This is a genomic window from Flavobacterium sp. WC2409, assembly GCF_041200085.1.
Taxonomy (GTDB): domain Bacteria; phylum Bacteroidota; class Bacteroidia; order Flavobacteriales; family Flavobacteriaceae; genus Flavobacterium.
Genome location: NZ_CP165625.1, coordinates 2,242,470 through 2,357,812, shown reverse-complemented (window position 1 = coordinate 2,357,812; position 115,343 = coordinate 2,242,470). Strand labels below are relative to the sequence as shown.

Sequence of the window (115,343 nt, the reverse complement as noted above, 5' to 3'; positions counted from 1 at the left end):
CTGATTTATTAATGTCTTTTATATTTTCTAATTTTGTTTTTTCTTGTTCTATAAGTACTATAGCGTTTTCTTTCAATTGTTGTGATTGATTTTTTAGGCTATTTATTTTTTCAGAAATTGTATCATTCAATATATTAGTTGAGTGTTTTACCATTTTTTTTAAATTGTTGGTGTTGTCAACTATTTTATTTTTAGCAATTTCTCTTTTTTCTTGGGTGAATAGAATTCCTAAATAAGATCCTAATACGAAACCTCCAAGTATTCCTATTGTTAAATTGTTGTTTTTCATTTGTTTTATCTAATTACCCTCTTATCACTCTTAGTAAAATTGCAATAACAGCTATTACTAATAATATGTGAATAATACTTCCTAAACTATAAACGAAGAATCCTAATGCCCATAGTATTACTAATACTACTGCTACAATGTATAATAAATTTTGCATGATGTTTTTTATATAATTAATAATTAAAGTGTATTAGCTGCTTGCATTAATTTGGTTATTCCCGTCATTAATAAAGCAACCCATATTCTTTTATAAATGTTCTAATTCAGCATCTTATTTAAAGATTTGTTTTATATATACAAAGATCGATAGTTGATAGCAAAAGTTTGTTACATCAATTTCGATTTTTATTACAGAATTTAAATGTGATTTTATATAATTTAAAACTTATTGCAGACTGATACATGCCAAAAAGAGATTTTTTTGTGCGTTTTATCAGGAGTTGAAGTATCTTTTATTGAGTTTAGAAGATAGTATATGGTTGACTCTTATGCCTCAGGGAGAAAAATAGTAAATGTAGCACCTTGATTCAATACTCCATTGGCAAATATAAATCCTTTGTGGTTTTCTACTATTTTTTTACAAATAGCCAAACCAATTCCTGTTCCGTTATATTCGTTTTTGTTGTGAAGTCTATTAAAGAGGATGAAAATCTTTTTAGCATATTCTTGCTCAAATCCGATTCCGTTGTCATCAATGGTGATTTTATAATAGTTCAGATTGTTGTTAGGTAATAATTCTTCGTTATTAGCACTGATTGTTGAACAATTAATTTGAATGATTGGACTGCTGTCTTCTTTGCTATATTTTAATGAGTTACCAATTAAATTAATAAACAACTGCTGCATTTGAAATGGAATTACTTTTAAATGAGGTAATTCAGTATTTTCAATACTTGCATTTTTATCTTCAATTATTTGAGCTAGTTCTTGTTTTGCATTTTCTAATAAGGAATTTAAATCAGCATCTTCAAAAGCTTTTTCAGTTTTATTAGTTCTAGAGAATTGCAATAAGTCTTCAATAAGAACACGCATTCGATTAGCAGAATATTGTATGCTGGTCACGTATTGTTGTCCTGCTTTAGATAAATTGTTATAATCTTTACTAACTAATCTTGAGAGAAAAGTTTCAATTTTTCGTAGTGGTTCTTGTAAATCGTGACTCGCAATGTAGTTGAATGCCGTTAGTTCTTTATTGTTACTTTCTAATTCTCTATTTCGATCTTCAATAAAGTTATTAGCATACACTTCCTCAGTAACATCACTTGTAGTTCCTATATGTGTTCTCTCGCCAGAAGCTACTGTTACAACTCGTCCTAAAGCTCTGAAATATCTTATTTCGCCATCTTTTCTGATAATTCTATAAGTAAATGCAGGTAAAGTTGTTTCAATAGGAATGTTGTTCGCGTTGTCAATTACGTGTTGTAAATCGTCTGGGTGAACAAATTTGTAAAATTCTTCGAGACTTGCCTTAAAAGATTGAGGTTCACATCCTAATAAGCGATATTCATTATCTGAGAAAGCAAAGGTTTCTGTATTTAAATTGAATTGCCAACTTCCAAAACCTCCCACAATCTCCGCAAGATTACTGGCTTCATTGGCAACTGAAAGTGTGTTAATTGTATTTTTAAGGGTCACTAAGTCCTGATTCATTTTAATAAATGCAATCGTAATTAAAACTAACGTCACTAAGAGGGTGAGATAAATAAGTAGCGGAGTATAACTCATAGTGGACTCATAATCCAATTGCCTGTTTTGTAAAAGTCTTTTTTGAACAATAATCATTTCTTCTATTTTATCTCGTATAGAATCCATTGTTTTTTTTCCAATTTCTAAATAACTTTTAAAAACTTCCTGATCATAATTTTCCTGCTCAACAAGATACAATGTTTTGGAAAGGTAGTTTTGTCTGGTATTAATGAGGAATATTAATTTTTTTAAATTTGCTTGTTGAGTCCTACTGTTGACAGTTAATAAGGTTACTTTCTTGAAAGAATTTTTGATTAAATGTTTAGATGCAATATAAGGTTCAAGAAAACTTTTCTCTTTAGTCAATATATAACCTCTTTCTCCAGTTTCGGCATCTTTTAGGTAAGAAATTAAACGCTCCAGTTCAATATTTACTTCATAACTATTACTTACCCAATTGGATGTTTTTTTTAGAACAGTAATGTGTTTAAAAGTAATAGCGCCAATAAAAAATATAATTGTTACTGAGATAATAAAAATTATTTTTAAAAATAGCGGCGATTTATGAAGCTGAATATATTTCATTTTACATTCTCATTAAGAAATTATCTTTATTTAAACCAGAGGTATGGTATTGCCAGTTTATGGTCACCACGTCAGAAAGTATTTTTTTTAAACTATCAAAATCACTTGGCTTTTTAATATAAATATTAGCACCATTTATAAAAGTCTCATCGATATGTTCCTCTGATGATGAGGTTGAATAGATGGCAACGACAATATCATTTAGGGTTTTATTTTTTTTTATTTCCAATAAACATTCGAGACCATTTTTTTTTGGCATGTTTAAGTCTAAAAATAAAATGTTAGGTAAAACAGCATCAAAATGGTTTAAGTAATTCATTAACTCTACACCATCTTTAAAAGTGCTCACTTTTGTATTTATTTTCAATTCGTCAAAAGCGTCTGTAAAAAACAACCTGTCGTCTTCGTCATCGTCTGCAAGGCAAATATTTATGTAATCAGTAGTCATAGAGTCTTGTTTTAGCTGTTATTTTTATCTAATTGTTCTTTTCGTTTGTTAATTAACTTTTGAAAAACGGAAGGAGTCATGCCTGTCATATTTTTGAATTGTGTGCTTAAATGCGCTACACTGGAATAGTTCAACTGAATGGAAATTTCAGTTATGTTCAATGAGGTGTTAAGCATTAATTGTTTTGCTAATTCTATTTTTTGAATTATAATAAAGTTTTCAATCGAAGTAAAAGTGACTTCTGAAAATAGATTAGACAAATAGGCGTAACTCATGTTTAATTTATCAGCAATGTATACGGAGCTTTTTATATTTAATTGCTCGTCATTGTGAACCATTTCAACGATGGTGTCTTTAATTTTTTGAACTAATATGCTTTTTTGATTTTCAACTATTTCTATACCATACTCATCGAAAATAGAAGTGATTTCTTTTATTTTTGCAGTAGGTACTTTTTCTAAAAAATTGAATTCACCAAACCCAATATAATTGTATTTATATCCTAATTCGGATAGTTTTTCTTGGACAATCTTTTTTGTTAACTGAGCATAGTCAAACTTCAAATGTACTTTCATAAGCATTTTTGTTAATTAGTAAAGATATAAAAATGTTAATACTAAATTTATTGAATACCCATTCGTACTATCATTTTTTTAAATTTTAGGCGTGAAATTATGAAATTTTCGACAATAAAATAATAGTTGTGTGTTGATTATTAGCGGATTATTTGTGAGATTTTTTTGGCCTATTAAAATAGACTCTAGTAGCAGTTTCTTATATTTTATGTTTTTTTTAACAGTTGTTTTACGCTTTTACAGTTCCATTTCATTTGTATGGTATTAAAAAAAGAACTTACAAATAGTCAATTTGTTGGGTAGTAAAGATTTCATTAAACTGAGAACTACGGATTTTAATTTTGTAAATTAAATGGAATTTTATCGTAGTATTCTAACCGATATTAACTCTATGTTTGTAATTTTGTCGCACAACTACAAGAAAAATGACTACACAAGAACTAATTGAACAAATCAAAATCAAGAAATCATTCCTCGCAGTAGGTCTGGACGTCGATTTAAATAAAATTCCAAAACATCTTTTAGATTTAGAAGATCCTATTTTTGAGTTTAACAAAGCTATTATTGATGCAACACATGATTTATGTGTTGCTTACAAACCCAATATTGCTTTTTTTGAAGCTTACGGTATAAAAGGATGGTTGGCTTTGCAAAAAACAATCCAATATATCAATGCCAATTATCCTGAAATTTTTACGATTGCCGATGCAAAACGAGGAGATATAGGAAATACGTCTTCGATGTATGCCAAAGCTTTTTTTGAAGATTTAAACTTTGATAGTGTAACTGTTGCTCCGTATATGGGGAAAGATTCGGTAGAGCCTTTCTTAGCTTTCGAAAACAAACATACTATCATGTTGGCGCTGACTTCTAATGAAGGTGCATTTGATTTTCAGACTTTACTTGTGAACGGACAAGAATTGTACAAGCAAGTACTTGAAACCTCTAAATCTTGGAAAAACAGCGAAAACTTAATGTATGTGGTTGGTGCTACCAAAGCAGAATATTTTACAGAGGTTCGAAAAATTGTTCCAGATAGTTTCTTGCTAGTTCCGGGAGTAGGAGCACAAGGTGGAAGCCTTTCTGAAGTATGCAAATACGGAATGAACGACAACATAGGGTTATTGATCAACTCTTCAAGAGCAATTATCTATGCCTCAAACGGAACTGATTTTACCGTCAAAGCAAGAGAAGAAGCCTTGAAAATGCAACAGGAGATGGAGGCTATTGTAAGTTTAAAGTTTCAGGTTTAAAGTTTCAAGTTGTCTCAGTTTGTGGGTAATTTAGTTTAAAGTTTCAGGTTTAAAGTTTAAAGTTTTGGATTGTCTATAAAGAGAGGTCTTGATTTTTCTTCATACCTACATGGTTTTAAAAAGTTTAACGTTTTTAATACTTAAAATTCGCTGATCGAATTATGAAATTCAAACCTCAAGTTAAAACCTACGAACTTTGTAACTTTGAGTCTCCGTAACTTTGCAACTTAAAAAAATCCTTTGTGTCCTTTGCGAACTTTGTGGTTAAACCTTTAAACAAAAAAACTTGAAACAAATTTCTTTCATCGATCAACTTGGGACTTCACACACCTTTATAACTTCGCCAAAACGAATTATTTCTCTTGTGCCTTCGCAAACTGAATTATTGTATGACTTGGGGCAAGAGGCTAAAATAATCGGGATAACGAAGTTTTGTGTACATCCTTATCATTTTAAATCCACCAAAACTAAAGTAGGAGGAACTAAGAAAGTGCATTATGAAAAAATCCGTCTATTAGAACCAGATATTATCATTTGCAACAAAGAGGAGAACACCCAAGAAATTGTTGAAAGATTAAGCGAAATATGCCCTGTTTGGGTTACAAATATCATTACAATTGAAGATAATTTCCAAATGATATCTGATTTTGGTCGACTGTTTAATTGTAGAACCGAGGCTCAAAAATGGAACGACAAATTGGCTTTTGCCTTGAGCGATTTTAAAAATTTCATAAAGGACATTCCAGTGAAGAAAGCGGCCTATTTTATTTGGAAAAATCCTTATATGGTGGCGGGTTCGGATAATTTTATAAACGAATTATTAAAACTCAACCACTTCAAGAACATATATGACACTAAAGGACGTTATCCCGAAGTTGCCATAGAAGAAATTGTTCAAGATGGTGATCCCGATTTTATTTTTCTGTCTTCTGAACCTTATCCGTTTAAAAAAGAAGATGGATATGAAATAAGCAACTATACGGATAAAGCGCAAACCGTCTTGGTAGATGGAGAAATGTTTTCGTGGTACGGTAGCCGCTTGCTAAAAGCCTTTGATTATTTCAAAATGTTACATCAAAAACTATGATTCACATTCTTCAAGAACTAATTCTTCTTTTGGGATTTCAGTTTTGATAGTAGCGTCCACTTTAAAGTTTGTGTCTGCTAATTTTTTATATTCTTCTTGGAGTTTCTCAATTTCATTCTTCTCTTTCAGTAAGCCAATCATAATCGTAATTTTTTGCAAATTTAGTTTTTTTGATTCTTATAAAATACTTAAAAATTAGTTAAGATTGAGATTTAGAATTAATGTACTATTTTTGCCAAAAAACGGTGATTTGTTATACAATTTATGAAAATAAAAATGTTGCTAGCTTGATCGAAAGTCAACAGGCAAAGCAATGGGTGACTTTTGTACACGGTGCAGGTGGAAGTTCTTCTATTTGGTTCAAGCAAATTAGAGATTTTCAAAAGCATTATAATGTATTGTTATTGGATTTGCGAGGTCATGGAGCATCTAAAACTACTTTAAAAACGGCTTTTAAGCAAAAATATACTTTTTCGGCTTTGGCCAATGATATTTTGGAAGTGCTGGATCATCTTAAAATTGAAAAATCGCATTTTATCGGTATTTCAATGGGAACTATCTTAATTAGACAATTGGCCGAAATGTATCCCCAACGCGTACAAAGTATGATTCTTGGTGGCGCCATATTGAAAATGAATTTTCGTTCACAGATTTTAATGAAATTGGGTAACGCTTTCAAGTATGTTTTACCTTATTTGGTTTTATATCGGTTTTTCGCCTTTGTGATTATGCCTAAAAAAAGCCACAAACAATCTCGACTGCTTTTTATAAATGAAGCCAAAAAATTATACCAAAAAGAATTTATAAAATGGTTTAAACTCACTGCCGAAATTAATCCCGTTCTAAAATGGTTTCGTCAAGTAGAGTTAAATATTCCTACACTATATGTTATGGGAGAGGAAGATTATATGTTTTTACCATCTGTTCGCAAAGTGGTTGAAAGTCATTATAAATCCTCGAGTCTATTAGTAATAGAAAATTGCGGTCATGTGGTAAATGTAGAGCAGCCTACTATTTTCAATAAAGAGGTTCTTTCTTTTATGAATAGAACTAAATAAAAAATGCCGGCATCCTAAGATGCCGGCAATTCTTTAACTAACCAAAACCAAATAATAAATAACCAGTTTATTACTCTGCAAAGATCATATATAAGGAAGCGTAAAGCTGTTAATATTGTGTTATTAGTTTGTTGTGTATAAGTTAAGATTTTTAGTTTTTACGCTTTATGTCTGTATATCAATGCGTTATTAAATTCTTTTTATCTTAGGAATGTATTTCTATAAAAATAGCCCACATTAAGTGAGCTATTTTCATGATAAAAAAAAATCATTTTAAAGAAAAATGACTGTTTTATTACTGTAGGTCATTACTTTTCTTTCGGCATGTAGTTTTATGGCTCTTGCCAAAACAATTCGTTCTAAATCTCGACCTTTCATTATAAAGTCATCTACTGAATTAATATGGGATACCCGAGAGATGTCTTGTTCAATAATGGGTCCTTCGTCTAGTTCTTCAGTAACATAATGACTTGTTGCTCCAATAATCTTTACACCTCGTTTAAATGCCGAATGGTACGGTTTTGCACCTGGAAAAGCGGGCAAAAAGGAATGGTGAATGTTGATGATTTTATTTTCGTAAAGCGATATCAGTTTCGGCGTGATGATTTGCATGTATCTTGCCAAAACAATAAAATTCACTTCAAATTCTTTCAATAATTCAATCTGTTTTTTCTCTCCTTCTTCTTTATTGTCTTTTGTAAAAGGAACATGATAAAACGGAATATTAAATTGATCCGCAATAGGTTTCAAGTCCATGTGATTGCTAATAATCAAAGGAATTTCAACGTTTAATTCTCCAGCACTATAGCGACCTAAAATATCATATAAACAATGGTTGTATTTAGAAACAAACAAAGCCATTTTTGGTTTTAAATCTTTATTATAAAAATCCCAAGCCATATTGAAATCATGGGCAATGGTTTTTTCAAAATCTTCTTTTATAGCCGCTAAACTAATTTCAGGATTGGTCAATTGGCTCTCTAAACGCATGAAAAAAACATTTTGTTCTACATCAACATGTTGATCGATATAGGTAATGTTTCCTTCTACTTTTAGTATAAAATTAGTTACTGCGGCAATAATTCCTTTTTGGTCTTTGCAATGAATGAGTAAGGTAATCTTTTGCATTTTGGATAATTATTTTTGAGAATAGGTATTAATTATTTTTTGTCTTGCATAGCAAAAACAGATTGTAATAAAGGAGAAGTTCTTGCAGTGATATTCGTTCTTATGTTTAATTCTTCAACGGCAATCATTTTAAAAACACCATCCATCGCTTGATTCGTAACATAGTCCGTTAAGTCAGGGTTTACTTTGTTAACCAGTGGAATACTGTTGTATTTAGTGATGATGTTAGACCACACTTTATCAGCTCCAACTTTGCTAAATGAATTCTTGATTACAGGATTAAATTTGCCGTACAACGCAGTCGAAGTACTACTTTGTAAATAAGCAGTTGCAGCAGTATTATTGCCTAATAAAATAGTTTTAGCATCCGTAAAAGTCATGTTTTTTACGGCATCTACAAATATAGGAGTTGCTTCTTTTACAGCATCTTCGGCAGCACGATTCAGTACTTTTAAACCTTCATCTGCCAGCGAGCTAAGACCTACGCTTCTTAAAGCCGAATCAACTTTTCGCAATTCTTGTGGCAATAAGATCTTTACAGCTTCATTTTTCAAAAACCCATCAGTCGCTGTTAGCTTTGTAACTTGTTTAGAAATTCCATTGTTTAAAGCTTCTCGCAAACCACCTGCAATATTAACACTTCCCACAGTTCCAAGGGTCGGATATTGATTGGCAATTTGTTGTAATTCAGCACAACTAGAAAGAGAAAACAAGGCTATAATTGCTATTAATTTTTTCATAATTTTATTTTATTTAGACCAAAAATACTATTTAATTCAAATAGAGTTGCATAATTTTTTATAGAAGCATAAACTTTATGTTATATTTAGGAACAATTGTCCCGCTGTCCGTTGTATCCACGCCCAAAAGCGTGGGATGCCACTTCCATCGGGGCTAATTTAGAAGATTATTGCTTTTTTATTAACATCTCAAAGGAACATAGAACAATCATTAAAAATTTTTGTAAATTGCACCCTTAAAATTATCATATTCTCAAAATGAATCCACAAACACCGTATATTCCTAAGAATAAAGTAAGAATTGTCACTGCAGCCTCATTATTTGATGGTCATGATGCAGCTATAAATATCATGAGAAGAATTATTCAGTCTACAGGAGTAGAGGTAATTCATTTAGGGCATGATCGTAGTGTTGAAGAAGTGGTGAATACCGCTATTCAAGAAGATGCTAATGCAATTGCTTTGACTTCCTATCAAGGAGGCCATAATGAGTATTTTAAATACATGTATGATTTGCTAAAAGAAAAAGGAGCAGGACATATTAAAATTTTCGGAGGAGGAGGAGGAGTAATTTTACCTTCTGAAATTGCGGAATTACAAGCTTACGGAATCACCCGAATTTATGCGCCAGATGATGGGCGTTCGATGGGATTACAAGGAATGATTAATGATTTAGTTCAACAATCAGACTTTCCTACTGGAGACAAATTAACGGATGAAGTAGCGCAATTGGCTTCCAAAAATCCAACAGCTATTGCTAGAATAATTTCGGCGGCAGAGAATTTTCCTGAAATTGCGAAACCAGCATTGGATGCCATTCATGAAATAAATAAAAACTGCAAAACACCCGTTCTAGGAATTACTGGTACTGGTGGAGCTGGAAAATCATCATTAGTAGATGAATTAGTTCGTCGTTTTCTAGTCGATTTTCCAGAGAAAACCATTGGTTTAATTTCGGTTGATCCATCAAAACGTAAAACAGGAGGAGCGCTTCTTGGAGATCGAATTCGTATGAATGCGATTAATAGTCCTAGAGTGTATATGCGTTCTCTAGCAACACGTCAATCCAATCTAGCCTTATCAAAATATGTTGCTGATGCGATTCAAGTAATCAAAGCGGCAAAATACGATATCATCATTTTGGAAACTTCAGGAATTGGTCAATCGGATACCGAGATTATGGACCATTCTGATGTTTCGTTATACGTAATGACACCAGAATTTGGTGCTGCAACACAATTAGAAAAAATCGACATGCTTGATTTTGCTGATTTAGTAGCATTGAATAAATTTGATAAACGTGGCGCATTAGATGCTATTCGTGATGTAAAAAAACAATACCAACGCAATCATAATCTATGGGATGCAAATCCAGATGATATGCCTGTTTTTGGAACTATTGCTTCACAGTTCAATGATCCGGGAATGAATACGCTTTACAAATCCATTATGGATAAAATTGTAGAGAAAACGGATTCCGACTTGAAATCAACCTTTGAAGTAACGCGTGAAATGAGTGAGAAGATCTTCGTAATTCCACCTCACAGAACCCGTTATTTGTCTGAAATTGCAGAAAGCAACAGAAAATATGATGAAACCGCTTTGAGCCAACAAAAAGTAGCTCAAAAATTGTATGGTATTTTCAAAACTATAGAATCGGTTTCTGGAAATGTTCCAGTGATTACTAAAACTGGACTTGACGATACTTCGGTTTATCCAAGTGCAATCAAAGAGCACGATGAAAATAATATCTTTCTTAACCTTTTATTGAATCAATTTGATAAAGTAAAAATGGATTTAGATCCTTACAATTGGGAAGTAATCTTGACTTGGGATGAAAAAGTAAACAAATATAAAAACCCGATCTACTCGTTTAAAGTTAGAGATAAGGTTATTGAAATAAAAACACATTCGGAATCGTTATCGCACTCCCAAATTCCAAAAATTGCCTTGCCTAAGTACGAAGCTTGGGGAGATATATTGAGATGGTGTTTACAAGAAAATGTACCAGGAGAATTCCCTTTTACCTCCGGATTGTATCCTTTTAAAAGAGAAGGAGAAGATCCATCACGTATGTTTGCAGGTGAAGGTGGACCGGAAAGAACTAACAAGCGTTTTCATTATGTAAGTGCAGGTTTACCGGCTAAGCGTTTATCAACTGCTTTTGACAGTGTGACTTTGTACGGTAATGATCCGCATTTGCGTCCTGATATTTACGGAAAAATTGGTAATGCTGGAGTTTCTATTTGTTGTTTAGATGATGCTAAAAAATTGTATTCAGGTTTTGATTTGGTACATGCTATGACTTCGGTAAGTATGACAATCAATGGACCAGCGCCTATGCTGCTTGGTTTCTTTATGAATGCTGCTATTGATCAACAATGTGAGTTGTACATCAAAGCTAATGATTTAGAAAAAGAAGTAGAAGCTAAAATTAGCAAAATATATAAAGAAAAAGGAGTTAATCGCCCTGTTTACAATGGTGATTTACCCGAAGGGAATAATGGTTTAGGTTTGTTCCTTTTAGGAATAACAGGAGATCAAGTATTGCCTTTAGACGTATATAATGAAATTAAAGTTAGAACACTTTCACAAGTTCGTGGAACGGTTCAGGCTGATATTTTAAAAGAAGATCAAGCGCAGAATACGTGTATTTTCTCTACCGAATTTGCTTTGCGTTTAATGGGAGACGTTCAAGAATATTTTATTACTAACAATGTTCGTAATTTTTATTCGGTTTCAATATCGGGATACCATATTGCTGAGGCGGGTGCAAACCCAATAACACAATTGGCATTTACACTTTCAAATGGATTTACGTATGTAGAATACTATTTGAGTCGTGGAATGAGTATCAATGATTTTGGACCTAACTTATCGTTCTTCTTTTCGAACGGAGTAGATCCTGAATATGCAGTTATTGGTCGTGTGGCACGTAAAATTTGGGCGAAAGCCATGAAAGTTAAATACGGAGCTAACGAAAGAGCGCAAATGTTGAAATACCATATTCAAACGTCTGGACGTTCTTTACATGCGCAAGAGATAGATTTCAATGATATCCGTACCACATTACAAGCATTATATGCTATTTATGACAACTGTAATTCTTTGCATACTAATGCGTATGATGAAGCGATTACAACACCTACAGAAGAATCAGTACGTCGTGCCATGGCAATCCAATTGATTATTAATAAAGAGTTAGGTCTAGCCAAAAATGAAAATCCAATTCAAGGTTCGTTTATCATTGAAGAATTAACGGATCTTGTTGAAGCAGCTGTTCTGCAAGAATTTGATAGAATAACTGAAAGAGGAGGAGTTCTTGGTGCTATGGAAACCATGTACCAACGTTCTAAAATTCAAGAAGAAAGTTTGTATTATGAAACGTTGAAACATACTGGGGAATTCCCAATCATAGGAGTAAATACGTTTTTAAGTTCCAAAGGGTCGCCAACAGTGATTCCTGCTGAAGTGATTCGTGCAACAGAAGAAGAGAAGCGATTCCAGATTCAAACATTGGAAAACTTACATAAAGCCAATGCAATGCAAGTAAAAGAACAATTGGACCGCATACAAGACGCAGCAATTGAAAATGAAAACTTATTTGATCACTTAATGGAAGCAACTAAAGTGTGTACATTAGGACAAATAACTGCCGCTTTATTTGAAGTGGGTGGACAATATAGAAGAAATATGTAAGCAGAGAACCCCTTTTGCATTCCATAAAAGAGATGAATCGCAGTTCTGCCTTTTTTGTGGAACAGATTAAAAATTAGAAAGACCTTTCAGTTCCGAATCTTCGGGAGGAAGGTCTTTTTTATTTTACTTTTGAAATTAATTATTAGAAAACGAAATTAGATATTTACATCTTTGAATTTGTGCAATTTTGCATATCGAATGAGTTGTGTAAATGTTTCATCATCGAGTACTGGAATTTCTAGAATAGAATTCAATAAGGTAGTGTTAAATTGTTTGGCACTAGTCACTAAATAGGGTTTGAGATGCTTACCAATACTTTCGTAATATAATTTTTCGGTGGTATTTTGGTACTCAAAATGGGGAGCATTTTTTATTATAGTATAATTTTTATAGCCCATTTCATCCATAATTAATTCTAACCCTTTGACCAGATTTAAACTTTTATGGCTTACAATATTGAGTTGTTGAATGTCATCTCTCCTGAAAACGGAAACAATTATTTTGGCTACATAATCTACAGGAATTATATTTAAACCTGTTTTTTCATTGATCATAAAACGTACATTTTCCTGTTCGGTTGTTCTTTGAGCAGCAAGATAGAAAAATTTAGCCAAGAGATAGAAAACCATGTATTTGGAAACGAAATATTTGTTTTCGTCATCCATTAATCGTCCACAAATAACACTTGGACGCAGTATTTGAAAAGGCAATCCTAAGTCTTTACATCGTTTTGCAACAAAGTTCTCCGAATAAAATTTGGCATTTTCGTATGCGTTGCGATGTTGGGGAATGAAATCAAGATTGTGAAAATCATTTTCTACAATTCCAGTACGTTCTCCTGAGGAAAAAGCAGTGCCTATATAAATGAATTTTTTTATGGAATGATGAAAATTGTTTAAAATGACTTTGGTGATTTTAGTGTTTTCGTCAAATATTTTTTCTCGGTGTTCTTCGTCTGTTGATAAATTAACGTAACCAGCCGAATGGATGAAATAAGCACCATCAATTTTACTAGAAAAGTTTTCTTGTACCGAATCTAAATCGGTATCAATAATTTCGATGTATTGATCTAGCTTTTCAAGCCCTTGGTCTTTTAATATTTTTGGAGTGTAACTACTGGAAAGTAATTTATTGATGCGGTCTAATGCAGACTTTTTTCCTTTGCTTCTAGAAATCAATAAAAGTTTTCCATTAATTGAATCTCGTATAAATAGTTCAAGGATTTCATACATGATTTGTGAACCCAAAACTCCCGTTGCACCTGTAAGTATTATTTTCATCGTAAGTGTTTTTTTAATTGTAATCTAAATTCAATTAATAAAATAAGAGGAAAAACTGTAGAAATAAAAAAGTAATATTTTAGCTACTAAGTATTTGTTGTACAGCTAGTTGTGTGTTTTTTATTTACGACTAAGGGAACTTAAAGTTAAGCATATTTTTTGTTATGTTAAAAAAAAGGAGTGTTTTTAAATTCAAAACAATGAATAATTTGTTTTGCAACTAAATAATACTGGTTGTATTTTATGCAAAAAATAAACAATTGCAACAATTGAAGCTTTTGAAGGAACTTATTTTACTAATCAATAAGCCAAAAAATAAATACAGTGCTTTAAGGAGCCTCATAAGAAGAGGAAGTTTTTTTTGAAAAGTTAGAACTATAAAAAAACAAATTTGGATAACATAACTATAAATAAAAGGAATTATTTAAACTGTTTTTGGAATTGTATTAAGCAGATTAATACGGGAACTGAATGAATCCTTTTTATGAAGATATTAGTACAATAAACTTGTTAATAATGGAATGACATATTATTAGACTAATTCTTTTTTATTTAAAAAAGAATCAATTAAAAACGATTTTGTATTATGTTATTGATTTTCAAAGTGTTATGAAGTTTATTTTGTAGCTGTAGATTCAAATTTTTACAAGAATGTTTATTGATGTGTTTATGTTCGTAAAGTGATTTCTCTTTTTAGTAAAAATGTCTTTTTTATTGTTTTTTGTTTGTCTCCATTTTTCAAATGAATAATTATGTTAAAATTTTTAACACTTATTTGGAAATTTAAAAAAGTGTGTTGCTTTTTTTTAATTTAAGATTATGAAAAATTTTTCTAATTTTTTTATGGAAAAATCAATATAAAAATCAATTGAATAAGAATATGTTAGATTATTTTTTAGAAGTTTAACACGAATTTATGTTTAACAAAATTTATGTAACATTATTCATAATGTATTGATAAACAACAAGTTAACCAGTAGTTTTTTATTAATATTTTATTGATGTAATGCTTTTCTTAACGAACAATGTTCCTCATCGTTAAAAATAGAATTTGGTCTTGTTTTACCGCCTTTTCTTCCCTTTTTTTAGTTAATCCTTTAACTTTGATTAACAAATAATTCGGGATAGGTTGTAATTTAAAGTAGCTTTTAAACACCAAAGAAAGCAGTATTACGATTTTTTCCAAAAGTGCTTTTAAAGAAAATGAAACTTTGAGAATCAATTTTTTGGATTTTATTTTTTTGCAAGTTTCTATATCAAGCATAGAAGCTTTTATCAGTCTTCATTTTCAATTTTTTAAACTAAGTTTTCAATTTTTATTAATTAATAAATATTTGGTTTGTAAAAGGATGCTGTTTTATTGTTTAATAATTTCTTTAAATGATGGAAAACTTCAAGAATATAAATTCTGAAGTTATTTTGATTTTTAACTAGTTTTCTCCCCAAGTTTGAAAACATTTGATAGAACCTATTTGTTACTCATAATTTTAAAAGTCATTTGCAAAAAGTGACGCAAATATTGCTAGAGGTTGATTGTATTTCATGTTTGAATTACATTACTCCTTTGGATGATGGTACACTTCATAATCAGCTATGAAGATGATGTTTAGACATTTGATTCCCCCATTCTTTCAATATCCTACTTAATATAACGTATGGCATAAAAATACTATTATTATGAAAAAGAATACAATTTCGAATTTTTTCGATGTTTTGTCTAATGAAGTAATGAGTTTCTTTATATCGAAAAAAACAGTTTCTAAATTAAATTTTTTAAAATTTAAGGAGAGAAGAGCTATTGATTTTATTTCGGATTACTGGTCCTACTTTTGGCGCCAGTGGTTTGCTATGCCACTTATTTTAGTGGCAATTTTAGTGACGGGATATACGACAAATGCACAGTCTATTAAAGGGGTTGTACCTGTACAATATCCATTATTAGGTGATGGAATTGACGGTGATGGTTGGGCTCATGAACCTACTGGTACCAGTTCCATCTACTTAAATGTTGGAGATTTGTTTGATAGAAAAAATTATTTAAGTGGTAAACCCATTCCAGGTACCAATCCTCAAGAATACTATCCTATTGATGGCACTAACCATGGGATACTTAACCTTGCAGATGGAAGTCTTCTTTATCCTGGAACAATTGATCCTGTTCCAGTTACCTTTTTTCTAAAGGATCCGTTTCAAAATGATCCAACGATATTCACGAGTTCCAATAAAATAAATGATAACCCAAATACGTATACTTGGGGTCCAGGATCTTCACCGAACAAAAATGAAATTCAAAATTGTGGTGCTCATTTTAGTTATGGAAAAGATGGTATGGATGGAGGAATAAGCACTAATGGTACAAGCTTTAGTTTTCCTATTACAGGAAATTCTAAAGATTTGTGGTGCCTTTTTGCGGGTGACCGTCAGGTAACTAATGGTAGCAGTTATATCGATTTTGAGTTTTTACAAAAACGCTTAACTATAACTGGAGCACTACCCAATCCTGGAGTGATCGATCCCTTAATTAATACAGCACCAATTACTGGTGGAAGTGGTAGCTTTATATCTGAGGGAACAGATGGTGGTCGTACCTTAGGCGATTTGTTAATTACTATTGAGTTTACTCAGGGTGGTGGTGATGCTACTGTCGTAATTCAAAAATGGTCTGAAAAAGCAGGCGGTGGTTTTGAATACGTAGTTGTTTTTGATGGTGTTAACTATTCAGTTCCAGGAATTAAAGGAAATATTTTTTGCACTAATAATACTTCAACTACTGATGTACCTTTTGATGTTTATGGAAGTGGAGCTACAGGTTCTTATGCACCAAATCAATGGGCTGAAGGTGGTATAAATTTGACTCAGGTATTTAAAGCCACAAGTAGTGAATGCTTTACGATAAGTACCTTGTTTATTAGAACTAGAAGTTCAGGAAACTCAAGTCAATCTGAATTAAAAGATTTCCCTGGAAGACCAATTCAATTAGATTTGGATTTTACTCCAAAAGCTTTTGCTGGAGCTGATTTTACTAAAACATGTATTAGCAATCCTGATGGTAAAGAAATAGGAGAAACTCCACAAGCTGGATTTACCTATTCATGGAGCCCAGCTGAAGGATTATCTGTTACAAATATTGCAAATCCAATCGCAAATCCATTAGTAAACACTACATATACTGTTACTAAAACTAAAACAGGTACAAGTTGTAGTGATACTGATGAAGTGATTGTAACAGTGAATAAACCAACAGTTGTAGCTGTGGCAGGAGATGACTTCACTAAAAACTGTCTGATTAATACATCAGGAGGTTCAATAGGAGAAGCAGCGGCAGCAGGATATACTTATTCTTGGGTGTCTTCACCAGTAGGATTTACTTCTACAAGTGCTAACCCAATGGTGAATCCTTCTGTAACTACTACTTATACCGTAACAAAAACACATACTACATCTGGTTGTACAGATACAGATGATGTAACAGTAACGGTTAATAAACCAGATGTAACAGCGAATGCGGGAGCCGACTTTACTAAAAACTGTTTGATTAATGTATCAGGTGGTTCTATAGGCGAGGTTGCGGTAGCAGGATATACTTATTCTTGGGTATCTTCACCAGTAGGATTTACTTCTACAAGTGCAAACCCATTTGTGAATCCATCAGTTACTACTACTTATACCGTAACAAAAACACATACTTTATCTGGTTGTACAAATACAGATGATGTTACAGTAACGGTAAATAAACCAACAGTTGTAGCTGTTGCAGGAGATGACTTCACTAAAAACTGTTTGATCAATGTATCAGGTGGTTTAATAGGAGAAGCAGCGGCAGCAGGATATACTTATTCTTGGGTATCTTCACCAGTAGGATTTACTTCTACAAGTGCTAACCCAATGGTGAATCCTTCTGTAACTACTACTTATACCGTAACAAAAACACATACTACATCTGGTTGTACAGATACAGATGATGTAACAGTAACGGTTAATAAACCAGATGTAACAGCGAATGCGGGAGCCGACTTCACTAAAAACTGTTTGATTAATGTATCAGGTGGTTCAATAGGAGAAGTAGCGGTAGCAGGATATACTTATTCTTGGGTATCTTCACCAGTAGGATTTACTTCTACAAGTGCAAACCCATTTGTGAATCCATCAGTAACTACTACTTATACCGTAACAAAAACACAAACTTTATCTGGTTGTACAGATACAGATGATGTGACTGTAACGGTAAATAAACCAACAGTTGTAGCTGTTGCAGGAGCCGACTTCACTAAAAACTGTTTGATCAATGTATCAGGTGGTTCAATAGGAGAAGCAGCGGCAGCAGGATATACTTATTCTTGGGTATCTTCACCAGTAGGATTTACTTCTACAAGTGCTAACCCAATGGTGAATCCTTCTGTAACTACTACTTATACCGTAACAAAAACACATACTACATCTGGTTGTACAGATACGGATGATGTTACTGTAACGGTTAATAAACCAGATGTAACAGCGAATGCGGGAGCCGACTTCACTAAAAACTGTTTGATTAATGTATCAGGTGGTTCAATAGGAGAAGTAGCGGTAGCAGGATATACTTATTCTTGGGTATCTTCACCAGTAGGATTTACTTCTACAAGTGCAAACCCATTTGTGAATCCATCAGTAACTACTACTTATACTGTAACAAAAACACAAACTTTATCTGGTTGTACAGATACAGATGATGTTACAGTAACGGTAAATAAACCAACAGTTGTAGCTGTTGCAGGAGATGACTTCACTAAAAACTGTTTGATCAATGTATCAGGTGGTTTAATAGGAGAAGCAGCGGCAGCAGGATATACTTATTCTTGGGTATCTTCACCAGTAGGATTTACTTCTACAAGTGCTAACCCAATGGTGAATCCTTCTGTAACTACTACTTATACCGTAACAAAAACACATACCACATCTGGTTGTACAGATACAGATGATGTAACAGTAACGGTTAATAAACCAGATGTAACAGCGAATGCGGGAGCCGACTTTACTAAAAACTGTTTGATTAATGTATCAGGTGGTTCTATAGGCGAGGTTGCGGTAGCAGGATATACTTATTCTTGGGTATCTTCACCAGTAGGATTTACTTCTACAAGTGCAAACCCATTTGTGAATCCATCAGTAACTACTACTTATACCGTAACAAAAACACAAACTTTATCTGGTTGTACAGATACAGATGATGTGACTGTAACGGTAAATAAACCAACAGTTGTAGCTGTTGCAGGAGCCGACTTCACTAAAAACTGTTTGATCAATGTATCAGGTGGTTTAATAGGAGAAGCAGCGGCAGCAGGATATACTTATTCTTGGGTATCTTCACCAGTAGGATTTACTTCTACAAGTGCTAACCCAATGGTGAATCCTTCTGTAACTACTACTTATACCGTAACAAAAACACATACCACATCTGGTTGTACAGATACAGATGATGTAACAGTAACGGTTAATAAACCAGATGTAACAGCGAATGCGGGAGCCGACTTTACTAAAAACTGTTTGATTAATGTATCAGGTGGTTCTATAGGCGAGGTTGCGGTAGCAGGATATACTTATTCTTGGGTATCTTCACCAGTAGGATTTACTTCTACAAGTGCAAACCCATTTGTGAATCCATCAGTAACTACTACTTATACCGTAACAAAAACACAAACTTTATCTGGTTGTACAGATACAGATGATGTGACTGTAACGGTAAATAAACCAACAGTTGTAGCTGTTGCAGGAGCCGACTTCACTAAAAACTGTTTGATTAATGTATCAGGTGGTTTAATAGGAGAAGCAGCGGTAGCAGGATATACTTATTCTTGGGTATCTTCACCAGTAGGATTTACTTCTACAAGTGCTAACCCAATGGTGAATCCTTCTGTAACTACTACTTATACCGTAACAAAAACACATACTACATCTGGATGTACAGCTACGGATGATGTTACTGTAACGGTTAACAATACGCTACCAAATGCAAATGCAGGTGCTGATGCTCAAATTTTGTGCGGCAACACCACTGTAGGATTGTCAGGATCTTCTACAACAATAGGAGCTACATTCTTGTGGACTGCTAGTAATGGAGGTCATATTGTTTCGGGAGCTGATACAGCGAGCCCAATAGTTGATGCTGATGGTACTTATACACTCACTGTTACTGATCCAGCCAATGGTTGTACAGCTACGGATGATGCTTTGGTTACAACTCAAATTTGTGTTAAAGCGATCTGTACGTATACTCAAGGATATTATGGAAATGTAGGAGGTAAATCATGTGCCGAAGGTATTTCATACTCAACAAAAGAGCTAATTGCTAAAGCATTGACTTCTTATGGAGGTAAAATGACTATTGGTACACTAGGTCATTCTGTTTATATTATGAATAATATGACCGATATAAATGCTCTTATCTCTGTAATGCCTGGAGGAGGAGGTAGCTATGTTTTATCAGCAGGTAACTATGAAATAAATAGTTTGCCTTCTAGCTACTTGAAAAATGGTAGAATCAATAATACTTTATTGGCTCAAACCATTGCACTAGGTCTTAATATAGGAATCAATAGTAACCTTGGTAACTTTACCTTGCAAGCAGGAACTTTAGCTGTTGCAGTTCCTCAAGGAGGCTGTGGATCAGAAATAGCAAAAGAACGCACTTGTAATCTAGACGGAACAGTGAATAATGAATATAAATATTACACTATTCCTAGCAATGTTGTTACTGCCTTAGGAGGTAACCCTACAGTTCAAGGATTGTTTGATTTAGCAAACCAAGCATTAGGTGGAGGATCAACAAACGGTCTTTCTCTTTCAGCAATTGCAGGATTAGAAGATTTACTTAATAATGCTTTTGATGAATGTAGAATATTCGTAGGTTATAATGTTGCGCCATTGAATTGTCCAGTACTTAGTTTAACATCTAAAGTTACACAAACTGAAATCGCAGGTTTTACTGCTAGTCCAGTTCCTTTTAAAGATCAATTAACCATTAAATACGGTTTCGATTATCAATCAGATGTTAAAATTGAAGTATTTAATACACAAGGAAACTTGGTGTATTCTAAAAGAGATACTAATAGTTTTTTAAACAAAAACGTAGTACTTGACTTAAATATAAATAAAGGTCAAGAGCAAGTTTTTATTGTAAAACTGACTACTGATAGAGGAAGCAGCTCTAAAAAAGTAATGTCTTCACAATAGTAGTATTAATAACCATCTAATTCTATAAAATATAGAGAAGGATTAGATCATTAAGATTAAACCCCGAAAGTACACTTTCGGGGTTTATTTATATTTTTTTAAAATTTAAGTTGTTTTATAAAAATGACTACTCGATAGATAAAAGAATCCATTATTGCTCTTTACAATATAATTTCTTTTTGATGATGGACTACTTCATAAATCCATTTATTGAAGATGTTTTGTTTTTCTGCAAGTTTTTCTTTCCCAAGTCCACTAGTTTCCTGCTTTTAAATAATTTATGGTATTAAAACTTTATTATCATGAAAAATTTTACAATTTCGAATTTTTTCGAATTTTTATTCCGTAAAGTGAATAGTTTTTTTTTAACGAAAGATAGTATGGTCACATTAGGTTTTCTGATTCCTAATTTTTCTTATTTAAATTCTAGATTTCAGAATTTAAATCTTACAAAAAAGACTTCACGTAATAGCATTTCAAAATCAGGATATGATGGATTTCTACTTTCTTTTAGAAACTTGGTGACATTGATTTTAATTAGTTTCCTGGGTTTTTCTTCACAAATTTATGGGCAGTTTGCCGATGTAAACCCACCATCGGGAGGATTCGCCATTGATGGAGGGTTAAGAGCTAATACGCCAATTAGTCCCACTCCCTTCACCGCTAATCAGGGCGATTGGTATCCCGGAGCTTCAGGTTCAGGTTCAGGTGGTTCTGTCTTTGATAATGCGGGTGATATTTTGGCACCTGCTACGGCTCAAACAAGCGGTCGTGTTGATACAGAGGAGCCTTATGGTTCTAATGACGATGTTTTTACAAATGGAAGCAAATTTAACGATTATGTGTCAGATTTAAAATGGTTTACAAACTCAGCGCCAGATAAAAACGATATTGATAATGCCCTGTATCATGTGTCTCGTGACGCTAGTAACAACCAGTGGATCTTTATTTCCGGAGACCGTCAGTCTACTAATGGAACCAGTTATATAGATTTTGAATTATTGCAAGGTACCGTTGTTCAAAATGATAATGGAACTTTTACAGGAACTCCATTGGCGAGTAAGGCAAATGGCGGCGGTAGAACAAAAGACGATATAATCATTTCCATGGAGTATACCAATGGGGGTTCAAAACCGATTGTATATATTTACCAGTGGAAACAGAGTGGAACCAAGTGGTCTTATGAATTGGTAACTTTGGCAGCTTTGGGCGCTAATGCATTTGCCGAAACTAACAGAGCGGGTGCTGAATTGAATGTACCTTATTCTGCATTTGGAACGAATACGTACCAACAATATGCATTTGTAGAAGCAGCTGTCAATGTGACTTATCTTCTAAATCAGGTACTTGGGGGAGCTAGTTGTAGTGGTCTAAAAATAAAAACATTATGGGTTAAAACAAAAGCTTCTGCAGCTTCGACTGCTGCACTTAAAGATTTTATAACCCCTATTCCTGTGGATTTTGATTTTGGTAGTACAGATATTACTCCTATTGCGGCTAAATGCGCAGATGATACAACAGCTTATCTTCTATCGGCTACACCCAGCGGAGGTACTTTTAGTGGGCCTGGTGTAAGTGGTAGCGGTCCCTATTATTTTACACCCTCTAATTCTGGTGGTGCTGGGGAGAAAACTATCAATTATAGTAGTGCCGATGGTAGTTGCACCGGATCGATTAAAATTATGGTGAATGCATTACCTACGATAACCGGTACTCTTAGTATATGTATAGGTTCTACTACACAGTTGACAGGGTCAGGTACTGCAGCAGGATCTAATCCTTGGGTGTCTGCTACGCCAAGTGTAGCTACTGTTAGCGCTGCAGGTTTGGTAACAGGAGTGTCAGCAGGTTCATCAGTCATTACTTATACCAATAACAATGGATGTCAAAAAACGGCTACGGTTACAGTAAATGCATTGCCCACTATTACAGGAACTCTTAGTATGTGTGTAGGTTTTACAACACAGTTGACCGGATCTGGCACTCCAGCTATTTCAAATGCCTGGGTGTCCGCCACTCCAAGTGTTGCTACTGTAAGTACTACAGGTTTGGTAACAGGTGTGTCAGCAGGTACTTCTATTATCACATATACGGATAATAATGGTTGTCAAAAAACAGCTACAGTAACGGTAATAGCAAATCCATCTCCGCCAAGTGTTTCATACACAGCTCCTACTTGCGATCAAACCACTTTTAGTATTACTCTGTCCGGTGTAATCAATGGAGCTACTTATACTGTATTGAATAAAGAAGGAAATGCCATTGTAGGTATCGTAGGGCTTACTACAGCAACAACTTACATAGGGACAGCAGTCTCCCCCGTTATATTTAGTAATATACCTGCGGGTTCGGGCTATAAGGTTTCTGTTTCAGTCAATGGTTGCGGTTCTGGTTTAACTACCTGTGGAGTAGTGTTAGCTCTTAAATCAGCTGAACCAGTTGTTCCAAAAGAGGTATTGACAAACAAGGTGACTACAAAATCAAGTTTTGAGGCTTTTCCTGTTCCTATTAAAGACCAGCTAACAATCAAATACAATTTTGATTACGTATCGGATGTGAAGATTGAAGTATTCAATGCACAAGGTATTTTGGTACTTTCAAAAAAAGACACCAATAGTTATTTGAACAAAGAAATTACACTAGATTTAAATGCAAGTAAAATGAAAGAACAAGTGTATATTGTGAAGTTGACTACTGATAGAGAGAGTAGTTCTAAAAAAGTAATTTCTTCCAAATAGATTAAATAGTAAAAGTTTTACTAAAAAGCATCCACCAAAACGGATGCTTTTTTCATTTGTATAATTCAGGTTTATAAAGCAGTTTGCTTTTTTAATTTCAAATACTTAATATATAATTTAATCTATTTTATATCAGTTACAGTTTTAGTAATTTTTAAAGAGTAGTTGTCTTTGAATCAGGAATTCAATTGGTCTGCTAGATCAGATACATTCATATCAAACTTATTTATCTATGGAAGCTGCTCACTTACATCATAATATTTGTAGAAAGTGCTAGTTTTGGATTTTTTATAACTGGTACTCAGCTTTTAGAAACAGTAAGAATTTAGAGTAGTATTTTGCAAACTCATTTAATATATTATTCCATTAGATTAATATATAATAATTTACATGAAGTAGTAATTTCAGCTTTTTCTTTAGCAATGATTGCAACTACAGCATCATATAGTTTATTTATTTTGCGCAGAGGACAACTATGAGTTTCTCCTTTAGTTTTGGGATAAAAGGCAATCATTTTTAGGATTAAATATTCTAAAACTTTTCAATTTGAAAAAAAAATGTGTTGCTTTATAATTTTTTTTTCTGTGCTGCACCCAAGCATTACTATAAATAAATTTAATTTTTCATCTGTATTTCAAATTTGTATTTGTTATCCAAATAAATTTTTGGCACAGTTCATGAATAGATGTAAATAAGAATCTATAAAAAAATGAAATCATGAAAAAGATAATTACACTTTTAGCTATTGCAGGATTGTTAACCTTGCAAAGTTGTACCACATCAGGTAGTTTTGAAATAGCACCTACAACGACTACAAGTGAAGTGTTTGAAATAACCACTTCGTTTAATTCAACCAATAATTTTGGTAAACTGGTAACTTTTAACCCTAGAATTTATTCTTCGGATGTAGTTTTAGTTTATCGACTATCGGGAGCTAATTCACAAGGTGATATATGGGAATTATTGCCCGAAACACATTATTATAATGATGGTAGTTTGAATTTTGGGTATAAATATGATTATACGAATACTGACGTCGATATTTATATGATAGGATCTAATTTACAAAATGTAACTGCCGAATTCAGAATAAATCAAGTTTTAAGAATTGTGATTGTACCCGCAAATTATGCAACTTCAATTAACAAAAATAGTTATTCGGATGTTATTACGGCTTTAAATCTAAAAGAGAGTCAAATTCAGAAAATAAACTTCTAACTTTGAATTGTAAAGTATAAAAAGGAAGTCGAAAGATTTCCTTTTTTGAAATTTTAAATAAATAATTAATTGTAAATTAGTTATTTAGAAATTAAATTTGGTTCAATGAAGAACCGTAGGATTAATAAAGCAACCTTTTAAAAAAAAAATAGTTATGAAAAAGATAAGTACACTTTTGGCAGTTATTGGAATGATTGTAATTTCAAGTTGTTCAGGACCACAGGGGCCTCCAGGTTATGATGGTTTGGATGGGCAAAATGGAGCAGATGGTCTGATTTCTGAAGTTTTTGAGCTTAAGAATGTGAATTTTGCTTATAATGCTACAGATGGCTATACTATATATAGAGCTTTAAATCCTCAAATATATTCTTCGGATGTTATTTTGATTTATAGAATGACTGGAACAATTGATTCTACAACACCAATTTGGCAATTGATACCAAGAACTCTTTTTTTACCACAAGGAGAACTAGATTATGATTTTGATTTTAGTAAAGAAGACTTCACAATTTATGCAGGAGGTAACTATGATTTGAGTTTAACGCCATCTTATATAAATAATCAGACGTTTAGAGTGGTAATAGTTCCAGGAAGTTTTTCGGCGTCAGTAAATAAAAATAATTATGCTGATGTTATGGCTGCTTTAAATATAAATGAAAGTCAAGTGCAACAAATTAATTTCTAAAAATAATATATTTTATAAAAAAGGGAGACTGTTTAGTCTCCCTTTTTTATGTGGTTAAAACGAATAGTATAAATTGAATTTCACGCAGCGAATTAAATTAATCTTTAGTATTATTAATTTTACTCATTCGTAATGAAATTACAATTCCAGCGAAAAGAGCCAATGCAATAAAAGCTAAGGAAGCCCATTCAGGAATTTCTATAAAATCATGAAGGAGCATTTTAAGTCCTACAAAACTTAAAATGGCAATAAGACTAAATTCTAAATAACTGAATTTTTCCAGCATGTTAGCTAAAAAGAAATACATGGAACGCAATCCTAAGATGGCAAAAATATTTGAACTAAATACTAAAAAAGGATCACTAGTTATGGCTAATATTGCAGGTACACTATCTAAGGCAAAGACAACATCCATTATTTCAATAACTATTAATGCTACAAAAAGTGGAGTTGCAGCTCTAATGTATTTTCTTTTTACAAAAAAATGTTCGCCATCAATATGTGTAGTAATTGGAATGATTTTTTTTATCATTTTGAAAACCAATGATTTCTTTGGTTCAAATTGTTCCTCGTCACTAGTGAAAAGCATTTTGACCGCTGTGTAAAAAAGGAAAGCTCCAAAAACATAAGTGGTCCATGAGAATTTATTGATGAGTAAAACTCCAAAATAAATCATTATTCCTCTAAATACAATTGCTCCCAAAATCCCCCAAAATAAAACTCTGTGTTGGTATTTTTTTGGTATTTTGAAAGCGGAGAAGATAATGGCAATTACAAATATGTTGTCTACACTTAAAGATAATTCAATTAAGTAGCCTGTTATGAATTTTATGGCTGCTCCTATTGGCTTTAGTTCATCGGGGTTTGAAATGTAATTGTTATTATAGATCCAATAGATAACACCTGAAAATAAAAAGGAAATAGTTACCCAAATTGATGTCCACTTAGTAGCTTCTTTCGTACTGATAATATGTGGCGTTTTATTAAAAACACCTAAGTCTAAAATAAGAATTATTAGCACTATTATAAAGAAAGAAATCCAGACAATCATAAATAGTTTTCATTTAGATTTACAAAGATACTTTTTAACTTCAATAAATATTTGAGGTAAGAGGATATTAATTGACGGGTATAAAAAAAGTGCCATTGTTAGCAATGGCACTTTTATATTTATAAACTTAAATTACAAAACAGATTTAACTGTTTTAATAATTCTAGCAGCAATTTTGTATGGGTCTCCGTTTGAAGCTGGTCTTCTGTCTTCTAACCAACCTTTCCATCCTTTTTGAACAGTGATTAATGGGATTCTGATTGAAGCTCCTCTATCTGAAATTCCGAAAGAGAAATCATGGATAGAAGCAGTTTCATGCTTACCAGTTAAACGTTGGTCATTATATGCTCCGTAAACTGCAATGTGTTCAGCAGTTACAGGTCTGAAAGCTTCACATATTTTTTCGTAAGTTTCACGAGAACCACAAGTTCTCAATACTTCATTAGAGAAGTTGGCATGCATTCCAGAACCATTCCAGTCTGTGTCACCAAGTGGTTTTGGGTGGTATTCAATATAGTAACCATATTTTTCAGTTAAACGATCAAGTAAGTATCTAGCAATCCAGATTTCATCACCAGCTATTTTTGCACCTTTAGCAAACAATTGAAACTCCCATTGTCCACAAGCAACTTCTTGGTTGATACCTTCAAAATTAAGTCCTGCAGCAATACATAAATCAGCATGCTCTTCAACTAAATCTCTACCATGAGTGTTTTTTCCACCTACTGAACAGTAGTACATTCCTTGTGGAGCAGGATATCCACCAATTGGGAATCCAAGTGGTAATAAAGTTTTAGTATCCATGATGAAATACTCTTGTTCAAATCCAAACCAGAAATCACCATCATCATCAATAGTAGCTCTACCATTTGAAGGGTGTGCTGTACCATCAGGATTCATAACTTCAGTCATTACTAAATATCCATTTATGCGAGTAGGATCAGGGTAAATGGCAACAGGTACTAATAAACAGTCAGAAGATCCTCCTTCAGCTTGTCTTGTAGATGAACCATCAAAAGACCAGTTTCCTATCTCTTCTAATGTACCTTGAAAATCTTCATGTATTTCAACTTTAGTTTTACTTCTAAGATTTTGTGTAGGTTCATATCCGTCTAACCAGATATATTCTAATTTTATTTTAGCCATAATAATATAATTTTTTGTTGGTTGTTTTAATTTTCATGCAAATATAAAGATGTTTTTAATTCGGTTAAAAATATGGGGGGGCTTTTGTATTCATTCCTATTATTTTTACGAAAACCCTATTTTTTATAGGGTTGAATTTTTAAATTATCAATTTAAGAGGTTATTTTTGAGCTTTATTCATCCTGATATCTGGGTTTTTTCCTTAGTATTTGTTATCTTTGTAAAAAAAAATTATGTCAACAATTCGTTTCCAAGCTTTGAGAGAAGCTTCTACAAGAAAACCAGTTCAATTTGAAGAATCAGGAAGAAAATCTGCTATTTTCGGTTCAAATGTGTTTAATGATAAGGCAATGAAGCAGTATTTGACTTCGGATGCATTTAAAGGTGTCCAAGGTGCTGTTCAGCATGGAACTAAGATAGATAGAAAATTAGCAGATTACATAGCAATGGGTATGAAAGAGTGGGCTCTGGCAAAAGGAGTGACTCATTATACACACTGGTTTCAGCCACTTACAGGCGCAACTGCTGAAAAGCATGATGCCTTTTTTGAAACATCATACGATGGTAGTGATCCAGTAGAGAAATTTGGTGGAGCTCAATTAGTACAACAAGAACCAGATGCTTCTAGTTTTCCAAATGGGGGAATTAGAAATACATTTGAGGCAAGAGGATATACTGCTTGGGATCCTACATCACCTGCATTTATATACGGTACTACTTTGTGCATTCCTACTGTATTTATTTCTTACACTGGAGAAGCATTAGATAATAAAATTCCTTTATTAAGAGCATTGTCTGCAATTGATGAAGCGGCTACTGATGTATGTAAATATTTTGATAAAAATGTTAAGAAGGTTACTGCTACACTTGGATGGGAGCAGGAATATTTCTTAATTGATAGATCATTGGCGGAATCTCGTCCAGATCTTATGATGACAGGAAGAACTTTGCTAGGACATACTTCGGCAAAAGGGCAACAACTAGATGATCATTATTTTGGTTCTATTCCTACTCGTGCATTAACGTACATGAGAGATTTAGAACAAGAATGTATGTTATTGGGTATACCAGTAAAAACACGTCATAATGAGGTAGCGCCAAACCAATTTGAGTTTGCTCCAATTTTTGAAGAAACTAATCTTGCAGTAGATCACAACTGTTTATTGATGGATGTAATGCAAAAAGTGGCTGAACGTCATGATTTAAAAGTATTGCTACATGAAAAACCGTTTAAAGGAGTTAATGGTTCTGGAAAACATAATAACTGGTCTTTAGCAACTGATACTGGAGTTAATTTATTGAGCCCTAGTAAAACCCCTATGACTAACTTACAGTTTTTAGCTTTCTTTATAAATACGATTAAAGCGGTTAATGATCACGAAGCTTTGTTAAGAGCTGCAATTGCTACGGCAAGTAATGACCATAGGTTAGGAGCTAATGAAGCACCACCAGCAATTATTTCTGTTTTCATTGGAGCACAGTTGACTAAAGTATTAGCTGAATTAGAAGGGGTGACTACAGGAAAATTATCTCCTGAAGAAAAAACAGATTTAAAATTAAATGTTGTGGGGAAAATTCCAGAAGTAATTCTTGATAATACCGATAGAAATAGAACATCGCCTTTTGCTTTTACAGGAAATAAATTTGAGTTCAGAGCGGTAGGTTCTACAGCAAACTGTTCAAATGCAATGACCACTTTAAATACGATTGTTGCAAAACAATTAAAAGACTTTAAAAAGGAAGTTGATTTATTAATTGAAACAAAAGACATGAAGAAAGATGATGCTATCTTCAATGTGTTAAGAGAATATATCAAGCATTCTAAAAAAATCCTTTTTGAAGGGGATGGGTATAGTGAAGCTTGGGAAAAAGAAGCTGCAAAAAGAGGGTTGAGTAATTTTAAAACAACACCACAAGCATTAAAAGCTAGAGCATCAAAACAAGCTTTAGATTTATTTTCGGAAATGGGTATTATGAACCATGTCGAAGTAGAAGCACGTTACGAAATTGAATTAGAAGAGTACACTAAGAAAATTCAAATTGAAGGTAGAGTTTTAGGTGATATTTCAACAAATCATGTAATTCCAACTGCAATTCGTTACCAAAATACGTTAATCGAAAATGTAAAAGGATTGAAAGATATTTTTGGATCTGATTTTGAAACAATTGCTAAAGAGCAAATTATCATTATCAAAGAAATTTCAAAACATATTGAAGGAATCAATTCAAAAGTACTTGCTATGACAAACGAAAGAAAAAAAGCAAACGTATTGACTGATGCTCAAGAAATGGCTGAAGCGTATTGTGACAAAGTAAAACCTTACTTTGAAATAATCCGTGAGCATTGTGATAAACTAGAACTTTTAGTTGATAATGAACTTTGGACTTTAACTAAATACAGAGAATTGTTATTTACAAAATAATAAGTAATTCTATTATTTCAAGTAAAAGCCTATCCTTTTGGATAGGCTTTTTTTTTGCGTTGGGGTATTCCATTATCGGTTAAAGGTGTTTTAATCTTGATTAGATGAAGTTATGATGTGTTATTGTTTTTTTTGGATTTTATAAAAAGGATAAAAGATGAGATAAAATTTTTAAGGAATAAAATAATGTTGAAATTGAGGTTCGTTATTATGATATTTTTTAATAATTAGAGTGTTTTTTATCTAATTTTTTATCATATAGTAATTTAAATGTGTATTTAATCGGGTATGTTTACATTTTGACGAAAAAAGTATTGATTCCGGTTTGTTAAAGAATACCTTACAAATTCTAAGAGGAAATGGCGCACTAATTTTGTGTTCCTTTTTGTAAAAATGATTCGTAAATCCTTTTGTAAATCTAATCAATAACTTGAAGTAATAATAACTTGAACGTATTTTGAATAAAATTAGTTTTAAGTTGCTCTGAGATGTTGTTAATAGACGGCTCAGCTGTTGCATAAAGGAATGTAAGAAAGATAATTTGGCAACAATAATTTAGGATGTTGTTTTTACAATTTTTCATCATCAATGTGTTTCATTATTAAATAGTAATTAGTAGTAGACATTTAGCGAATAAATGATGTGAAATAATAGTTTGTAAGTATTATAATAGGTTTGCATATTAACTTATTAGGGTTTTATTGTAAATTATTCATTATGAAGTGTAGTTCATCGAATAAATCAACTCTTTAACGTGTAAAACGTTAATATTTTACGAATCGGGTATTTATACCTGTTTTTTAATAAGCATTCAAGACCTAGATTTGTGTAAATTAAATTTAACAATTTAGCTCTATTTCATTTTTAAAAATTATTCCCAAATCATTTTTAAATCCTACTTGATAACTTGTATAATAACCAATTAAATATATTTTTATGAAAAAAGTAATTTTAAGCATCTCCGCGATGCTGCTAGTAGGTGCAGCCGCAGTTGCGCAAAGTAACGGAAGTACAGTGAATCAAACGGGAACGTCAAATGACGCCTTAGTAGCTCAAACAGGTTTGTCAAATGGGTCTAATGTACTACAAAATGGTGCAAGTAATGATGCTAATGTTGCGCAACTAGGAGCTACTAACATTGCTAAAATTGATCAATTGGGAACAAGTCATATGGCGTCGATCGATCAAACTGGGGTTTCTAATGATGCATTTGCAGAGCAAGCGAATGAAAGCAATTCAATAACTCAAGTGCAAGATGGGAACTCTAATTATGCTAGAGCACATCAAAATGTATATCTTGCTGATTTATATGGTGCTGGAGGTAATAATGTTGCTACTCAAACTCAAATAGGGGATCGTAATAATGCAAGTAGTTTGCAAGGGTATTCTAATGGAGCAAGTACTAGTACTACTATACAGTCTCAGCAAGGTAATGATAATCAATCTGGTATGTATCAACATGGTGGAAATAATTATTCTAGTGTTAGCCAAGTAGGAAATGAGAATAGTAATGGAAGTAATCAAGACCAAGGGGATAATAATGGAGCGTATGCTACTAGTGTAGTTGGTGATAGAAATTATTCATGGGCTGAACAATTTGGTAACGGTAACTTTTCTGATGAATGGCAAATAGGGAATGATAATAGCATTTTAACTACTCAACATGGAGATAGTAATGTTGCTTATGCACATCAAATTGGTGATTCTAATGAGATTGTTCAAATTCAAACTGGGAATTCAAATTACACTCATGTTGACCAATATGGAGGTACTTCTAGCTTTAATTTAACTGAAACTACACAAGATGGAAATTACAATAATTCTACAGTTTATCAAGTAACTGATTCAAATGAAGCTTTTTCTATTCAAAACGGAGATTCAAATCAATCAGGTATATCGCAGTATGGTGGTAATATGAATTATGCTGCAACTACACAAACAGGAGATATGCATAATAGTTATGTTAATCAAAACGGTGCGAGTAATATTTCTAATGTTACACAATCAAATTAATGCAAATCTAATTAAGGGATAGTTATATAACTATCCCTTCTTTTTAAGAACAATTTTTTAATTCTAATAGTAGCTATTGTATTGATATTACTATAATACTTAAAGATACTGATTTATTCTTTTAAAATAATTAATTTGAATTTCCTTAAAGTTTATATTTTGATTAAAAAGCGCAGATTTTTTAAATAAAATATGCTCAACTATTTAGAAATAAATAGCACTATGCTATAGTATTTCTTTTTTAAAAATTATTCCCAAATCATTTTTAAAACCTACATGATAACTTGTATTAATAACCAATTAAATATATTTATTATGAAAAAAGTAATTTTAAGCATCTCAGCGATGCTACTAGTAAGTGCAGCTGCAGTTGCACAAAGTAATGGGAGTACTGTGAATCAAACAGGAACGGCTAATGACGCAATGGTTAGTCAAACTGGTATGTCTAATGCATCTGATGTAATGCAAAATGGTAACTCTAATAACGGAGATGTTATTCAGTTAGGCGCTACTAACATTGCCGATATGGATCAATTAGGAGACTCTAACAGTGCGTGGATTAGTCAAGTGGGTTCTTCAAATGACAGTGGAACAAATCAAATAGGTAACTTAAACAATGCTGTTGTAGGTGTTAATGGGGATACTAACTTTTCTCGTACAACTCAAGAAGGGAATAGTAACTACTCTGATTCTTGGCAAAATGGGAATGATAATATCATTAATACTGCACAAGTAGGAAATGGTAATACTGCCTATGCACATCAAAACAGTTATTCTGGTAGTGGTACTTCAAGTCCAGGGAATTCTAATGAGATTGCGCAAATTCAAACTGGGGATTCAAACTATTCGCACGTTGATCAATATTTTAGTGCTGATTTTAATTTAGCCGAAACTACACAAACAGGAAACTTCAACAACTCTACAGTTTATCAAAGTAGTGATTCTAATGAAGCTTTTTCAATTCAAGATGGAGATTCAAATCAATCTTATATTGGACAATATGGAGGTGATTTTAACTTTGCTGCAACTACCCAAACAGGAGATATGCATTCTAGCAATGTTAACCAAAACGGAGCTAGTAATATTTCTAACGTAACACAATCAAATTAAAACTTAATAGGGGATAATATTAAAATGTTATCCCTTTATAAAAAATAAAAATCATGAAAAAAGTAATTTTAAGCATCTCCGCGATACTGTTAGTAGGTTCTGTCGCTGTTGCACAGAGTAATGGAAGTACAGTAAATCAAACGGGAACAGCAAATGATGCCTTAGTGGTTCAAGCTGGATTGTCGAATATTTCTGATGTTTCGCAAAAAGGAACAACGAATACTTCGGATGTTAACCAACTTGGGCAAGAAAATAGTTCAATAGTAAAACAACTTGGGTCAGTTTCTCCAATTAGTGGTGTGAGCAATGATGCTACTGTTAAACAGACTGGAAATAAAAACACATCAAACGTAAAACAAGATGGAGATTTAAATAAAGGTACAGTGACACAATTGGGTGATAAAAACAAAGCAATTATTAGCCAAGGTGCTGGAAATGCCGAAAATAATGTTGCTACAGCGACACAAACTGGTAACAAAAATATTTCTGAGCAAAAACAATTGTATGATAATAATCTTGCTACTGTTATGCAAGTAGGGGATAAAAACAAAGCGTATCAAGATCAAAGTTCTGGTCCAAATCACTCAGCAGGGAATATAGCTTTTATTACCCAAGCAGGAGATGATAACTATGGAAAACAAGATCAAAATGGAAGCTTGAATGATGCTTTAATTAATCAATATGGAGAAGATAACACGGCAAAACAAAAACAAACAGGTTCATTAAATGGAGCTGTAATTTATCAAGTTGGAGCTGATCATTCTGCAATTCAAACACAGAATGGGGTAAGTAATATCGCTTTTGCTACGCAAGGGGATAATGGGAACTGGTCTGATCAATATCAATTGGGTAATTCTAACTTGGCAGTTGTTTATCAAAACGATTCATCAATTGGTGGATCTAATGAAGCAAGACAAACTCAAACTGGTAATGGTAACATTGCTGGTATAGGTCAAGGAATTTTTGGTGATGCTTCTAATGGTGATGCTACACAAGTTCAACTGGGTGATTCTAATTTTGCAATCGCTATACAACATGGTGATAGAAATACATCTTATGAAAGTCAAGTAGGAAATTCGAATGAATCAATATCGGATCAAACTGGTGATAATAATAGGGCTACTTCAATGCAAAATGGAAATTCTAATGTGTCAAGTATTTTGCAATTAGGTGATTTAAATATAGCAACAACTAGTCAATCAGGGATGTCTCATATGAGTACAGTTAGTCAAATTGGGAATAGTAATATCTCTAATGTAACACAATCAAATTAATTTATAATAGATTAAGGGGTAGCTTTTTTGCTATCCCTTTATAAAATGAATTAATTATGAAAAAAATAATTGTAAGTATCTCTTTACTGTTAATTGGAACTATAGTAACTGCTCAAGGCAATGAAAGCAAAGTGGATCAAATAGGAGTTGCAAATAATGGTGTAGTACTTCAAACAGGATTGTCTAATACTTCGGATGTGTTGCAAAATGGTAGCGCTAATGCTGGAGATGTATTTCAGTTAGGCACTTTAAACAATGCAGATCAAGATCAAAAAGGAGATTCAAATAGTGCTAAAATTGACCAAATAGGAACTGGGCATTTAGCCGTTCAAGATCAAACTGGTAGTTTTAATAATTCGTATGCTGAGCAAGGAAGTGCAGTCAATTCTTCCTCTCAAGTTCAAGAAGGAAATAGCAATAGGGCATCAGTGCATCAAAATAAGTATTTCTATATAGATTGGTTGGATGGGAGTACGCATAAATATGCAACTGTAGGCGGTAATAATAGCGCTAAACAAACTCAAATAGGGGACTCAAATACTGCCGAAGCTTCGCAAGGCGCATGGGATGTAGGAGGTTCAAATAATTCTACTTCACAAAATCAAGTAGGAAATAGTAATAGGTCCTATTCGTATCAATATGTGGATTCGAATTTTGCAAAGCATGATCAAATTGGAGATTTTAATTACTCTATTACATCTCAATATGGCGATGCAAATAATGCAGATTTAAGTCAAAACGGGAACAGTAACACTTCATGGAGTTATCAACATGGGGGTTTTAATAATGCTTCAATTAACGTTGTTGGAGATAATAATTCAAGTTATACCGATCAATATGGTGATTCTAATGAAGCTGCAATTAATCAAAATGGAGCGGTTAACTATTCGTTTATTCAACAATATTATGGCGATGAAAATGAAGCAAGTTCAATGCAAAATGGAGACTCAAATAGATCAGAGATTTACCAGTTTAATGGAGATTTAAATTTTGCTGCAACTATTCAAACTGGAGATTTACATACAAGTTATGTTAATCAAAATGGGGGTAGTAATATTTCTAATGTAGTACAATCAAATTAAGGAGCGTTTTGAATTAGATACTAATAGTATACTGATGGAATTGTTTTTAGATAGAACAATTTCATCAGTATTAATTAAAAAGAATATTTATGATACTTTCAATTAAAAGAATGTTGTTGTTTTTTGTTATTATATCTTCCTCTTTAGTATTCTGTCAAGAAAACAAGGGAAGTTTAGGACACGATGAATCTGGGTTTTCTGCTTTTGACTCTAAAGAAAAAACGTTTCAATTTGTTTCTGAAAATTATCTTACTTCAAAAAAAGAAACACCTTTTGAAAATTTAATTCAATCTGGGGGGTTAAATATCAAGCAAATAGGGGACTATAATAATCTTAATCTTAACTTAAAAGGAGCGATTATTAAGGTTGATATTGTCCAAAATGGAGATAATAATCAATTAGAATTAGATAAAGAAGTAAACTCAATCAAGCAAAAGGTAGTTCAAGATGGTCAAAATAATTCAATTAAAGACCTTTCGATGTACGCAAATAATAATGTAAATATGGAGCTCATTCAACAAGGTAGTAATCAAAATATCCAGAATTATGGTACAAATTCAATTTCTGAGAATATGAAGGTTATTCAATCTGGAAACGGTGCTGCTGTAATTATTATAAATAATAAATAATTATGAAAAAAGGTATGAAATTTTTAGGAGTAATAGTCTTACTGGTCTCTTCCCTTTCTTATTCTCAAATCTCAAATACGGTAGTAAAAGCCAAAATTGAAACGGAAGAAATTGAAGGAAGTATTAAAATAACTGGAACAGCTGAAAATTTATCAGAAATAGTTCAAAGTTTGTCCTATAAATTATCTGTAATTAAAAAAAACAACATCAATAATAATCAATCTAATAATGCTCAAGAAGGGTTGTTTTCATTGGAACCAAGTGAAAATAAAAAATTATCAGTGACACAAGTAAATGTAGGTAAAGATGATGAGGTTATTGTTTTGTTATTGTTTTACGATGAAAATAAGCAGCTAATTGGAAAGGATAGAATTGTACTTGGTACTGAAAAAAAAAAGTAGAATCGTTACCAATTGACGGTTTTGAATTAAAAGGAATTGTAATAGATGAAACTAAAACTAAAGTAGGAAAAGATTTTTACGATTTATATTACTATAAATACAATGAGTATAAAATAAATGCACCCAATATAGTTTCAATAAGTGAAGAATTAAGTTTTGCAAGAAATACTAAATTGGTTATCAGTATGAATAATGAAACCATTTATGAATTTATGGCAAAACCGGATGAAGAGTACTTAAACAATATGGTGCAAAAATCAATTTATGCTACATATTCCTATTTAAAAAATTTAGAAAAAGAAAATAAATATTTTACGCAATATTAAGTTTATGAAAAAAATGAAGTTCTTATTTTCCTTAATAATAGTTTTATTGACTATGTCGGTGAATGCGCAGGATTTAGTTTATAAACCAAGAAATCCAGCTTTTGGAGGTGATACATTTAATTATCAATGGTTGGCTAGTTCAGCTGAATCGCAAAATAAATTTAAAGAAACATCATCAGCAACAACTGCTAAAACGGATTTAGAAAAGTTTGCTGATCAGTTGAATTCGCAACTATTAAACCAAATCTCAAGATCGTTATATACCCAGCAGTTTGGTTCACAAGGTCTTTCGGCAGGAAGCTACACTTTTGGTAGTTTATCAGTTGAGATTTATCCTTCCTCTGGAGGATTGACTGTTGATATTTTAGATACCACGACAGGTGAACAAACTCAAGTTATTATCCCAAATTAATATTATGCAATTCAAATCCTATTTAATTTTTCCTATTATTTTTTTATTTATCGGTTGCGGTGCTTTTTATAACCAACCCACAGGTATTGAGAAAGCAGTTATTGGCGAAAGTACTCCTGCAACATCCCTTTTAAAAGGACTTCCTAAAGCTAAAGAGCCTATAGTAGTAGGGATTTATAAATTTAGAGACCAAACGGGACAATATAAAGCTTCCGAAAATGGAAGTACTTTTAGTACAGCCGTAACTCAAGGAGCGACATCAATTTTAATTAAAGCTTTAGAAGACTCAAAATGGTTTGTTCCTATAGAGCGTGAAAATATAGGAAACTTACTTCAAGAGAGAAATCTTATCCGTTCCACTAGACAAGAATATACAGCAAATGTAGACCCTAAAGCACCTCAAATATCCCCTTTATTATATGCGGGGGTATTACTTGAAGGAGGAATTATTTCGTATGATTCTAATATTATTACAGGTGGTTTTGGTGCCCGATATTTTGGTACAGGAGGTTCTGTAAAATATCGACAAGATAGAGTTACGATATATCTACGTATGGTTTCTACGGCAAATGGAAAAATACTTAAATCGGTTTATATTTCTAAAACGATTCTATCACAAGCTATTGATCAAAGTTTATTTAAATATGTAAACTTTAAAAGACTTTTAGAAGTTGAAACGGGCTATACAACTAATGAACCAATTCAAATGGCGGTTACTGAAGCTATCGAAAAAGCTGTCGCTTCACTTGTTATAGAAGGAATTAAAGACGGTATTTGGGAGGCAGATGTACCCAAAGCAGAAATTGATTCTGTGATGTTAAAATATAAAAAAGAAAATGAAGATGCTGATGCAACGGCCATATATGGTAGAAAATTAACGGATAGGAGGTCTAAATTTGCAATAGAGTTCGGGAGTGGTGTTACTTTAATGGATGGAGATTATGCAAATCCATTATTACGTCCTATGGGGCGTGGCGCTTTAAAATATTTTTTAACACCAAGTTTTAATTTGAGTGCTTCTACAAATGCTATAAATCTGGCTAATAAAGATCGTTTTGATAGATGGTATGCGACATTTGATCTTAATGCCGAATTTATTTTACTACCTAAAGATAAACTGTCCCCTTACGTTTTTGCAGGAGGTGGTTTTGGTATGAATAAAGATTTTGAAAATTTTCATACAAAAGTGCAATATGGGCTAGGGCTTGAATACCTAGTATCGGATAGAATTAGTATAAAAATGTATGGGGAACACAACTTGAATTTTAGTGATAATATCGATTATTTAAAAAGAGGAGTTCGAGATGATTATTATTTCCGATTTGGATTAGGGTTGACTTATTATTTTACTAAGAAAAAAGATAAAATACAAAAAAAATAAAAGTTGGGTCGATTGTTTCTGGATAATTACCTATCACAAAAAAATAATTTAAAAAATGAAAAATATATACCTAAAACTAAGTTTATCTCTATTTATCCTTTTCTTTTCTTGTAGTGAAGAAAAAGTTTCAGGGGAAGATTTTGGAACTATTGAAGGAAGGGTGGTGAGTGCTGTTACATTTAAACCTTTAGAGAATGTAAAAGTTTTTTCAAATCCAAGTTCAAGTATTGTTTTTACAGATAGTGATGGTCGTTTTTCTATTCCTAAAATTAAAGTAGGGCAATACTCCTTTGAAGCTCAAAAAGACAATTATCTAGCTAAATTTGAATCAGGAACAGTAAATATTAATAGCACAACAGATCTAGTATTCGAACTTAAATTAGCAACCACGAATAACAAACCTCCAACAACTCCTGCACTAGTAACTCCTGCAGATAATGCCGTAAATCAAAATTTAGAATTGAATTTAAGTTGGACTGACACTGATCCTGAAAATGACGCATTAACCTATGAAATTACATTAAGAAATGATGCGAATACTGATGTTGTTGTTTACTCTAATGTTGCTCAACCCAGTTACAACTTAAAAAATCTAACCTACAATACCAAATATTATTGGCAAGTATCAGCTTCAGACGGAATAAACCCAGTAGTGCTAAGTGCGGTGCATACATTTACTACATTGGCTTTACCTAATGCTCGATTTTTATTTGTAAAAAATATAAATGATAATAACGTAATTTATTCAGGTAATGATTTAGGTGATCAATTACAAATTACTAATTCTGCTACCAATAGTTGGAGGCCTAGAAAAAATACACAATCCAAAAAAATTGCTTTTATTAGATCAAGTGGGTCACAAAATCATATTTACACTATGAATCCGGATGGATCTGGAGTATTTAAAGTTACGAATGCTGTGCCTATTGCTGGCTTTAATTCGGAGTTTATTAATTTTTCTTGGAATGCATCAGGAAGTCAAATTATCTATCCTTATTTTGATAAATTATATCGGATAAATAAAGATGGAAGTGGCTTAACTAAAATGTATCAAACTCCTGACGGAAGATTTATTTCGGAATGTGACTGGAGTACTGATGGTGCAAAAATTGCTTTGAAAATTAATAATGCGAGTGGTTATAATGCAGAAATACGGGTTATTAATACTTCCGGAACGGTAATAAATCAAGTTTTAGCTGGAATTGATGGCGCTTTAGGAGGACTGAATTTTTCAGTAACGGGGCAAAAATTAATTTTCACAAGAGATATTTCGGGTTATGAAAACGCCAATTATCGACAGTTAGACACTAGGATTTATGAGTATGTTTTTAGTACTGGGATAACTACTGATATTGGATTAGATAAACCTACAGGTACTTTAGATTTGGACGTACGATATTCTCCAAGCGAGTCGGAATACATTTTTGTAAATACATCCAATGATGGCTTATCAACAAAAAACATAGTAAAACAAGTTCCTTCTAGTAATAGTACTGTTGCGGCAAGAACAATACTTTTTTCCAACGCCAGTATGCCAGATTGGGAATAAAATAAAATACGGTATTCTATAAACGCCTATCTGTTTTAGATAGGCATTTTTTTTGCACTTTATTTTTTAGTTAACGACCTATTATTTCCTGAAACACTTCCTATATCCCAATAGGCAAAACCCAAAAAAATAATTATCTTTGCCGCACAACCCAGTTGCTTAAAAACAGCTTACACAACTAGACTACATGAGTTCAGATACTTCAAAAAGATATGCACAACGCGGTGTTTCAGCATCCAAAGAAGATGTGCATAATGCTATAAAAAATATTGACAAGGGATTATTTCCTCAGGCATTTTGCAAAATCGTTCCTGATTATTTAACCCAAGATGAAGACTATTGCTTGATTATGCATGCGGATGGAGCGGGGACCAAATCGTCTCTAGCTTATATGTATTGGAAAGAAACTGGAGATATCTCTGTTTGGAAAGGAATTGCTCAAGATGCTTTGATCATGAATATCGACGATTTATTGTGTGTAGGAGCAACCGATAATATTTTACTTTCTTCCACCATTGGAAGAAATAAAAATTTAATTCCAGGTGAAGTTTTATCAGCAATTATAAATGGAACCGAAGAGTTAATCAAGGAGTTAAAATCTTTTGGTGTAAGCATTCATTCTACAGGTGGAGAAACTGCCGATGTAGGAGATGTGGTACGTACCATTATTGTAGATTCTACGGTGACGGCTCGTATGAAACGTTCTAAGGTGATTGATAATGCTAACATTAAAGCAGGTGATGTCATAGTAGGAATGGCTTCTTTTGGTCAAGCAACCTACGAGAAAAGCTATAATGGCGGAATGGGAAGTAACGGTTTAACATCGGCACGTCATGATGTTTTCGAAAAATATCTAGCAACCAAATACCCAGAAAGTTTTGATGCAGCAGTTCCTGAGGAATTAATCTATTCTGGTCAAGTGAAGCTGACTGATGCAGTTGAAAATTCACCTATCGATGCAGGGCAATTAGTACTTTCGCCAACAAGAACGTATGCACCTATTATCAAGAAAATGTTAGATAAATACTCATCTGCAGAGATTCACGGAATGGTGCATTGTAGTGGAGGAGCGCAAACTAAGATTTTACATTTTGTACAAAACTTGCATATTATAAAAGATAATTTGTTTCCAGTTCCACCCCTTTTTCAATTGATACAAGAACAATCTAAAACAGATTGGAAAGAAATGTACCAAGTTTTTAACTGCGGTCACCGTATGGAAGTATATGTTCCTGAGGCAATTGCACAGGATATTATTGCAATTTCAAAATCATTTAATGTGGATGCTCAAATCGTAGGAAGAGTAGAAGCAGCCGATAGTAAGAAATTAACTATCAGTAGTGTATACGGAACTTTTGAATACTAAATCAGTTTTTAAATAAGAAGCTAATCCCGCTATCCGCTGTATTCCCGATAATAAAAACTAAGGCTAAAAAGCCTTGTTTTTCTAAATCGGGAGATGCCGCTACTATCGGGGCTAAAAAATAAATATCATGTACGAATTAGTATTTTGGAAATATCTTGAGGAAGTGTATTTAAACCATCACGAAGTTTACGAATTCATTTCCGAAGAACAAGTTGCAATAGAAGGTCTAGAAGAACTTCCAGTTCAAGTAATCTTGAATAGAATCGCTTCGGTATTCTCAAAATGGGAAAAAGTAGATGATAAAAGTTGGAAAAACAACGACGGAGTAGGAGCGTTCCAAGTTAGAACAACACCTCAAAGTATAAAAATTGATTGCTACGGTACCCAAGGAAGTACAATGGATAAATTGGTAAATCTAATGGAGGAATTTAAATGTCCGCTATATGACCCACAAGTTCCAGAGCGTTACGATGAAATGAGTGAATAGTTTATCCGTATTTTAAATAATTGACTATGAGTTTAAACTTTTCTCAGCAGGTAATTCTTGAAAATAATCATGTCTTACTACGTTCCCTTCAAGAAAGTGATTTAGAAAATTTACTAGAGTTTGCCATCAATGAACCCACTACTTGGGAATATTCTCTAATCCGTGCTGACGGAAAAGAAAATATGTTGAATTATATTCAATTGGCAGTAAAAGGAAGAGAGAATAAAAACCAATTTCCTTTTATTGTTTTTGATAAAAAATCAGGAAAATACGCAGGAAGCACTCGCTTCTACGACATAAACTTAGATTTCAAAACGCTACAACTAGGTTATACTTGGTATGGAGAACAATTTCGTGGCACTGGACTTAACAAACAATGTAAATTTTTGCTGTTACAATTTGCTTTTGAAACCCTAGGCATGGAGCGTGTTGAGTTTCGTGCCGACAATAACAATAAGAGAAGTATTGCTGCCATGAAAAGTATAGGATGTAAGGAAGAAGGAATTCTTAGAAACCACATGCCTACTGCGGTAGGTAGTGAAAAGAGACGAGATTCTATTATTTTGAGTATTCTACGAAACGAATGGTTTGAAGAGGTCAAACCAAGTTTATTAAAACGGATTGAGAATTAATCTATTCTTTTTTTTCTTCGTCTTTTTTAAACCCAATTAACTTTCGATATTTAGTTTCGGCTTCTTGTAACTCTTCCTCTAGATGTTTGTATTTACTAATATCTTTTATGGTTACAACTGCAGCAACTACATTATTCTCTTGATCTATCAAGGGTCTTCCACTAATCAAAACGCGTCTTCTTTCATGCGTTTCTGAGTCCGAAAGGATGACATCAATATCATTAGTTACTTCTCCATTTAAGGCCTTTTCCATGGGAAGATTCTGGGATGGAAATATAGTTCTGCCATCAGGAAAGAACAAATCAAAATGATCGGTAATATTCAAAGGGATATTCTCGTCTTCTTCAATTCCAAAAATTTCATTGGCCATATAATTGGCCATTACGATTTCTTTATTTGCATTAGCAACGATAACACCTTCCCCTATGTTTTCTAGGATTAAGCGTAATTTTTCTTCATTTTCATACAAATCATTTATAATTACTTTTTCCTCATTTTCTAATCGAATCTCTTCCGAAATATCTCTTGCAACGGAATAAATCAACCCTTTTTTGGCGTCATAATTACAATGCCAATCTAACCATTTGTATGTTCCGTCTTTGCAAAGAGTCCTGTTTTTATAATTAATCATGAGGGTTCCTTTCAAGAGTTTATTAAATTCTTCTTCTACCAAAACTTTGTCATCAGCATGTATTAAATCAGTGAATTTTATGTTGTTGAGATCTTTTTGTTCATAGCCCAATGTTTTTGTAAAAGAAGGATTTATTTTAATAAATTGATCTTCTTTAGAAATGGATAAAATATCAAAAGCCATATCAAAAAAATTATCGGCTACTTTTAAGGATTCCTCGTATTTCACCATTTCAGTTACATCTCTTGCAACTGCAAACATTTTTCCCGTCTCAATGTCAATTGTACTTGTCCAATCCAGCCATTTATAAGTTCCGTCTTTACAACGAGCACGAGCTCTAAGATTGATTAATGATTTTCCTTTTTGTAAAGATTTGATAGCTTCAGTAGCAGCTTTTATATCTTCAGGATGCGTAAAAGATAAAAAAGTTTTATGGTCCATGTCACTTTGTTCATACCCTAGTGTTCTCGTAAAAGCAGGATTGATTTTTATAAAATAGTCTCCACTTCCTACGGCAAGCATGTCATAAGACATATTAAAAAATTTCTCAGCTATTAATAAAGATTTTTGTGTTTCTATTTGCGAAGTCATATCTCTGGCAACGGCATATAAATAACCCGTTTCAATATCTGCTGCAGCATTCCATACTAACCACTTTATGGTCCCATCTTTTGCAATCCATCGATTTTCAAATTTTATTATTGTAGCACCATTTTCAAGCTTATTTATTTCTTCGTTTGTAATTTCAATGTCGTCAGGGTGAATGTATTTTAGGAAAGAAACAGTTGTTAACTCTTCTTCTGTATAACCCAATATGGTACTAGTAGCGGGATTCACTTTTATAAATTTATCTTTCTGTGCTATCACCATGAAATCCAAAGACATATTGAAGAATTTGTCTACTGCTTTTAATTCAATTTCTTTTTCAATTAAGGGAGTTATGTCACTGGCCACCGCATACAATAAGCCAGAAGTTATTTCGGAATAAGTAGACCATTGTAACCATTTTATAGCACCATCTTTACAGATGTATCTGTTTTTAAATTGCATAGAATTCATTCCAGATTTTAGTTTGACCACTTCAGATGCGGTATTAACTTTATCTTCTGGGTGTACAAAATTTAAGAAGGGCTGACTTAGTAGTTCGTCTTCTGAATATCCTAGTATTTCAATTGTTGCAGGGTTTACTTTGATAAATTTATCAAACGAGGCGATAACCATCATTTCCGCAGACATATTGAAAAACTTGTCAGAAACTAGTAATGAATCTTCTAGTTTTTTTCGTGCTGTAATATCAGTTAATATTCCCCCTATAGCATATATCCTATTATTGGCATCGTACAATGGAAATTTCACAGCAATATAAGTGTGTTTGCCATCTTCTTGCGTAATAACTTCTTCTGTTTTTAACTCTTTTAATTGTTTTACTACTTCAAGGTCAGAGTTCCGGTAGTCTTCAGCTATGGTTTCGGGAAGAAGGTCGTGATCTGTCTTGCCAATAATTGTTTCAGTGGGGTTTTTAAATAAAGAGCCAAATTGTTTGTTGACTAACAAATATTCTCCATTAATTTTTTTTATAAAAATGGGGTTTGATGTATTGTCAATTATCGATTGCAGTAAGAGTCGGTTTTGATTGAGTAAGTTTTGTGACTCTGTTTTTGCTTTCAATTGGGTTCTAATAATAATATAGACCACAATAAGGAGTACGATAGATAGTATAAATAATGAAAGTTCAACCCAGTCAAAAACTGGGTCCCTAGTGATATCTCGCCCTGTATCAAGTCGATTTATGAAAATTAACCCTGATGCAATTACTACTAATACATTGATGACAAACCCTAGGAATATTTTTTTTTCAAAAGAAATTTTCATAGACTAGTGATTTTATATTTAATTTAAATAAAACCCTAAAAGGGAATGTTATATCTATGAAAGTTAGTGAATTATATTGAATTTATTCATTAGGGTTTTAATTTTTTAATCGTGAAATGCTGCATCGTTTTGATGAAAGTTATTTGACTATTACCTTTTAAATAGTATAAAAATGAAAGTAACAGTTTATAAGAAGAGATGTTTAGGTAGCACTGTTTTTAAATTTCATCAAATTTAAGCTCAATAAGATTACAATTAAAGTAACTCCTACATCAGCGGCAATCGCGAAAACCAAATTACTATATCCTAGAAAAGCTAAAGTTATGAAAATAACTTTCACCGCAATAGCTCCAATTGTATTGCTTTTGATTCTAATAAGTGTTTTTTTGCTAAGTTGGATTAAAAACGGAATTAGAGAAAGATTATCATTCAATAAAGCAATATTTGCTGTTTCAATTGCGGTATCACTTCCTGCAGCTCCCATTGCAATTCCTATAGTACTTTGCGCCAGAGCAGGGGCATCATTTATTCCGTCACCAACCATAGCTACATCACCAAATTGATGGATTAGGTCTTTTATTTTGCTGGATTTTTCTTCAGGAAGTAAGCCGCCAAATATCTTCTCGATTCCTACTTGTTTTGCGACATAATGTGCTGCTTTTTTACTGTCTCCAGTAAGCATTATAAGTTCTATATTCATGGCCTGTAATTGTTTTATGGCCTTGATACTGTCTGGTTTTATTTCGTCAGTCAATCCAATGATTCCAGCTACTCCTTTACCAAAACTAATCACGACACTAGTTTTTCCTTCGGAAGCCAGTTGTTCCACAATTTTTTCGGCATCGTCAGTGACCTCATGGTATTCTTTAATGAATTCCATTTTTCCTACATATACGGTTTCATCTTCACAAACCAAACATTTGGCAATAGCTCCTTTGCCCATAATACTTTTAAACCCTTCCGCTTTGTGTGGCTCAAAACCTTCTTTTTTACTGGCAGTAACAATCGCTTGTGCCAATGGATGTTCAGAGAATAGTTCGGTTCCAGCGGTGCAAGCCAGCAATTCTTCTCTACTGGTTCCATTCAAAGGAAATACATCAGTCACTATAGGATTCCCGTAAGTGATTGTTCTGGTTTTATCTAAGGCAATTGCTTTTATACGGGCCATTCCTTCTATGTATTTCCCTCCTTTTACCAGTGCCCCTTTTGCGGAAGCATTCCCTATAGCGGCATATATGGCAACAGGCGTAGAGATCACCAAAGCGCAAGGACAGGCAATGACTAGCAGAGTGATGGCTTGTTTTAACCAAAGATCAAAATCCAAGTGAAGTATAAATACGGGGATGACTAAAACTAAAACAGCCAACGCTATAATGGTAGGCGTGTAAAATTGCGAGAATTTCTGAATGAATTTTTGAGTGTCACTTTTGGAAGCCGCTGCTTCAAAAGTAAGTCGGATAATTTTAGAAAAAGTAGTGTCTATGGATAATTTGGTCGTTTCAACTTCTATAAAACTATTTTTGTTTAATGTCCCAGCAAATATAATATCGCCAGGATGTTTGTCTTTGGGTAAGGGTTCTCCAGTGATTGCAGCTTCATCAATCATGGTTTCTCCTGAAATTATTTTTCCGTCAAGGGGAATCATTTCGCCTGGTTTCACCTGAATAATTGTTCCTACGGGAATTTTGTCAATAGGAATGGTCTTGTTTTCCAATTTTACAAAAGCGGTTTTAGGGGCTTTTCGGATTAACTCATCTAGTGCTGATTTAGAGTTTTCGAGTCCTATATCTTCCAGTCTTTCGCCCAAAACATAAAGAACGATTACTACAGCTGCTTCAGGATATTCGCCCAAATAAAAGGCGGCAATAACAGCAATAGTCATTAGTAGATTAATGCTGCTGAATTTAAGTTTAAATAACGCTTTGAAACCATTGATTAACACCTCGTGCCCAATGCCGATAATGAAAAAAGCAAAAATAAATGGTCCATAAGGCATAGGAATATGTATGCCAATGATGGATAGGATTTCCAAAATAATGACAATTGTAATAGCAAAAAGAAGGAATATAAATTTTTTGTCTTTGATGGGGAGTTTCATAAAAATACTTTTTTTATTTTTTTTACAACGTTCCAATATGGAAATAACGTTAATGAAAAAGTGAGTTATTAAGGAAGAGAAACCTTTTTATTTGAAATTTTTGTACTAAAATTATAATAATAGTTAAATATAAAAATAATCTATTTCTTATTATTTATACCTCTTGCAATTTAACTTAAAATTTTAGTTTGACAGTATAAAAAAGCGTTTGTAGATTACAAATTCGGTCGAATACATTGCATGCCTTTGTATTTTTACTCAAAAAGGTAGTTGGTTTTGCTAAAAACTTTGCGAACTTTGCAATCAAATATTTTGACATGAAAATAAACTTAAAAAACGGAATTGATAAACTCATTTTCGGGATGAAACAAAAAGACGTTACCGCTCTTTACGGTAAACCAGATAGAAACTACAAAGACGAAGATGATAATGTTATTTTTGCTTATAATGCATTAAAAATGCGTTTGACTTTTTACCAAGAAGAAGAATTTAAATTGGGTTATATGGTAGCTTCAAGCCCTGATTTAGATTTGTTTGGGAATAAAGTGATAGGTAGAAAAATAAGTGATGTAAAGAAAGAACTAGCTCAAAAAGGGATTACTAAATTTACTCAGGAAGAATTCGATACTTTCGAAAACTATTTTAACGAAGAGAATTGGATTATTTTTCAAACTGAATATGATGAGGTGGTAAAGTTTGAAATAGGTGCCATTATCAATCAAAAGGATGAATTTGACTGGAAATTTGGAAAAAAGTAAAGTTAACAAATAGAATGAATACAAAACCCGATACAGCTAGCTGTATCGGGTTTTGTATTTAAAAAATGTTCTGTTAACTGGAGAAAAATCAGTTTTAAATTCGGAAGTCTAAAGGTATTTTACAATTTGATGAACGTCGTTTTGCCACTTTGAGATGGTTAGAAGTTCGTAACCTTTCAACTTTCGGCTTTGCAGAAAGTTGATGTGAAATGGAAATTCCATTAAATTCCAGCTATATCAAAACAGCTGTAGTAGGCAGTGCTTAATTTTTTTATTTTTATTACAAAGTTTTTATTCTCTTGAATATTTTATATTGTGTTTCTACAACCGATTGATTGAAACCATGAGCTGATTCAGGTAACAAATAATACTCTTTTGTAGGTGCTTTAATTTTATTAAAATATTTTTTTGAGTTTTCTTTTGGTGTCATAATATCTTCTTTGCCTTGTATTAAATATACTGGAATTTTAAAATCTAAATTATCTCTCATTAAGTTAATGGTTGAAATCATCGAATGAACTCCTAATTTATCATCCCCAACATAATTTACAAACGAATAATCGTCCCCATCGGCTCTATTTTTATTATCAATTTCATTGTCGTAATCGGGAGCAAGTTTAAACCAATTGTCTGGAGCAGGTGTCGAATTTGCTCTTTCATATTTCTTTAAAACTCTAAATAACAAACCTACATTTTTTGCTCTACTATAAGGAGGTTTACCAATAGAATTTAATATTTCTAAAGACTCTTTGTCATTTTTATCCTCTGCCATTTTATAAATTTTAGCATAAAATTCTGCATCAATAGAAGGATTAACAATTTGTGAATGTCCAACATAAGCATAAAAAAGATCTGGCTTTTTTGTTGCTATTTTTACTGCCAGTGCAGAACCCCAAGAGGTTCCTGTAAGTATAATTTTTTGTTTGTCTAAATGTTTCAAAAGATATTTTGAGACTTCAATTCCATCATTAGTCATTTGTTCTAATGTTAAAGGATTAGCTTTCAAATAGTCAGGAGTTAATTCTTCAGGCGGAGAATTATGACCATAAGTTCTTCCAGTTCCTCGCTGGTCCCACTGAACAATAATAAAATCCTTTTCTAAATCTTTATACAAAACATCAACGTAAGGGCTTATTGGACTTCCTGGTCCTCCATGTATAAACAATATAATAGGTTTCGAAGGGTTTCCTTTTATGGTAATCCATTGTTCAATACCGTTTATTAAGACGTATTTCTCTTCAGATATTTGATTTTTTAGATTAGAATCATTTTTTTTTAATTGGGAAAAACAGAAGAAAGGCATTAGCAATAAAATAAATAAAGAGGTAATTTTCATGGTTTCAAATTTTTAATTGTTAGTATTAATTTGAAGCAAAATTGCACAAGAAGTTTAATATTGGCGACCGAATGAAAAAAGTCGAACCAATTTGTAGTAATTAAATCGGTTCGACTTTGTTTTAATAACGTTCGACTTTTTACAAACGCTTTATAATGAAGAGTTTCTGAATTCTGTAGGAGTTTGATTGGTGTATTTTTTGAAAGCAGTATTAAAAGATGATTTCGAATTAAAACCCACTTCATATAGAATTTCTAAAATAGTAAGCTTACTTTTTGAAGCATCTTTTAAAATCTCCATGGCTTTTTGTATTCGATATTCATTTATAAAATCAAAAAAATGTTGATTCATGTGATGATTAATCAAAACGGATAAATCACGAACAGGAATAGTAACTTGTTTAGATAACTCTTGTATTGTTAATGAGGGTTCAAGATAAGGTTGATTTTCTAAAACATATTTTTTTACCAATTCGATTTGAGAAACAATTTGTGCCGATTTTTTAATCTCGAATGATTCTTTTTCTGCTGAAACGGTTTTTGTGTTTAGCGTTTCATTTACCAATAACATTGTTGAATCGACACTTTTAAAAAGCTCAGGATTGTTTAACGCTTTTAATACAAACCAACAACTAATAATGAGTGCAATCGTTCCAATAATTACATTCGCTGAGTTAAGAAACACATTGTAATCTGTATACCTTATTACCAATTTATAGACTACAATACAATGAGCAATTAGAAAAAATACAGTCATTTGAAGCAACCATTTGTGCGATGAGTTATTTGCATTGGTATAATTTTCTAAATAAATTTCTTTGTATTTTTTTAAAACAATAAAAACCAAAATAATATAAAAAGCATATTGTAGCTCTGCCAGAATAAAGAAAAAACGGATCTCTAACATTTGCTTAAAATGCTCATAAATATAAATAGTATCAATAGCGCTTGCCAAATAAAATCTTGGAATAAACACTAAATTTACAATTGCAAATGGAATTATTAGTGCTAAATGTTTTGGTTTTAATCGAAAATCTGAATGGCAAACTGCTTTTACATACAAATAGAAAATGGGCATGATTAGCAAACTAGCCGTCATTCTAAAAACCTCAAAATTTAAATTAATCTCAAAATATTTGTCGGTAAAAAAACTACTCAAATCGAATGCTGTAAGGATAAGAAAACTAGCAAAAAGTCTGTTTGAAATTCTATTTTTTGTATTTACTGTTAGCAAAAAAAAGGCAAGAAGCAACATTACAAAAACGGTAATTAGAGTAATAGTATTTAAAAAATTGAGTTTATCCATTAATTTATTTTATTAACATCACAATCTAAAATTAAACTTGAAGATTGTTTGTTTTTCGTAAACATGTTATAGAACTATCGCGTTCGCATTGCCTATAACGTCAGTCTGTGAAAAAACTTTCGTTTGATTCTCAATCAAATATAGCAAAATACTAGAATAAAAAGAGGAATTTTCGTATTTTTAGTCATGCAACACATCACAGGAATTTCCCGCCACCAAATGCGTTTTTCGAGTTTAGAAGACGCCATAAGTACAGATAATCAGGTACGCTTTATCGATGCCTTCGTTGGACATATTGATCTGAGCAAGCTTGGTTTCGCTGTAAAAACGCTTAAGACCGAAGGTCGGCCCAGTTTCAATAGCCAAGTCTTTCTAAAAATCTACTTATACGGTTATCTCAACGGGTTCAGAAGTGGTCGTGACTTAGAAAAAGAATGTTCAAGAAATATAGAAATGCAATGGCTTTTAGAAAATATTCGTCCCAATTACCATAGTATCACTGATTTTAGAAAGAATAATCCTTTGGCTTTAAAAAATACTTTCAAGCTATTTGTTTCCTTTTTAAAAGATGCTAACTTGATTTCGGGAGAAACTATTGCTATTGATGGTACAAAAAGTCGAGCTCATAATAGTAAGAAAGCCAATTTCAACCAAAAGAAAATTGACAAACACCTCGAGTATATTGAATCCAAAACCCAAGAATACTTAACTGCTTTGGATGAAAATGATGTTAAAGAAAGTGCTACTAAAATACAGCACATCCAACAAAAAATAGAACGATTAAAGGGGAATAAATTGCGTTATGAACTACTGGAAGAAAAACTAAAAGCCAGCGGAGAACCACAGATAAGCACCACCGATAGCGATGCTAGAGCGTTATTAGTTCAAGGGCAAGTGGTCGAGATTTCCTTCAATATCCAAGCTGCAGTTGATTCCAAACATAATCTTGTGGTTGCAACTCACACCATTAATCGTAATGATCGCAGTGCATTATCAGCAATCGCTTTGGAAGCCAAAGAAAACTTAGGCATTGAGACTTATACGGCTTTGGTAGACAAAGGTTATCATAATGGCAAACAAATAGAAATTTGCCAGCAAGCCAATATCACTACCATAGTAGCTCAACCTGAACAAGGAAAAAGCAATGAAAATGGAACAACCGCAGCCTATTTAGTTTCCCAATTCCAATACGATAAAACCACCGACAGCTATACTTGTCCAAAGGGCGAAGTATTAAAAACGACAGGTAGTTGGCACAAGAAAAGCAAAGATAGAGATAGTTATAATTTTAAAAAATACCGAACTCCCAAATGCAAAGGATGTTCGGTAAAACATTTATGCACAAGTCGAGCAGGAGGCAGGGAAATAGACCGCAGTCAATATGGGGATGCTGTAGAAGCAAACAATAAACGCTATCACGCAAATGCACAACTCTACCGCAAACGACAGGAGATAAACGAACACATCTTTGGAACCATCAAGCGGCAATGGGGTTACAATTATACCAATTTAACAGGATTGGAAAAAGTAAACGGCGAACACAGCTTAATAATGCTAGTTTATAACATCAAACGCAGTATCAACATCCTGGGCGTTCCTGATTTGATTACCAAACTAAAAAAATGGAACTCACCCTACAAGGCAAAAGTCTTGCTTTGGTTAAAAACGAACTATTTAAGACTGAAATTAGCCTTCGTATCATATAAAACTAAATTAGCAGCGTAAAAAATTAGCCTTCTTACAAGGCTTTATTAGTAGTGTTGCGATATGAAAATTGAGTGATTTTGAGGAAAAAAGGAGGTTTTTTCACAGCCTGACGTTCTCACGCCTTGCGCCTTACGAAGACCAGTGTTTTCGGCTTAACAAAAACTTGATGCGAAACGATAATTCCACTAAATTCCAGCTAGCTCAAAATGGCGGTTATGTGCTGCCATTTTCATTATTCAGGTGTTCCTTTTCTTGTCGGATTAGTAAACCAAGTTTTAATTTTAAAAATAAATTCCCAAATATCACCTGATGTTGGTTTTACATACGTTGCTGAAGAAGGGTCTTCGCCTAGTTTTTCAAAAATTTCAATTAACCACTCTGGACTGTGATTTGAAGTTGTTCCTAATGATTTTAGCCAACTTTCTAATTCGCCATTTCTTACTGCAAAAATTCCGTATTCGTCTAATTGGTCAAAAAGATTATTACAGGCTTCCTTGTCTGGATTGTCTAAAACGTCAACGCCTCCATTCGTTTTGAAGTTTATACCTTTTGCATCAAAAGCTGATTTTAAGTGTCCGCGAGAAATACCAGTTGACTTAATGGTAACATTAGGAACATTTGCACTACTTAGCAGATTTGTCCAAACGGTTCCTCCCTCTTTAACTACATCAACATCTACAATTGCCGCACACGGAATACCCATTTCTCGTAATGGTCGTAATATTTCGTGTATGGTCTGCTTATTTTGAGCATTTAAGAAAAGACAATTAGGAATACCTTTACTTGGGTCAAATGCTAAAAGTCTTTCGTTTATTTCCTGATAAAATGCTCTGTCTGAATCAGCCTCTGTTACAATTACATATTCATAAAATAGTCCATTGAGTACACCCGTAGATCTAAGCAAAGGGTGTCTCATTAGTTTTAATACTTTATCACTAGGTAAAATCCTCGCAGTTGGTGAATTGTTTGAATATGTAAGTCTAACGATATTGATTGGAACACCAGACTGAATACAGCCCATTAAAAAGTTAGCACTATGAGTCGAAACAAAAAGATTTTTAAAACTTCCATTTACAGAGTTACTCACTTCTTTACCCAAATTTGAAGCTAAAGAGGGATGTAAAAAAGCTTCGGGTTCATCAATTAATATAACTCTAGGGTCGCCTGCAATAATAGTTGTAATTATACCAGTAAACGCTTTTACTCCATCGCTTGCCAAATTAATATCAAGTGCCTTGTTATGAAAGTCAACAGCACTCTGATGAATCCCTCTTTCTTGAATATCATCAGTGGGCGCAGTTTCAGATAATCTAATTCTAAGGTGTCCTAACTTGGTAGGATCAATTACAAAATACTTTTTAAAAGCATCATAAATTATTCTTCTAACTTCACTTCGTTTCGAATTATTTTGGAAAAGTACTTGTAAACTATTTTGAGGTTGAGTTTGTAAATCTCCACCAGTCTGTTCATTGATTAAAGTGATTCTATTACCGCCTCCTATCCGTAAGGTGTTAAAAGTTAAATAATAAACACAAAGATGCTGTCTAAATGTAGTAACGTCACTAAAATATTTGACTAGCTCATTTTTGTTTATTTTATTTCGAACTTTAGAATCTCCAAATACAATTTCATCCGGTGCTAATGTCTCATTTGCTTTGGGAGTCAATGTATATTTATTGATTTCATCTTCTGTGTCCGTAAGTGGAGAAAATGTCAATTCAGAAAGAATAACATTTTGTGTATTAATCGTCCCTTTTTTACAAAATTCCTCGATTTCAAAAAGCATTTTACTCTTTCCTGAATTGTTTGGACCAACAAAAACAGTTATTGGAGTTAAGTCAGTCTCAAGAGCAGGCTTAGTTGATGATGACCCAAATTTTAATTTAATTTTCTTTATCATATTATTTGTCAGACAATGTTTATCGTTGGGTATGGTTGCACATAACGTTATGCCACTTAGCGAGGTTGTGGACTTTTAAAAACGAGTACTTTCTGCTTAACGTAAAAGTTATTTAGAAACGGTAATTCCACTAAATCCACAATCTTGCTAAATGGCGGTTATGCCTTCGGTTTTTTTATTTACTCCAATTTTCACGTTTCAATTTTCGGTTTCTTCTAATTTAATTTAATATCAAAAACTTCTTTAATAATATAAAAAATAAAAGCTATGATAAAAACTTTTATGATTACCCACATTTCTTTAGATATTTTGGACGTAACACTTCTTTTTATTATGATATTCAGCCTTGGTAGACTATACCAATTATTAAAAAAACCAAAATAATCATAAACTAAAACTCTTCTATCTATGTCGTTTAAATCTTTAGCCCATTTTTCAACACCGATAATTTTTGCTTTTTTACCGTCTAGTGTTAAGGAATATTTAGCCCCTGTTTTTTCGGCTAAACCGCAAATAATTAACTTATCCATTGACTTCTTTTGGTCTTCTAAAAATGCTTTTTCGCTTTCAAAACAAGGTTTAGTGAACGTAAAATTAGATTCTGATAATTCATTAAATAAATCTCGTGTTGTCATTCTTTATCGTTTCGTTTTCGGTTCTGCTAAACTGAGGCATAACTTGTATATAACATCAAATATATACATCTTTTAAGGATTTTTTAAGGTAAACGCAGTTTTTTCTTACTAACTAAACGATTGAAGTGACTGATTATTATTTAAATGGCTCTTATTGAAAGTGAGATGAAAAGGGGAGTTGATTTTCTAGTGTATTTCTTCATCGTGAGGTTGCATGAGGGATGGAAGTGGAAATCCTTTTATGGAACGTAGTGTAATAAAAGATTGCAACGTACAGCCCGACCCTGCTGGAACGGAGTGGAAGCGGGGGCATGCCCAAAATAAGCATAAAAAAAACCGACTTGCAGGTGCAAATCGGTCGTGATGAATCTCATATAGGACTCTTTTTATTTTGCAGGTTGTTTTTCAAACATTTCCAATTCAAAAATTAAAGTGGCATTAGGAGGAATAACTCCACCAGCACCTCTTTCACCATAAGCTAAGTTAGAAGGGATGAAAAGCACTGCTTTATCACCATAAGACATTACACTTAATCCTTCAAGAAATCCAGGAATCATGCCGTCTTTTTTCCCGGCTTGAAACGGAAAAGCTTGGTATCCGTTTTGTGCCGCTCTATTGGCATCATATTTTCCGTATGCTTTGGCTACTTCTTCATAACTGCTGTCAAATAAAGTTCCATCTTCAAAATAACCGGCATAATGGAAGTAGAATGTACTGCCATCAACTGGTTTTACTCCTGTCCCTTTTTGTATGATTTTATAAGTCAAACCAGATGGAGTAGTGGTAGCAGTTGCTTTGGCAGCAGCAAGGTAGGCTACTTTAGCCGCAATTACGCCTGCATACTTTTCATTAGTTGCTTTTACTTTTTCGGCTTCAATTAAAGCTTGTTTTTTAGCGTCCTCTGCTTTGTTTTCATAGTAGTTAGCAAATACTTTTGATGCATCAAAATATTTAGCACCAGCTCCTTTTCGTGTAATAGTCACTTTAGTAATTACATCCTCTTGAGCAATACTATTAACAATATCCATTCCTTGAGTTACATGACCAAAAATGGTGTGCTTGCCATTTAACCAGGGTGTGTCTTTGTGCGTTATGAAAAATTGACTCGAATTTGTTGCTGGACCAGAATTAGCCATGGCTAAAACACCGCCTTTGTCAAACTTTAAATCGGTAAATTCATCTTTGAACGCATATCCAGTTCCACCGGCACCACTTCCAGTTGGGTCTCCAGTTTGAATCATGAAATTACTAATTACTCTATGGAATTTTAAACCGTCAAAAAATGGTTTTCCCTTTAATTTTTCATCAGTTACAAAAGCATTTTTTCCTTCCGCAAGTGAAATGAAATTAGCCACTGTAATGGGCGCTTTTTGGTATTCTAGTTGCAGGGTAATATCTCCCTTATTTGTTGCAATCGTTGCAAAAATTCCTTCAATAGCAACGGGTGCTTTAACAACTGCTTTTGTTGTAGATACAGCTGTTTTTTTTGTAGTAACGGCTTTTTTTGTGTTTTGAGCTTGGGTATTTAATACTCCAAAAAACACTAAAATTAAAAGTTTAAATTTCATCTTGTTTTAAATTATGGTCTAACTTTTTTTCGGTCTTATTTATTATTTTGCACTAGGATCTAATAACTCTATTTCAAAAACAATATTTGCATTGGGAGGAATAACATCTCCTGCACCACCTGCGCCATAAGCTAAATGCGAGGGTATGAATAAAATTGCTTTATCACCCAAAGATAATTTTTCTAATCCTTCAATAAAGCCCGGAATCATGCCATCTTTTTTTCCTGCTTGAAAAGGAATAGGTTGATATCCGCCTTGATTGGCCCTGTTTTGATCGTATTTTCCAAAAGTTTGTGCTACATTTTCAATACTACTATCAAAAAGTTGGCCATCTTCTAGGAAACCTGCATAATGAATGTATAACGTTGACCCTTTTTCTGGTTTTTTACCACCGGCTTTCTTAGTGATTACATATTTAAGACCACTTGAAGTTTTAGTCGCTTTACTCTTTAAAGCATTGAAATATTTTACTTTATCTTCTCGAACATCTTTGTATTTTTCATCGTATGCTTTTTTGTTTTGAGCATCGATTTCCATTTTTTTCTTTTGGTTTTCTGACTCAACAGAAAAATAGTTGAAAAATGTTTTTACAGCATTAAACTTTTTTGCTGCTTCACCATTTCTAATGATGGTTACACTTTTTATAAAATCATTTTGCTCAATTTTATTAACCACTTCCATTCCGTTTTCGACTACATGACCAAAAATGGTGTGTTTTCCGTCTAACCATGGAGTGGCAACATGAGTGATGAAAAACTGACTGCTATTTGTTGCTGGACCATTATTAGCCATGGCCATAATACCTGCTTTGTCAAAACGCAAATCGTTAAATTCGTCTTTGAATTTATAACCACCGTCTCCTGATCCTGTTCCTAGTGGATCTCCAGTTTGGATCATAAAATCTTTAATCACTCTGTGGAATTTTAAACCATTAAAAAAAGGTTTTCCTTTAAGATTATCATTGGTAACAAAGTCATTTTTTCCTTCGGCCAAAGTCACAAAGTTGGCCACTGTAATAGGCGCTTGCTTGTAATCTAAGGCTAGAATGATTGTTCCTTTACTTGTTTCTATTTTGGCATATAAGCCATCAGGAAGATTACTGTTTTCATCTTTACAGGATGTCAAGGTAGCAAGTACAAGTAATACAAATAGGATGCTTTTTTTCATATTGATATTAATTAACGAATTATTTTAAGGTATCTTTTATTTGAGTTATCGTCTTTTTTACGGCGGATTGAGACCTTGGAGTGGTGTCTTTATTTACCTTTTTTAAAGTATTGTCAGTAGATAATGTCTCTAATTCTGCTTGTTTTTTATAAGTTGATTCTGGTCTAAAATCACGTAGGGTTACAGTGCAAAGTAAAGGCTGATTGATCCCAATTTTTTTATTGTCTCCATGATACCCAAAACCCATATGAGAAGGGAAAAGAAAGTTTACTTTTTCATTTCTATGCATTAGTTTAATCCCATCTCTTAATCCCATCATGATATCTTCTTTGTCGATATGATAAACCTGAGGTCTTAATTCTAGTTGAGAGTAAATAATAGTGCCGTCAAGGTCTTTTACTTCATAATCAAAGTAAGCAATATCTCCTTTTTTTGGACTGATTGTATCAATGTCATTTTTTATTTCATAAGAATACCAATACCCTTTTGATGAAGAAAAATATTCAACAGTTGGTTTGCTTTTCATTAGTGTCTTGATTTGATCTTCTTCAGTCGCTACTAGTTTTTTATTTCTAGCTACTGATTTTTTCATGAAAGTCCCAGACGTATGTGAAATAGGTCTTCTGGCTTCTTGATGCTGTTTACAGCTGGAAATTAGTCCAGATAAAAAGAGTGTAATTACAATTAAATAGGTATATTTCATATTGGACTATATCGTTAATTTTGTTACTAAATCTTCAAATTTACGGACTGTTTCACTCATTGAAACGTCTGATTTTCCTCCTGCAGCATTACGATGACCACCTCCATTAAAGTGTTCTCTGGCGAATTCATTCACATCAAAATCCCCTTGGGAACGGAAAGATATTTTGATGATTTTTTCTTCTTTATTTTCAATAAAAATAGCCGTAAATACAACTCCTTTAATACTTAATCCGTAGTTTACAATACCTTCCGTATCTCCTTTTACATGTTCAAAAGTGTTTAATTCTTCCTGAGTAAGCGTCGTGTAGGTAGTATGGTGTTCTGTCAATACTTTCATGTTTTGAAGTGCTCTTCCTAATAATTGTAAACGACTGTACGAGCTGTTTTCAAAAAGTAAATTTGGTATTTTGGTGTTTTCAACGCCTAAATCGATTAGATCAGCTACAATTCGGTGGGTATTTCCGGTAGTTCCAGGAAATCTAAATGAACCAGAGTCGGTTAGAATTCCAGTATAAATACAAGTTCCAATTGTTTTATCAATAGCTTCTTTTTTGGCTAAAAACCCAATGAAGTTGTATAACATTTCACAAGTAGATCCAAATGAAGTATCAGAATAAGTGACTGTAGCATAATCATCTGGTTTTTGATGATGGTCAATCATGATGAATGGTGCTTTCATCTCTGCTAGTACTTTTTCCATTTCTGATCCTACACGGTGTAATGCGTTGAAGTCCAATGTGAATATCAAATCGGCTTCTTCAAGTATTTTAGTGCAGTTTTCTTTGTCTTTTTCAAATATTTTAACGGTTTCAGACCCAGGAAGCCAAGCTAGAAAATCGGGAAATTCATTTGGTGCAATTACTACTGGTTGGTGATTATTTTTTAATAAAAAATGATACAAACCTAAAGTTGAACCCATAGCATCTCCGTCAGGACCTCTGTGTGGGATGATTGCTATCTTTTTTGGTGTTGCTAATAGTATTTGTACTGCTTGAATGTCTTGTGTTTTCATAGTTTGCGAAATTACATTTTTTTAATGTAAAGTTTTTAATCATTTGCAATTTAACATGCTTTTTAGATATTAGAAATTATCTAAATTTCTTCTTTTAAATTTTTCGTACAAATGATATTTGGGTCCTTTGACTATTTGAGAATGATAGATGCCTATAGGACCTGATGCGAAATAGGCTATAAAACAAGCAAGTCCAATGTATATACCGCTTTCTACTCCAAAAAGTTCCATACCCATAACGGTACAAGCTATTGGAGTGTGTGTTGCTCCCGAGAAAACAGCTACAAATCCCATTCCAGCCAAAAGTGCTATGGGTAGTGGTACAAAAAGGGATAAAGTGCTCCCTAATGTGGCACCTATAAAGAAAAGTGGGGTAACTTCACCGCCTTTGAATCCTGCCCCTAGAGTAAATCCTGTAAATAAAATTTTCAGTAAAAAGTCATAATATTCACTTGGTTTTGAAAAGGACTCAACAATAATAGGAACTCCTAAACCCAAGTATTTTGTTGTACTGATGAAATACATAGCCACCGCAAAAAGTAGTCCGCCTACAAAAGGACGTAGTGGTGGGTATGGTATTGTTTTCGAAAATAAATTTCCCCAAAAATGCGTGCTTCTGGAAAAAAGCATGGCTGCAAGTCCAAACAAAATACTTATTGGAATGATCCAAAGCAGTTTTTCAAACCCAAAGTCGGGAGTGATAGGAATAGAATAATGCGTATGTTTTACGTCCCATAATTCTACTGTAAAGTAAGCAAGGAAAGCCACTAGGAAAGACAAAACAATACTTTTGGATGTAATTTTACTAAAATATAATACTTCTAAAGCAAATATTGCACCTGCTAATGGTGTTCCAAAAACGGAGGCAAAACCTGCGCTAATTCCTAATATAATTAATGTTTTTCTTTCGGCTGGCTCGAGTTTAAAGATTTTGGTAAATTGGTCGGCAATAGAACCTCCCATTTGAACCGCCGTTCCTTCACGTCCTGCTGAACCACCAAAAAGATGGGTTACAATAGTTCCAAAAAGTACAAAAGGCGCCATTTTTAATGGAATGGTCTTTTTAGGTGTCTCGTATTCTTCTAGCAATAAATTATTGCCTCGCACCACTGATGCTCCATAATAATGATACAAAAGACCAATAAGTAAACCGCCGATTGGTAAAAGCCAAATAATCCAGCTATTTTGTTCTCTATATTGTGCTGCCCATTCTAAAGAAACTAATAGTAGAGCTGAGGCTGAACCAGAGAAAAAGCCTAGCAGGATACAAATGAGAATCCATTTGAGACCGAGCACAATTATTTTTTTAATTTTTTCTAAATTCATGCGTTTAAATAGAAAGATTGTAATGCTTTATTTTGCTAAAGTATTACAATCCTTTTAAATTATGCTGTTTTTAAGCAAGTACAGCAGTAAACTCTATTTCAACAAGGTATTCTGGAGCCACTAATTTGCTTATTTCGTAAAAACCTGTAGTTGGTTTTACATCTTTAAAAAAGGCTGCATGCGCCGTAGCAACCGCTTCAAATGTTGTGATGTCAGTGGTAAATATTCGAGTACGAATCACATCTTTCATACTTGCATTTAGGTCTTCTAAAACTTTTTCTACTCTTTCAAGAATATTGAATGTTTGTGCGTAAGCATCCGTTGCGGTTACTTTTTCACCATCTACAATAGCTACTGTACCTGAAACTTCAATAATGTTTCCAATGCGTACCGCACGACAGTAACCCATTTTATCTTCCCAAGGAGAGCCTGTTAATATGTTTTCTCTTTTCATTTTATTCGTTTTTTATTGTTGATTTCTACTCAATTTAAATTTTGGTATATTTTTTGCAATTTATAAAAATATAGTAAAGTAAAAAACACTGATTTTATATAAAATGTTCGTTTTTAATAAAATGTTTTTTTGCTTGAAAAAGTAATATTTATTAAAATTTATAGTTATAAATAGGAGTTTATAATTAGAGGTTGCCGATTTTATAAAGTGGTTTTAATTTAAAAAGAAATGATGAATAATAATAAAATTTTTTTGAATCAAATTTTTCTCTTTCTTTTCCTTTTAGGGATGGTTTTTAATGGATATTCACAGGAAGAATTTAGCACAAAGTTTAAAGCGATTCCACCTAAGGCTAAAGAACCGAAGGCTAAATCAATAGTCCCATCAATTCCGGGACCACCTAAAGTATTGCCTTATTTTGCTACTGCAATACCAGAAAATAATTTTAAAGTACCTAAAAGTAATGTTATTGTAGCTTCTGAAGCCTACAGAAGAAATCAAGATTTAGGCGTTTATAAAACGAGTTCTAAAACGGCAAGAGTACAATATCGTGATGGAGCTTATGTCGATGGGGATAGAATAAGGATTTATGTAAATTATAAGGTTATAGATTATGATGTCCTTTTGGATGGTAACTTTAAAGTATTTGATGTAAAACTTGAAAAAGGAACTAATAGAATCGATTTTGAGGCATTAAATGAAGGTTTTGCACCACCTAATACAGCCGAATTTCAAGTGTATGACGATAAAGGGAAGTTAATTTCGTCTAGCCAATGGAACATAGGTATTGGATATATGGCTACTATAATCATAAACAAAGAATAAGTACATTTTTTATATAAAAAATGGTTTTGAAAGCATTATTTAAGATTGATTAGGTTAAATTTTTTTTAATGTTCGCTCGAGGTTTTGTTTTCTAAATAGAAAGCTTGGTATATTTGTGGCATCTCGATATTTAGAGTAATTAAAACAAAGTGGTATAATATGAAGCAGGTATTACTGGCAATTATGATGTGTTTTGCAATAAACGGCTATTCTCAAATGGAGTTTAGTTCTAAGTTTAAGGCAATACCACCTTTGGATACAGGCATTAAAGCTAAAAAAGCTGCACCAGTAACAGTGGCTCCTCCAGATATTTTAGCACCTAATCTATTTAAAAAACCAGAATCCAAACTGCCTAGTACCAATTTTAAAATTGGTGATCCAGATCCCATTTCGATGACTAGAACTAATGATTTTGTAAATCCAGGTGATGAAGTAAGAGATAAATTGAATAAAAGTATTGATAAATCATTAGTCAATAATGGATTGAAAGAAGATACTTCTTATTTAAATGAAAAGGACTTAAGTTTTGGAATTATTCGTACGAAATCTAAAAACTTAGTGATTCGAGTAAGAGATTATGGCGCTATTGATGGCGATTTAATAAAAGCCACTATTATACAAAATTATAAGAGTACGGTTCTAGCCAATAATTTATACTTAGAAGGCAATTTAAAAGATATTAAAATCGAACTTCAAGAGGGATTGAATTATCTAGAGTTGGAAGCCTTGAATCGTGGAGCCTTAGGTGGGAATACGGGCGCTTTTTATATTTATGACAACGACGGAAACTTGTTATTGTCTGACTTGTGGAATAATTTTGATACAGGAGTCAAGTCTAAATTTACATTTATAAAAGAATAAGAGTCGGTCTTTGTCCTTTTTAAATTAAAAAGGATCAGCTGTTACTTGGAATTTCATATCTGCTTTAACTGTTATATCTGTAGTTAAAGATTCTTTAATGACAGCTTCAGTTCTTAATTTATAGCTGGATGCCTTGATATATTTATCTAATTTTTCAGAAGTTGGTGTTAGCATTATTGTGTTTGTGGTAGCGTTGACATTATCTAAATAAGCTAATTCTACTTCATCATTTGCATCTGTTGAAATATAGATGTGTATTGATTTTAAAAAGCTAAATGTTTTATTGGTTGGATCCGTTATACTTAGTTTCAATTCTTTTAACTTAACGTCTTTTACTAAGTTAGCTTTCGTGTTATTATTATCAAATTGGGCACTTGAGTTGGTCGGAACATCTGGTGTAACGATGCCGCTTGCCACATTAAGTGGGAAATTACTAGCGATTTTAAACTCAGTTTGGTTTGAAACTGTAAAAGTGAGTAGGTTGTCAATTACACTGCATGAAAAAACAACTAAAGATAATAGGGCGATAACGGTATATGATTTTATTTTCATCTTCTTTTTAAATTTGGGTCACATACTCAAAGTGTATTTTGAATAAATAGGTTGAATGTATGATTGGCAAATATACTATATTAAATACAGAAAGTTCTTTAATGAAGCAGGAGCGTTTTTTGTGTTTAAATACTTTTTGATCGTGCTTTTCATTAGTAGTTCTAAAATTACTATTTCGGCTTGTAAATAGTGCAATAAAGTTTGTTGTAAAAAAAAAATAAATATTTTTCAAATTTCAATTTTTCAATTCCGAATATAAAAAGTATTTTTGCGCATGCAACACAACGTACTTATTTTAGATTTCGGATCGCAATATACTCAACTTATTGCGCGTAGAGTTCGCGAATTAAATATATTCTGCGAAATTTTCCCATACAATCATTTTCCGAGTGATTTATCAAGTTATAAAGCCGTAATTCTAGGTGGAAGCCCCTTTTCTGTTCGTTCAGAAGACGCTCCACATCCTGATTTATCTCAAATCAGAGGGAAATTACCCATGTTAGCCGTTTGTTACGGTGCCCAATATTTAGCACACTTTAGTGGTGGCGAAGTAGCAGCATCAAATACAAGAGAATATGGTAGAGCTAATTTATCTTATATAAAAGAAGAAGAAATTTTCTTTGAAGGAGTTGACCTTAACAGTCAGGTTTGGATGAGTCATAGCGACAGTATTAAAAGATTACCTACTAATGGAGTGAAGCTTGCTAGTACACATGATGTGGAATTTGCAGCGTACAAGATTGAAGGTGAAACTACTTACGCAATACAGTATCACCCTGAGGTTTTTCATTCTACTGATGGATCAAAAATGTTAGAGAATTTCTTGGTTAAAATAGCTGATGTTCCTCAAAATTTCACACCAAATGCTTTTGTAGAGGAAATGGTTGCAGAATTGAAAGAGAAATTACAAGATGACAAAGTAGTCCTTGGACTTTCTGGAGGAGTAGATTCAACTGTAGCAGCTGTTTTATTACATCAAGCTATTGGTAAAAACCTATACTGTATTTTTGTAAATAACGGATTGCTTCGCAAAAATGAATTCCAAAGCGTATTAGATCAATACAAAGGAATGGGATTGAATGTGAAAGGAGTTGATTCGGGTGATCGTTTCTTGTCAGAATTGGCAGGAGTAAGTGATCCAGAAACCAAACGTAAAATTATCGGAAGGGTTTTTATCGAAGTTTTTGATGATGAGTCACATCTTATTGAAGACGTAAAATGGTTAGCACAAGGAACAATTTATCCGGATGTAATTGAATCAGTTTCGGTAAAAGGACCTTCAGCTACCATTAAATCGCATCATAATGTAGGTGGATTGCCTGACTATATGAAATTGAAAATTGTAGAGCCGCTTCGTATGCTTTTTAAAGATGAAGTGCGTAGAGTAGGTGCATCATTAGGAATTGATCCTGAATTATTAGGAAGACATCCTTTTCCAGGACCAGGATTGTCCATTCGTATTTTAGGAGATATCACTCCTGAAAAAGTACAAATTTTACAAGATGTTGATAAAGTCTTCATTGACGGACTAAAATCTTGGGGATTATACGATAAAGTTTGGCAAGCAGGAGCTATTTTGCTTCCTGTGAATAGTGTAGGTGTAATGGGTGATGAGCGTACTTATGAAAAAGTAGTAGCGCTTCGCGCAGTAGAGTCTACAGATGGTATGACTGCTGACTGGGTACACTTGCCTTATGATTTCTTAATGAAAGTGTCAAATGATATTATTAATAAAGTAAAAGGGGTAAATAGAGTGGTATATGATATTAGCTCAAAGCCACCAGCAACTATAGAATGGGAATAAAATGTAGCGTTTTTGGTTTGTAAGAATCATTAATTTTACTATTATTATAAAGACGGTATCAGATTTTGGAATAAAATTTGATACCGTTTTCTTATCTTTGAAACAATAATTTTATAAATAAGAATAATGAAATATTTTTTAGCGATTTGTATTACTATTTTAATGTCTGTTAATTCTATTTCTTCCCAAGAAAAAGCAATTACACATAAAGTAGAAAAAGGAGAGACGATAAGCCAAATTGCACAAAAATATCAAGTGACTCCATTTGATATCTATCAACTAAATCCAGATGCACAAAGCGGATTAAAGCCAAACAGTGTTTTGCTAATTCCAAAAAAATCTGGAGCTAAAATAGTTGAGATTAAAAGTAATTCTATTAATTCTAATGTAAAAGGACCAACAGGTGTAACGCATGAAGTGACTCCTAAAGAAACTTTATATGGAATTGAAAAAAAATATGGTGTCTCTGACGAAGATTTAAAAAAGGCCAATCCTTTTGTTGAGAAAGAGGGTTTGCAAATAGGACAAGTGTTAACGATTCCTTCGAAAAATAGTGTGAAAAATTCGGTTGTCAATAAAGTGGCAACAGTAACTCAAGAGAAGTACGTGTATCATGATGTACTCGCAAAAGAAACTAAATACTCCATTGCTAAACAATATGGAATTTCAATTGCAGAATTAGAAAAACGCAATCCCGAAGTAGTATCTAATTTGCCAATTGGGTATCGATTAATAATTAAAGGGACTGCTCCAAAAGTAATGGAGCAAGCGGATTTAAAAAAGGAAACAAAGGAAGTTAAAAAAGAAATTGTAAAGCAAATTCCAATAGCAACTTCGACGGAGGTTAAGTACTCCACTTATGAAGTACAGCCTAAAGAAACACTTTATAGCTTATCTAAAACTTATGGGATGAGTCAGGAAGAGTTTGTTGCTCTTAATCCGGAACTGAAAAATGGAGTTGAAATTGGGATGATTTTAAAAGTTCCAGTTAAAACTTCTCTTGTAAATGAAGAAAGAAAAGAATATGCAGCGTTAACCAAAAATAATAATTTAGGTTACCGTAAAAGAATGGTTTTATTATTACCATTTAATATTCCTTTAATTGAAAGTGATACGATCAATTCTAATGCATCTCGTTTGAAGAAGGATAAGTTTTTGAATATGACTTTGGACTTTTATGCAGGCGCATTGATGGCAATTGATTCTGCTAAAACATTAGGACTTCCTTTAGATATCGAGATATACGATTCGCAGGAAACTAAAAATAGCTCAAATGTAGCTTCAATTATCAAAAAGAACAATCTTGAAACGGCCAATGCAATTATTGGTCCTTTTTATCAAAGTAATGCTGAAATTGCTGCTCAGTTATTGAGTGTAAATAACATTCCAGTGATTTCTCCACTTTCAAAAGATGTTGGAAACCCGTATACTAATTTATATCAAACAATTCCAACTAGTGAAGTGATAAAAAACACCATGTTTGATTATATGAGAGCGCATAATGGAAATATTATGGCGGTTGTTGATAAGAAAAAGGAATCCATAGTTCAATATATCAAAGAATACCAAAAAGACGTTCCATTTGTTGCTTTCAAAGAAAATGGAAGCGTGTCTGCAGAAAGTTTGAAAAGCATGCTACAGAAAGGAAAGATGAATTATGTAGTTATGGAAACTGGAAATACATGGATGATAAAAACGACTATCGCAGCAATGGTAGGTTCTATGTCTGATTATCAGGTTCAATTGGTAATATTAGAGCCTAATGAAACGTTGGATACAGATGAAATTAAGTTTGCCAATTTGATTAAGTTGAAACTAATGTATCCATCAGTGACTCGAGATGATGAGACTCCAGGTGGTATTGTTTTTGAAAAAGAATTTAAAAAAATAAATTCCATTTATCCTAGTGATTATGCTACTCGTGGATTTGATGTGACTTTTGATACGATGATGCGATTGGTTCAAAATAAAACTTTTGAGGAAACGGTAAATTCAGCAGCAACTAAACAAATTGAGAATAAGTTTGAGTATTATAAAAAAGAGGATGGTGGTTATACCAACAAAGGTGTTTTCATAATGTACTACGATTCCGATTTAACAATAAAAGAAGCAAACTAATGACATCAAAAGTAACCTATTTGGGTGATTTAAGGACAGTATCAATTCATTTGCAATCTGGAAGTGAAATTGTTTCGGACGCACCTATAGATAATAATGGAAAAGGAGAAGCTTTTTCGCCAACAGACACAGTAGCTAATGCGTTGGCAAGTTGCATGATGACTGTGATGGGTATAAAAGCGCGTGATTTGAATGTCGATTTGACAGGATCTACTGCAGAAGTAACTAAAATTATGAATGCCGAACCAAGAAGAATTGGAGCAATCGAAATAATTTTTCATATGAATGTCGATGCGGATCAAAAAAACAAAACTATTTTAGAAAGAACGGCGATGACATGTCCTGTTTTTCTAAGTTTGAATGTTGAAATAGAGAAGCGAATTACTTTTAACTGGAAATAAAAAGAAATGTAAAGTGGGAGTTAAGATGCACGAGGTTTAGCGCTTTTGGCATCTTAACTTTTGCTTTTTTTTCTAAGTTTAAAAAATGGATAAAAATCAAGAACAACTGATTAAGCTCGCTCATACTAAAATGCCTTTTGGTAAATATGAAGGAAGATATCTGATAAATTTACCAGAATATTATGTGGTTTGGTATCATAATAAAGGATTTCCAAAAGGAGAATTAGGAGAGCAATTAAAACTAATTTACGAGATAAAATTGAATGGGTTAGAAGAATTGATACTAAATATTAAAAAAAGATATCCAAAACAGCGTTAATTTCTTAAATTAATGCTGTTTTTATTTTTAAATAACGACGTTAAACAATTGTCAATTTTCCAAATTATCTCATTTCTAAATTAGTATTTTCTCAATATATAATCGTATTTTTGCCAAGTTTTTTACACAACTACAATACAAACAACAACATAATGAATCAAACAAAATATATTTTTGTTACAGGAGGTGTGACTTCTTCCTTAGGAAAAGGAATTATTGCAGCATCTTTAGCAAAACTGTTACAAGCAAGAGGATATAGGACAACTATTCAAAAGTTTGATCCTTACTTAAATGTTGACCCAGGAACACTAAATCCTTATGAACATGGGGAGTGTTATGTAACGGATGATGGAGCAGAAACAGATTTGGATTTAGGTCATTATGAGCGTTTTTTAAATGTTCCTACTTCTCAGGCGAATAATGTCACTACGGGAAGAATTTATCTTTCGGTTATTGAAAAAGAAAGAAGAGGAGAATTTCTTGGTAAAACAGTACAAGTAGTTCCTCATATTACCAATGAAATTAAAGATAGAATGCAATTACTTGGTAAAACAGGTGATTTTGATATAGTTATCACTGAAATTGGTGGTACTGTTGGAGATATTGAATCCTTACCATATATTGAGTCTGTTCGTCAGTTAGTTTGGGATATGGGAGAGCATAATGCTATTGTTATTCATTTAACTTTGGTGCCTTATTTAGCTGCTGCTGGGGAATTGAAAACAAAACCTACACAGCATTCCGTAAAAACATTGATGGAAAGCGGAATAAAAGCGGATATTTTAGTTTGTAGAACGGAGCATGAAATTTCGGATGAAATTCGTAATAAATTGGCTTTGTTTTGTAATGTAAAAAGAGAAGCAGTTATTCAATCAATTGATGCTTCTACTATTTATGAAGTTCCTAATTTAATGCTAGAAGAAGGACTTGATGTTGTAGCCTTAAAAAAATTAGATTTGCCTAAAAAAGCAGCTCCAGACTTGAAAAACTGGAATACTTTTTTACGTAGAATAAAAAATCCAAAACATACTGTAAATATTGGTTTGATTGGGAAATATGTAGAAATGCAAGATTGTTACAAATCAATTTTGGAAGCTTTTATTCATTCAGGTGCTGCCAATGAAACTAAAGTGAACGTTATTTCTATCCATTCGGAATATATAGATGCTTCAAATGTAAATGAAAAATTCAAAGACCTTGATGCTATATTAGTTGCTCCAGGATTTGGGGAAAGAGGAATTGAAGGTAAAATAGCTGCAGTTCAATATGCACGTGAAAATAAAATGCCTTTCTTCGGGATTTGTTTAGGAATGCAAATGGCAGTAATCGAATATTCAAGAAATATTTTAGGTTATGCTGATGCAAATTCAACAGAGATGAATGAACAAACCACACATCCTGTGGTGAATTTAATGGAAGAGCAGAAAAATGTTACTGACAAAGGAGGGACAATGCGTCTTGGAGCTTGGAAATGTGATATTAAGCCTAATACTTTGGCACATAAAATCTATGGTCAAACTACAATATCAGAACGTCACCGTCACCGTTACGAATACAATAGTGCGTATGTAAATGTTTTGCATGAGGCAGGATTAAAAGCTTCTGGAGTGAATCCAGATACAGGTTTGGTAGAAATTATAGAATTAGAAGATCATCCTTTTTTTATTGGAGTACAGTACCATCCAGAATATAAAAGTACGGTAGCTAACCCACATCCACTTTTTGTGAATTTTGTGGCAGCGGCTGTAAAAGCAAGTAAAAAATAATATTCAACAACCAGTTTGATTGTTGTATCAATAATTAAACACAAGAATACTAATTCTAATTGTTGCGAGTTGCTATAAGCACTCAAAACATTAAACTTTGAACAAAAATTATAATGGAAGAAAAAAAATTTGATCCTAATTCGATAATTGGTTTTATATTGATATTTGGGATATTAATATGGATAATGTATAACAATCAGCCATCTGAAAAAGATATTGCGGCAGAAAAAGCCAAAAAAGAGTTGGTTGTAAAAGAAGCTAAATCCAAAGAAGATGCTTCAAAAACGATTACAGTTCCAGCAACTGTGGCGGTTGGAGATACACTACAAATGGCTCAATTGCAAAAGTCATTAGGGAATTTTGCTTATTCTGCAGCACTTCCTTCAGCTAAAGAAGCTTATACAACTATCGAAAATAAATTAGTAATACTAAAAATTGCTAATAAGGGTGGATATATTGTTGAAGCAACCTTAAAGAATTTTGAAAAATTTAAAAAAGGTTCTGGAGAATTGGTGAAGTTGATTAAAGACAATAATGCCAATTTAAATATTCAGTTGTTTACAAGTGATAATCATACTTTAAATACTAAGGATTTATATTTTGAACCAACTTTGACAAAAAATGGGGAAGACCAAATTTTGACAATGCGTTTGAAATCAGCTGACGACCAATATTTAGAATATAAATATGTTTTGAAAGCCGATAATTATATGTTGGATTTTGATATTCAATCTCAAGGATTGAGTAAAGTATTGAATACATCAAAACCATTAAATTTAGAGTGGGATTTAAAAGGGTATACTAATGAAAAAAGTATAACTACTGAAAACCGTTATTCTGAGATGTACTATGAGCATGAAGATGGTAAGAGTAATTATATGGGTTCTGGTAAAGATAAAACAGAAACTGTTGAAGGTGTTTCTTATATCGCCTACAAACAACATTTCTTTTCTTCTATTTTATTGACTAGTACTCCTTTTGAAAAAGCGGAATTGTATTCTAATAATTTGGTTGGTGGTGATAATGTTGATACAACTTACACCAAACAATTTAAAGCAACTGTTCCATTGGCTTTTAAAAATGGAGAAATTGACCAGAAAATGAATTGGTACTATGGTCCAACAGATTATAAATTGTTGAAATCGTACGATCGTAATTTAGAAGATATTGTTGCATTAGGTTGGGGTATTTTCGGTTGGATCAACCGTCATGCTTTTATACCAATGTTTGGTTTCTTGACTTTGTTCTTACAACAAGGTTGGGCGATTGTATTGTTTACAATATTAGTCAAACTGGTAATGTCTCCTATAACCTATAAATCATTTTTGTCACAAGCAAAAATGAAAGTATTGAGACCGGAAATTGCTGAATTGGGGGAGAAATTTAAAAAAGACCCAATGAAAAAACAGCAAGAAACAATGAAGTTGTATAATAAAGCAGGCGTAAACCCAATGGCCGGTTGTGTACCAGGTTTATTGCAAATGCCAGTATTCTATGCATTGTTTCAGTTTTTCCCTTCGGCAATCAGTTTAAGACAAAAAGGGTTCCTTTGGGCAGATGATTTATCGTCTTATGACTCTGTTTATGAATTACCGTTTCATATTCCAGCTTATGGGAATCATATTAGTTTGTTTCCAATATTAGCTTCTATTGCTATTTTCTTTTATATGAAAATGACAACTGGAGATCAACAAATGGCAGCTCCTCAACAAGAAGGGATGCCAGATATGGCAAAAATGATGAAAGTGATGATTTATATTTCACCATTAATGATGTTGCTTTTCTTCAATAATTATGCAGCTGGACTGAGTTTGTACTATTTTATATCTAACTCTATTACAATTGGAATTATGCTTGTGATTAAGAATTATATCATTGATAGCGATAAAATTCACGCTCAAATTCAAGAAAACAAATTGAAAGAGCCCAAAAAACAAGGTAAGTTTCAAAGAAAACTGCAAGAAGTTATGGCACAACAAGAAGCTATTAAAGCAGAACAAAAAAAGAAATAATTTAAGTTTAAAAAAATCTCGTTAATTCGGGATTTTTTTATTTTAAATGTAATTTTAATTTCACGGAAACGTTAGTATTAAAAAAGTATTTATGAAAGTATTTTATAAGATAGGATTATTGGCTTTGCTTTTATCGAATGTTTTTTTACTTCAAGCACAATCCAATGTGTTGGATGCAAATGGGAAAAAGCAAGGAGTCTGGAAAGGCATTTATGAAGAGTCTAAAAGACCAAGATATGAAGGAAGTTTTTCCCATGGAAAAGAAGTAGGACTTTTTAAGTTTTTTGATGACACTAAACTAGGTTCTGTAATTGCAACGAGAGAATTCAATTCTAAAGACAATGGAGCTTATACTATTTTTTACGATCAAAAAAACAACAAAGTAAGCGAAGGTAATGTCATTAATAAATTATATGAAGGCCCATGGAAATATTACCATCAGGCATCAGATAAGATTATGACAACCGAAAATTATAAAAAAGGGAAATTGGAAGGAGTGAGAAGTGTATATTATCTCAGTGGTAAAATCGCTGAAGAAGCTTTTTATGTTGCCAATTTTAAAGATGGAAATTATAAGAAATATTCTGAAAACGGAATTGTTCTTGAAGAATCCGTTTATAAGAATAATGAATATAATGGCTTGGCTATTTTTAAAGACCCTGATGGATCTGTAGTTTCAAAAGGACAATTTATCAATGGAAAAAAAACAGGTGTTTGGCAGTTTTTTGAAAAAGGAAAAGGAGTCAAAGAAGTAAATATGAGTGCTACTCAAAGTGCTCCAAAAGCCAAGCGCAATTAACTTTACGTTGGAACTAATACTGTAATAAAACTTTGTAACTTTGCAGTCTTATAAAATTAATAAAGATTTTGAAATGAAACGTGTTGTAGTAGGACTTTCTGGAGGTGTGGATTCAAGTGTTGCGGCTTATTTGCTGCAAAAACAAGGATATGAAGTGATTGGTCTTTTTATGAAGAATTGGCATGATGACTCCGTTACTATTTCTAATGAGTGCCCATGGCTTGAAGACAGTAACGATGCATTACTAGTGGCTGAAAAACTAGGAATCCCTTTTCAAACTGTAGATTTAAGTGAAGAATACCAAGAAAAGATCGTTGACTATATGTTTAGCGAATATGAAAAAGGACGTACTCCAAATCCAGATGTACTTTGCAATCGCGAAATAAAATTTGACGTTTTTATGAAAATTGCTCTAAGTCTTGGGGCTGATTATGTAGCTACTGGACATTATTGCAAAAAGAATGAAATAGAAGTGCATGGAGAAACCGTTTATCAATTATTAGCGGGTGCTGATAATAATAAAGATCAATCTTATTTTCTTTGTCAATTATCACAAGAGCAATTAGCCAAATCGTTATTTCCTATAGGGGAGCTAACGAAGCCTGAAGTACGAGAAATTGCTGCCGAAATGGAACTAGTTACGGCTGAAAAGAAAGATTCTCAAGGGTTATGTTTCATTGGGAAAGTACGTTTGCCTGAATTTTTGCAACAAAAATTGCAGCCAAAAGAGGGAACAATAATTCAGATTGATAAAAATGATTCTATTTATAATTTTAATGAACAAGAAGAACTATCCCTTGAAGAAAAATTAATAATAGCTTCTAATAAAATTCACTACACTCCAGAAATGGGTAAAATAGTTGGAAAACATCAAGGCGCACATTATTTTACCATTGGGCAACGCAAAGGGTTAAATGTAGGAGGAACAACTGATCCTTTATTTATAATTGCAACAAATGTAGAGACCAATACAATTTATACGGGTTTAAGTAGCCAGCATCCTGGTTTGTTTAGGAAAGGACTGTTTATCGAAAAAGAAGAAGTACATTGGATTCGTAATGATTTGGCATTGGCCAATGGAGAATCGATGGAAGTGATGGCAAGAATACGGTACAGACAACCATTACAAAAAGCAGTATTGCATCAATTTGAAAATGGGATGTATGTGTCTTTTGAAGATCCACAATCCGCAATAACGGAAGGTCAATTTGCAGCTTGGTATATTGGAGATGAATTAGTTGGTTCGGGAGTTATTTCTTAGCTTGCTGTTTTATTTTTGAGATTGTTAAAAAAAAAACTATTACCAGAAGATATTTATTTCAATACGTTTTCTTGATTCTAATTGTTAACTATGAAAAAGCTTTGTTTATTCTTCTTTTTATTTCTGACTACATTCGCTTTTTCTCAAGAGGATGCTTGGGTGTACTTTAATGCCAAAGCAAATTCACAGTCGTATTATGAATCTCCTTTGCTGATGCTCTCTCAAAGAGCTTTGGATAGGAGGACAAATCAAAGTATTGCGTTGGACTTCATGGATATTCCAATGAATAAAGACTTTGTGAGCCAAGTTAAATTGGTTTCCGGAATTACTGTAATGGCTAAATCTAAATGGTTAAATGCGATTCATGTTCGTGGAACTCAAACAGCAATAAACTCAATAAAAGCCTTTGCTTTTGTAGACAAAATTGACTTTGCAAACAAAACATTAAATCTAGGTGCTAAGACTGTTAAAGCTGAAAAGCTAGCAAAGGTAACTAGCGTTAAAGAGCAAAGTAAAACGAAGAGAATTAAAGCTGATTATACTTACGGAACATCGGCAAATCAAATACAAATGCTGAATGGACAGCTTTTACATCAGCAAAATTTTACTGGTTTAGGTAAAATAATTGCCATTATGGATGCTGGTTATCCAGGAGTGGATTCAGCCTTGCCTTTTCAAAGATTAAAAGATAACAATCAAATACTAGGAGGGTATAATTTTGTATCGAGGAGCGAAAATTTTTATACAGGAAATTCACACGGAACCTCGGTGCTCTCCACAATGGGAGGATATAAAGAAAATGCTTTAGTTGGTACTGCCCCTGATGCATCCTATTATTTATTTATTACAGAAGATACCACTTCAGAAAATCCTATCGAGGAATCTCTTTGGGTTGAAGCGGCAGAAAAAGCGGATAGTTTGGGAGTTGATGTAATTAATACTTCATTGGGTTATTTTGAATTTGATAATTCAACCTATAACCATACTTATAGTGAAATGAATGGCACGACTGCTTTCATGTCTCGTGGAGCCGAAATAGCCTTTAGTAGAGGTATGATAGTTGTTACAGCTGCAGGCAATGAAGGAGGAACTAGAAATCCCTATATTGCAGTCCCAGCTGATGCTGTTTCAGTGCTTGCTGTTGGTGCTGTAAATGCAACGGAGGTTAGGGCTTCTTTTAGTTCTATTGGCCCCTCTTTTGATGGGCGAATAAAACCAGATGTTATGGCACAAGGTGTTTCGACAGTTTTATCAGATGAATTTGGTAATATAATTACTTCAAATGGCACCTCTTTTTCCAGTCCTATAATGGCAGGAATAATAGCGAGTTTTTGGCAAGCATTTCCTAATAAAACCAATAAAGAAATTCGACAATTAATTCTTGAATCTGCAGATCGATTTACCAATCCTACGAATCAATATGGTTATGGAATACCTGATTTTAGTTTAGCTTTGAATAAAGGAACGCTAAATGTAAATCAATTTTCTACTACTAGTTTTGTACTGTATCCCAATCCAACAACTGATTTTGTTACGGTTTCATTTCCTGAAAGTTTTAATAAAGGAAAAGTAATTATTTATACTTTTTCCGGTCAAAAGATTCTAGAAAGAGACCTGAGTGCAAATTCAGATTCCATTTCATTACATTCTTTAAGTAATGGAGTTTACATTTATAAAATAGAATCGGATGGTTTTTCTAAAACGGGTAAAATTATAAAGCAGTAATATTTAATCTACTAAATGAATAAAATAACAACACTTTTCAATGTTAAATACCCAATAATCCAAGGAGGAATGATCTGGATTAGTGGACATAAATTGGCCAGCGCTGTCAGTAATGCTGGAGGACTAGGGTTGATAGGTGCTGGATCAATGTATCCGGAAGTTTTACGGGAGCACATTCAAAAATGTAAAAAAGAAACGTCAAAACCATTTGGAGTGAACGTTCCCATGTTATATCCTAACTTGGAAGAGATTATGAAAATAATTGTCGAAGAAGAGGTGAAAATCGTTTTTACTTCGGCAGGAAATCCCAAAACCTGGACATCATTTTTAAAAGAAAAAGGAATAACTGTTGTGCATGTTGTGAGTAGTTTAGTATTTGCTTTAAAAGCACAAGAGGCAGGCGTTGATGCTGTTGTTGTTGAAGGTTTTGAAGCTGGTGGTCATAATGGAAGGGATGAAACAACCACATTAACATTAATCCCAATAGTTAAAGAACAAATTAAAATTCCTATTATTGCAGCTGGAGGAATTGGTACTGGGAGAGGAATGCTAGCTGTTATGGTTCTTGGTGCTGATGGGGTACAAGTAGGAAGTAGGTTTGCGGCCTCAATTGAATCATCAGCACATGAAAATTTCAAAAAGACAATCTTAGATGTCAAAGAAGGTGGAACGCAATTGACATTGAAAGAATTAGCTCCAGTGCGTTTAGTGAAAAATAAATTCTATAATGATGTTCAAGCGCTTTATGAAAAATGCCCAACCAAAGAAGAATTAATTGATTTATTAGGTAGAGCGCGAGCAAAACGGGGTATGTTTGAAGGAGATTTAATTGAAGGAGAACTAGAAATAGGGCAAATAGCAGGAGTGATCAATGAAATTAAATCTGCTGAAGGAATTATAGTTGAAATGATTGCTGATTTTGACACAGCTAGAAAAGAAGTTGAAGTGTTTGATTTTTAATATAAAGAAATGACTAAAATAAAATTATATATCATATTGCTTTTTTTAGGACTTGGCCTGCAGCAGGGATACAGTCAAAATTATAAGTTTAAAACTTCTGGGTTTAGTGTTTTGGAAAAAAACGAAAGAGGAAAATGGGGGAAATGGTCCGACTTGAATTTGGTCAACATTTTAGTTTCATTGGACACTAATAAAAGCAGATTTGTAATTTATTCAGAAGTGATTCAGTTATTTGAGATTATCGTGTATCAACCAATAGCCGAAAATGATACTGATATTGTGTATTCTTTTACTTGTAAAGATAATAATGGAGAGGATTGTACCTTATCAATTATTACAAGAAAAAATCAGGACAATAGAAAACAATTGTATATCAATTATGATAACAGAATTATTGTATATAATATTTTCAATATGTAATTTAAATCATAAAAAAAGTCGCGAATAGCGACTTTTTTTATGATTTAAAAACAATTTTTACCGTGGTCTTTATAAAGATAATTATTCTACATCTTTAATAAACTCATCATATTCTAAATAGAAAAGTTCCAAGGCGCTCATTTTATCGTTGTAGAAATCAAATATTACATCCCAATTGTTTCTATTACTTACACCTACACCTAGTTTTTCTACCCAAATTCTGCTAATGGTTTTTCCGCTTTCTAAAACATAGTCTTTTTCAAAAACCAAATCTTTAATAAATTCCTCTTCTAAAATATTTTTTAAAGCTACCATTTTTTCAAAATAAGCAGTACGCTTTTCGTCATTGCGAGGTTCAATGTCAATTAAGACTTGAGCTTTTTTATTGTCAACATAAAATTTAAAGGAGAAGTCTTTTATTTTGGTATCGTATAGGACCCATTTTCTTGGGTATTTCTCTGCGAATGTGACCCAGAATTCTCTTTTTAATTTTTGAGTTTCTTCTTTGCTATACATTTTGTTTCTCTGAATTTGATTTTAGAAAATTTGCTAAATCTTATTTTCTAGACTATATTTATATAATAATTTGAATGCAAAAATAGACTTTGATAATGGATTTTCAATCATTTTTAGAATTTGTTCCTTATTTAGCAGAAGCGAAACTTCCCGCTATGGCTTCCCATGTGAAAATGGCTCCTATGGAAAGGATTGAAAGCTTAAATAGTACTGTGGAGAATAAAAACGCTAAAAAAGCTGCAGTAATGATGTTGCTTTATCCTAAAAATGGAATAACACATTTGGTTCTTATTGTTCGTAATTCGTATGAAGGGGTACATTCTGGACAAATTGCATTTCCAGGAGGTAAATATGAAAAAGAGGATTTAAATTTTTCGACAACAGCTTTGCGTGAAACACATGAAGAAATTGGTGTCCTTCCTGAAAAAATGAAAATAATAAAGCCTTTTACACCTATGTATATTCCGCCAAGTAATTTTATGGTATATCCTTTTTTCGGAATTTGCAGTGAGGAAATTTGCTTTGTTCCTGATGCTAGTGAAGTGGCCAGAATAATTGAGCTGCCATTATCCGTTTTTCTAAATGATGAAATAATTATTAATGCTAGACTTTCAACTTCGTATGCAAATGATATTAATGTTCCTGCTTTTGAAATAGAAGGGCAAGTGGTTTGGGGGGCTACGGCAATGATGCTGAGTGAATTGAAAGATGTTTTGAATTCAGTCTTAGCATATGGAATTTAGTTTATTAACTTAGAAATGAATTGAGATAATTTCTGACAATAGATGGGTCAATTCGAAAACACGACAAAAATAATTTTTGTAAGTTTGTAATCCGAAATCAAAAAAATAAACAAACACTTTTATGGGGTTATTTAAGAGAAATCCTTTTGGTCATATACTATTTTTGAAAAAATGGTTAATTCGATTTTTTGGTGCAGCAACACACAGGCGCTATAGAGGATTTAATGAATTAAAAATTGAAGGTTCGGAGATTATCAGGAATCTACCAGATACAAATGTGCTTTTTATATCCAATCATCAAACATACTTTGCTGATGTAGTAGCTATGTTTCATGTTTTTAATGCTAGCCTAAGTGGTCGTGAGGATACCATAAAAAATGTATGTTACTTATGGCAACCGAAGATGAATATCTATTATGTAGCTGCCAAAGAAACAATGAAATCTGGTTTGTTGCCACGTATAATGGCATATGCTGGAGCGATATCCGTAGAGCGTACTTGGCGAGCAAAAGGGGTTGATGTAACAGAGAAAAAAGATGTAAACCCTAACGATACGGAGAACATAAAAATGGCGCTAAATGATGGATGGGTAATTACTTTTCCTCAAGGAACGACTAAATCTTTTAAGCCAGTTCGAAAAGGAACGGCTCACATTATAAAAGAACACCGTCCTATAGTGGTACCTATTGTAATTGATGGCTTTAGACGTTCATTTGACAAAAAGGGACTACGTATGAAAAAGAAAGGAATTCTTCAGTCTTTTATAATTAAAGAACCTTTAGAAATTGACTATGATAATGATACAATTGATGAAATTGTTGAAAAAGTGGAGTATGCTATTGAACAACATCCGTCTTTCCTAAAGGTAATTCCGTGTGAGGAAATAGAAGAGCAGGAAAAATTAAATAAGCTCCGTAGGTGGGAATATTAATTATAAAAAAAAGAGTTAGCCATGGCTAACTCTTTTTTTTATAAATCTATTTTTTTTAATTCTTTATAATTAGCATACAATCTGCGTAGCAGGATGCCGTAAAGTAATCTGTAAAATAACCAAAAAACACCAAAAAAGGCAACAGTTGTTAATACTAAAACGCCAATAGTTATAGCCATAACTTTTCCGCTATTTGTAATTTGACTCATTAAAGCACTTGTTTCGGGATTGTATAGCAAAGCAATTATATACCCGATAATCAAACTAATCAATGCCATTCCTAGATTATACCATACATAACATTGAACCGTTTTTCTTGTTCTTAAAATGGTTTTCATTAATTGTTTAGTAGATTCGGTAGTTGAAATTTGAATGTAATTTTTATAAAATAAATAGATAAAAACCAATATTACACCATAGTTTAAATAAGTAATTCCCTTCATAAACGGAATCAATTCAACATGATCCATTTTTTTAAAATAGTCATCTGTGTTAAAAATAATACTAATGGACGTCCATAGAAGTACTTCTAAAATGCTAATAATCAAAATCCACTTTACTATAGACGAGGATCTTTTATGAATCATTTTATAAATCTCTATTTCACTTATCTGAACAAAAGAATTCTCGTTCTTTTTCCAGTCTTTTTTTAATAAATCCAGCTCTTTCATATTCCTTAAGGATTTAATATCTTTTTTAATTTCCCTTTTATTCTGTTCATTTTAACTCTCGCATTGACTTCACTAATCCCTAATGTCTCTGCAATTTCTCGGTAATCTTTGTCTTCTAGATACATAAAGACCAACGCCTTTTCAATATCACTGAGCTGATAAACCGCTTTGTACATGAGCTTAATCTGTTCTTCTTCTTCATAGTTGTAATCGACTTCTTTGATAAAGTGCTGCCGACTCTCGTATTCAACTGTAGCAATCGAGCGTTTGTTTTTTCTGTATAAAGTAATGGCAGTATTTAAGGCAACACGATACGCCCAAGTAGAAAATTTGCTATCGCCCCTAAATTTTGGAAAAGCCTTCCATAGTTGAATGGTGATTTCTTGAAACAAATCCTTATGTGCATCTTCGTTGTCAGTATACAACCTACATATCTTGTGGATTATATTCTGATTGTCCTTCAGTTGCTTTACAAAAGAATGTTCTAGATTTTCACTCATATATACGTTAGTAATCTAAATTTAGATTTTGTTACAAAGTACCGCTTTTTTATTTTGTAGCACCATGATTTGAATTACAATAAAGTCTTGTCCCGCTATCCATTGCAATCCACGCAAAAAAGCGTGGGATTTCCATTGCTATCGGGGCTATCTATACCGTCTATTTTTCATAATTGCATTTTCAGTTGCAGTAATTTAGAACAACAAACACTAAACTTTGTATATTTGAGTTTTACAAATTTGAAACAGCATTTAATTATGAATATCCCAAATTCAACTTTACCTAGAATTGTTATTATCGGTGGCGGTTTTGCAGGAATAGCGTTAGCCAAACAATTAAAAAATAAAAAGGTACAAGTAGTTTTATTGGACAAGCACAATTACCATACATTTCAACCCTTATTGTATCAAGTAGCAACAGGTGGTCTTGAAGCCGGATCTATAGCGTATCCAATTCGTAAAGTAATTCAAGAATATGATAATTTTTATTTTAGATTGACATCTGTTCAAGAAATAGACACTAAAAACAAAAAAGTAATTGCCGAAATAGGGGAGTTGAGTTACGATTACCTTGTTATTGCTACCGGTTCCAAAACGAATTATTTTGGAAATAAAGAAATAAAACGCAATAGTATGGCTATGAAAACTATACCGCAATCACTCAATATTCGTTCTCTTATTCTGGAAAATTTTGAACAAGCTGTTTTGACTACAGATGTTGCCGAAAAGAATAGCTTAATCAACTTTGTACTCGTAGGAGGTGGACCAACAGGAGTGGAGCTGGCAGGCGCATTGGCCGAAATGAAAAAAGCTATTCTTCAAAAAGATTATCCCGATCTTGATATTGCAAAAATGGAAATTAACCTCATACAAAGCGGAGACCGAATCTTAAATACAATGAGTGAGAAATCATCATTGGCAGCCGAAAAATTTCTAGAAAGTTTGGGCGTTACAATTTGGAAAAATGTTCGAGTAACTAATTATGATGGACGCACCATTACCACTAATTCCGATTTAACTTTTGAAACGGCTACTGTAATCTGGACGGCAGGTGTTCAAGGAGCGCTTGTAGCGGGTCTAGATGCACAATCTCTTGTTGAGCGAGTAGAACGTATTCGGGTGAATGAATTCAATCAAGTAAAGGGTTATGACAATATATTTGCCGTAGGAGATATTGCTTCTATGGAAACGAAGGAATACCCAGAAGGACATCCCATGATGGCACAGCCTGCCATGCAGCAAGGAAAATTATTAGGAGAGAATATAATAAAGTTAATTCAGCATAAAGAGATGCAGCCTTTTGAATACAATGACAAAGGTTCTATGGCAACAATTGGTCGAAATAAAGCCGTTGTTGATTTGCCTAGTTATCATTTCAGCGGAGTATTTGCTTGGTTTGTATGGATGTTTGTACACTTGTTTTCCCTTATTGGATTCAAAAATAAAGCCGTAGTTTTCTTGAATTGGGTGTACAATTACATTCGTTTTGACCGGGAAGGTCGATTAATTATTCGTCCTTATAAAAAGAAAAGCTTTACTTCTTTTACTAGTGACGAGGTTTAGTTTTTTTAAGGTTCAAGGATTCAAGGATTCAAGGATTCAAGGATTCAAAGATTCAAAGATTTCAAGTGAGAAAGGAAAGTTTATTTTTTTGTTTTCTGACTAAAGTTTTTTTTCTTTGTAATAGTTTACCATTAAATTGATGAATTTACTGTAGCTCTCCATCCCATCTTTTTGTTGATTTAATTTCAAGAAATTATCATAAAAAATATGGAATGCACTTTCAATTGGGCTTTGGTATTGTTTTCTAAAATTGCTACTTTCTTGGTAATTTTTTAAAATTCCAGGGTGAACTGTTTTTAGTAATTGTTTAAAAATTTTCTTATCTCGTATTTCCCAATTACCTAAGCAGTATCGCAGAGCAAAGCTGTACCCTGAGTATTGAAAATACAAATCTTCATTTTTTATAGAAGCCATAAATCCTATAAAATTGCATTCGCTTTCACTGGCATAGCCCATTTGGTGTGCCATTTCATGACAGGTAGTAGTAGGGAAATTATACATAGGAACTAAATCATTGACTTGTGCTTCATTAGTAAAAGGATTCAAATAACCACTAAAACCCATATAAGATAATGGCAAACTAAGTAGTGATTTCTTGGTACTTATTTGGTTAAAAGTAAAATAGTGATACTCCTTGGATAGGTTTTTATACCCATTTAAATTCTTTTGGAATGCCTGATTTTGGGTGTAGGGAAATTTTACTTTCAAACTGTCATTTTGGGCTAACTGTCTCTGTATACTATTTGTTCTAATTATTAAAGTTTTGGTGAAATCAAGTAAATCAGCATCAGTATATTCTCTTTGAATAGCCATTTTTTCAAAAAGAGGTTGACGATAATAGTTAAACGCCCAAAGGCTGTGAAACAAAAAATAAAAAACGGAAAAGAAACTTAGAATAGTCAAAATGTTATTTTTCCACTGCAATTTCCAAGATTTTCTTTTATTCCAAAACCATTTTATAATCAAAAAAATAAGAATAAAATAAATGCAATCTCCGATAGAAAATGGAACCGCTCCTAAAAAAGTCCTTAAAAATGCTGCGATACTAGGGTACAGCCCGTTACTATAGTTTTGCTCTATCCATTCTGGGTAAAAAGGAATGATTTGTAAAAAAATGATTTGAACAATTAGAAAAAAAGGTAAAATGTATTTCGGTTTCACAGGATTCATTTATAGAATGTAAATATAATTACAATATCAATTAGTACCGAAAAAGAATTTAAACTTTGTAACTTTGGACTTTAAAAATGTTAAACTTCAAACAATAATAAATGAGTCAAGAAATAAGAAATTTAGAGCCCAAAGTACTTTGGAATAAGTTTGCCGATTTGAATGCAGTTCCTCGCCCTTCAAAAAAAGAAGAAAGAGTAATCGAATTTATGAAAGACTTTGGAAAAAATCTTGGATTAGAAACTTTTGAAGATGAGATCCGTAATGTAATTATTCGTAAGCCAGCGACTCCAGGAATGGAAAATCGTAAAGCAATAGTAATGCAAGGACATTTGGATATGGTTCATCAAAAAAATGGAGATACCATTTTTGATTTCGATACTCAAGGGATTGATATGTATGTTGATGGAGACTGGGTACGTGCAAGAGGGACTACATTAGGGGCCGATAATGGACTTGGAGTTGCGGCTATAATGGCGATTCTTGAAAGTACTGATATTCCACATCCAGCTATCGAAGCATTGTTTACGATAGACGAAGAAACAGGAATGACGGGTGCGTTAAATCTTAAAGGAGGGATTCTTCAAGGTCAAATTCTATTGAATTTAGATACTGAAGAAGATGACGAAATTGATATCGGTTGTGCTGGAGGTATTGATGTGACAGCTACTGCTGAATATGATGAAGAGGAAACACCAGAAGCTTCTGTTGGATATAAAATTACGGTAAAAGGTTTAAAAGGTGGGCATTCTGGAATGGATATCCACAAAGGATTAGGGAATGCTAATAAAATTATGAACCGTTTGTTATTTGATGGTTTTGATAATTTTGGTTTGCAAATCTCTGAAATACAAGGTGGTAGTTTGCGTAACGCCATTCCTAGAGAAAGTGTTGCAACAGTAGTAATTGCTGAAGTGTATGATGAAGCATTTGTTTTTGATATGCAACAGATTGTAAATGATATCAAAACAGAATTAAAAACGACTGAGCCAAATCTTGAGGTTGTTTTCGAAAAATTAAAAGCAGCTCCTGCTAAAGTAATGCCTTCAATTGCTCAATTTTATTTTGTTAGAGCAATGTATGCTGCTCATAATGGGGTTTATGCTATGAGTGCTGATTTTGCTGATCTTGTGGAAACATCTAATAATATTGCAAAAGTAGTAGTAGGAGATGGGAACCTTACGGTTAAATGTTTAACACGTTCTTCAGTGGAAACGGCTAAGTTTGATTTAGCAAACGGTTTACGTTCTGCTTTTGAATTAATGGGTTGTGAAGTGGAATTTTCAGGATCTTATCCGGGTTGGACTCCTAATGCTGAATCAGAAATATTAGATGTTCTAGTTCCTATTTATGAAAAACAAAATGGAGCAAAACCAAGTGTTGTAGCGTGTCATGCAGGATTAGAATGTGGAATTCTTGGAACTAATTATCCTGAAATGGATATGATTTCTTTTGGACCAACAATCCATGGAGCGCATTCACCTGATGAAAGAGCAAGTATTTCTTCTTCTCAGAAATTCTGGAAATTTTTAGTAGAAATTTTAGCTAATATTCCGTTGAAATAAATTTCAGCCTAAATTATAAAACAAACCCTCGTTTAGTAATAAACGAGGGTTTGTTATTTAATAAGAATTAGTCTCTTTTTGGACTGTTTTTCTTTTCTCTTTTTTCGTCTTTCTTTTCTTTAGCCGTTTTTAACGGTTCTTTCTTTGCTGTTTTCTTAGCGTCTTGACTTTTTGCCATGATATGTATTTAGATTTTCGGTTATTAATTTATTTGATTGAAGTAAATGTATATAATTTATTGATTGTGTTTGAATTTTATTTTAGAAAATCGCCGTCAATGATTAATAATTCAACTCCATAAATTGAAGTAGAACGATGAGAACTTAAATCATCTGAGACAACATAAGTTCCACCTTCGGATAATGAAACTTGATTTCCAGATTCCAGTTCGCTTATAAAGCTTCCTTTTAAGCAATGTACAATATGCCCTTTTTGACACCAATGATCTGCTAGATACCCTTTAGAATAGCTCACTTTTCGAATTCGTAACCCTCCTAATTGTAAAGTTTGCCAAAACGAAGTTCCGTTTTCTCCTTTGTGTTCTGTTTTCTCTATGGTATCCCAATTAATAGTTTGAAAAGGTATATTTGACATGTTGATAGGTATATTAGGTTAAAAAAAATCCCCAACTACAAGTAATTAGGGATTGTTATTTTTAAGTAAATGTGTTATTATTTCTTCTTTAATATTTTATACTCTTCATAGCAACCACTTATAGCGTCCATGATTTGTAAGTCATTTGCTGTTTGTATAAAGGCTTCGGAATAGTTGCAACGTTGCAAAATTTCGGCTATTTCTTTTTTTTCAACACCAAGGAGTACAGCAATAGTTTCTCTGTCAAATTTAGATTCCAATAAATTACGTACCGTATCATCTTTTTTCATTTCCTTAAGTTTTTTAAGTTCTTTGGGGTTGTTTCCAAAGAAATTATAAAGCATGTCAGCTGGATTGAAAATGGAGCCAAGAACTCTTCCAAAAGCATTTGGTGAATATTCCCCTGCTTCATAACCATGAGTTAATCCAGAAATGCTATAACGGAAGTTTTCGTTTGTTGGGATTGTTTTTGAGTCGACTTCAAGATAACCAGTTAAGTTAAATGGTCGGATAACTACTTCTTCAAGTGCAATTGCTTTTTCAGTAAGGTAGATTTTTGCTACTTTGTTTTTGATCCAGTCATTGGTTACTTTAACTCTCAATGATTGAAATCCTAAAAGAGAAAGATGTAGAGTGTCGCTTGGTTGCACATCAATTTCAAAATATCCTTGAGAATCAGTACGAGCTCCTCTTACTTTGTTGATATTGATTATGTTGACATTAATCAATGGACTTTTGGTATTATCATTATAGATATAACCAGATACTTTTTGAGATGGAGTGATAACTTGAGCTGAGCTAGTTATGGAAAGTAATATAAAAAAGAAAACTACAAAATATTTCATAAACTGATTTAAAACTTTAAAAGTAGTAAAACAGGATTAAATATTTTGTAGTTCTCAGATATAATTATCAGAAAATTAACAATAAATGTTAGTCTCTTCTTGGTCTTCTTGGTCTAGGTGAATCACCGAAACTTTCAGAACGTCTAGGTGCTCTGTCAGAAGATCCTTCTCCTCTTGGAGCTGAACTTCTTCCACCAAATCCACCTTCTCTTGGAGCAGAGTTTCTGTCGCTTCTGAAACCACCTTCTCTTGGAGCTGAATTTCTGTCGCTTCTAAAACCTCCTGAACCTTCACGTCTTGGAGCAAAATTACCTTCTCTTCTTGGAGCTGAACTTCTTCCTCCACCAAAACTTCCACCTGAACTTCTTCCATTATGGTCACGTCTTCCGCCACCGTCATTTTTAGAAATTTCAACATTGATACGACGTCCTTCTAATTGTACGTTGTTCAATACTTCCATTACTTTATCAGTATGTTCTGGATCCGTGTTAAAGAAAGAGAATCCTTCTTTTACATCTACTTTGAAAACATCATCACGACCTAAGTCAAGAGTTTCTTTCAAGTAGTCTTTTAATGACATCCAATCAAAGTTATCTCTAGAACCGATGTTCACAAAATATCTTGTTGCACCACCATTATTATTTTCTCTTGGAGCACCATCTCTATCATCGCGATCACGTCTTTCAGAACCTGAAGCTTGATTAGAAATATCTCTAGTTTTCTTGTAATAGTTGATAAAACGATTGAACTCAACAGAAACCATTTTCTTGATTAACTCTTCTTTCGTTAAGTCTTCAAGAACATTGTTTATTGCAGGAAGGTAGTTGTCAATTTCGTGATCAACTTCTACATCTTTAATTTTATTCGCTAAATGTAATAATTGGATTTCACAGATTTCAATTCCAGATGGGATTGTTTTTTCTTCGAATTTTTGCTTGATGATTCTTTCGATAGAAGAAATCTTACGCAATTCACTTTTAGTTACAATAACGATAGAAGTACCTAATTTACCAGCACGACCAGTACGACCTGAACGGTGATTATAAGTTTCTATTTCGTCAGGAAGTTGGTAGTTCACTACGTGAGTAATGTTATCAACGTCAATTCCACGTGCTGCAACATCAGTAGCTACAAGCATTTGGATTTGTCTTCCTCTAAAAGATTTCATAACACCATCACGTTGCGCTTGAGATAAATCTCCGTGCAATGCAGCAGCGCTGTATCCATCTTCAACTAATTTTTCAGCTACAGCTTGTGTGTCACGCTTAGTACGACAGAAAACTACTGAGAAAATGTCTGGATTAGCATCGGCTAAACGTTTCAAAGCTTCGTAACGGTCACGAGCATTTACAAGGTAAAACTCATGAGAAACTGTTGCAGAACCTGAATTTTTAGCTCCTACAGTAATTTCGATAGGGTCTTTCATGAATTGTTTTCCAATACGTGCTACTTCAGCAGGCATTGTTGCAGAGAACAACCATGTGTTTTTTTCGTCTGGAGTAGTTGATAAGATGTTTACGATGTCTTCGTAGAATCCCATGTTCAACATTTCATCCGCTTCGTCTAGAATACAAAAATTAATTTGAGAAATGTTTACCAAACCTCTATTAATCATATCTTGCATTCTTCCTGGAGTAGCTACAATAATTTGTGCTCCTCTCTTAATGTCTCTCGCTTGTTCCGTAATGCTAGCTCCACCGTAAACTGCTACCACATTAATACCTTTTTCGTATTTAGAGTAGTTTTTAATTTCGTTGGTAATCTGCAAACACAATTCGCGTGTTGGAGATAAAATCAATGCTTGTGTATTTCTATTGTTGGCATCAATTTTCTGAATAACTGGAAATCCAAATGCTGCCGTTTTCCCTGTCCCTGTCTGAGCCAACGCAACCATATCTGTGTCTTTTTCCAATAATAGGGGAATCGCTTTCTCCTGTACTTCGGTCGGATTCTCAAATCCTAGATCTAAAATCGCCTTCAGTAACGATTCACTCAATCCTAATTGTTCAAATTTATTCATATGTATTTTTAAAATAGGGTGCAAAATTACTGTTTATAATTCAGATAAACTAATGCTATTTTAAGTTTTAATGTTTTATTATTATTTGATTATCAGAAAGTTATATTTTGCTTTCGAGTTTTGGGGTTATGATTTATAATTATAAGAGCTATTTTTCTGCTCGAAATTTAAAATTTTGAATAAAAAATGTTGTATTTCAAACAATTATTCTTTGTTTATTAAAAAGGCAATTAATTGTTGTGTTGCTTTTCCTCTATGACTGATTTTGTTTTTTATTTCTGATGATAGTTGAGCAAAAGTTTCCTGATACCCTTCTGGTTTGAAAATGGGATCATAGCCAAATCCTTTGTCACCCCATTTTTCTTCAGTAATTTTCCCTGTAGCAATTCCTGTAAATAGTTGTTGTTTTCCATCTTTATTTAAAGTAATCACCGTTTTGAATTGTGCATTTCTATTCGATTTCCCTGATAAATCAGTCAACAGTTTATTCATATTGTCGTTTGAATCTTTTTGTTCTCCGGCATATCGGGCGGAGTACACTCCTGGAGCACCATGTAAGGCTTCTACTTCTAGTCCTGTATCATCAGCAAAACAATCATAACCATATTTTTTAGTGACATAGTTTGCTTTTAAAATTGCATTTCCCTCAATAGTATCCGCAGTTTCAGGAATCTCTTCATGACAACCAATGTCTTCCAAACTTAGCAATTGTATTGTTGCTGGAAGTAATTGTTGAATTTCCTTTATTTTATTTTTGTTATTGGACGCGAAAACAAGCTGCATATTTTTAAACTTTATAATTTAGTAAAACAAATATACTATTATTTAAAAGGTATAGAGGTTTCTATTATTTGCGTTTTATCCTTTGTTGAAAACGAATTAGATGTAAATTTCAGTTTTTTTCTTAAAAGTCTATCTTTTTTATAATTTCTAAATAGAATGAGTTAAATTGAGGTTAAACGGTTGTCTTTTATGGATTTGAGTTTTATTTTAATGTATCTTTACTATGTGGTTTTGATTAATTACTTGTGTATTTTTAATCTTCACATAAGATAAAAAAACGCAATAGTCAGCTATACTGTTAGAAGTATGAGTTGATAATGGTAAATCAGAACTTACAACTGGAGGGCTATAGATGCCCTCCTTTTTTTTGGCATAAATAAAATGATTCTCTTTTATTTTTATTAAAAACGAGAGACATTCGTTAAGTTATCTGGAAAATAGAGATCAGATAGTTTAGTGAATTCATCTCCACGCATAAAAATAGAATTATCGACTTCATTATAACTGGATTTACCAGCTGCCGCTAAAAGTTCATTAGCCGCATGTAAAGTGTTTTTATGGAAGTAGTACACTCTTTCAGATTTGTCTGTAACAACTAATCCTTTCATTAACATTTTATCTTGGGTTGCAACACCAGTAGGGCAAGTATTGTTATTGCAACGTAATGCTTGAATACAGCCTAATGAAAACATAAAACCACGGGCACTATTGCACATGTCTGCCCCCATTGCAATTGCTCTAAGAATGGAATAGCCTGAAATAATTTTACCACTTCCTATCACGCGTATTCTATCACGGATATTTAAACTGATTAATGTTTTGTTTACAAAGATCAATGCGGGTTCAAATGGCATACCTACGCCGTCTGAAAATTCAAGAGGAGCTGCCCCTGTACCTCCTTCGGCACCATCAACCGTTATGAAATCAGGAAAACAATTTTGCAGAATCATTTCTTGACAAATTAATTCAAATTCACTGGTTTGGCCAATGCATAGTTTGAATCCAATGGGTTTTCCATTTGATAATTGACGTAGTTGGGCTATAAACTGAATCAAGCCTTCGGGGTTACTAAAAGCAGTGTGACTAGGTGGTGAAAGTATGGTGGTATGGGGTTCTACACCTCTTATTTTTGCGATTTGTTCTGTGTTTTTTGTGGCAGGTAATACACCACCATGTCCAGGTTTTGCTCCTTGAGATAGTTTTATTTCGATCATTTTCACAAAAGGATGATTGGCTTTTTCTTTGAATTTTTCAGCATCAAAATTCCCTTCATTTGTTCGACATCCAAAATATCCAGTACCTATTTGCCAAGTAACATCTCCGCCTTGTAAATGGAATTGAGTTAATCCTCCTTCTCCTGTATTGTGATAAAAGTTTCCTTTTTTAGCTCCTTTATTAAGTGCAATAATGGCATTTTCGCTTAATGAGCCAAAACTCATGGCTGAAATATTCAATAAAGAAGCGGAATAAGGTTGTTTGCAATCTGGGCCACCAACCGTTATTCTTGGGAGTTCATGATTAACTTTTGCTGGAAATATAGAATGTTTGATCCCTTCATAACTAGATTGGTTGATGTCTAATTGCGTCCCAAAAGGGGTTGTAGCATCAATATTTTTGGCTCTTTCATAGGCAAGGGAACGTTCATTTCTAGAAAAAGGTTTGCCGTCTGTTGTTCTTTCAATAAAATATTGCTGAATTTCGGGAGCTATCATTTCAAATAGATATCTAAAATATCCCAGTACAGGGAAGTTTCGTAAAATAGCATGCTTGTGTTGTAAACTATTAAGGAACCCAATAAATAAGAGTGATAATAAAACGATTGATATTACTAGACTTGTATTGAAATAGATATAGAATAGCATGGATAGTAAGAAAGCGATAGTTACAAAAACAAAAAATTTTTTTCTCATGTGAAGATGATTTTAGTGGGAGCACTAAATTAAGAAGAATATAGCTTCTTTATTGATTTATGTAAGATTTTATTGAAAAAATATCTATTTTTATTTTTCAATATATTTGCAATAAAACTAAACTATATTTTATTACGTATATTAATAAATAGTAAAGGTCAAGATATGAGATTGTATAATAATACCACAAAAAGTAAATCCAAAATATTCTTCTTTTTATTCTTCTTTTTTTTAACAAATTCTTATTCTCAATACGTATTTCATTCTAATGATTTACCTAATGTCATTTCGTTGCATAAACAGGCATCGATAATAAATGTAGGCGATAAGACTCTTGACATAGAATATATAATTTCAAACTATGATTCTTTACATCCTCAAGCATTAAAGACTAAAAATGAGGATTTAGGTTTTACAAATGATAATTACTGGGGGAAACTGCAGCTTCAAAACGATAGTGATTCTGTTTTGAATTATTACCTCGAAACGGCTCGCCCGATAACTGATGTGGTTGAATTGTTCCTTATAGACGAGTCAACGGGAGAGATTTTAAAGCAACAAAGTGGAGATAATATTCCTTTCTCAATGCGTTCTTTTGACAATCGGAAGTCGATTTTTAATATTATAATCAAACCAAAAGCGAAAATAAAAATGTTTTTGCATCTTAAAAGTGATGGTGAGGTATTAAAAATGCCTTTGATGTTATATACTTCTAGGAGTTTTATAGACATGATTTCAAATGAGCAGTTTCTATTTGGTATATTCTATGGAATATTAACAATTGCAGCAATAATTTACTTTTTCTTCTTTTTTGCATTGGGTGAAAAAACTTTTTTATATTATAGTTTATATGTAGTTTTTGTTGGTTTATTGCAGTTTTCTTTAGATGGTTTTTTCTTTAAATACATCACCCCAAATGGAGGATGGTTTTCAAATCATGCTGTTTTATTATTAGCTATTGTCGCTGCTTTTTTATCAGGTAAATACAGTGAAGTTTTCTTGAAAATAAAAGATAACAGTAAATCTTTTTATAGATTATTTAATGTTAGTTATGCTACGTTAGGGGTTTTGTTTCTTTGTACACTTTTTATTCCTGCCACTTTATCATTTTGTTATATAGCTGTAAATGTGCTGGCACTAATATTTTTGATTCTAATTGTTTGTTCCGTAATTTACCTTTATTATAAAAAAAAGAAGGTTGATTCTTTATTTACAATTGGTATATTCTTTTTAATTCTTGGGTTCACCGTTTTTATCCTGAATAACTTTGGAATGGTGCCTAATAATTTTATAACTCAAAACAGTTCGAAATTTGGAACTGGATTAGAAATAATTTTTCTTTCGCTTTCGATGTCTAATTTAATCAGAAATCTTAAAAACGAAAAAAATGAATTAAATCGCCTGGCTTTGGTTCGTTCAGAAGAAATGAATGATTTGAAATCTTATTTTTTATCGAATATAAGTCATGAATTAAGAACGCCCTTGAATGCCATAATGAATTTAATTGATTCAGTTTCAAGTGATGTGGAGGATGAAAAAATCAAAAAAAACTGTCAGGTTATAAAGTATTCTTCTCATAGTTTATTAAGCTCCGTAAATGATATTCTTGATTTTTCAAAAATTGAAAAGAACGAATTGAGATTAGAAAGTGTGCCTTTCAATCCTTTGCATACTTTGGAGCGAATTAAAGAAACTGCAGAGTTAAAATCAAAAGACAAGGGATTAGAGTTTAATTTTTCTAAAAGAGAGGGCTTTCCACGTTTAGTTAAGGGAGATGAAATGCGGTTTTCACAAATAGTAAATAACATAATAAGTAATGCTATTAAGTTTACTTCCGAAGGCTTTGTAAATTTCGATATTGAATCTCAAATTAAACCAGATGATAAGGTGAGTTTGATTATTTCCATATCTGATTCCGGTGTTGGTATTAAAAAGGAAAAAATGGATAGTATTTTTGATTCATTCTCTCAAAATAGTATTGATAATAAAAGGAAATTTGGCGGTTTAGGATTGGGACTTTATATTGTAAAAACGTTGGTTGATATGCAAGGAGGAACTATTGTAATGAATAGTTACCCAGGTAAAGGAACCACTTGTAAAATTACGATTGATTTTGAAAGTGTGGAGCAACCAAAATTGGATGTAGTTTCGGCTGAACCTGAAGTGTATGATTTAGAGGGAAAAACAATTTTAGTGGTTGAAGACAATTCAATTAATCAAATGGTGATTAAGATGATTACTAAAAAATGGTTGAATACAAATGTTGTTTATGCGAATAATGGACAAGAGGGATTGGATGCTTTCAAAACCAATACTTTTGATATTGTTTTAATGGATCTGCAAATGCCTGTTATGGATGGTTATGAGGCAACAATTGCGATACGTAATGGTGAAATAGGTTCAGCGTATGCAAACATTCCTATCATAGCGGTAACAGCGGATGTTATGGAAGGCACCAAATTAAGAGTTACAGAAATAGGAATGAATGATTACTTAACAAAACCTATAAAAAAGGAAACGTTGTATCAGGCGATAAAAAAGCTAGTTTAACTAAAACGCAAGCGTACATATACGTGTTTAATTCCTTTCTTGTCAGAATCTCTTTCGTCAATTTCTAGAATATCAGTTAGGGATTTTAACATGGGAGTTAGTTTTGGAAAACCGTAATTTCTAGGATCAAATTCAGGTTTTTTCTTAACAATGAGGTTTCCTACGTCGCCAAGGAAAGCCCAGCCACTATCATCAGCAATATCATCAATGGAGTCTTCGATAAGATCAATTGTAGGTTCGTCAATTTTACTCAGTGGTTTTTGAGTGTTTTTCTCGGCTGCTTTTTCAGTGCTTTTTTCAGTTATTTTTTTCGTTTCCGTATTTGAAACTCTTTTAGGAGTGTTTTTCTTAATTGCACCATCCAGAACTTCAATAAATACAAATCGGTCACAGGCGCTGATAAAAGGTTTTGGTGTTTTTTGTTCTCCAATTCCTATTACTTTCATGCCCGATTCACGCAGGCGTATGGCTAAACGTGTAAAGTCACTATCACTAGATACTATACAGAAACCATCTAGTTTGCCGGAGTACAATAAATCCATGGCGTCAATTATCAAAGCAGAGTCAGAAGAATTTTTTCCAGAGGTATAGCTGTATTGTTGGATAGGAGTAATGGCATGTTCTAATAAAACCCCTTTCCATCCTCCAGCATTTGGACGCGTCCAGTCGGCGTAAATACGTTTGGTTGTTGGAGTTCCGTACTTCGTAATTTCTTCCATCATTCCTTTTACATTACTATAAGGAACATTATCAGCGTCAATAAGGACAGCTAGTTTTAATTCTGTTGGATTTTGTGACATCTATAATTGAGTTGAAATATTATTCAAATATACAAAGTTTATTATTGGAATCGAATTTTTAGCCCTGATAGGAACGGCATCCTTTTACTTTTTTTCTTTAAAAAAGTAAAAGATATAGTGAATAGCAGGAATAGCTACAAAAAATAAATTTACTTTCAAGACTTTTATAAAATATAAATATTTATTTTTGCAACTTCTTAAAATTAAAATTATTACTTAAATATATTATGGTAAAGGATTTATTCGAAAGAATTCAAAACAATAAAGGGCCATTAGGAAAATGGGCTTCACAAGCAGAGGGATATTTTGTTTTTCCAAAACTAGAAGGAGAATTAGGGCCTAGAATGCAGTTTGGCGGAAAAGATATTTTGAATTGGAGTTTGAATGACTACTTAGGTTTAGCGAATCACCCTGAGGTGAGACAAGCGGATACAGATGCAGCAATTCAGTTTGGTGCAGCCTATCCTATGGGAGCGAGAATGATGAGTGGACATACGAAATACCATGAACAATTAGAGGAAGAATTGGCTGCTTTTGTAATGAAAGAATCAGCTTATTTATTGAATTTTGGTTACCAAGGAATGGTGTCTATTATTGATGCTTTGGTTACTAAAAATGATATCATTGTATATGATGTTGATTCACATGCTTGTATTATTGATGGTGTACGTTTGCATATGGGGAAACGTTTTACTTATAAGCACAATGACTTAGAAAGTATGGAAAAAAACCTGCAACGTGCTACTAAAATGGCTGAAACCACTGGTGGGGGTATTTTATTTATTACTGAAGGTGTTTTTGGAATGCGTGGACAACAAGGAAAATTGAAAGAGATTGTTGCAATGAAGCAAAAATACAATTTCCGTTTACTAGTTGATGATGCACACGGTTTTGGTACTCTTGGTAAAACAGGAGCTGGAGCAGGTGAGGAGCAAGGAGTTCAAGATGATATTGATGTTTATTTTTCAACTTTTGCAAAATCAATGGCGAACATTGGTGCTTTTGTAGCTGCGGATAAAGAAATTATTGATTATTTGAAATACAATTTGCGTTCTCAAATGTTTGCTAAATCGTTGCCAATGATCCAAACTCTGGGTTCATTGAAACGTTTAGAATTGTTGCGTAACCACCCAGAATTGAAAGATAAACTTTGGGAAAACGTAAATGCATTGCAAACGGGATTGCGTTCAAGAAATTTCAATATTGGTGATACAAATACCTGTATTACTCCAGTTTATCTTGAAGGAAGTGTACCTGAAGCTATGGTTATGGTAAATGATTTAAGAGAAAATTACGGTATTTTCTTATCAATTGTTATTTATCCGGTGATTCCAAAAGGGATTATCTTGTTAAGAATGATACCTACAGCATCTCATACATTATCAGATATTGATGAAACATTGGTAGCATTTGAAGCAATACGTGAAAAGTTAGAAAACGGTACTTACAAAGAAATTGCATCTAGAACTAAAGTAGATTTAGACGCTTAATTCTTTACTTTTATAATAGTATAAAAAACATCAGCAATCGCTGATGTTTTTTTTTGGACTCATTTAATGTAAGAATTTGTACATTTATAAAAACTAAATGATTGATGAGAAAGGTAATTTTATTAAGTATTTTATTAGGGAGTGTTTTTGTTTCCTGTAAAAAAGAAAAAAAAGAGACTACAACTCTACCAGAAAAGGCTGTTGTTGATACATCCAGTTCTCAGGAATGTTATAGCGCCGTTATTAAAAAAGATACGGTTTATATGACTTTGAATATTAAGGGAGATCAACAGGTTTCAGGGAAATTAAGTTATGTTTTTTATGAAAAGGATAAAAATTTTGGAACATTGGTTGGGAAAATAAAAAAGGATACCCTTTATGCCGATTATACTTTCATGTCCGAAGGTGTAACTTCAATTCGTCAAGTTGTTTTCTTGAAAAAAGGGAATAATTATGTGGAAGGGTACGGAGCAGTTATAGATGATAATAAGGGGGAAGTAATCTTTAAAGATGTGAAAAAATTAAATTTTGATGGAAAGACTATTTTATCAAAAGTAGATTGTAAAATGTAATTCAGTGTTTGTAACCAAATATAAATAGAAAATCCATCAGTCGTGTTGATGGATTTTCTATTTATTGTTTTATTAAAGATTTTTTCGGAAAGTCTTTCTACGGCAATGAATTTCGGGTTTAAAATGTTTCCATAAGTTATGAATTGCAATATTATCTGCTAATTCCGGTGTTCTGAAACAGTTTACAATACCTTTTTCTTTGAACGTATGATAATATTCATTGAATATTATAGCGGTAACTGCTTTGTTTTGAAAATCAGGATGTACACCGATGAGGTAAAAAATCATATCCTTACTTTGCTTTTTAGCTTTTAGTAAATGGATGAATCCAAAAGGGAATAATTTACCATTTGCTTTTTGTAACGCCTTAGAAAAAGAAGGCATAACAATACTAAAAGCAACTATATTATGGTCTTTATCCTCCACAAATTTAATATATTCCGGATTGATTAAACTGATGTATTTTTTCTTAAAATATTCTTTTTGAGTATCTGAAATAGCAACAAATGAAGATAAAGAAGCGTAAGAAGCATTGAATAAATCAAACATTTTATCTACATGCGGCATAACCTCTTTAGTAGTCTTGAAATTAAGCGGACTTAATTGATACCTTCTTTTTACTAAATCATTAGCTTTTTCAAAAAATTCCGGTTTTACATTTTCAAAAGGGAATTTACTTTCTATGTATTCTTTTTCAGTTACATAACCCAATTGCTCAAAGTGTTTTGCATAATACGGGTGATTGTACCAAGTAATCATAGTTCCCAATTGGTCAAATCCCTCAGTAAGCACTCCTACTTTATCTAAATTAGAAAAACCCATTGGGCCTTCAACATGTTCTAGATTGTTTTTTCGGCCTAATTCGTATACTTTTTCAAGCAAGGCTTTAGTCACTTCGATATCATTTATAACATCAAACCAACCAAAACGGACTTTCTTTTTTTGTTGATCGTTTACTTCGCTCCAATTCACAATTGCGGCAATCCTACCTACAATTTCATTGTTTTTATAGGCGATGTAAAAATACGCTTCGGCATTTTCGAATGCAGGATTTTTAGCTTTATCAAATGATTCTAGTTCGTCAGCAATAATGGGTGGAACCCAGAATTCGTTGTTTTTATAGAGGGAAAAAGGAAATTTGATGTAATCCGTCATTTCCTTTTTTGTAATGGCTTCTTTTATTGTAATCATTAAGAAAAATGTTTTGTTTTTAAGACGATACCACGAATATAGCTATCTTTCTAAGAATTAAAAAATACGACATAAAAAAAAGCCCAAATTAATGGGCTTTTGAGTTTGAAAATAGCTATTTATTTTATTTGACTATCGTGATATTATTATTTGTTTGACCTTGTTTTTCAACTTCCCAAACTAAAACATCATTTAACCAAACTTTTTCTAATATAACGTAAGGACCATCATTTCCATTTCCTCTTTTATATTTTGTTTTGATAATATCAGTTTCTATAGAATTCCAATGAATATAAGTAATAGGATACTCTTCGGAAGCATCGCTATTTAAAAAGACACGCATTCCTTTTCCGGTTTCGTTTTCAGACAGTATGCCAAGAAAAAAACCTTTAGGATTGTCTAGTATAGCACTGGGTGTATCATAACCATAACCAAGTTCTTTTCCAGCTATTAGGTATTTTATACTAATGTTATTTTCGGGATATTTATCTGTGTTTAAAATGTTTTCACCAGCACTATTTTTAAGGTACACATTGATATTCGCAGAAATTAAGGTAGCCTGTTTGCTTTCAACATCGTTATTGCAGGAAATACATAGTATTACGGCAGCAAGAATAAAAATTTTTTTCATAATAAATTAGATTTTAAGGTGTTATATTGTATATAATAGTACGATTGTTATTATAAGAAGAAGTTCCTGGGTTAAAATTGTTATATGCATAATATCCATTGTTCTGACCTCCCCATCCCCAATTCATATTTAAATATAATGTAGTTGTAGCAAATCCAGTACAATTTCCAAGATTGTCTCGTTCATAATATGTGTTTCTTTGATATCCGTCGCAAACCCAAGCATGTCCACTTCCAGAGGATGGAAATCCTCCTAGTAAGACAGGTTTATTAGTGTCGATATTATCAGTAATCAGAGTTGAGCTATAAGTTGTAGTATATGATGCATTCGAATATCCAAAAGTATTTTTTAAAGCAGGAACAATATTTATCGCGTATGCTCCAGAACCTTCACAGTTGTATTGCATATTTACCGATAAACCAGCATCTTTCATTAAAAGTTGAGTATCATAAGTTCCATATGTTGTGGGCATATTTGACCAATTGTAAGTATTTGGTTTTTTGAAATAGAATAGTATTTGTGCCATTGCAGTTGCTACACATCCAGTTGGTGCTTTTCCTCCAGGGTTAGAAGGGCAATCATATGGAATTAAATTATTAAAACCATTACCCCATTGGTTCCAGGATGTTTTTAGTAAAGGGCCTTTAGTAATATATAAATCTGCACAAGGAGTTGGGTCTGGATCTATTCTTCCCGTAATACTTTTTAATGGTTGGCTTGGACCAGTTTCATTGATGTCAGTTGTTATTTTTCTCCATTCTAAAGCAATGTTTTTACTCTGTTTAAGATTATGGTCTATAGTATATTGAACCTGCTCTTTTTCGCTTTCCATCCATTCGATAACTGGCTCTGGCGTTTCGGTAAGGTTTGTGTTAAATTTGCCAATATCATAAAATGCTAAAATGGGACTAATTCTATTATCTGCAGCTATTACTATAAAACCACCTTGGTTGTAATTAATCACATAAAAAGCAGTTTCGTTTTTAAGCGTTTTGTAGGTGGTAATGTCTTTAATTGTCTTTGTATTATCTACTCCTTTGCCAGCCTTAGAATTACTGTTTTTGAAAAAATATTGAGCGATATCAATAGCCGTACTTTTATTAACTTCATTAGAAGTGTATAATCTACGATCTCGATTATCGTCTTTACTACAAGAAATTAAAAAAGTAATTCCTAAAAACAATAGTAATGTTGATTTTTTCAACATTTTGACAAGTTTATAACTTGTTCTGTTCTGTTCTGTTCTGTTCTGTTCTGTTCTGTTCTGTTCTGTTTTGTTTTGTTTTGTTTTGTTTTGTTTTGTTTCATTTTATATAGTTTAATTGTTATCATTAAAAAATTAAAATGTGGTATTTAAGTGTTTCAAATGTAGTTAATTATCTTAATGATAAATATATTCTAGTAAAATATTTCTTATATTTTTATTGAATTACGAAATATTATTGTGTGTTTTCTATTTCGTCTTTGCGTTTTTTATTCTTTTTCTCTACTTTCTTTTGAGACTTCGTTTTTTTATTTCCGCCTTTGTCAAGACTCATTCTAACTTCTTGATAATTGGCATCATAGCGCCAAGAAAAACCAATTCCGCCATAGAGAACGGTTGGCGTATCTTTAAAATTAGTGCTTATCGATGCGTCAATTTGCATGTCTTTATTTAATAAATAGGCTGCTCCCCCACGAACAATAGCATCGCTGTAAAAATCACTTTTAAAGCCTTGATTTTCGACAAATCCAGACCATTGATCATTGAATCCTTTGGTTAAAGTTAAAACGTAACCATAACTAGGATAATCAGTTGAAATGTAATCAGCTATAATATTAGTAACAAAAACCCAAGTACCGTCACCTAAATGATTTTGAGTGATCAGCATTATTTTTGGAGAAATACTGGCTTGATTAGTGAAAGAATACGGATTATCAGAAAAGCTGAGGTTAGCTCCAGCAAAAACAGATACGGCAGGAATCATTTGATGCCAGTCAAATTTGTGGTTGGCTTTCCAACTGTAAATGTTTACTTTTTTCTCATAATTTTTGAATGGATCGTAAATTAGATATTTTGCACCTAAAACGGTTTGCTTTAATGCTTTTTTATCGACAACACTATAAGGTGTTGTAAATTTTTCATTTTGATATTGTAAATCTGCTATTAATTCTAATTTTTCCATGAACAATCCCCATCTAAGGGTGAAATCTAAACCAAAACCTTTGGCATCATATCCAAGCAATCTGTGGTTTTCCTTAATTCCGTATAGTCCCGATTCAATTTGGAAAACTGATTTTCCTACTGCAAATGCGGACATGCTTTTGCCGGGTCTATTAGAATTTATTTGATCGGTATGCTGTCCATAATTAAAACTGGGAAGTGTAATTAGGACAAAAAGAAGGGCTGTTTTGAGTTTTGACATATTATTTTTTGGGTTTAAAAGTAATAACGCATTTCAAATGTACTATATTTTATCATTTATTTAAGAATGATATTTTAATTTTGTCCCGAAGTTTCGGGATGGATTTATTAATTTTGTAAAAAATATTATATTATGCAAACTGCCTCTTTTACAGGTTTTATAAGAACATTGTTTTACATACTTGCTTTCTATTACATATTTAAGTTTTTAGCAAAGTTATTTTTGCCTCTATTAGTTAAAAAAGTAGTGGAAAAAGCAGGGCAAAATTTTCAACAGGAACAGCAACGTTCTCAGGGTACTTCATGGAATCAATCACCAACGAATGATGAAGTGATTTATGATACTAAAAACGAAAAAAATCCTCGGGAAACTAAAAAAGTAGGAGAATATGTTGATTACGAAGAAATAGATTAAATTTGTCCTCGTTTACATACACATATTTAAAAAAATAAACTCTCGAAAATTGAAAATAGTAAATAAGTTCTATCCTCACGCGCTAGCCATTGTTGGTTTTTTAATTGTCTCACTTCTTTATTTTTATCCGGTATTACAGGGGAAACAAATTTACCAATCAGATATTGCTCAATATACTGGAATGGCTAAGGAGCAAAATGACTTTAGAGCCTCCGATCATATAGAGCCATATTGGACGAACTCTTCTTTTGGAGGGATGCCTACGTACCAATTAGGTGCTAAATATCCATATGATTTTATTGGGGCAATAGATGATGTTTTACGATTTTTACCGCGTCCTGCCGATTATTTATTTTTGTACTTTCTGGGGTTCTACGGACTGTTATTAGTTCTTAAAACGGATCCGTTAAAAGCTTTCTTTGGTGCTTTAGCTTTTGGTTTTTCTACTTATTTAATTATAATATTGGGTGTTGGTCACAATGCCAAGGCTCATGCGATTGCGTATATGCCACTTGTGATTGCTGGATTTATTTTGGTTTATAGAAAAAAATATGTTGTTGGAGGATTGCTTACTATGTTTGCAACTGCATTGGAAATCAATGCAAACCACTTTCAAATGACCTATTACTTATTAATATTCTTGTTGATACTTTCTGGTTATTTTATTTATTTGGATGTAAAAATCAAGGAGTATAATGCAATTTTAAAATCTTTAGGAGTTTTAGCCGTTGCTGGTATTTTTGCTATTGGAGCTAATGCTACCAATCTTTTAGCAACCTCTGAATATGCAAATTTTAGTATTCGTGGGAAAAGTGAACTAACATACAATCCTGATGGTTCTAAAAACACTACCAATAGTGCTATGACACGTGATTATATTACTGAATACAGTTATGGAGTTACTGAAAGTTTCAATTTGATAGCTCCAAGATTATTTGGAGGTTCTAATCATGAAGCAGTTGGGACTGATAGTAAAATGTATGAATTCATGATTAGTCAGGGCGTTCCAGAAGGGCAAGCCGCCGATTTCACAATGGGACTACCTACCTATTGGGGTGACCAGCCTATTGTTGCAGCACCTGCTTATATAGGAGTTGTTGTTTTCTTTTTAGGAATTTTAGCTTTGTTTATTGATGAACGTAAAATTAAATATGTTTTTCTTTCAGGAGCAGTTGTATCATTGTTACTTTCTTGGGGTAAAAACTTCCCGTTACTGACCAACTTTTTTATTGATTATGTACCTATGTATGATAAGTTTAGGGCTGTTTCATCAATACAAGTTATACTAGAGTTGTGTTTTCCTGTTTTAGCTATAATGGGGTTGCAATCATTCTTTAAATTAGAAAAAGAGAAACAAACTAAAGGGTTATTAGAATCAGGAACTTTAGGTTTAGGAATAATTTTGATTTTGTTTTTATGTAAAAGCATGTTTAGCTTTTCTAGCGCAAATGATGGGTATTATTTAGAAAGTTACGGACCACAATTTGTAGAGGCACTAAAAGGCGACCGAATGAGTTTGTATAGTGCGGACTTGTTGCGATCTGGATTTTTTATTCTATTAGTAGCTGGCGTTTTATGGTTATTCATTAAAAATAAAATAGCTCAAAATACCGCTATCATTTTGGTAGGATTATTTATGGTCTCGGATTTGTTTTTTGTAGATAAAAAATATGTTTCAGCTAAAGATTTTGTTAGTGGAAGAGATGTTGAAGTTCCTTTCCATGAAAAACCTTCTGATACTCAAATTTTAAAGGACACTACTCATTACCGTGTTTTTGAGGCTGGAGATTTAATGGGAGCAAGGACTTCTTATTTTCATAAGTCAATTGGAGGGTATAGTGCTGTAAGGCCTAGAAGAGTGCAACAATTATTTGATTATCAGCTGGCTAAAAACAATTTGGATATACTGAATATGCTAAATGTAAAGTATGTCATTCAAACGGATAAGGAAGGAAAAGAATTTCCAATTGTTAATCCAGATGCCAATGGTAATGCTTGGTTTGTAAATGATGTTAAGTTGGTGAATAAAGCCAATGATGAAATGAAAATGTTGGATAAAATCGATACAAAAAGAACCGCTATTTTCAATATTCATCTGTATGGAGATAAATTTAAAAATGCCAGATTAAAAAGAAACTTAGATACTTCAGGGACTATTAAATTAAAGGTTTACAAACCTAATTATATAAAGTATACATCTACAAATGGAAAAGAAGGTCTAGCCGTTTTCTCTGAAATTTATTATGAAAATGGTTGGAATGCCTATATTGATGGTGTTAAAACAGATCATTTTCCTGTTGATTATGTATTGAGAGCCATGATTGTACCGGGAGGAGAACATACAATTGAGTTCAAATTTGAGCCACAAGTAATTAAAACCGGAAGTATTATAACATTAATTAGTTTAGCTGGAATGTTATTATTGGTAATAGGCGGAGTTTATTTTGAAAGAAAAAATGGATCTAAGATTGTTGATTAACGATTTCAGATTTTGCAGATAGAATAATCTATTTAACTTTAAACTATAAACTTGGAAGCTGAAACTAAAAAAGTTCTAATTATAACGTACTATTGGCCACCAGCTGGAGGTCCAGGTGTGCAACGCTGGTTGAAATTTGTAAAATATTTACCAGAATTTGGAGTTCAACCCATCATTTACATTCCTGAAAACCCAACGTATCCTATTGTGGATACCGATTTAGAAAAAGAAGTTTCGGCTGCTACAGTTATTTTAAAACATAAAATTTTTGAGCCATATCAATTGGCATCTTTTTTTTCTAGATCTAAAACCAAAAAGATAAGTTCAGGGATAATTCCAAATCAAAAAAAACAGTCTTTTTTAGACAAAACGTTCCTATGGATTCGAGGTAATTTATTTATTCCTGATGCTCGTGTATTTTGGGTTAAACCGTCTGTTTCTTTTTTAGAAAAATACATTGCCGAGAATACTATTGATACTATTATTACTTCTGGACCACCACATAGTTTACATCTTATAGGATTAGAATTAAAACAAAAACTAAATTTAAAATGGATTGCTGATTTCCGTGATCCGTGGACCACTATAGGATATCATAAATCACTTCGTTTATCGAATTATGCTGCAAAAAAACATAAAGATTTGGAGTACCAGGTTTTGAATACTGCAGATACTATTATTGTTACCAGTAAAACTACAAAAGCTGAATTTCAAGCAATAACGACAAAGCCGATTGAAGTAATTACCAATGGGTATGACGTGGAAACCATAGCAAATCAGGAATTAGATACTAAGTTTAGCTTGGCTCATATTGGTTCATTCTTATCCGAAAGAAATCCAATTATTTTATGGGAAAGTATAAAAGAATTACTGAACGAAATACCTGATTTTAAAAGACATTTAGAAATAAAATTAATTGGGGCTGTTAGTCAAGAAGTATTGGATGAAATTAAAAATTTTGATTTAGTTCCTTATTTGAAAAACTTAGGATATGTTTCACATGGGGAAGCAATTGTTCATCAAAAAAAGTCACAAGTTTTATTGCTGATCGAAATTGATTCTGAAGATACTAAGAGTATTATTCCTGGAAAATTATTCGAATATATGGTTTCTAATAGACCCATTATTGCGATTGGTCCAAAAGATTCTGATTTTGCCGAAATTATTACCAATACGAATACAGGAGTGTTCTTTAACTATTCTGAAAAAGAGAAGTTAAAAAGTGTACTTTTGGACTTTTATAATCAGTTTTTAGAAGGTAAATTAAAATCCAATGGTGTGGGTTTGCAAAAATATTCCAGAAAAAACTTGACTAAAGAATTAGTACAGCTACTTAATAAATAACATAAAGAGATTATTGGTGTCTCGCAATAGTAAAGAATGGGAATAGTATTAAATCAGTCTTTAAAGAATACAGTAATAACCTATGTTGGTTTTGGAATTGGGGCTGTAAATACAATTTACTTGTATCCTTTCTTTCTTGGTGCAACCTATTATGCACTAACTAATTATGTTCTTTCGGCTTCCAGTATTATTATGCCGCTCTTGGCTTTTGGAATGCAAAATACATTGGTGAAATTTTATTCTCAATGTAAAACAGAACAAGAAGAATCTAAATTTTTGTCTTTTACAGTATTGTTTCCACTGTTATTATCGATTCCCTTATTATTGATTGGATTGTTTTTTTATAGTGATATTTCAGAATTTTTATCAAAAGAAAATCCAATAGTAAAAGAGTATTTGTGGTTGATACCATTTACGGGTTTATGCATGGCTTATTTCGAAATATTTTATGCATGGGCTAGGGTTCATATGCATTCAGTTTTTGGTAATTTTATTAAAGAAGTTGGTTTGCGTTCGTTTTCATTATTGACATTGGTTGGAGTTTATTATAATTGGATTTCGGTTATTCAATTTGTGTATGTTACCGCAGGGATTTATTTTGTTGCATTTATTGTAACAATGCTGTATGCCTTTTACTTAAAAAAACCTAATTTTCAATTTTCCATTCCACATAATGCGAAGGAAATTATGGTCTATACTTTTTTTATTATTTTATCTGGAAGTGTAGCTACTTTACTTTTAGATATTGATAAACTAATGCTCAATCAATACATTAAAATTGAAAATATAGCTTATTATTCTGTGGCAACCTATATTGCACTAGTTATTTCTGTTCCTAGTCGTGCAATGCATCAAATTGTGTATCCAATAACTGCAAAATTAATGCACGAAGACAAGCATGAAGAAATGAATAGTTTGTACAAGAAAACGTCTATTAATTTACAAGTAGTGGGTGGGTTTGTAATGTTGTGCATTTTTGTGAACATAAGTCAACTGTATGAAATGGTTCCAAAGGAATACAGCGGTGGTATATTAGTTGTCTTTATGATTGGGTTATCCAAGTATTTTGATTTAATATTGGGGAACAATAATGCTATAATTTTCAATACAAAATACTATCGTGCCGTTTTGTTTTTAGGAGTAGTACTGGTTTTTTTAACTATTGGATTAAATATGATTTTTATTCCTATTTATGGAATTTTGGGTTCTGCTTTTGCGACTTTATTATCCATCACGTTATATAGTTTGGCAAAATTAATGTTTGTAGTAAAACGATTGCACTTGTATCCTTTTACAAACCAAACTTTATATTCAATGGCACTAACACTTGTATTATTTGTATTATTTTATTTTTGGCAATTTCCCTTTAATCCCATTATTGCAATAGGGTTAAAATCGATTCTGGTAACTATTTCATATGTTTACCTTAATTATAAATTTGTCATTTCTAACGAAATAAATCAAGTGATAAATAATCTTTTAAAAAGGTTAAAAATAAATATATAATTAGGCCCGAAATCTTGAGGATCTAAAAAATATTTTTCAGATTGATTAATTTTTTAAAAAAAGCAACTACAACTCAAATTGTAGTTGCTTTTTTTAATCCTATTTGTATCTCTTGTATCTCTCGTTAAATTAATGCTATACAGTGTTTTAGATTACTGTGAATTTTATAAACTTATAGTTTTAATTTGTAATATTTTATCTTTTTATAAGAAATACATTTGTAAATAATTAGTAAGAACAGATTCTAATGCTTTGCAAAGTTTTTTGAAATATCACTAAAAGTGGGTATTGTGGCAACTAGAAAAACTGTTTAATTTTATATCCTATTTATAAAAGGATCCGTTGACGATTTTACTAGGTAAATAAAAACAATTATAGCGATGAAAATTAATACAATTACTCCAGAAGAAAATTTTTCTAAATTCACGAAAATTTTGAAAGAAAAAATGAATAATGGTTTTACTGTAGTGGAAAGAAATGATAAATTACCTTTTGCTGTTTTATCAAAGAAGGGGAAAAAAGTGAACCATAATTTCAATTTTTTAATTTCATGTATCACTTTTGGACTGTGGTCATTGCCATGGTTTTATTTGTATTGTGTGTCTAATAAAGAAAAAGTAATATTAATTGCTATTGACGAAGATGGTAATCCATTTGAAGATAAATGCTTTAGTTAATAGTTAGTCTATAAAATAGAAAAACTCCTATACTTGTTTAATTTTAAACAGAATAGGAGTTTTTTTTGCTCAAGTGTTAAAGCTTATATTTTATCTTTTAAATATTTACCTGTAACGGATTCTTTTATTTTTACAATTTGTTCAGGTGTTCCAACTGCTAAAAGTTTCCCTCCATTTTCCCCACCTTCAGGACCTAAATCAATAATCCAATCGGCGCATTTAATTAGGTCTAGATTGTGTTCAATAACAAGTATGGAATGTCCTTTTTCAATTAAAGCATCAAAGGACGCTAATAGTTTCTTAATATCATGAAAATGCAATCCTGTCGTAGGTTCATCAAATACGAATAGTGCTCTGTCTTTTGTAGCGCCTTTTACAAGGAAAGAAGCTAGTTTTATTCGTTGTGCTTCTCCACCAGACAAAGTGGATGAGGACTGTCCTAATTGAACATATCCCAATCCTACGTCTTGTAACGGTTTTAGTTTTTGAGTAATCTTATGTTGCTGATTAGTTTCAAAGAAAGCGACAGCATCATCAATAGTCAGTGTTAGAATATCATGTATATTTTTGCCTACAAATGTTACTTCAAGGACTTCTTTTTTAAATCGTTTTCCATTACAAGTTTCACATGGTAATTGTACATCGGCCATAAATACCATTTCAACATTAATAGAACCTTCTCCTTTACAAGTTTCACAACGGCCACCATCTACGTTAAAAGAAAAATGTTTGGGTAGATACCCTCTTATTTTAGATAACTTTTCTTTGGCAAATAATTCTCTAATGTCATCGTATGCTTTGATATAGGTTACTGGATTAGAACGGGAACTTCGCCCAATTGGGTTTTGATCCACATATTCGATATGTTTTATATGTGAAAACGAACCTTTTATTTCACTAAACTGACCTGCTTTTTCACCTGCATTGTCCAGTTTTTTCTGCATCGCCGGAAACAAAATTTTCTTAATAAGCGTACTTTTTCCACTTCCAGAAACTCCCGTTATAACCGTTAATACATCCAATGGAAAAGTAACATCAATATTTTGCAAATTGTTTTCTCTCGCTCCTTTTATTTCTATAAAATTCTTAAATGGTCTTCGTTTTTTGGGAACCGCGATTTCGAGTTCGCCATTTAAATATTTAGCCGTTAAAGAAGTTGACTTCAGGATTTCGTTATAGCTTCCTTGCGCGACTAATTTACCGCCAAAGGTTCCTGCTTCTGGTCCAATATCGATAATCATATCGGCTGCTTTCATAATATCTTCATCGTGTTCCACCACAATTACAGTATTTCCCAAATCACGTAATGAAATCAATACTTTTATCAAGCGTTCTGTATCTTTTGGGTGTAACCCAATACTAGGTTCGTCCAAAATGTACATGGAACCAACCAAGCTACTTCCTAAAGAGGTGGCTAAATTAATTCGTTGCGACTCACCACCTGATAGCGTAGATGAATTTCGATTCAATGTCAAATAATCCAACCCTACTTCGGTTAAAAATGATAATCTGTTATTGATTTCCAATAACAAGCGTTTAGCAATTTGTTGTTCATAAACATCTAATTTTAAATTTTTAAAAAAAGCAACTAAATGTTTAATAGGTAAATCCACTAAATCTGAAACCGTTTTATCATTTATTTTTACATAAGAGGCCTCAATTCGAAGTCGTTTTCCTTTACAAGAATGGCATTTGGTTTTACCACGGTAACGAGAAAGCATGACGCGGTTTTGAATTTTATAATTTTTTTCTTCTAGTTCTTTAAAGAAATCATTGAGTCCTTGAAAATAGGAGTTACCCGTCCAGATTAATTCTTTTTGTTCATCCGTTAATTGAAAAAATGGTTTGTGGATAGGAAAGTCAAATTTATATGCATTATTAACTAATTCGTCTCTAAACCAACTCATACTTTCCCCACGCCAAGGAAAAATAGTATTTTCAAATATTGATAAAGTGGTATTGGGTACAACCAATTCAGCATCAATTCCTATAATGTTTCCATATCCTTCACATACAGGACAAGCTCCGTAAGGATTGTTGAAACTGAATAAATGAACATTAGGCTCCAAAAAAGTTATTCCATCTAATTCAAAATTATTAGAATAAGAATATCTTTTTTCAGAGTTTAACTCCTGTAAATAGCAAATTCCTTTTCCTTCATAAAAAGCGGTTTGCACGGCATCAGCAAGACGATTAAAAAACTCTTCTTCCTCTTTAACTACAATTCTGTCAATAATAAGGGTTATATCTTTATTATCTAATGAATGCTGATCAATTTCGTCCAAACGAACCATTGTATTGTCAACTAAGATTCTTGAAAAACCTTGTTGTAACAATACCTTTAGTTTGTCTTCTAGTTTCCTACCTTCTTCTAGGTGAATGGGAGCGAGAAGCAACCATTTACTATCTAGGGTAAAATTTTGTACATCAGTAATAACATCTGTAACGGTATTTTTTTTTACTTCTTGACCAGAAATAGGGGAGAATGTTCTCCCAATTCTAGCAAAAAGCAATTTCATGTAATCATAAATTTCCGTAGAAGTTCCAACGGTAGATCGTGCATTTGTCGTATTTACTTTTTGTTCAATGGCAATAGCGGGAGCAATGCCCTTGATGTATTCTACTTTTGGCTTGTCTAATCGTCCAAGAAATTGTCTTGCATAGGAAGATAAACTTTCTACATAGCGGCGTTGTCCTTCGGCATACAAAGTATCAAAAGCCAAACTCGATTTTCCAGAACCAGAAAGTCCAGTAATAACTACCAATTTGTTTCTAGGAATTACCACATCTACACTTTTTAAATTGTGTACCTCGGCTCCTTTAATTATAATGTTTTTTTTGGGGTCTATTTTGGAAAAATCAACTTGCATAAGAAATGGTATATTTTTACAAAAGTAATCATTTTTCATTGGGGAAAAGCGGGTGAACAATTCACAAATTTTAGGAATTACAAACTTTTTGATGAAAATAATGGAATGATATTGTTATTTTAGACGGGGTTAAAAAAGCGATAGCTCTTTTGATAAATGAAAAGGAGTTAGTACACTTATAAATTGTAACAAAAAATTATTGTTATTAATACATTGGACAATAACAAAACAAGTCCATTAGATAGTGTGGCTCGACCTCTTAAAGAACTAAAGGGCTTTGAGATGATAGAATTACAACCAAATGAAACCAAAACGGTGACTTTTGTAATTAATCAAAATACAATTCAATATTATACTGCTAATTCTAAATGGGAAGCAGAGGTGGGTGATTTTAAGATTTTTATAGGAGGAAACTCCGCTACAACTTTAGAATCTAATTTTCAATATACTAATTAATACGAAATGAATAAATTTTTAATCTTATTGATAATTGGGCATTTGGGTTTTGCTCAGCAAGGCAAACGAAAATTAGTTTGGGAAGAAAATTTTTCAGGAAAATCATTAAATGAAAAAGTTTGGAACATAGAGTTAGGTAATGGTTGTCCTAATTGCGGATGGGGTAATAATGAAAGGGAATTATATACCAATGAGAACCATGAATTAATAAATGGGAATCTAGTAATTACCGCTAAAAAAGAAGGTGATAAATACACTTCTACCCGAATTACAACGAAGGACAAGAAAGAATTTTTGTATGGTTATTTTGAAGCTAGAGCTAAGTTGCCTGTTGGGCAAGGAATCTGGCCTGCATTTTGGATGCTAGGTTCTAATATAGATGAAGTAGGTTGGCCAAAATCAGGTGAGATTGATATACTTGAATACGTTGGGAAAGAACCGCAGATGGTTTATACCACTTTACATACCCAAGATAGTCATGGGAATTCTATAAATTCTAAGAAAACTAAAATTGAAGGCATTGAAGATGGCTTTCATCGATTTGGTATCGATTGGACAAAAGATAAAATGGATTTTTATGTTGATGGTATCTTGATTTATACCTTTTATCCAGAAGTCAAAAATGAAGATACTTGGCCTTTTGATAAACCGTTTTATTTTCTTGTTAATCTAGCTATTGGAGGTAATTTTGGTGGACCTGAAGTTGATGACGCTATTTTTCCTAAAAAACTCATTTTAGATTATATAAAAGTGTATCAATAAATTTAAATTCATATTTAATAAAAAAGACGTGATATTAGTGACGTAAAATCATCTCTTTTTTATAATTAACTGTGGGACTATTGTTTAAGAAAACTGCTAATTATTATTTGAATTTTGGATGGTTAAAAAAAAACAACAATTAGTAAGAATTTTTTATATAATGCGTTATTTTTTTCTTAACTTTAGTTGTAATTTCAAGTAAATATTTGTTAAATTTGACCAATCTATTAACACAAAACTACAATTAGCCTATACATAAAACTACTTTTTTAGAAAAATTTCGAAAAATTTTTAATTAAACTAAAAGGTAAAACTATGGCTAATTTAGAACTTCCAGACGCTTTATTGGTACAAAATTATGTATCAGGAAATGAAAATGCCTTGGCTACATTAATAAAAAGGCATGAATCAAGAATTTTTGGATTTATTTATTCCAAGATTTCTGATAGAGATATTTCTAATGATATTTTTCAGGACACTTTTATTAAAGTAATCAAAACATTAAAATCAAACTCTTACAACGAAGAAGGTAAATTCTTGCCGTGGGTAATGAGAATTTCTCATAATCTTATCATTGATCATTACAGAAAAAATAAAAAAATGCCCCTATTCAGAGAAACGGAGGAGTTTTCTATTTTTTCAATCATGTCTGATGATTCTCCCACAATTGAAAATCAATTAATTTCAGCGCAAGTTGAGCAGGACATCAGAAAATTAATAGAGGAATTACCGCTCGATCAAAAAGAAGTTTTGGTTATGAGAATGTATCAGGATATGAGCTTTAAAGAAATTTCAGAAATTACAGGCGTAAGCATAAATACCTCTTTAGGGAGAATGCGTTATGCTTTAATGAATTTGAGAAAAGTGATTGATAAACATCAAATAGTTTTAACTAATTGACAATAAATTAATAAAAGCAACGTTGTATTAGAAAACAAATAGTATAACATGGCAAAAATTTACTCTAAGAATTCATTTGTTACCACGACAATGAAGCCAAAAAAAGAAATCGTTTCTTTTTTATTGAATTATTCAAAAGCTTTGAGCATCATAAATGTAAAGAATCAAAGCTTCGAAATAATAGCTAATTAGCTTTTTAAAAGCAATATACAAGGTTAAGTTAAGATGACTTGTATGAAGTAAATTTCCCTATTTTGATTTTCAAATTGGGGAAATTTATTTTTTATAGTACGCTGCTAAAACAGATTTGCGTCCTACAGTTTTAGTAATAATGTCTTTTTCTAAATCCCATCCTCTAGCTGGCGAATATTGCCTTCCGTACCAAATAATTTGCAGGTGTAAATCATTCCAAATTTCTTCTGGAAAAATACGTTTAGCATCTTTTTCAGTCTGAACTACATTTTTACCATTAGTCAAATTCCATCGGTACATCAAGCGATGAATGTGTGTGTCTACAGGAAATGCGGGAACGCCAAAAGCTTGTGACATCACTACGCTTGCTGTTTTATGCCCTACGGCAGGTAATTCCTCCAAAAACTCAAAACTTTGTGGTACTTGGCCTCCGTGTTTGTCTATTAAAATATGAGATAAACCATGAATGCCTTTCGATTTCATTGGCGAAAGCCCACAAGGCCGAATAATTTCCTTAATTTCCTCGACTGACATTTTAATCATATCATACGGATTGTCCGCTTTAGCAAAAAGTAAAGGCGTGATTTGATTCACACGAACATCTGTACATTGTGCCGAAAGTAAAACAGCAATCAACAAAGTATAAGGATCCTTATGATCTAACGGAATTGGAATCGTAGGGTATAATTCTTTTAACGTATTTATAACAAATGTTACACGTTCTTGCTTGGTCATTTTTGTAAATTTATATCTTGTAAAAATAGAATAATTTTTAGGATGTGCCTAATCCAGCTGTTCGTTATAAGTCCTCCTTTAAAAAACATTTTTTCTAATGTCAAATAAGGAGCTTCCTCTGGTCGCTCTTCTTGACAAGAAAAAAATAGTTTTTTTCAGTCCGGGCTTTTCACTTCCATCTGGGGCTTCAAATAGAAACGCAATAAAACTCTTAGTGAACTTTGCGGTTAAAAAAAAACAAACAAAAAGAATTCATAAATAATAAAATTTTCATTCAAAGCTTAGTGAACTTAGCGAAAAATCCAAGTGATCTTAGTGGTAAAAAAAATAAAACGATGACAACATTAAAAAAAGGAGATAAAGCGCCTGCATTTTCAGGAGTAGATCAAGATGGAAAACCACATAAATTAGCCGATTATAAAGGAAAAAAGCTAGTGGTTTTCTTTTATCCAAAAGCAAGTACGCCAGGTTGTACCGCAGAAGCATGTGATTTACGCGATAATTTTTCGCGTTTTGAAGCTAATAATTATGCTTTGTTAGGTGTAAGTGCTGATGCTCAAGCCAAGCAAGCCAAGTTCAAGGAAAAATATGAACTTCCATTTCCGTTATTGGCCGATGAAGACAAATCAGTTATTGAAGCTTTTGGTGTTTGGGGACCTAAAAAATTTATGGGCAAAGAATACGATGGAATTCATAGAACCACTTTTGTAATTGATGAAAATGGAATTATTGATGAAGTAATTGAAAAAGTGAAAACGAAAGAACATGCTGATCAAATACTGAAATAAGCAGATAAAAAAAGAGCCAAGAAATAGACAGTATCGTAGTCTTTTTCTTGGCTCTTTTTTCTGGTTTTAAATTAATTACTTTCCTTTAAAACTTTATTTGGGCTGTACCCAAACAGATGATGTTCTTTAATAATTTCCGCAATACCAGAAGGGAGCATTGGTTCCCAACCTGGTTTTCCATCACTAATCATTTTAAGTACTTCACGAGAGAATACTTCCAGATTCTCAGGGTCATAATCGTCAATGTCAATCACTTTTCCGTTGAATTTAAAAAATTTATACAATTCTTTCATTCTTGGGTGTACTTTTAGTGTTTCTGATGTAACAATATCTCCATTTTCATCTAGCATAGGATATAGGAATACTTTCATATCGCGATAGAATAATTTTCCAAATGCTTCAAGTATTCCACCACTTAGATGACGGTAGTATTTTTCATCAAATATATCGACTAGATTATTTACTCCCATAGCAAGCCCCATTCGAGCTTTAGTATAGTTAGCAAAATATTCTACTACTTTATAATATTCTTGGAAATTAGAAATCATTACTGTTTGTCCTAATGAACAAAGTAATTCAGCACGATCCATAAAATCTCTTTCGTCAATTTCTCCGTCAGAACGAAGATTAGAAAGTGTAATCTCAAATACAACTAATGTATTTTCTTTTTCCACTTTATTTTCTTCAATGAACATTTTTAATGATTTCTCATACATGTCCATATTTACCTTAGTTACAGGACGGAAACTTCCTCTCAATGCTAGGATGTTCTTTTTGTATAATATGGCGGCAGGAAGAATGTTTTTACCGTTAGGGTCAAACATTACAGCATCAGTCATTCCGTTTTTTACTAATTGTAAACTCATCAAACGATTGTCAACATCAGCAAAACGAGGTCCAGAAAAATTAATGGTGTCAATTTCTAATTGGTCTTTGTCAAGGTGATCGTATAAATAACGCAACAATCGCTTAGGGTCGTTGTATTTATAAAAAGCACCATATATTAAATTTACTCCAAGAATACCCAATGTTTCTTGTTGTAACCGTGCATCCGTTTCTTTAAAACGAATATGAAGCGTAATTTCATTATAATCTTCATCAGGCTCAATTTGGTAGCGAATACCAACCCATCCATGTCCTTTGAATTGCTTTGCAAAGTCAATAGTAGCTACAGTATTAGCATAACTAAAAAACATTTTATTAGGGTGCTTTTCTCTACTTAATCGTTCTTCAATTAACTCTCCTTCAAAAGTTAACATCTTTTTTAATCGATTTTCAGTTACATAACGCCCATCATTTTCAGTGCCATATATCGCATCACTAAAGTCTTTATCGTAAGCAGACATAGCCTTAGCTATAGTTCCTGAAGAACCACCAGATCTAAAAAAGTGTCTTACCGTTTCTTGTCCAGCTCCAATTTCGGCAAAAGTTCCATATATATTTTCGTTCAAATTAATACGGAGTGCCTTATCTTTTATTGAAGGTATTTGTTCGATGACTTTGTCACCTTTTA

The 115,343-nt window shown here is 32.7% G+C and carries 95 protein-coding genes (2 of these 95 cut by a window edge); 53 read left to right on the top strand and 42 right to left on the bottom strand.

Features of this window, described 5'->3' with window-relative positions; genetic code table 11:
- The 5 genes from AB3G34_RS10120 to AB3G34_RS10100 all read right to left on the bottom strand — a co-directional run.
- On the bottom strand, window positions 1-289 hold the 5' portion of the coding sequence (locus tag AB3G34_RS10120) for a hypothetical protein (RefSeq protein WP_367771462.1). 11 nt of this gene lie to the left of the window's left edge; the window shows 289 of its 300 coding nt (coding positions 1-289); the start codon lies at window positions 287-289; its stop codon lies off the left edge, out of view.
- Window positions 290-302: 13 nt separating this feature from the next.
- A complete protein-coding gene (locus AB3G34_RS10115) occupies window positions 303-446 on the bottom strand; it encodes a lmo0937 family membrane protein (RefSeq protein ID WP_367754595.1) in 144 nt (47 codons plus the stop codon).
- A gap of 329 nt (window positions 447-775) precedes the next feature.
- A complete protein-coding gene (locus AB3G34_RS10110) occupies window positions 776-2,560 on the bottom strand; it encodes a CHASE3 domain-containing protein (protein WP_369752365.1) in 1,785 nt (594 codons plus the stop codon).
- Between the two features lies 1 nt (window position 2,561).
- Complete coding sequence (locus AB3G34_RS10105; RefSeq protein WP_367754591.1) at window positions 2,562-3,008, bottom strand: response regulator; 447 nt, start codon at window positions 3,006-3,008, stop codon at window positions 2,562-2,564.
- Window positions 3,009-3,019: 11 nt separating this feature from the next.
- Window positions 3,020-3,583 (bottom strand): helix-turn-helix domain-containing protein, encoded by a 564-nt coding sequence (locus AB3G34_RS10100; protein WP_367754589.1) that lies wholly within the window; start codon window positions 3,581-3,583, stop codon window positions 3,020-3,022.
- 425 nt (window positions 3,584-4,008) lie between these two features.
- Here AB3G34_RS10100 and pyrF point away from each other — a divergent pair, with 425 nt between their 5' ends.
- Window positions 4,009-4,836, top strand: coding sequence for an orotidine-5'-phosphate decarboxylase (gene pyrF / locus AB3G34_RS10095; RefSeq protein WP_369752364.1), 828 nt, complete (start codon window positions 4,009-4,011; stop codon window positions 4,834-4,836).
- A gap of 286 nt (window positions 4,837-5,122) precedes the next feature.
- Window positions 5,123-5,923, top strand: coding sequence for an ABC transporter substrate-binding protein (locus AB3G34_RS10090; RefSeq protein ID WP_369752363.1), 801 nt, complete (start codon window positions 5,123-5,125; stop codon window positions 5,921-5,923).
- Here AB3G34_RS10090 and AB3G34_RS10085 read toward each other — a convergent pair.
- Window positions 5,918-6,064: a hypothetical protein gene (locus tag AB3G34_RS10085; protein WP_367771450.1), complete on the bottom strand. Its 147-nt coding sequence runs from the start codon at window positions 6,062-6,064 to the stop codon at window positions 5,918-5,920. The genes AB3G34_RS10090 and AB3G34_RS10085 overlap by 6 nt on opposite strands.
- A 104-nt stretch (window positions 6,065-6,168) precedes the next feature.
- On the opposite strand from AB3G34_RS10085, the gene AB3G34_RS10080 reads away from it, so the two are divergent.
- Window positions 6,169-6,981, top strand: coding sequence for an alpha/beta fold hydrolase (locus AB3G34_RS10080; RefSeq protein ID WP_369754092.1), 813 nt, complete (start codon window positions 6,169-6,171; stop codon window positions 6,979-6,981).
- Between the two features lie 273 nt (window positions 6,982-7,254).
- Here AB3G34_RS10080 and purU read toward each other — a convergent pair whose 3' ends face one another.
- Together purU and AB3G34_RS10070 are read right to left on the bottom strand one after the other, a co-directional pair.
- On the bottom strand, window positions 7,255-8,109 hold the full coding sequence (gene purU, locus AB3G34_RS10075) for a formyltetrahydrofolate deformylase (RefSeq protein WP_367754580.1): 855 nt from the start codon (window positions 8,107-8,109) through the stop codon (window positions 7,255-7,257).
- A gap of 32 nt (window positions 8,110-8,141) precedes the next feature.
- Window positions 8,142-8,849, bottom strand: a complete 708-nt coding sequence (locus AB3G34_RS10070) for a DUF4197 domain-containing protein (protein WP_367771445.1) — start codon at window positions 8,847-8,849, stop codon at window positions 8,142-8,144.
- Between the two features lie 258 nt (window positions 8,850-9,107).
- Here AB3G34_RS10070 and AB3G34_RS10065 point away from each other — a divergent pair, with 258 nt between their 5' ends.
- On the top strand, window positions 9,108-12,548 hold the full coding sequence (locus tag AB3G34_RS10065) for a methylmalonyl-CoA mutase family protein (protein WP_369752362.1): 3,441 nt from the start codon (window positions 9,108-9,110) through the stop codon (window positions 12,546-12,548).
- A 155-nt stretch (window positions 12,549-12,703) separates the two neighbouring features.
- Here the strand turns inward: AB3G34_RS10065 and AB3G34_RS10060 are convergent, their stop codons facing one another.
- A complete protein-coding gene (locus AB3G34_RS10060; RefSeq protein ID WP_367771440.1) occupies window positions 12,704-13,828 on the bottom strand; it encodes an SDR family oxidoreductase in 1,125 nt (374 codons plus the stop codon).
- Window positions 13,829-14,843: 1,015 nt separating this feature from the next.
- Window positions 14,844-15,092 carry a hypothetical protein gene (locus tag AB3G34_RS10055; protein ID WP_369752361.1) on the bottom strand — a complete coding sequence of 83 codons (249 nt, stop codon included), beginning with the start codon at window positions 15,090-15,092 and terminating at the stop codon, window positions 14,844-14,846.
- 413 nt (window positions 15,093-15,505) lie between these two features.
- Here AB3G34_RS10055 and AB3G34_RS10050 point away from each other — a divergent pair, with 413 nt between their 5' ends.
- From AB3G34_RS10050 to AB3G34_RS10035, 4 genes are all read left to right on the top strand, one after another.
- Entirely contained in the window at window positions 15,506-21,037 is a 5,532-nt protein-coding gene (locus AB3G34_RS10050) for a hypothetical protein (RefSeq protein WP_369752360.1), read from the top strand.
- A gap of 302 nt (window positions 21,038-21,339) precedes the next feature.
- Window positions 21,340-23,775: an Ig-like domain-containing protein gene (locus tag AB3G34_RS10045; RefSeq protein WP_369752359.1), complete on the top strand. Its 2,436-nt coding sequence runs from the start codon at window positions 21,340-21,342 to the stop codon at window positions 23,773-23,775.
- A 717-nt stretch (window positions 23,776-24,492) separates the two neighbouring features.
- A complete protein-coding gene (locus AB3G34_RS10040) occupies window positions 24,493-24,993 on the top strand; it encodes a hypothetical protein (protein WP_367754568.1) in 501 nt (166 codons plus the stop codon).
- Between the two features lie 154 nt (window positions 24,994-25,147).
- A complete protein-coding gene (locus tag AB3G34_RS10035) occupies window positions 25,148-25,678 on the top strand; it encodes a hypothetical protein (RefSeq protein WP_367771429.1) in 531 nt (176 codons plus the stop codon).
- 97 nt (window positions 25,679-25,775) lie between these two features.
- Here AB3G34_RS10035 and AB3G34_RS10030 read toward each other — a convergent pair whose 3' ends face one another.
- Together AB3G34_RS10030 and AB3G34_RS10025 are read right to left on the bottom strand one after the other, a co-directional pair.
- Window positions 25,776-26,729, bottom strand: a complete 954-nt coding sequence (locus AB3G34_RS10030; RefSeq protein ID WP_369752358.1) for a TerC family protein — start codon at window positions 26,727-26,729, stop codon at window positions 25,776-25,778.
- 132 nt (window positions 26,730-26,861) lie between these two features.
- Window positions 26,862-27,875 (bottom strand): glutamine synthetase beta-grasp domain-containing protein, encoded by a 1,014-nt coding sequence (locus tag AB3G34_RS10025; protein ID WP_367754563.1) that lies wholly within the window; start codon window positions 27,873-27,875, stop codon window positions 26,862-26,864.
- A gap of 233 nt (window positions 27,876-28,108) precedes the next feature.
- On the opposite strand from AB3G34_RS10025, the gene AB3G34_RS10020 reads away from it, so the two are divergent.
- From AB3G34_RS10020 to AB3G34_RS09955, 14 genes are all read left to right on the top strand, one after another.
- Window positions 28,109-30,298 (top strand): glutamine synthetase III, encoded by a 2,190-nt coding sequence (locus AB3G34_RS10020; protein ID WP_369752357.1) that lies wholly within the window; start codon window positions 28,109-28,111, stop codon window positions 30,296-30,298.
- 936 nt (window positions 30,299-31,234) lie between these two features.
- Window positions 31,235-32,311, top strand: coding sequence for a hypothetical protein (locus AB3G34_RS10015; protein WP_369752356.1), 1,077 nt, complete (start codon window positions 31,235-31,237; stop codon window positions 32,309-32,311).
- Window positions 32,312-32,626: 315 nt separating this feature from the next.
- Window positions 32,627-33,421 carry a hypothetical protein gene (locus AB3G34_RS10010; RefSeq protein WP_367771418.1) on the top strand — a complete coding sequence of 265 codons (795 nt, stop codon included), beginning with the start codon at window positions 32,627-32,629 and terminating at the stop codon, window positions 33,419-33,421.
- A gap of 53 nt (window positions 33,422-33,474) precedes the next feature.
- The gene (locus AB3G34_RS10005) at window positions 33,475-34,695 is read left to right on the top strand and encodes a hypothetical protein (protein WP_369752355.1); all 1,221 of its coding nucleotides are present in this window, start codon (window positions 33,475-33,477) and stop codon (window positions 34,693-34,695) included.
- Window positions 34,696-34,751: 56 nt separating this feature from the next.
- Entirely contained in the window at window positions 34,752-35,777 is a 1,026-nt protein-coding gene (locus AB3G34_RS10000; RefSeq protein ID WP_367771412.1) for a hypothetical protein, read from the top strand.
- Between the two features lie 89 nt (window positions 35,778-35,866).
- Window positions 35,867-36,406, top strand: a complete 540-nt coding sequence (locus AB3G34_RS09995) for a hypothetical protein (RefSeq protein ID WP_367771409.1) — start codon at window positions 35,867-35,869, stop codon at window positions 36,404-36,406.
- A gap of 2 nt (window positions 36,407-36,408) precedes the next feature.
- Window positions 36,409-36,807, top strand: a complete 399-nt coding sequence (gene csgH / locus AB3G34_RS09990; RefSeq protein WP_367771406.1) for a curli-like amyloid fiber formation chaperone CsgH — start codon at window positions 36,409-36,411, stop codon at window positions 36,805-36,807.
- An 11-nt stretch (window positions 36,808-36,818) separates the two neighbouring features.
- Window positions 36,819-37,133: a CsgE family curli-type amyloid fiber assembly protein gene (locus tag AB3G34_RS09985; protein ID WP_367757961.1), complete on the top strand. Its 315-nt coding sequence runs from the start codon at window positions 36,819-36,821 to the stop codon at window positions 37,131-37,133.
- Between the two features lie 13 nt (window positions 37,134-37,146).
- Entirely contained in the window at window positions 37,147-37,545 is a 399-nt protein-coding gene (locus tag AB3G34_RS09980) for a curli production assembly/transport component CsgF (protein ID WP_367771403.1), read from the top strand.
- 4 nt (window positions 37,546-37,549) lie between these two features.
- Window positions 37,550-38,926 (top strand): CsgG/HfaB family protein, encoded by a 1,377-nt coding sequence (locus tag AB3G34_RS09975; protein WP_369752354.1) that lies wholly within the window; start codon window positions 37,550-37,552, stop codon window positions 38,924-38,926.
- A 55-nt stretch (window positions 38,927-38,981) separates the two neighbouring features.
- Complete coding sequence (locus tag AB3G34_RS09970) at window positions 38,982-40,475, top strand: carboxypeptidase regulatory-like domain-containing protein (protein WP_369752353.1); 1,494 nt, start codon at window positions 38,982-38,984, stop codon at window positions 40,473-40,475.
- 187 nt (window positions 40,476-40,662) lie between these two features.
- The gene (locus AB3G34_RS09965) at window positions 40,663-41,841 is read left to right on the top strand and encodes an AIR synthase related protein (protein WP_369752351.1); all 1,179 of its coding nucleotides are present in this window, start codon (window positions 40,663-40,665) and stop codon (window positions 41,839-41,841) included.
- 127 nt (window positions 41,842-41,968) lie between these two features.
- Window positions 41,969-42,328, top strand: a complete 360-nt coding sequence (locus AB3G34_RS09960; RefSeq protein WP_369752350.1) for a hypothetical protein — start codon at window positions 41,969-41,971, stop codon at window positions 42,326-42,328.
- A gap of 26 nt (window positions 42,329-42,354) precedes the next feature.
- A complete protein-coding gene (locus AB3G34_RS09955) occupies window positions 42,355-42,960 on the top strand; it encodes a GNAT family N-acetyltransferase (RefSeq protein ID WP_369752349.1) in 606 nt (201 codons plus the stop codon).
- A 1-nt stretch (window position 42,961) separates the two neighbouring features.
- Here the strand turns inward: AB3G34_RS09955 and AB3G34_RS09950 are convergent, their stop codons facing one another.
- Window positions 42,962-45,463 carry a PAS domain S-box protein gene (locus AB3G34_RS09950; protein ID WP_369752348.1) on the bottom strand — a complete coding sequence of 834 codons (2,502 nt, stop codon included), beginning with the start codon at window positions 45,461-45,463 and terminating at the stop codon, window positions 42,962-42,964.
- 202 nt (window positions 45,464-45,665) lie between these two features.
- Window positions 45,666-47,561 carry a heavy metal translocating P-type ATPase gene (locus tag AB3G34_RS09945; RefSeq protein WP_369752347.1) on the bottom strand — a complete coding sequence of 632 codons (1,896 nt, stop codon included), beginning with the start codon at window positions 47,559-47,561 and terminating at the stop codon, window positions 45,666-45,668.
- A gap of 317 nt (window positions 47,562-47,878) precedes the next feature.
- Between AB3G34_RS09945 and AB3G34_RS09940 the strand changes: the two genes are divergently transcribed.
- Window positions 47,879-48,319 (top strand): hypothetical protein, encoded by a 441-nt coding sequence (locus AB3G34_RS09940; RefSeq protein WP_369752346.1) that lies wholly within the window; start codon window positions 47,879-47,881, stop codon window positions 48,317-48,319.
- 280 nt (window positions 48,320-48,599) lie between these two features.
- Here AB3G34_RS09940 and AB3G34_RS09935 read toward each other — a convergent pair whose 3' ends face one another.
- Both AB3G34_RS09935 and AB3G34_RS09930 read right to left on the bottom strand, forming a co-directional pair.
- Window positions 48,600-49,655 carry an alpha/beta hydrolase family protein gene (locus tag AB3G34_RS09935; protein ID WP_369752345.1) on the bottom strand — a complete coding sequence of 352 codons (1,056 nt, stop codon included), beginning with the start codon at window positions 49,653-49,655 and terminating at the stop codon, window positions 48,600-48,602.
- A 150-nt stretch (window positions 49,656-49,805) separates the two neighbouring features.
- Window positions 49,806-50,960: a helix-turn-helix domain-containing protein gene (locus AB3G34_RS09930; protein WP_369752344.1), complete on the bottom strand. Its 1,155-nt coding sequence runs from the start codon at window positions 50,958-50,960 to the stop codon at window positions 49,806-49,808.
- 186 nt (window positions 50,961-51,146) lie between these two features.
- Here AB3G34_RS09930 and AB3G34_RS09925 point away from each other — a divergent pair, with 186 nt between their 5' ends.
- Window positions 51,147-52,685, top strand: coding sequence for an IS1182 family transposase (locus tag AB3G34_RS09925; RefSeq protein ID WP_369752343.1), 1,539 nt, complete (start codon window positions 51,147-51,149; stop codon window positions 52,683-52,685).
- A gap of 214 nt (window positions 52,686-52,899) precedes the next feature.
- Here AB3G34_RS09925 and AB3G34_RS09920 read toward each other — a convergent pair whose 3' ends face one another.
- The 8 genes from AB3G34_RS09920 to AB3G34_RS09885 form a co-directional block, all read right to left on the bottom strand.
- Window positions 52,900-54,567, bottom strand: a complete 1,668-nt coding sequence (locus AB3G34_RS09920; RefSeq protein WP_369752342.1) for an ATP-dependent endonuclease — start codon at window positions 54,565-54,567, stop codon at window positions 52,900-52,902.
- Window positions 54,568-54,782: 215 nt separating this feature from the next.
- The gene (locus AB3G34_RS09915) at window positions 54,783-55,202 is read right to left on the bottom strand and encodes a hypothetical protein (RefSeq protein WP_369752340.1); all 420 of its coding nucleotides are present in this window, start codon (window positions 55,200-55,202) and stop codon (window positions 54,783-54,785) included.
- 386 nt (window positions 55,203-55,588) lie between these two features.
- A complete protein-coding gene (locus tag AB3G34_RS09910) occupies window positions 55,589-56,770 on the bottom strand; it encodes a peptidylprolyl isomerase (RefSeq protein WP_369752339.1) in 1,182 nt (393 codons plus the stop codon).
- A gap of 42 nt (window positions 56,771-56,812) precedes the next feature.
- Complete coding sequence (locus tag AB3G34_RS09905) at window positions 56,813-57,937, bottom strand: peptidylprolyl isomerase (protein WP_369752338.1); 1,125 nt, start codon at window positions 57,935-57,937, stop codon at window positions 56,813-56,815.
- A gap of 19 nt (window positions 57,938-57,956) precedes the next feature.
- Window positions 57,957-58,640 (bottom strand): gliding motility-associated peptidyl-prolyl isomerase GldI, encoded by a 684-nt coding sequence (gene gldI, locus AB3G34_RS09900; protein WP_369752336.1) that lies wholly within the window; start codon window positions 58,638-58,640, stop codon window positions 57,957-57,959.
- Window positions 58,641-58,646: 6 nt separating this feature from the next.
- On the bottom strand, window positions 58,647-59,654 hold the full coding sequence (locus tag AB3G34_RS09895) for a bifunctional oligoribonuclease/PAP phosphatase NrnA (RefSeq protein ID WP_367771358.1): 1,008 nt from the start codon (window positions 59,652-59,654) through the stop codon (window positions 58,647-58,649).
- A gap of 69 nt (window positions 59,655-59,723) precedes the next feature.
- Window positions 59,724-60,980: a voltage-gated chloride channel family protein gene (locus AB3G34_RS09890; protein ID WP_369752335.1), complete on the bottom strand. Its 1,257-nt coding sequence runs from the start codon at window positions 60,978-60,980 to the stop codon at window positions 59,724-59,726.
- A gap of 70 nt (window positions 60,981-61,050) precedes the next feature.
- Window positions 61,051-61,434, bottom strand: coding sequence for a RidA family protein (locus AB3G34_RS09885; RefSeq protein ID WP_367754510.1), 384 nt, complete (start codon window positions 61,432-61,434; stop codon window positions 61,051-61,053).
- A 228-nt stretch (window positions 61,435-61,662) separates the two neighbouring features.
- Here AB3G34_RS09885 and AB3G34_RS09880 point away from each other — a divergent pair, with 228 nt between their 5' ends.
- Window positions 61,663-62,259, top strand: a complete 597-nt coding sequence (locus AB3G34_RS09880; RefSeq protein WP_369752333.1) for a hypothetical protein — start codon at window positions 61,663-61,665, stop codon at window positions 62,257-62,259.
- 159 nt (window positions 62,260-62,418) lie between these two features.
- Window positions 62,419-63,120, top strand: a complete 702-nt coding sequence (locus tag AB3G34_RS09875; protein WP_367771350.1) for a hypothetical protein — start codon at window positions 62,419-62,421, stop codon at window positions 63,118-63,120.
- Window positions 63,121-63,144: 24 nt separating this feature from the next.
- On the opposite strand, the gene AB3G34_RS09870 is transcribed toward AB3G34_RS09875, so the two are convergent.
- Window positions 63,145-63,672, bottom strand: coding sequence for a hypothetical protein (locus AB3G34_RS09870; protein WP_367771348.1), 528 nt, complete (start codon window positions 63,670-63,672; stop codon window positions 63,145-63,147).
- A 274-nt stretch (window positions 63,673-63,946) separates the two neighbouring features.
- Here AB3G34_RS09870 and guaA point away from each other — a divergent pair, with 274 nt between their 5' ends.
- The 11 genes from guaA to AB3G34_RS09815 all read left to right on the top strand — a co-directional run bounded on the left by guaA (window position 63,947) and on the right by AB3G34_RS09815 (window position 77,257).
- Window positions 63,947-65,476: a glutamine-hydrolyzing GMP synthase gene (gene guaA / locus AB3G34_RS09865; protein WP_369752332.1), complete on the top strand. Its 1,530-nt coding sequence runs from the start codon at window positions 63,947-63,949 to the stop codon at window positions 65,474-65,476.
- Window positions 65,477-65,602: 126 nt separating this feature from the next.
- On the top strand, window positions 65,603-67,594 hold the full coding sequence (locus tag AB3G34_RS09860; RefSeq protein ID WP_369752331.1) for a LysM peptidoglycan-binding domain-containing protein: 1,992 nt from the start codon (window positions 65,603-65,605) through the stop codon (window positions 67,592-67,594).
- A complete protein-coding gene (locus AB3G34_RS09855; RefSeq protein WP_367771342.1) occupies window positions 67,594-67,995 on the top strand; it encodes an OsmC family protein in 402 nt (133 codons plus the stop codon). The genes AB3G34_RS09860 and AB3G34_RS09855 overlap by 1 nt, the downstream gene beginning before the upstream one ends.
- Before the next feature lie 85 nt (window positions 67,996-68,080).
- A complete protein-coding gene (locus AB3G34_RS09850; RefSeq protein WP_367754496.1) occupies window positions 68,081-68,314 on the top strand; it encodes a DUF3820 family protein in 234 nt (77 codons plus the stop codon).
- Window positions 68,315-68,466: 152 nt separating this feature from the next.
- Window positions 68,467-70,080, top strand: a complete 1,614-nt coding sequence (locus AB3G34_RS09845) for a CTP synthase (protein WP_367754494.1) — start codon at window positions 68,467-68,469, stop codon at window positions 70,078-70,080.
- A gap of 113 nt (window positions 70,081-70,193) precedes the next feature.
- On the top strand, window positions 70,194-72,092 hold the full coding sequence (gene yidC, locus AB3G34_RS09840) for a membrane protein insertase YidC (protein ID WP_367754492.1): 1,899 nt from the start codon (window positions 70,194-70,196) through the stop codon (window positions 72,090-72,092).
- Between the two features lie 91 nt (window positions 72,093-72,183).
- Window positions 72,184-72,891: a toxin-antitoxin system YwqK family antitoxin gene (locus AB3G34_RS09835; protein WP_369752329.1), complete on the top strand. Its 708-nt coding sequence runs from the start codon at window positions 72,184-72,186 to the stop codon at window positions 72,889-72,891.
- A 73-nt stretch (window positions 72,892-72,964) separates the two neighbouring features.
- Window positions 72,965-74,152: a tRNA 2-thiouridine(34) synthase MnmA gene (gene mnmA / locus AB3G34_RS09830; protein ID WP_369752327.1), complete on the top strand. Its 1,188-nt coding sequence runs from the start codon at window positions 72,965-72,967 to the stop codon at window positions 74,150-74,152.
- 90 nt (window positions 74,153-74,242) lie between these two features.
- The gene (locus tag AB3G34_RS09825; protein WP_369752326.1) at window positions 74,243-75,877 is read left to right on the top strand and encodes a S8 family serine peptidase; all 1,635 of its coding nucleotides are present in this window, start codon (window positions 74,243-74,245) and stop codon (window positions 75,875-75,877) included.
- A gap of 15 nt (window positions 75,878-75,892) precedes the next feature.
- Window positions 75,893-76,837, top strand: coding sequence for an NAD(P)H-dependent flavin oxidoreductase (locus AB3G34_RS09820; protein WP_369752325.1), 945 nt, complete (start codon window positions 75,893-75,895; stop codon window positions 76,835-76,837).
- Window positions 76,838-76,846: 9 nt separating this feature from the next.
- Window positions 76,847-77,257: a hypothetical protein gene (locus AB3G34_RS09815; RefSeq protein WP_367754487.1), complete on the top strand. Its 411-nt coding sequence runs from the start codon at window positions 76,847-76,849 to the stop codon at window positions 77,255-77,257.
- Between the two features lie 81 nt (window positions 77,258-77,338).
- On the opposite strand, the gene AB3G34_RS09810 is transcribed toward AB3G34_RS09815, so the two are convergent.
- Window positions 77,339-77,773 carry a DUF4268 domain-containing protein gene (locus tag AB3G34_RS09810; RefSeq protein ID WP_367754485.1) on the bottom strand — a complete coding sequence of 145 codons (435 nt, stop codon included), beginning with the start codon at window positions 77,771-77,773 and terminating at the stop codon, window positions 77,339-77,341.
- Between the two features lie 95 nt (window positions 77,774-77,868).
- Between AB3G34_RS09810 and AB3G34_RS09805 the strand changes: the two genes are divergently transcribed.
- A complete protein-coding gene (locus AB3G34_RS09805; RefSeq protein WP_367771320.1) occupies window positions 77,869-78,516 on the top strand; it encodes a CoA pyrophosphatase in 648 nt (215 codons plus the stop codon).
- A 121-nt stretch (window positions 78,517-78,637) separates the two neighbouring features.
- Window positions 78,638-79,447: a lysophospholipid acyltransferase family protein gene (locus AB3G34_RS09800; protein WP_367771316.1), complete on the top strand. Its 810-nt coding sequence runs from the start codon at window positions 78,638-78,640 to the stop codon at window positions 79,445-79,447.
- A gap of 38 nt (window positions 79,448-79,485) precedes the next feature.
- Here AB3G34_RS09800 and AB3G34_RS09795 read toward each other — a convergent pair whose 3' ends face one another.
- Together AB3G34_RS09795 and AB3G34_RS09790 are read right to left on the bottom strand one after the other, a co-directional pair.
- Entirely contained in the window at window positions 79,486-80,118 is a 633-nt protein-coding gene (locus tag AB3G34_RS09795) for a hypothetical protein (protein WP_369752323.1), read from the bottom strand.
- Window positions 80,119-80,123: 5 nt separating this feature from the next.
- Window positions 80,124-80,618, bottom strand: coding sequence for an RNA polymerase sigma factor (locus tag AB3G34_RS09790; protein WP_367754478.1), 495 nt, complete (start codon window positions 80,616-80,618; stop codon window positions 80,124-80,126).
- Between the two features lie 258 nt (window positions 80,619-80,876).
- Here AB3G34_RS09790 and AB3G34_RS09785 point away from each other — a divergent pair, with 258 nt between their 5' ends.
- Window positions 80,877-82,181, top strand: a complete 1,305-nt coding sequence (locus AB3G34_RS09785; RefSeq protein ID WP_369752322.1) for an NAD(P)/FAD-dependent oxidoreductase — start codon at window positions 80,877-80,879, stop codon at window positions 82,179-82,181.
- Window positions 82,182-82,280: 99 nt separating this feature from the next.
- On the opposite strand, the gene AB3G34_RS09780 is transcribed toward AB3G34_RS09785, so the two are convergent.
- Window positions 82,281-83,351: a DUF3810 domain-containing protein gene (locus tag AB3G34_RS09780; protein WP_369752321.1), complete on the bottom strand. Its 1,071-nt coding sequence runs from the start codon at window positions 83,349-83,351 to the stop codon at window positions 82,281-82,283.
- 101 nt (window positions 83,352-83,452) lie between these two features.
- On the opposite strand from AB3G34_RS09780, the gene AB3G34_RS09775 reads away from it, so the two are divergent.
- Window positions 83,453-84,916: an aminoacyl-histidine dipeptidase gene (locus AB3G34_RS09775; RefSeq protein ID WP_369752320.1), complete on the top strand. Its 1,464-nt coding sequence runs from the start codon at window positions 83,453-83,455 to the stop codon at window positions 84,914-84,916.
- A gap of 255 nt (window positions 84,917-85,171) precedes the next feature.
- Here the strand turns inward: AB3G34_RS09775 and AB3G34_RS09770 are convergent, their stop codons facing one another.
- From AB3G34_RS09770 to AB3G34_RS09750, 5 genes are all read right to left on the bottom strand, one after another.
- A complete protein-coding gene (locus tag AB3G34_RS09770; RefSeq protein WP_367771302.1) occupies window positions 85,172-85,510 on the bottom strand; it encodes a DHCW motif cupin fold protein in 339 nt (112 codons plus the stop codon).
- 77 nt (window positions 85,511-85,587) lie between these two features.
- Entirely contained in the window at window positions 85,588-86,355 is a 768-nt protein-coding gene (locus tag AB3G34_RS09765) for a carboxypeptidase-like regulatory domain-containing protein (protein ID WP_367771299.1), read from the bottom strand.
- Between the two features lie 88 nt (window positions 86,356-86,443).
- On the bottom strand, window positions 86,444-88,375 hold the full coding sequence (locus tag AB3G34_RS09760) for a DEAD/DEAH box helicase (protein WP_367754466.1): 1,932 nt from the start codon (window positions 88,373-88,375) through the stop codon (window positions 86,444-86,446).
- A 204-nt stretch (window positions 88,376-88,579) separates the two neighbouring features.
- Entirely contained in the window at window positions 88,580-89,158 is a 579-nt protein-coding gene (locus AB3G34_RS09755) for a non-canonical purine NTP diphosphatase (protein ID WP_369752318.1), read from the bottom strand.
- A 401-nt stretch (window positions 89,159-89,559) separates the two neighbouring features.
- Entirely contained in the window at window positions 89,560-91,068 is a 1,509-nt protein-coding gene (locus tag AB3G34_RS09750) for an FMN-binding glutamate synthase family protein (RefSeq protein ID WP_369752316.1), read from the bottom strand.
- A gap of 165 nt (window positions 91,069-91,233) precedes the next feature.
- On the opposite strand from AB3G34_RS09750, the gene AB3G34_RS09745 reads away from it, so the two are divergent.
- Window positions 91,234-93,618 carry a 7TM diverse intracellular signaling domain-containing protein gene (locus tag AB3G34_RS09745; RefSeq protein WP_369752315.1) on the top strand — a complete coding sequence of 795 codons (2,385 nt, stop codon included), beginning with the start codon at window positions 91,234-91,236 and terminating at the stop codon, window positions 93,616-93,618.
- Here AB3G34_RS09745 and AB3G34_RS09740 read toward each other — a convergent pair.
- Window positions 93,615-94,418, bottom strand: a complete 804-nt coding sequence (locus AB3G34_RS09740) for an NYN domain-containing protein (protein ID WP_369752314.1) — start codon at window positions 94,416-94,418, stop codon at window positions 93,615-93,617. The two genes, AB3G34_RS09745 and AB3G34_RS09740, sit on opposite strands and share 4 nt — an antisense overlap.
- Window positions 94,419-94,645: 227 nt before the next feature.
- Here AB3G34_RS09740 and AB3G34_RS09735 point away from each other — a divergent pair, with 227 nt between their 5' ends.
- Together AB3G34_RS09735 and AB3G34_RS09730 are read left to right on the top strand one after the other, a co-directional pair.
- Window positions 94,646-95,908: an aminotransferase class I/II-fold pyridoxal phosphate-dependent enzyme gene (locus AB3G34_RS09735; RefSeq protein WP_367771286.1), complete on the top strand. Its 1,263-nt coding sequence runs from the start codon at window positions 94,646-94,648 to the stop codon at window positions 95,906-95,908.
- 104 nt (window positions 95,909-96,012) lie between these two features.
- The gene (locus tag AB3G34_RS09730; protein ID WP_369752313.1) at window positions 96,013-96,480 is read left to right on the top strand and encodes a hypothetical protein; all 468 of its coding nucleotides are present in this window, start codon (window positions 96,013-96,015) and stop codon (window positions 96,478-96,480) included.
- 72 nt (window positions 96,481-96,552) lie between these two features.
- Here the strand turns inward: AB3G34_RS09730 and AB3G34_RS09725 are convergent, their stop codons facing one another.
- The 4 genes from AB3G34_RS09725 to AB3G34_RS09710 all read right to left on the bottom strand — a co-directional run bounded on the left by AB3G34_RS09725 (window position 96,553) and on the right by AB3G34_RS09710 (window position 100,707).
- Window positions 96,553-97,671: a GTP cyclohydrolase gene (locus AB3G34_RS09725; protein WP_369752311.1), complete on the bottom strand. Its 1,119-nt coding sequence runs from the start codon at window positions 97,669-97,671 to the stop codon at window positions 96,553-96,555.
- Window positions 97,672-97,795: 124 nt separating this feature from the next.
- The gene (locus AB3G34_RS09720) at window positions 97,796-98,302 is read right to left on the bottom strand and encodes a hypothetical protein (RefSeq protein ID WP_369752309.1); all 507 of its coding nucleotides are present in this window, start codon (window positions 98,300-98,302) and stop codon (window positions 97,796-97,798) included.
- A gap of 13 nt (window positions 98,303-98,315) precedes the next feature.
- Entirely contained in the window at window positions 98,316-99,509 is a 1,194-nt protein-coding gene (locus AB3G34_RS09715) for a C10 family peptidase (RefSeq protein WP_369752306.1), read from the bottom strand.
- Between the two features lie 232 nt (window positions 99,510-99,741).
- A complete protein-coding gene (locus tag AB3G34_RS09710; RefSeq protein ID WP_367754436.1) occupies window positions 99,742-100,707 on the bottom strand; it encodes a transporter in 966 nt (321 codons plus the stop codon).
- Window positions 100,708-100,839: 132 nt separating this feature from the next.
- On the opposite strand from AB3G34_RS09710, the gene AB3G34_RS09705 reads away from it, so the two are divergent.
- The 5 genes from AB3G34_RS09705 (at window position 100,840) to AB3G34_RS09685 (ending at window position 107,127) form a co-directional block, all read left to right on the top strand.
- Window positions 100,840-101,121: a DUF4834 family protein gene (locus tag AB3G34_RS09705; protein WP_367754434.1), complete on the top strand. Its 282-nt coding sequence runs from the start codon at window positions 100,840-100,842 to the stop codon at window positions 101,119-101,121.
- A 49-nt stretch (window positions 101,122-101,170) separates the two neighbouring features.
- Window positions 101,171-103,600, top strand: coding sequence for a YfhO family protein (locus AB3G34_RS09700; RefSeq protein WP_369752304.1), 2,430 nt, complete (start codon window positions 101,171-101,173; stop codon window positions 103,598-103,600).
- Window positions 103,601-103,651: 51 nt separating this feature from the next.
- On the top strand, window positions 103,652-104,944 hold the full coding sequence (locus AB3G34_RS09695) for a glycosyltransferase family 4 protein (RefSeq protein ID WP_367771267.1): 1,293 nt from the start codon (window positions 103,652-103,654) through the stop codon (window positions 104,942-104,944).
- A gap of 36 nt (window positions 104,945-104,980) precedes the next feature.
- Complete coding sequence (locus AB3G34_RS09690; RefSeq protein WP_367771264.1) at window positions 104,981-106,450, top strand: lipopolysaccharide biosynthesis protein; 1,470 nt, start codon at window positions 104,981-104,983, stop codon at window positions 106,448-106,450.
- Window positions 106,451-106,830: 380 nt separating this feature from the next.
- Window positions 106,831-107,127, top strand: a complete 297-nt coding sequence (locus AB3G34_RS09685) for a hypothetical protein (protein ID WP_367754426.1) — start codon at window positions 106,831-106,833, stop codon at window positions 107,125-107,127.
- Between the two features lie 83 nt (window positions 107,128-107,210).
- Here AB3G34_RS09685 and uvrA read toward each other — a convergent pair whose 3' ends face one another.
- Window positions 107,211-109,997, bottom strand: a complete 2,787-nt coding sequence (uvrA, locus tag AB3G34_RS09680) for an excinuclease ABC subunit UvrA (RefSeq protein ID WP_369752303.1) — start codon at window positions 109,995-109,997, stop codon at window positions 107,211-107,213.
- Between the two features lie 246 nt (window positions 109,998-110,243).
- Between uvrA and AB3G34_RS09675 the strand changes: the two genes are divergently transcribed.
- The 3 genes from AB3G34_RS09675 to AB3G34_RS09665 all read left to right on the top strand — a co-directional run bounded on the left by AB3G34_RS09675 (window position 110,244) and on the right by AB3G34_RS09665 (window position 112,115).
- The gene (locus tag AB3G34_RS09675; RefSeq protein WP_369754091.1) at window positions 110,244-110,453 is read left to right on the top strand and encodes a fibronectin type III-like domain-contianing protein; all 210 of its coding nucleotides are present in this window, start codon (window positions 110,244-110,246) and stop codon (window positions 110,451-110,453) included.
- A 6-nt stretch (window positions 110,454-110,459) separates the two neighbouring features.
- Window positions 110,460-111,215 (top strand): family 16 glycosylhydrolase, encoded by a 756-nt coding sequence (locus tag AB3G34_RS09670; protein WP_369752302.1) that lies wholly within the window; start codon window positions 110,460-110,462, stop codon window positions 111,213-111,215.
- Window positions 111,216-111,530: 315 nt separating this feature from the next.
- Window positions 111,531-112,115, top strand: coding sequence for an RNA polymerase sigma factor (locus tag AB3G34_RS09665; protein ID WP_367754418.1), 585 nt, complete (start codon window positions 111,531-111,533; stop codon window positions 112,113-112,115).
- A gap of 276 nt (window positions 112,116-112,391) precedes the next feature.
- Here the strand turns inward: AB3G34_RS09665 and nth are convergent, their stop codons facing one another.
- The gene (gene nth / locus AB3G34_RS09660) at window positions 112,392-113,042 is read right to left on the bottom strand and encodes an endonuclease III (protein WP_367754416.1); all 651 of its coding nucleotides are present in this window, start codon (window positions 113,040-113,042) and stop codon (window positions 112,392-112,394) included.
- A 335-nt stretch (window positions 113,043-113,377) separates the two neighbouring features.
- On the opposite strand from nth, the gene bcp reads away from it, so the two are divergent.
- Window positions 113,378-113,830, top strand: coding sequence for a thioredoxin-dependent thiol peroxidase (gene bcp, locus AB3G34_RS09655; protein WP_367771258.1), 453 nt, complete (start codon window positions 113,378-113,380; stop codon window positions 113,828-113,830).
- Between the two features lie 71 nt (window positions 113,831-113,901).
- Here bcp and AB3G34_RS09650 read toward each other — a convergent pair whose 3' ends face one another.
- A protein-coding gene (locus AB3G34_RS09650; RefSeq protein ID WP_367754412.1) for a TonB-dependent receptor crosses the window boundary here: on the bottom strand, window positions 113,902-115,343 show its 3' portion. It continues 19 nt past the right edge of the window; the window shows 1,442 of its 1,461 coding nt (coding positions 20-1,461); the start codon falls outside the window, past its right edge — the gene reads right to left on this strand; its stop codon occupies window positions 113,902-113,904.

Excerpts from the sequence above, each read along its gene's own strand:
- nth (WP_367754416.1), bottom strand. The coding sequence starts at position 113,042 with ATGACCAAGCAAGAACGTGTAACATTTGTTATAAATACGTTAAAAGAA.
- AB3G34_RS09895 (WP_367771358.1), bottom strand. The coding sequence starts at position 59,654 with ATGAAAACACAAGACATTCAAGCAGTACAAATACTATTAGCAACACCA.
- AB3G34_RS09745 (WP_369752315.1), top strand. The coding sequence starts at position 91,234 with ATGAGATTGTATAATAATACCACAAAAAGTAAATCCAAAATATTCTTC.
- AB3G34_RS09845 (WP_367754494.1), top strand. The coding sequence starts at position 68,467 with ATGAATCAAACAAAATATATTTTTGTTACAGGAGGTGTGACTTCTTCC.
- AB3G34_RS10045 (WP_369752359.1), top strand. The coding sequence starts at position 21,340 with ATGAAAAATTTTACAATTTCGAATTTTTTCGAATTTTTATTCCGTAAA.
- AB3G34_RS09960 (WP_369752350.1), top strand. The coding sequence starts at position 41,969 with ATGTACGAATTAGTATTTTGGAAATATCTTGAGGAAGTGTATTTAAAC.
- AB3G34_RS10100 (WP_367754589.1), bottom strand. The coding sequence starts at position 3,583 with ATGAAAGTACATTTGAAGTTTGACTATGCTCAGTTAACAAAAAAGATT.
- AB3G34_RS09925 (WP_369752343.1), top strand. The coding sequence starts at position 51,147 with ATGCAACACATCACAGGAATTTCCCGCCACCAAATGCGTTTTTCGAGT.
- AB3G34_RS09995 (WP_367771409.1), top strand. The coding sequence starts at position 35,867 with ATGATACTTTCAATTAAAAGAATGTTGTTGTTTTTTGTTATTATATCT.
- AB3G34_RS09880 (WP_369752333.1), top strand. The coding sequence starts at position 61,663 with ATGATGAATAATAATAAAATTTTTTTGAATCAAATTTTTCTCTTTCTT.
- AB3G34_RS09705 (WP_367754434.1), top strand. The coding sequence starts at position 100,840 with ATGCAAACTGCCTCTTTTACAGGTTTTATAAGAACATTGTTTTACATA.
- AB3G34_RS09855 (WP_367771342.1), top strand. The coding sequence starts at position 67,594 with ATGACATCAAAAGTAACCTATTTGGGTGATTTAAGGACAGTATCAATT.
- AB3G34_RS09755 (WP_369752318.1), bottom strand. The coding sequence starts at position 89,158 with ATGCAGCTTGTTTTCGCGTCCAATAACAAAAATAAAATAAAGGAAATT.
- AB3G34_RS10010 (WP_367771418.1), top strand. The coding sequence starts at position 32,627 with ATGAAAAAAGTAATTTTAAGCATCTCAGCGATGCTACTAGTAAGTGCA.
- AB3G34_RS09815 (WP_367754487.1), top strand. The coding sequence starts at position 76,847 with ATGACTAAAATAAAATTATATATCATATTGCTTTTTTTAGGACTTGGC.
- purU (WP_367754580.1), bottom strand. The coding sequence starts at position 8,109 with ATGCAAAAGATTACCTTACTCATTCATTGCAAAGACCAAAAAGGAATT.
- gldI (WP_369752336.1), bottom strand. The coding sequence starts at position 58,640 with ATGAAATATACCTATTTAATTGTAATTACACTCTTTTTATCTGGACTA.
- AB3G34_RS10085 (WP_367771450.1), bottom strand. The coding sequence starts at position 6,064 with ATGATTGGCTTACTGAAAGAGAAGAATGAAATTGAGAAACTCCAAGAA.
- pyrF (WP_369752364.1), top strand. The coding sequence starts at position 4,009 with ATGACTACACAAGAACTAATTGAACAAATCAAAATCAAGAAATCATTC.
- AB3G34_RS09955 (WP_369752349.1), top strand. The coding sequence starts at position 42,355 with ATGAGTTTAAACTTTTCTCAGCAGGTAATTCTTGAAAATAATCATGTC.
- AB3G34_RS09690 (WP_367771264.1), top strand. The coding sequence starts at position 104,981 with ATGGGAATAGTATTAAATCAGTCTTTAAAGAATACAGTAATAACCTAT.
- AB3G34_RS09885 (WP_367754510.1), bottom strand. The coding sequence starts at position 61,434 with ATGAAAAGAGAAAACATATTAACAGGCTCTCCTTGGGAAGATAAAATG.
- AB3G34_RS10000 (WP_367771412.1), top strand. The coding sequence starts at position 34,752 with ATGAAAAAAATAATTGTAAGTATCTCTTTACTGTTAATTGGAACTATA.
- AB3G34_RS10055 (WP_369752361.1), bottom strand. The coding sequence starts at position 15,092 with ATGCTTGATATAGAAACTTGCAAAAAAATAAAATCCAAAAAATTGATT.
- AB3G34_RS10030 (WP_369752358.1), bottom strand. The coding sequence starts at position 26,729 with ATGATTGTCTGGATTTCTTTCTTTATAATAGTGCTAATAATTCTTATT.
- AB3G34_RS09785 (WP_369752322.1), top strand. The coding sequence starts at position 80,877 with ATGAATATCCCAAATTCAACTTTACCTAGAATTGTTATTATCGGTGGC.
- bcp (WP_367771258.1), top strand. The coding sequence starts at position 113,378 with ATGACAACATTAAAAAAAGGAGATAAAGCGCCTGCATTTTCAGGAGTA.
- AB3G34_RS09965 (WP_369752351.1), top strand. The coding sequence starts at position 40,663 with ATGAGTTCAGATACTTCAAAAAGATATGCACAACGCGGTGTTTCAGCA.
- AB3G34_RS09715 (WP_369752306.1), bottom strand. The coding sequence starts at position 99,509 with ATGTTGAAAAAATCAACATTACTATTGTTTTTAGGAATTACTTTTTTA.
- AB3G34_RS10035 (WP_367771429.1), top strand. The coding sequence starts at position 25,148 with ATGAAAAAGATAAGTACACTTTTGGCAGTTATTGGAATGATTGTAATT.
- AB3G34_RS09740 (WP_369752314.1), bottom strand. The coding sequence starts at position 94,418 with ATGTCACAAAATCCAACAGAATTAAAACTAGCTGTCCTTATTGACGCT.
- AB3G34_RS09875 (WP_367771350.1), top strand. The coding sequence starts at position 62,419 with ATGAAGCAGGTATTACTGGCAATTATGATGTGTTTTGCAATAAACGGC.
- AB3G34_RS10015 (WP_369752356.1), top strand. The coding sequence starts at position 31,235 with ATGAAAAAAGTAATTTTAAGCATCTCCGCGATGCTGCTAGTAGGTGCA.
- yidC (WP_367754492.1), top strand. The coding sequence starts at position 70,194 with ATGGAAGAAAAAAAATTTGATCCTAATTCGATAATTGGTTTTATATTG.
- AB3G34_RS09820 (WP_369752325.1), top strand. The coding sequence starts at position 75,893 with ATGAATAAAATAACAACACTTTTCAATGTTAAATACCCAATAATCCAA.
- AB3G34_RS09670 (WP_369752302.1), top strand. The coding sequence starts at position 110,460 with ATGAATAAATTTTTAATCTTATTGATAATTGGGCATTTGGGTTTTGCT.
- AB3G34_RS09970 (WP_369752353.1), top strand. The coding sequence starts at position 38,982 with ATGAAAAATATATACCTAAAACTAAGTTTATCTCTATTTATCCTTTTC.
- AB3G34_RS09850 (WP_367754496.1), top strand. The coding sequence starts at position 68,081 with ATGGATAAAAATCAAGAACAACTGATTAAGCTCGCTCATACTAAAATG.
- AB3G34_RS10040 (WP_367754568.1), top strand. The coding sequence starts at position 24,493 with ATGAAAAAGATAATTACACTTTTAGCTATTGCAGGATTGTTAACCTTG.
- AB3G34_RS09975 (WP_369752354.1), top strand. The coding sequence starts at position 37,550 with ATGCAATTCAAATCCTATTTAATTTTTCCTATTATTTTTTTATTTATC.
- AB3G34_RS09930 (WP_369752344.1), bottom strand. The coding sequence starts at position 50,960 with ATGGATAAACTCAATTTTTTAAATACTATTACTCTAATTACCGTTTTT.
- AB3G34_RS10110 (WP_369752365.1), bottom strand. The coding sequence starts at position 2,560 with ATGAAATATATTCAGCTTCATAAATCGCCGCTATTTTTAAAAATAATT.
- AB3G34_RS09720 (WP_369752309.1), bottom strand. The coding sequence starts at position 98,302 with ATGAAAAAAATTTTTATTCTTGCTGCCGTAATACTATGTATTTCCTGC.
- AB3G34_RS09795 (WP_369752323.1), bottom strand. The coding sequence starts at position 80,118 with ATGAAAGAGCTGGATTTATTAAAAAAAGACTGGAAAAAGAACGAGAAT.
- AB3G34_RS10050 (WP_369752360.1), top strand. The coding sequence starts at position 15,506 with ATGAAAAAGAATACAATTTCGAATTTTTTCGATGTTTTGTCTAATGAA.
- AB3G34_RS09905 (WP_369752338.1), bottom strand. The coding sequence starts at position 57,937 with ATGAAAAAAAGCATCCTATTTGTATTACTTGTACTTGCTACCTTGACA.
- AB3G34_RS10025 (WP_367754563.1), bottom strand. The coding sequence starts at position 27,875 with ATGGCTAAAATAAAATTAGAATATATCTGGTTAGACGGATATGAACCT.
- uvrA (WP_369752303.1), bottom strand. The coding sequence starts at position 109,997 with ATGCAAGTTGATTTTTCCAAAATAGACCCCAAAAAAAACATTATAATT.
- AB3G34_RS09725 (WP_369752311.1), bottom strand. The coding sequence starts at position 97,671 with ATGATTACAATAAAAGAAGCCATTACAAAAAAGGAAATGACGGATTAC.
- AB3G34_RS09940 (WP_369752346.1), top strand. The coding sequence starts at position 47,879 with ATGAAAATAAACTTAAAAAACGGAATTGATAAACTCATTTTCGGGATG.
- AB3G34_RS09800 (WP_367771316.1), top strand. The coding sequence starts at position 78,638 with ATGGGGTTATTTAAGAGAAATCCTTTTGGTCATATACTATTTTTGAAA.
- AB3G34_RS09920 (WP_369752342.1), bottom strand. The coding sequence starts at position 54,567 with ATGATAAAGAAAATTAAATTAAAATTTGGGTCATCATCAACTAAGCCT.
- AB3G34_RS09870 (WP_367771348.1), bottom strand. The coding sequence starts at position 63,672 with ATGAAAATAAAATCATATACCGTTATCGCCCTATTATCTTTAGTTGTT.
- AB3G34_RS09730 (WP_369752313.1), top strand. The coding sequence starts at position 96,013 with ATGAGAAAGGTAATTTTATTAAGTATTTTATTAGGGAGTGTTTTTGTT.
- AB3G34_RS09770 (WP_367771302.1), bottom strand. The coding sequence starts at position 85,510 with ATGTCAAATATACCTTTTCAAACTATTAATTGGGATACCATAGAGAAA.
- AB3G34_RS09810 (WP_367754485.1), bottom strand. The coding sequence starts at position 77,773 with ATGTATAGCAAAGAAGAAACTCAAAAATTAAAAAGAGAATTCTGGGTC.
- AB3G34_RS09825 (WP_369752326.1), top strand. The coding sequence starts at position 74,243 with ATGAAAAAGCTTTGTTTATTCTTCTTTTTATTTCTGACTACATTCGCT.
- AB3G34_RS09780 (WP_369752321.1), bottom strand. The coding sequence starts at position 83,351 with ATGAATCCTGTGAAACCGAAATACATTTTACCTTTTTTTCTAATTGTT.
- mnmA (WP_369752327.1), top strand. The coding sequence starts at position 72,965 with ATGAAACGTGTTGTAGTAGGACTTTCTGGAGGTGTGGATTCAAGTGTT.
- AB3G34_RS09935 (WP_369752345.1), bottom strand. The coding sequence starts at position 49,655 with ATGAAAATTACCTCTTTATTTATTTTATTGCTAATGCCTTTCTTCTGT.
- AB3G34_RS09665 (WP_367754418.1), top strand. The coding sequence starts at position 111,531 with ATGGCTAATTTAGAACTTCCAGACGCTTTATTGGTACAAAATTATGTA.
- AB3G34_RS09790 (WP_367754478.1), bottom strand. The coding sequence starts at position 80,618 with ATGAGTGAAAATCTAGAACATTCTTTTGTAAAGCAACTGAAGGACAAT.
- AB3G34_RS10020 (WP_369752357.1), top strand. The coding sequence starts at position 28,109 with ATGTCAACAATTCGTTTCCAAGCTTTGAGAGAAGCTTCTACAAGAAAA.
- csgH (WP_367771406.1), top strand. The coding sequence starts at position 36,409 with ATGAAAAAAGGTATGAAATTTTTAGGAGTAATAGTCTTACTGGTCTCT.
- AB3G34_RS09890 (WP_369752335.1), bottom strand. The coding sequence starts at position 60,980 with ATGAATTTAGAAAAAATTAAAAAAATAATTGTGCTCGGTCTCAAATGG.
- AB3G34_RS09750 (WP_369752316.1), bottom strand. The coding sequence starts at position 91,068 with ATGAGAAAAAAATTTTTTGTTTTTGTAACTATCGCTTTCTTACTATCC.
- AB3G34_RS09765 (WP_367771299.1), bottom strand. The coding sequence starts at position 86,355 with ATGAAATATTTTGTAGTTTTCTTTTTTATATTACTTTCCATAACTAGC.
- AB3G34_RS09915 (WP_369752340.1), bottom strand. The coding sequence starts at position 55,202 with ATGACAACACGAGATTTATTTAATGAATTATCAGAATCTAATTTTACG.
- AB3G34_RS09945 (WP_369752347.1), bottom strand. The coding sequence starts at position 47,561 with ATGAAACTCCCCATCAAAGACAAAAAATTTATATTCCTTCTTTTTGCT.
- AB3G34_RS09710 (WP_367754436.1), bottom strand. The coding sequence starts at position 100,707 with ATGTCAAAACTCAAAACAGCCCTTCTTTTTGTCCTAATTACACTTCCC.
- AB3G34_RS10105 (WP_367754591.1), bottom strand. The coding sequence starts at position 3,008 with ATGACTACTGATTACATAAATATTTGCCTTGCAGACGATGACGAAGAC.
- AB3G34_RS10005 (WP_369752355.1), top strand. The coding sequence starts at position 33,475 with ATGAAAAAAGTAATTTTAAGCATCTCCGCGATACTGTTAGTAGGTTCT.
- AB3G34_RS09760 (WP_367754466.1), bottom strand. The coding sequence starts at position 88,375 with ATGAATAAATTTGAACAATTAGGATTGAGTGAATCGTTACTGAAGGCG.
- AB3G34_RS09980 (WP_367771403.1), top strand. The coding sequence starts at position 37,147 with ATGAAGTTCTTATTTTCCTTAATAATAGTTTTATTGACTATGTCGGTG.
- AB3G34_RS09805 (WP_367771320.1), top strand. The coding sequence starts at position 77,869 with ATGGATTTTCAATCATTTTTAGAATTTGTTCCTTATTTAGCAGAAGCG.
- AB3G34_RS09685 (WP_367754426.1), top strand. The coding sequence starts at position 106,831 with ATGAAAATTAATACAATTACTCCAGAAGAAAATTTTTCTAAATTCACG.
- AB3G34_RS09950 (WP_369752348.1), bottom strand. The coding sequence starts at position 45,463 with ATGAAAATTTCTTTTGAAAAAAAAATATTCCTAGGGTTTGTCATCAAT.
- guaA (WP_369752332.1), top strand. The coding sequence starts at position 63,947 with ATGCAACACAACGTACTTATTTTAGATTTCGGATCGCAATATACTCAA.
- AB3G34_RS09735 (WP_367771286.1), top strand. The coding sequence starts at position 94,646 with ATGGTAAAGGATTTATTCGAAAGAATTCAAAACAATAAAGGGCCATTA.
- AB3G34_RS10115 (WP_367754595.1), bottom strand. The coding sequence starts at position 446 with ATGCAAAATTTATTATACATTGTAGCAGTAGTATTAGTAATACTATGG.
- AB3G34_RS10060 (WP_367771440.1), bottom strand. The coding sequence starts at position 13,828 with ATGAAAATAATACTTACAGGTGCAACGGGAGTTTTGGGTTCACAAATC.
- AB3G34_RS09910 (WP_369752339.1), bottom strand. The coding sequence starts at position 56,770 with ATGAAATTTAAACTTTTAATTTTAGTGTTTTTTGGAGTATTAAATACC.
- AB3G34_RS09835 (WP_369752329.1), top strand. The coding sequence starts at position 72,184 with ATGAAAGTATTTTATAAGATAGGATTATTGGCTTTGCTTTTATCGAAT.
- AB3G34_RS09775 (WP_369752320.1), top strand. The coding sequence starts at position 83,453 with ATGAGTCAAGAAATAAGAAATTTAGAGCCCAAAGTACTTTGGAATAAG.
- AB3G34_RS10065 (WP_369752362.1), top strand. The coding sequence starts at position 9,108 with ATGAATCCACAAACACCGTATATTCCTAAGAATAAAGTAAGAATTGTC.
- AB3G34_RS09860 (WP_369752331.1), top strand. The coding sequence starts at position 65,603 with ATGAAATATTTTTTAGCGATTTGTATTACTATTTTAATGTCTGTTAAT.
- AB3G34_RS10070 (WP_367771445.1), bottom strand. The coding sequence starts at position 8,849 with ATGAAAAAATTAATAGCAATTATAGCCTTGTTTTCTCTTTCTAGTTGT.